Annotated in this window: 103 protein-coding genes and 2 pseudogenes (1 of these 105 running past the window's edge); 41 read left to right on the top strand and 64 right to left on the bottom strand. The window is 41.8% G+C overall.

The features are described 5' to 3' along the window. On the bottom strand, window positions 1–246 hold the 5' end (the start) of the coding sequence (nrfD, locus tag AAEY93_RS04370; protein WP_101034080.1) for an NrfD/PsrC family molybdoenzyme membrane anchor subunit. 651 nt of this gene lie to the left of the window's left edge; 246 of the gene's 897 nt are visible here — the first part of the coding sequence; its start codon is at window positions 244–246; its stop codon lies beyond the left edge, outside the window. A 567-nt stretch (window positions 247–813) separates the two neighbouring features. On the opposite strand from nrfD (AAEY93_RS04370), the gene AAEY93_RS04365 reads away from it, so the two are divergent. Continuing rightward, window positions 814–1,491: a TorF family putative porin gene (locus AAEY93_RS04365; RefSeq protein WP_351075140.1), complete on the top strand. Its 678-nt coding sequence runs from the start codon at window positions 814–816 to the stop codon at window positions 1,489–1,491. A gap of 876 nt (window positions 1,492–2,367) precedes the next feature. Then, window positions 2,368–2,844, top strand: coding sequence for a chemotaxis protein CheX (locus AAEY93_RS04360; protein ID WP_351075138.1), 477 nt, complete (start codon window positions 2,368–2,370; stop codon window positions 2,842–2,844). Between the two features lie 160 nt (window positions 2,845–3,004). Here the strand turns inward: AAEY93_RS04360 and alr are convergent, their stop codons facing one another. Then, a complete protein-coding gene (alr, locus tag AAEY93_RS04355) occupies window positions 3,005–4,096 on the bottom strand; it encodes an alanine racemase (RefSeq protein ID WP_351075136.1) in 1,092 nt (363 codons plus the stop codon). 146 nt (window positions 4,097–4,242) lie between these two features. Continuing rightward, entirely contained in the window at window positions 4,243–5,649 is a 1,407-nt protein-coding gene (gene dnaB, locus AAEY93_RS04350; protein ID WP_101034076.1) for a replicative DNA helicase, read from the bottom strand. Window positions 5,650–5,779: 130 nt separating this feature from the next. On the opposite strand from dnaB, the pseudogene AAEY93_RS04345 reads away from it, so the two are divergent. Then, window positions 5,780–7,969 (top strand): annotated as a pseudogene (locus AAEY93_RS04345) (S46 family peptidase); the annotation flags it as partial. 843 nt (window positions 7,970–8,812) lie between these two features. Here AAEY93_RS04345 and rplI read toward each other — a convergent pair. Genes rplI through rpsF form a run of 4 tightly spaced genes read right to left on the bottom strand, consistent with a single transcriptional unit; the run spans window position 8,813 to window position 10,249 of the window. Next, window positions 8,813–9,265 carry a 50S ribosomal protein L9 gene (gene rplI / locus AAEY93_RS04340; protein ID WP_101034074.1) on the bottom strand — a complete coding sequence of 151 codons (453 nt, stop codon included), beginning with the start codon at window positions 9,263–9,265 and terminating at the stop codon, window positions 8,813–8,815. Window positions 9,266–9,307: 42 nt separating this feature from the next. After that, window positions 9,308–9,535 (bottom strand): 30S ribosomal protein S18, encoded by a 228-nt coding sequence (rpsR, locus tag AAEY93_RS04335; protein WP_101034073.1) that lies wholly within the window; start codon window positions 9,533–9,535, stop codon window positions 9,308–9,310. A gap of 12 nt (window positions 9,536–9,547) precedes the next feature. Beyond that, window positions 9,548–9,850 (bottom strand): primosomal replication protein N, encoded by a 303-nt coding sequence (gene priB / locus AAEY93_RS04330; RefSeq protein ID WP_101034072.1) that lies wholly within the window; start codon window positions 9,848–9,850, stop codon window positions 9,548–9,550. Window positions 9,851–9,856: 6 nt separating this feature from the next. After that, on the bottom strand, window positions 9,857–10,249 hold the full coding sequence (gene rpsF, locus AAEY93_RS04325; RefSeq protein ID WP_101034071.1) for a 30S ribosomal protein S6: 393 nt from the start codon (window positions 10,247–10,249) through the stop codon (window positions 9,857–9,859). 215 nt (window positions 10,250–10,464) lie between these two features. Here rpsF and AAEY93_RS04320 point away from each other — a divergent pair, with 215 nt between their 5' ends. Next, complete coding sequence (locus tag AAEY93_RS04320) at window positions 10,465–11,217, top strand: DUF481 domain-containing protein (RefSeq protein WP_101034070.1); 753 nt, start codon at window positions 10,465–10,467, stop codon at window positions 11,215–11,217. Between the two features lie 111 nt (window positions 11,218–11,328). Next, complete coding sequence (locus AAEY93_RS04315; RefSeq protein ID WP_124012466.1) at window positions 11,329–12,753, top strand: MFS transporter; 1,425 nt, start codon at window positions 11,329–11,331, stop codon at window positions 12,751–12,753. Window positions 12,754–12,862: 109 nt separating this feature from the next. Here the strand turns inward: AAEY93_RS04315 and rlmB are convergent, their stop codons facing one another. The 8 genes from rlmB to zapE all read right to left on the bottom strand — a co-directional run bounded on the left by rlmB (window position 12,863) and on the right by zapE (window position 21,098). Further along, window positions 12,863–13,603: a 23S rRNA (guanosine(2251)-2'-O)-methyltransferase RlmB gene (gene rlmB / locus AAEY93_RS04310; protein WP_351075131.1), complete on the bottom strand. Its 741-nt coding sequence runs from the start codon at window positions 13,601–13,603 to the stop codon at window positions 12,863–12,865. A gap of 7 nt (window positions 13,604–13,610) precedes the next feature. Beyond that, on the bottom strand, window positions 13,611–16,157 hold the full coding sequence (gene rnr, locus AAEY93_RS04305) for a ribonuclease R (RefSeq protein WP_351075129.1): 2,547 nt from the start codon (window positions 16,155–16,157) through the stop codon (window positions 13,611–13,613). A 37-nt stretch (window positions 16,158–16,194) separates the two neighbouring features. Next, window positions 16,195–16,812, bottom strand: a complete 618-nt coding sequence (locus AAEY93_RS04300; protein WP_164839439.1) for a tetratricopeptide repeat protein — start codon at window positions 16,810–16,812, stop codon at window positions 16,195–16,197. 122 nt (window positions 16,813–16,934) lie between these two features. Then, window positions 16,935–18,230, bottom strand: coding sequence for an adenylosuccinate synthase (locus tag AAEY93_RS04295; protein WP_101034065.1), 1,296 nt, complete (start codon window positions 18,228–18,230; stop codon window positions 16,935–16,937). A 69-nt stretch (window positions 18,231–18,299) separates the two neighbouring features. Next, window positions 18,300–18,488: a DUF2065 domain-containing protein gene (locus AAEY93_RS04290; RefSeq protein ID WP_124012469.1), complete on the bottom strand. Its 189-nt coding sequence runs from the start codon at window positions 18,486–18,488 to the stop codon at window positions 18,300–18,302. Between the two features lie 394 nt (window positions 18,489–18,882). After that, window positions 18,883–19,275: a 30S ribosomal protein S9 gene (rpsI, locus tag AAEY93_RS04285; protein WP_101034063.1), complete on the bottom strand. Its 393-nt coding sequence runs from the start codon at window positions 19,273–19,275 to the stop codon at window positions 18,883–18,885. A gap of 17 nt (window positions 19,276–19,292) precedes the next feature. Next, the gene (rplM, locus tag AAEY93_RS04280) at window positions 19,293–19,721 is read right to left on the bottom strand and encodes a 50S ribosomal protein L13 (protein ID WP_101034062.1); all 429 of its coding nucleotides are present in this window, start codon (window positions 19,719–19,721) and stop codon (window positions 19,293–19,295) included. A gap of 264 nt (window positions 19,722–19,985) precedes the next feature. Next, window positions 19,986–21,098, bottom strand: coding sequence for a cell division protein ZapE (zapE, locus tag AAEY93_RS04275; RefSeq protein ID WP_124012470.1), 1,113 nt, complete (start codon window positions 21,096–21,098; stop codon window positions 19,986–19,988). Between the two features lie 320 nt (window positions 21,099–21,418). On the opposite strand from zapE, the gene degQ reads away from it, so the two are divergent. Then, window positions 21,419–22,768, top strand: coding sequence for a Do family serine endopeptidase DegQ (gene degQ, locus AAEY93_RS04270; protein ID WP_335686781.1), 1,350 nt, complete (start codon window positions 21,419–21,421; stop codon window positions 22,766–22,768). A gap of 186 nt (window positions 22,769–22,954) precedes the next feature. Then, the gene (gene degS / locus AAEY93_RS04265) at window positions 22,955–24,034 is read left to right on the top strand and encodes an outer membrane-stress sensor serine endopeptidase DegS (protein ID WP_351075124.1); all 1,080 of its coding nucleotides are present in this window, start codon (window positions 22,955–22,957) and stop codon (window positions 24,032–24,034) included. Between the two features lie 1,182 nt (window positions 24,035–25,216). Here the strand turns inward: degS and AAEY93_RS04260 are convergent. From AAEY93_RS04260 to AAEY93_RS04215, 10 genes are all read right to left on the bottom strand, one after another. Further along, window positions 25,217–26,890: an Ig-like domain-containing protein gene (locus tag AAEY93_RS04260; protein ID WP_124012473.1), complete on the bottom strand. Its 1,674-nt coding sequence runs from the start codon at window positions 26,888–26,890 to the stop codon at window positions 25,217–25,219. A gap of 192 nt (window positions 26,891–27,082) precedes the next feature. Continuing rightward, window positions 27,083–27,718, bottom strand: a complete 636-nt coding sequence (locus AAEY93_RS04255) for a response regulator (protein WP_124012474.1) — start codon at window positions 27,716–27,718, stop codon at window positions 27,083–27,085. Further along, on the bottom strand, window positions 27,703–29,115 hold the full coding sequence (locus AAEY93_RS04250; protein ID WP_124012475.1) for a sensor histidine kinase: 1,413 nt from the start codon (window positions 29,113–29,115) through the stop codon (window positions 27,703–27,705). Before AAEY93_RS04250 ends, AAEY93_RS04255 begins: the two co-directional genes overlap by 16 nt. 155 nt (window positions 29,116–29,270) lie before the next feature. Then, window positions 29,271–30,530: a UDP-N-acetylglucosamine 1-carboxyvinyltransferase gene (gene murA, locus AAEY93_RS04245; RefSeq protein ID WP_124012476.1), complete on the bottom strand. Its 1,260-nt coding sequence runs from the start codon at window positions 30,528–30,530 to the stop codon at window positions 29,271–29,273. A gap of 15 nt (window positions 30,531–30,545) precedes the next feature. After that, a complete protein-coding gene (locus tag AAEY93_RS04240) occupies window positions 30,546–30,797 on the bottom strand; it encodes a BolA family protein (protein ID WP_101034054.1) in 252 nt (83 codons plus the stop codon). A 27-nt stretch (window positions 30,798–30,824) separates the two neighbouring features. Then, window positions 30,825–31,124 carry an STAS domain-containing protein gene (locus tag AAEY93_RS04235; protein ID WP_101034053.1) on the bottom strand — a complete coding sequence of 100 codons (300 nt, stop codon included), beginning with the start codon at window positions 31,122–31,124 and terminating at the stop codon, window positions 30,825–30,827. After that, a complete protein-coding gene (locus AAEY93_RS04230) occupies window positions 31,121–31,720 on the bottom strand; it encodes an MlaC/ttg2D family ABC transporter substrate-binding protein (RefSeq protein WP_372491505.1) in 600 nt (199 codons plus the stop codon). Before AAEY93_RS04230 ends, AAEY93_RS04235 begins: the two co-directional genes overlap by 4 nt. 79 nt (window positions 31,721–31,799) lie before the next feature. Beyond that, window positions 31,800–32,273 (bottom strand): outer membrane lipid asymmetry maintenance protein MlaD, encoded by a 474-nt coding sequence (mlaD, locus tag AAEY93_RS04225; RefSeq protein WP_101034051.1) that lies wholly within the window; start codon window positions 32,271–32,273, stop codon window positions 31,800–31,802. Between the two features lie 41 nt (window positions 32,274–32,314). Next, window positions 32,315–33,100, bottom strand: coding sequence for a lipid asymmetry maintenance ABC transporter permease subunit MlaE (mlaE, locus tag AAEY93_RS04220; protein ID WP_101034050.1), 786 nt, complete (start codon window positions 33,098–33,100; stop codon window positions 32,315–32,317). Next, window positions 33,087–33,911, bottom strand: a complete 825-nt coding sequence (locus tag AAEY93_RS04215; RefSeq protein WP_164839438.1) for an ATP-binding cassette domain-containing protein — start codon at window positions 33,909–33,911, stop codon at window positions 33,087–33,089. The genes mlaE and AAEY93_RS04215 overlap by 14 nt, the downstream gene beginning before the upstream one ends. Window positions 33,912–34,111: 200 nt before the next feature. Between AAEY93_RS04215 and AAEY93_RS04210 the strand changes: the two genes are divergently transcribed. The 16 genes from AAEY93_RS04210 (at window position 34,112) to AAEY93_RS04135 (ending at window position 48,204) form a co-directional block, all read left to right on the top strand. Next, on the top strand, window positions 34,112–35,074 hold the full coding sequence (locus AAEY93_RS04210) for a calcium/sodium antiporter (RefSeq protein ID WP_124012479.1): 963 nt from the start codon (window positions 34,112–34,114) through the stop codon (window positions 35,072–35,074). Between the two features lie 45 nt (window positions 35,075–35,119). Further along, complete coding sequence (locus tag AAEY93_RS04205) at window positions 35,120–36,097, top strand: KpsF/GutQ family sugar-phosphate isomerase (RefSeq protein ID WP_124012480.1); 978 nt, start codon at window positions 35,120–35,122, stop codon at window positions 36,095–36,097. 2 nt (window positions 36,098–36,099) lie between these two features. Then, window positions 36,100–36,666, top strand: coding sequence for a 3-deoxy-manno-octulosonate-8-phosphatase KdsC (kdsC, locus tag AAEY93_RS04200; protein ID WP_101034049.1), 567 nt, complete (start codon window positions 36,100–36,102; stop codon window positions 36,664–36,666). Continuing rightward, on the top strand, window positions 36,663–37,223 hold the full coding sequence (gene lptC / locus AAEY93_RS04195; protein WP_124012481.1) for an LPS export ABC transporter periplasmic protein LptC: 561 nt from the start codon (window positions 36,663–36,665) through the stop codon (window positions 37,221–37,223). Before kdsC ends, lptC begins: the two co-directional genes overlap by 4 nt. Continuing rightward, the gene (gene lptA, locus AAEY93_RS04190; protein WP_124012482.1) at window positions 37,210–37,791 is read left to right on the top strand and encodes a lipopolysaccharide transport periplasmic protein LptA; all 582 of its coding nucleotides are present in this window, start codon (window positions 37,210–37,212) and stop codon (window positions 37,789–37,791) included. The genes lptC and lptA overlap by 14 nt, the downstream gene beginning before the upstream one ends. Beyond that, window positions 37,788–38,519: an LPS export ABC transporter ATP-binding protein gene (gene lptB, locus AAEY93_RS04185; RefSeq protein WP_124012483.1), complete on the top strand. Its 732-nt coding sequence runs from the start codon at window positions 37,788–37,790 to the stop codon at window positions 38,517–38,519. The genes lptA and lptB overlap by 4 nt, the downstream gene beginning before the upstream one ends. A gap of 142 nt (window positions 38,520–38,661) precedes the next feature. Then, the gene (locus AAEY93_RS04180; protein ID WP_124012484.1) at window positions 38,662–40,146 is read left to right on the top strand and encodes an RNA polymerase factor sigma-54; all 1,485 of its coding nucleotides are present in this window, start codon (window positions 38,662–38,664) and stop codon (window positions 40,144–40,146) included. Between the two features lie 25 nt (window positions 40,147–40,171). Next, window positions 40,172–40,459, top strand: coding sequence for a ribosome hibernation promoting factor (gene hpf, locus AAEY93_RS04175; RefSeq protein WP_124012485.1), 288 nt, complete (start codon window positions 40,172–40,174; stop codon window positions 40,457–40,459). A gap of 2 nt (window positions 40,460–40,461) precedes the next feature. Next, window positions 40,462–40,905: a PTS IIA-like nitrogen regulatory protein PtsN gene (ptsN, locus tag AAEY93_RS04170; protein ID WP_101034043.1), complete on the top strand. Its 444-nt coding sequence runs from the start codon at window positions 40,462–40,464 to the stop codon at window positions 40,903–40,905. After that, window positions 40,902–41,768: an RNase adapter RapZ gene (gene rapZ, locus AAEY93_RS04165; protein ID WP_124012486.1), complete on the top strand. Its 867-nt coding sequence runs from the start codon at window positions 40,902–40,904 to the stop codon at window positions 41,766–41,768. The genes ptsN and rapZ overlap by 4 nt, the downstream gene beginning before the upstream one ends. 16 nt (window positions 41,769–41,784) lie before the next feature. After that, window positions 41,785–42,060, top strand: coding sequence for an HPr family phosphocarrier protein (locus tag AAEY93_RS04160; RefSeq protein WP_101034041.1), 276 nt, complete (start codon window positions 41,785–41,787; stop codon window positions 42,058–42,060). A gap of 465 nt (window positions 42,061–42,525) precedes the next feature. Then, window positions 42,526–43,890, top strand: coding sequence for a magnesium transporter (gene mgtE, locus AAEY93_RS04155; protein WP_101034040.1), 1,365 nt, complete (start codon window positions 42,526–42,528; stop codon window positions 43,888–43,890). A gap of 522 nt (window positions 43,891–44,412) precedes the next feature. Continuing rightward, a complete protein-coding gene (locus AAEY93_RS04150; protein ID WP_157822248.1) occupies window positions 44,413–44,565 on the top strand; it encodes a hypothetical protein in 153 nt (50 codons plus the stop codon). Between the two features lie 19 nt (window positions 44,566–44,584). Continuing rightward, window positions 44,585–44,836: a transposase gene (locus AAEY93_RS04145; protein ID WP_124012487.1), complete on the top strand. Its 252-nt coding sequence runs from the start codon at window positions 44,585–44,587 to the stop codon at window positions 44,834–44,836. A 1,040-nt stretch (window positions 44,837–45,876) separates the two neighbouring features. Further along, window positions 45,877–46,872 (top strand): ABC transporter substrate-binding protein, encoded by a 996-nt coding sequence (locus tag AAEY93_RS04140; protein WP_124012488.1) that lies wholly within the window; start codon window positions 45,877–45,879, stop codon window positions 46,870–46,872. Window positions 46,873–46,875: 3 nt separating this feature from the next. Then, window positions 46,876–48,204, top strand: a complete 1,329-nt coding sequence (locus AAEY93_RS04135; protein WP_351075112.1) for a diguanylate cyclase domain-containing protein — start codon at window positions 46,876–46,878, stop codon at window positions 48,202–48,204. On the opposite strand, the gene AAEY93_RS04130 is transcribed toward AAEY93_RS04135, so the two are convergent. Then, window positions 48,174–48,758, bottom strand: coding sequence for a hypothetical protein (locus tag AAEY93_RS04130; protein WP_124012491.1), 585 nt, complete (start codon window positions 48,756–48,758; stop codon window positions 48,174–48,176). The genes AAEY93_RS04135 and AAEY93_RS04130 overlap by 31 nt on opposite strands. A 153-nt stretch (window positions 48,759–48,911) precedes the next feature. On the opposite strand from AAEY93_RS04130, the gene ubiD reads away from it, so the two are divergent. Beyond that, a complete protein-coding gene (gene ubiD / locus AAEY93_RS04125) occupies window positions 48,912–50,393 on the top strand; it encodes a 4-hydroxy-3-polyprenylbenzoate decarboxylase (protein WP_101034036.1) in 1,482 nt (493 codons plus the stop codon). Between the two features lie 79 nt (window positions 50,394–50,472). Continuing rightward, complete coding sequence (fre, locus tag AAEY93_RS04120) at window positions 50,473–51,171, top strand: NAD(P)H-flavin reductase (RefSeq protein ID WP_351075109.1); 699 nt, start codon at window positions 50,473–50,475, stop codon at window positions 51,169–51,171. 206 nt (window positions 51,172–51,377) lie between these two features. Here fre and AAEY93_RS04115 read toward each other — a convergent pair whose 3' ends face one another. From AAEY93_RS04115 to AAEY93_RS04065, 11 genes are all read right to left on the bottom strand, one after another. Then, complete coding sequence (locus AAEY93_RS04115) at window positions 51,378–52,655, bottom strand: winged helix-turn-helix domain-containing protein (RefSeq protein WP_124012493.1); 1,278 nt, start codon at window positions 52,653–52,655, stop codon at window positions 51,378–51,380. Window positions 52,656–52,869: 214 nt separating this feature from the next. Then, window positions 52,870–53,721, bottom strand: a complete 852-nt coding sequence (locus tag AAEY93_RS04110; protein ID WP_351075106.1) for an ABC transporter permease — start codon at window positions 53,719–53,721, stop codon at window positions 52,870–52,872. A 9-nt stretch (window positions 53,722–53,730) separates the two neighbouring features. Next, on the bottom strand, window positions 53,731–54,633 hold the full coding sequence (locus AAEY93_RS04105; protein ID WP_124012495.1) for an ABC transporter ATP-binding protein: 903 nt from the start codon (window positions 54,631–54,633) through the stop codon (window positions 53,731–53,733). A gap of 23 nt (window positions 54,634–54,656) precedes the next feature. Then, window positions 54,657–55,925, bottom strand: a complete 1,269-nt coding sequence (nosD, locus tag AAEY93_RS04100) for a nitrous oxide reductase family maturation protein NosD (protein WP_351075104.1) — start codon at window positions 55,923–55,925, stop codon at window positions 54,657–54,659. Window positions 55,926–56,005: 80 nt separating this feature from the next. Next, the gene (locus AAEY93_RS04095) at window positions 56,006–56,548 is read right to left on the bottom strand and encodes a nitrous oxide reductase accessory protein NosL (RefSeq protein WP_351075102.1); all 543 of its coding nucleotides are present in this window, start codon (window positions 56,546–56,548) and stop codon (window positions 56,006–56,008) included. Window positions 56,549–56,642: 94 nt separating this feature from the next. Beyond that, a complete protein-coding gene (gene nrfD, locus AAEY93_RS04090; RefSeq protein WP_124012497.1) occupies window positions 56,643–57,590 on the bottom strand; it encodes an NrfD/PsrC family molybdoenzyme membrane anchor subunit in 948 nt (315 codons plus the stop codon). A gap of 1 nt (window position 57,591) precedes the next feature. Continuing rightward, complete coding sequence (locus AAEY93_RS04085) at window positions 57,592–58,299, bottom strand: 4Fe-4S dicluster domain-containing protein (RefSeq protein WP_351075100.1); 708 nt, start codon at window positions 58,297–58,299, stop codon at window positions 57,592–57,594. A gap of 69 nt (window positions 58,300–58,368) precedes the next feature. Next, window positions 58,369–59,109 (bottom strand): nitrite reductase, encoded by a 741-nt coding sequence (locus tag AAEY93_RS04080; RefSeq protein ID WP_351075098.1) that lies wholly within the window; start codon window positions 59,107–59,109, stop codon window positions 58,369–58,371. Window positions 59,110–59,153: 44 nt separating this feature from the next. Further along, the gene (locus AAEY93_RS04075) at window positions 59,154–59,939 is read right to left on the bottom strand and encodes an FKBP-type peptidyl-prolyl cis-trans isomerase (protein WP_124012500.1); all 786 of its coding nucleotides are present in this window, start codon (window positions 59,937–59,939) and stop codon (window positions 59,154–59,156) included. Between the two features lie 70 nt (window positions 59,940–60,009). Beyond that, window positions 60,010–60,441 (bottom strand): rhodanese-like domain-containing protein, encoded by a 432-nt coding sequence (locus tag AAEY93_RS04070; RefSeq protein ID WP_124012501.1) that lies wholly within the window; start codon window positions 60,439–60,441, stop codon window positions 60,010–60,012. An 86-nt stretch (window positions 60,442–60,527) separates the two neighbouring features. Next, the gene (locus AAEY93_RS04065; protein WP_124012502.1) at window positions 60,528–62,552 is read right to left on the bottom strand and encodes a multiheme c-type cytochrome; all 2,025 of its coding nucleotides are present in this window, start codon (window positions 62,550–62,552) and stop codon (window positions 60,528–60,530) included. A 465-nt stretch (window positions 62,553–63,017) separates the two neighbouring features. Here AAEY93_RS04065 and AAEY93_RS04060 point away from each other — a divergent pair, with 465 nt between their 5' ends. From AAEY93_RS04060 to AAEY93_RS04045, 4 genes are all read left to right on the top strand, one after another. Further along, window positions 63,018–64,985, top strand: a complete 1,968-nt coding sequence (locus AAEY93_RS04060; RefSeq protein ID WP_233768619.1) for a heme lyase CcmF/NrfE family subunit — start codon at window positions 63,018–63,020, stop codon at window positions 64,983–64,985. After that, on the top strand, window positions 64,982–65,419 hold the full coding sequence (locus tag AAEY93_RS04055; RefSeq protein ID WP_124012504.1) for a cytochrome c-type biogenesis protein: 438 nt from the start codon (window positions 64,982–64,984) through the stop codon (window positions 65,417–65,419). The genes AAEY93_RS04060 and AAEY93_RS04055 overlap by 4 nt, the downstream gene beginning before the upstream one ends. Continuing rightward, window positions 65,412–65,996 (top strand): TlpA family protein disulfide reductase, encoded by a 585-nt coding sequence (locus AAEY93_RS04050; protein ID WP_124012505.1) that lies wholly within the window; start codon window positions 65,412–65,414, stop codon window positions 65,994–65,996. The genes AAEY93_RS04055 and AAEY93_RS04050 overlap by 8 nt, the downstream gene beginning before the upstream one ends. A gap of 165 nt (window positions 65,997–66,161) precedes the next feature. Beyond that, entirely contained in the window at window positions 66,162–66,740 is a 579-nt protein-coding gene (locus tag AAEY93_RS04045; RefSeq protein WP_124012506.1) for a nucleoside triphosphate pyrophosphohydrolase family protein, read from the top strand. Between the two features lie 94 nt (window positions 66,741–66,834). Here the strand turns inward: AAEY93_RS04045 and AAEY93_RS04040 are convergent, their stop codons facing one another. The 4 genes from AAEY93_RS04040 to uvrD form a co-directional block, all read right to left on the bottom strand. Continuing rightward, entirely contained in the window at window positions 66,835–67,851 is a 1,017-nt protein-coding gene (locus AAEY93_RS04040) for a hypothetical protein (protein WP_124012507.1), read from the bottom strand. A gap of 154 nt (window positions 67,852–68,005) precedes the next feature. Beyond that, window positions 68,006–68,926, bottom strand: coding sequence for an alpha/beta hydrolase (locus AAEY93_RS04035; protein ID WP_124012508.1), 921 nt, complete (start codon window positions 68,924–68,926; stop codon window positions 68,006–68,008). A 63-nt stretch (window positions 68,927–68,989) separates the two neighbouring features. Continuing rightward, complete coding sequence (gene ubiA, locus AAEY93_RS04030; RefSeq protein WP_351075176.1) at window positions 68,990–69,862, bottom strand: 4-hydroxybenzoate octaprenyltransferase; 873 nt, start codon at window positions 69,860–69,862, stop codon at window positions 68,990–68,992. Between the two features lie 37 nt (window positions 69,863–69,899). After that, on the bottom strand, window positions 69,900–72,083 hold the full coding sequence (gene uvrD / locus AAEY93_RS04025) for a DNA helicase II (RefSeq protein ID WP_101034028.1): 2,184 nt from the start codon (window positions 72,081–72,083) through the stop codon (window positions 69,900–69,902). 433 nt (window positions 72,084–72,516) lie between these two features. Here uvrD and AAEY93_RS04020 point away from each other — a divergent pair, with 433 nt between their 5' ends. Then, a complete protein-coding gene (locus tag AAEY93_RS04020) occupies window positions 72,517–73,398 on the top strand; it encodes a LysR family transcriptional regulator (protein ID WP_124012510.1) in 882 nt (293 codons plus the stop codon). A 38-nt stretch (window positions 73,399–73,436) separates the two neighbouring features. Here AAEY93_RS04020 and AAEY93_RS04015 read toward each other — a convergent pair whose 3' ends face one another. The 6 genes from AAEY93_RS04015 to AAEY93_RS03990 form a co-directional block, all read right to left on the bottom strand. Then, a complete protein-coding gene (locus AAEY93_RS04015) occupies window positions 73,437–74,021 on the bottom strand; it encodes a hypothetical protein (RefSeq protein WP_233768618.1) in 585 nt (194 codons plus the stop codon). Window positions 74,022–74,092: 71 nt separating this feature from the next. Continuing rightward, window positions 74,093–76,267, bottom strand: coding sequence for an LruC domain-containing protein (locus tag AAEY93_RS04010; RefSeq protein ID WP_351075091.1), 2,175 nt, complete (start codon window positions 76,265–76,267; stop codon window positions 74,093–74,095). A gap of 213 nt (window positions 76,268–76,480) precedes the next feature. After that, window positions 76,481–77,530: a glycosyltransferase family 4 protein gene (locus AAEY93_RS04005; RefSeq protein ID WP_124012511.1), complete on the bottom strand. Its 1,050-nt coding sequence runs from the start codon at window positions 77,528–77,530 to the stop codon at window positions 76,481–76,483. 105 nt (window positions 77,531–77,635) lie between these two features. After that, window positions 77,636–78,574 (bottom strand): SPFH domain-containing protein, encoded by a 939-nt coding sequence (locus AAEY93_RS04000; protein ID WP_124012512.1) that lies wholly within the window; start codon window positions 78,572–78,574, stop codon window positions 77,636–77,638. Next, window positions 78,574–79,503: an SPFH domain-containing protein gene (locus AAEY93_RS03995; RefSeq protein ID WP_124012513.1), complete on the bottom strand. Its 930-nt coding sequence runs from the start codon at window positions 79,501–79,503 to the stop codon at window positions 78,574–78,576. The genes AAEY93_RS04000 and AAEY93_RS03995 overlap by 1 nt, the downstream gene beginning before the upstream one ends. A gap of 102 nt (window positions 79,504–79,605) precedes the next feature. Further along, window positions 79,606–80,067 carry an NfeD family protein gene (locus AAEY93_RS03990; RefSeq protein WP_124012514.1) on the bottom strand — a complete coding sequence of 154 codons (462 nt, stop codon included), beginning with the start codon at window positions 80,065–80,067 and terminating at the stop codon, window positions 79,606–79,608. Window positions 80,068–80,539: 472 nt separating this feature from the next. On the opposite strand from AAEY93_RS03990, the gene AAEY93_RS03985 reads away from it, so the two are divergent. Further along, window positions 80,540–81,292, top strand: a complete 753-nt coding sequence (locus AAEY93_RS03985) for an outer membrane protein OmpK (protein ID WP_101034023.1) — start codon at window positions 80,540–80,542, stop codon at window positions 81,290–81,292. A 126-nt stretch (window positions 81,293–81,418) separates the two neighbouring features. On the opposite strand, the gene udp is transcribed toward AAEY93_RS03985, so the two are convergent. Both udp and AAEY93_RS03975 read right to left on the bottom strand, forming a co-directional pair. Beyond that, on the bottom strand, window positions 81,419–82,177 hold the full coding sequence (gene udp / locus AAEY93_RS03980) for a uridine phosphorylase (RefSeq protein WP_101034022.1): 759 nt from the start codon (window positions 82,175–82,177) through the stop codon (window positions 81,419–81,421). A gap of 744 nt (window positions 82,178–82,921) precedes the next feature. Then, a complete protein-coding gene (locus tag AAEY93_RS03975; protein WP_351075087.1) occupies window positions 82,922–84,097 on the bottom strand; it encodes a type III PLP-dependent enzyme in 1,176 nt (391 codons plus the stop codon). Window positions 84,098–84,455: 358 nt separating this feature from the next. Between AAEY93_RS03975 and AAEY93_RS03970 the strand changes: the two genes are divergently transcribed. After that, entirely contained in the window at window positions 84,456–85,289 is an 834-nt protein-coding gene (locus AAEY93_RS03970; protein ID WP_124012516.1) for a mechanosensitive ion channel family protein, read from the top strand. Window positions 85,290–85,711: 422 nt separating this feature from the next. Here AAEY93_RS03970 and AAEY93_RS03965 read toward each other — a convergent pair whose 3' ends face one another. Continuing rightward, window positions 85,712–86,686: a nucleoside hydrolase gene (locus AAEY93_RS03965; protein ID WP_124012517.1), complete on the bottom strand. Its 975-nt coding sequence runs from the start codon at window positions 86,684–86,686 to the stop codon at window positions 85,712–85,714. Between the two features lie 271 nt (window positions 86,687–86,957). Here AAEY93_RS03965 and AAEY93_RS03960 point away from each other — a divergent pair. Beyond that, window positions 86,958–87,065: pseudogene (locus tag AAEY93_RS03960) on the top strand (helix-turn-helix transcriptional regulator); the annotation flags it as partial. Between the two features lie 82 nt (window positions 87,066–87,147). On the opposite strand, the gene AAEY93_RS03955 reads toward AAEY93_RS03960, so the two are convergent. Next, the gene (locus tag AAEY93_RS03955) at window positions 87,148–88,026 is read right to left on the bottom strand and encodes a radical SAM protein (RefSeq protein WP_351075085.1); all 879 of its coding nucleotides are present in this window, start codon (window positions 88,024–88,026) and stop codon (window positions 87,148–87,150) included. A gap of 156 nt (window positions 88,027–88,182) precedes the next feature. Here AAEY93_RS03955 and AAEY93_RS03950 point away from each other — a divergent pair, with 156 nt between their 5' ends. Continuing rightward, a complete protein-coding gene (locus AAEY93_RS03950) occupies window positions 88,183–88,431 on the top strand; it encodes a hypothetical protein (protein ID WP_101034017.1) in 249 nt (82 codons plus the stop codon). 82 nt (window positions 88,432–88,513) lie between these two features. Here AAEY93_RS03950 and AAEY93_RS03945 read toward each other — a convergent pair whose 3' ends face one another. Together AAEY93_RS03945 and AAEY93_RS03940 are read right to left on the bottom strand one after the other, a co-directional pair. Next, window positions 88,514–89,173, bottom strand: a complete 660-nt coding sequence (locus AAEY93_RS03945) for a thiopurine S-methyltransferase (RefSeq protein ID WP_351075083.1) — start codon at window positions 89,171–89,173, stop codon at window positions 88,514–88,516. Between the two features lie 98 nt (window positions 89,174–89,271). Then, window positions 89,272–89,619, bottom strand: a complete 348-nt coding sequence (locus tag AAEY93_RS03940) for a hypothetical protein (RefSeq protein WP_124012533.1) — start codon at window positions 89,617–89,619, stop codon at window positions 89,272–89,274. Window positions 89,620–89,917: 298 nt separating this feature from the next. Here AAEY93_RS03940 and AAEY93_RS03935 point away from each other — a divergent pair, with 298 nt between their 5' ends. After that, window positions 89,918–91,762: a serine/threonine protein kinase gene (locus tag AAEY93_RS03935; RefSeq protein ID WP_124012534.1), complete on the top strand. Its 1,845-nt coding sequence runs from the start codon at window positions 89,918–89,920 to the stop codon at window positions 91,760–91,762. A gap of 99 nt (window positions 91,763–91,861) precedes the next feature. Here AAEY93_RS03935 and AAEY93_RS03930 read toward each other — a convergent pair whose 3' ends face one another. The 3 genes from AAEY93_RS03930 to AAEY93_RS03920 all read right to left on the bottom strand — a co-directional run bounded on the left by AAEY93_RS03930 (window position 91,862) and on the right by AAEY93_RS03920 (window position 100,039). Then, the gene (locus AAEY93_RS03930; protein ID WP_124012535.1) at window positions 91,862–94,258 is read right to left on the bottom strand and encodes a zinc-dependent metalloprotease; all 2,397 of its coding nucleotides are present in this window, start codon (window positions 94,256–94,258) and stop codon (window positions 91,862–91,864) included. A gap of 41 nt (window positions 94,259–94,299) precedes the next feature. Next, entirely contained in the window at window positions 94,300–98,010 is a 3,711-nt protein-coding gene (locus AAEY93_RS03925; RefSeq protein WP_351075080.1) for a response regulator, read from the bottom strand. A 634-nt stretch (window positions 98,011–98,644) separates the two neighbouring features. Then, entirely contained in the window at window positions 98,645–100,039 is a 1,395-nt protein-coding gene (locus tag AAEY93_RS03920) for a PhoH family protein (RefSeq protein ID WP_124012537.1), read from the bottom strand. 326 nt (window positions 100,040–100,365) lie between these two features. Between AAEY93_RS03920 and rapA the strand changes: the two genes are divergently transcribed. Both rapA and AAEY93_RS03910 read left to right on the top strand, forming a co-directional pair. Beyond that, window positions 100,366–103,272, top strand: coding sequence for an RNA polymerase-associated protein RapA (gene rapA / locus AAEY93_RS03915; RefSeq protein ID WP_124012538.1), 2,907 nt, complete (start codon window positions 100,366–100,368; stop codon window positions 103,270–103,272). A gap of 222 nt (window positions 103,273–103,494) precedes the next feature. Beyond that, window positions 103,495–104,310: a DUF3530 family protein gene (locus AAEY93_RS03910; protein WP_124012539.1), complete on the top strand. Its 816-nt coding sequence runs from the start codon at window positions 103,495–103,497 to the stop codon at window positions 104,308–104,310. Between the two features lie 34 nt (window positions 104,311–104,344). On the opposite strand, the gene AAEY93_RS03905 is transcribed toward AAEY93_RS03910, so the two are convergent. Then, on the bottom strand, window positions 104,345–105,151 hold the full coding sequence (locus AAEY93_RS03905; protein ID WP_124012540.1) for a crotonase/enoyl-CoA hydratase family protein: 807 nt from the start codon (window positions 105,149–105,151) through the stop codon (window positions 104,345–104,347). A 670-nt stretch (window positions 105,152–105,821) separates the two neighbouring features. Here AAEY93_RS03905 and AAEY93_RS03900 point away from each other — a divergent pair. Further along, window positions 105,822–106,817 (top strand): response regulator, encoded by a 996-nt coding sequence (locus AAEY93_RS03900; protein WP_351075077.1) that lies wholly within the window; start codon window positions 105,822–105,824, stop codon window positions 106,815–106,817. Between the two features lie 15 nt (window positions 106,818–106,832). After that, window positions 106,833–107,789, top strand: coding sequence for a GGDEF domain-containing protein (locus AAEY93_RS03895; RefSeq protein WP_124012541.1), 957 nt, complete (start codon window positions 106,833–106,835; stop codon window positions 107,787–107,789). 83 nt (window positions 107,790–107,872) lie between these two features. On the opposite strand, the gene rraB is transcribed toward AAEY93_RS03895, so the two are convergent. From rraB to AAEY93_RS03865, 6 genes are all read right to left on the bottom strand, one after another. Further along, entirely contained in the window at window positions 107,873–108,286 is a 414-nt protein-coding gene (gene rraB / locus AAEY93_RS03890; RefSeq protein WP_124012542.1) for a ribonuclease E inhibitor RraB, read from the bottom strand. Window positions 108,287–108,387: 101 nt separating this feature from the next. Continuing rightward, window positions 108,388–109,122: a 1-acylglycerol-3-phosphate O-acyltransferase gene (locus AAEY93_RS03885; RefSeq protein WP_101034004.1), complete on the bottom strand. Its 735-nt coding sequence runs from the start codon at window positions 109,120–109,122 to the stop codon at window positions 108,388–108,390. Window positions 109,123–109,262: 140 nt separating this feature from the next. Next, window positions 109,263–110,051: a metal ABC transporter permease gene (locus AAEY93_RS03880; RefSeq protein ID WP_124012543.1), complete on the bottom strand. Its 789-nt coding sequence runs from the start codon at window positions 110,049–110,051 to the stop codon at window positions 109,263–109,265. A gap of 4 nt (window positions 110,052–110,055) precedes the next feature. Beyond that, window positions 110,056–110,961, bottom strand: a complete 906-nt coding sequence (locus tag AAEY93_RS03875) for a metal ABC transporter solute-binding protein, Zn/Mn family (RefSeq protein ID WP_164839436.1) — start codon at window positions 110,959–110,961, stop codon at window positions 110,056–110,058. After that, window positions 110,945–112,141, bottom strand: coding sequence for a porin family protein (locus tag AAEY93_RS03870; RefSeq protein WP_124012544.1), 1,197 nt, complete (start codon window positions 112,139–112,141; stop codon window positions 110,945–110,947). The genes AAEY93_RS03875 and AAEY93_RS03870 overlap by 17 nt, the downstream gene beginning before the upstream one ends. 87 nt (window positions 112,142–112,228) lie before the next feature. Beyond that, the gene (locus AAEY93_RS03865) at window positions 112,229–112,519 is read right to left on the bottom strand and encodes an ABC-type zinc uptake system zinc chaperone (protein WP_124012545.1); all 291 of its coding nucleotides are present in this window, start codon (window positions 112,517–112,519) and stop codon (window positions 112,229–112,231) included. Between the two features lie 228 nt (window positions 112,520–112,747). On the opposite strand from AAEY93_RS03865, the gene AAEY93_RS03860 reads away from it, so the two are divergent. After that, on the top strand, window positions 112,748–112,873 hold the full coding sequence (locus tag AAEY93_RS03860) for a hypothetical protein (protein ID WP_267898634.1): 126 nt from the start codon (window positions 112,748–112,750) through the stop codon (window positions 112,871–112,873). A gap of 5 nt (window positions 112,874–112,878) precedes the next feature. Here AAEY93_RS03860 and AAEY93_RS03855 read toward each other — a convergent pair whose 3' ends face one another. Continuing rightward, window positions 112,879–113,208 (bottom strand): hypothetical protein, encoded by a 330-nt coding sequence (locus AAEY93_RS03855; RefSeq protein ID WP_198554782.1) that lies wholly within the window; start codon window positions 113,206–113,208, stop codon window positions 112,879–112,881. Between the two features lie 124 nt (window positions 113,209–113,332). On the opposite strand from AAEY93_RS03855, the gene AAEY93_RS03850 reads away from it, so the two are divergent. After that, the gene (locus tag AAEY93_RS03850; RefSeq protein ID WP_124012546.1) at window positions 113,333–114,973 is read left to right on the top strand and encodes a mechanosensitive ion channel family protein; all 1,641 of its coding nucleotides are present in this window, start codon (window positions 113,333–113,335) and stop codon (window positions 114,971–114,973) included. The last annotated feature ends 370 nt before the right edge of the window (window positions 114,974–115,343 follow it).

Below are 115,343 nucleotides of genomic sequence, written 5' to 3'. Positions count from 1 at the left end.
GAATTTACTCATATCAGCATGAGCAATCCCGTATTGGAATGAGGTGAGATCGAATACGATCATTCCCGTACCAATAATTAATAACAGCGTACCCACAATGGCACTTATTTTTGCCGTATCTAAGTGATGCGGCACTTGAATTTTATTAGATAGCACGAGACAACCACTAATAAAAAGTGCTCCGGCTCCTGCTCCGGCTAAAAATAGATAGGCTGCGACTAACAACCCCCAATGAACTTCGTTCATAAATATCCCTTATTATAATATTTATACCTTTACTGACGATTATTTATTCACACAAAACCGACAACTAAAGGAAAGCATAATTAATCAAGGCCAGTTTAAAACTGTAAAATTAAAAACTAACCGTTGACAAAATAATACCTAATATTAATAAAAACGAAAATAGCACTAAGTCACACAAAGCCGTAAAATATAATTTCAATTTATTTTATTAGACTCTACCCATGTTTAATAAATTTCGAAAAAACCATTTCCCGAAAAACAATAAAACCACACTTAAGATTAAATTAAAAATAATCAATGACTTAAGATAAATAATAAAAAATCATCTTAAAACAAAAAATAACAACTTATATTTAAACCATATCCCACAAAACAAAAAAAGCATTTATTAAAAAGTTAAAATAAAAACCAAAATCACAAACGAATATAAAGTTGCAAGCATTTCGATATTTTTAAAAATCAATTTATTAAATTAAACTAAAAGCTTGTAAAGTGAATAGCGAAATAATTAAACATAATAAATATACTAACTAGCAAATAGAAAACTATTTAATATAAGGGTTAATAATGAAAAAATTAATACTGTCATCGTGCATTATGGCAATGGCTATAAGTGCCAGTCAGACGGTTGCTGCCGAAGAGAGCCAATTTACAACGTCAGGAGTGATGATGGGATTGAGCAATTACCTTTGGCGAGGACAAACCATTAGTGATGATAAGCCATCACTTCAAGCCGACCTTATGGTGGAACATGACAGCGGTTTTTATTTAGGCACCGCATTTGAAACCTATCGCTATGAAGACGCGGATGATGTCATTAAAGATTATGAAATCGACTACTATGCTGGTTATTATCAAATGGTCAATGACGACTTAGGTTTCGGTTTTAATGCCATGAAATACACTTACGCCGCAGGTGGCGATACCATCGAGTACGCATTGTCAGTAGATTACCAAGCAATGAATCTGGCGGTTAATTACGACCAAGATCTAGAAACTTGGTATACCGAAATAAATTACTCATTGTCGCTATTTAACGATAGCAGCCTAGTCGCACATGCAGGCCTCTTTACCGATGCCGAAGCTTATGAGTTTGATGACGATGGAGAAGTGGCTGATAGCGCTTATGATATTGCACTGCGTTATAACTATCCTTTACTGTCACAACTGGATCTGATGCTGGAAGTCAGCTATCACGAATTTAACAATGATCATTATATGATTGGTTTAGCCTACAGCTTTTAACCTTAGTTAGAATAGAACTGTGAAAGTAGGTTCAGAGTACTAAAAGTATTCTAGTGGGGTACACATAACATGTGCTCCACTATAATCCTAATACAAGAAAAAACGTAATAATATCAGCATTAAATTGGCTAAAATAAGGTTAGAAAGAGTAACGCAATAAAACCAATCAACGTCCCTCATTCACCCACGCACGGCAATTAAGTCTGCAATAACCAATTATCAGCATGAGCACTTGTGGGATTAAAATCTTCAATATACTCGTTTTCGGGAAAATATTTTACTTTACCATTAACGCCCCATTTTAATTTAGTCAATATTCGGTAAATTATAGCAAAAACAGACAGATACTCTTTCATCGTTTTAGTTGCCTAACTTACAATTGTGCTGATCCACCCATTTTTATGCGCTCAACATCAACAGCCTATCCATGATCCTGTACTACCCAGTATTAAATAATGTTATTAGTTAATACTGATAGTTAACGTTATTGACTGATACTTATCGTCTATGTTGTTAATTAATACTGATGGTTAATGCTGTTAGTTAATACCGACCGTTAATCTTGATCATTATGTTATCTACCCTAGCCTTTTGTTTAAATATTCAACACCACTTAAGCTTTACCAGGGCAATGGGTTTATGGTGCTAAATAGCTGATTAGATATACAAAAGTAATTTCTGCGGCACATGTCTCTTTCCATTTCATTTTTGTGTTTTAAGCTAGAAGCAGTATTCCACTTTACTGATATAGTCAGTATTTATCATCATCAGCACCTTTGGTGGTTTATGATGATTGGGCCGTGTACCGTGAGCCCTCTTTATTCCCTTAACTATTCCTTATCACCACTCTTTATATGTAGAAGGATCGCTTAGCCTATGAACGTTGAATTCATCAACCCATTTCTTGTGTCTTTAATCAATGTTATCTCTACCATGGCAACAATGGATTTAAAACCTGGTAAACCTCAATTAAAAAACCATGATATTGCTAAAGGTGATGTATCTGGCTTGATTGGTATGGTGGGCCCTAAAACTCGCGGTTCGCTTTCAATTACTTTCGAAAAAACATTAATCCTTGAAATTATGAATAAAATGTTAGCTGAAAATCCTGGGGTTATTAATGATGAAGTGACTGATTTAGTCGGTGAGCTCACTAACATGGTCACCGGTGGCGCTAAAAACTTACTCAGCGAAAAAGGCTATGAGTTTGATATGGCAACACCCGCCGTAGTCTCTGGTAAAAACCATACGATTTCCCACAAAGCACGTGGTAAAAAAATATTAATGCCGTTTACCCACGAATATGGCAGCGCCTTTATTGAAATTTGTTTTGAGGATGTGCAATCGGTGTAATCAATGTCGCAGATAGATTGAAATGACCCGGCCAGATTGCCGACTCTGATACCATCAAGAATACTCTCGAAAATACTCTCAATAATGCTGTCAAACAGCCATAAACTAACATGCCCAAGCCGCGACTGCGTATTGGGCATAACACCAGAGCATGGTATGACTAATCAAGCAGCTCAACCAAGACTCGTGGGGTTAATTTAGTGACCAACTCGTAAGCAATAGTGCCAATATATTCGGCAACCTCTTCTACCGCCAACGCCTTACCCCACAGTTGTACATTATCACCCACGTTATCTTGCGCATCAGCACCTAAATCAACGGTTAACATATCCATCGACACTCGGCCCACTATTGGCACTCGGCGTCCGTTAATCCATACTGGCGTGCCTTCTGGCGCATTGCGTGGATAACCATCACCATAACCTATTGCTACCACACCTAGACGGGTATCTTTTTTTGCTGTCCAAAATGCACCGTAACCGACACTGTCACCCGCTTTGTGCTCGCGCACGGCGATGAGATTAGACACCAGCTCCATGGCAGGCACAAGTTTATGGTTACTCCCTTTATCACCAGCCAGCGGAGATACACCATAAAGCGCAATACCGGGTCTTATCCAATCGGCTTGGCTCGACGGCCAAAACAAAGTACCGGCTGAGTTTGCTAAAGTGCAATCGCCTTCAAGCGACTTTATCTTGCGTTCAAAAGCATCTATTTGCAACTGGGTTAATTGATTATCAGGCTCATCAGCACAAGCAAAATGAGTCATAAAATGAATCGGTTTCGCCACTTGAGGGCACGCTTGTAAACGTTGATAAACATCATCAAACTGCGCCAAGCTAAAGCCAAGACGATGCATACCCGTATCGATTTTTATCCATACAGTAACAGGTTGCTCTAAACTGACAGTTTCCAGCATTTGCAATTGCGATTCATGGTGCACCACAGTGTCGATATTATGAGTCACCAATATTGGTAAGTCTGACTGACGAAAAAAACCTTCTAATAATAGAAGCTTACCTTTTACGCCGCCGTCTCTGAGCTGCAGCGCTTCTTCAAGCCTTGCTAAACCAAACCCATCTGCGCCGCCATTATACTTGCCGACACTTTCAGCCACATTTAATAAGCCATGACCATAGCCATTGGCTTTAACCACAGCCATCACTTTGCTATTTGGCGCAATAAGACGCAGTTGCGCTAGGTTACTTTGTAAAGCACAACGACTAATTTCTGCACGGGGAAAAGGTTTCAATAGATAGCCCTAATTAAACAATAAATAACACGCCACGTTTTACTGCCTGTTAGGTGATTTGATGCATCAAATGCAACCACACTAACAGCGATATGTTGCTATCATAAACAACGGAAAACTATAACTAAATATAACATAATCAATGATTAATCTTGGTCGAACTGTGGACCAGAATAATTATCAAAACGAGAAAAATGACCTTGGAATACTAGACGAATACGCCCAATGGGTCCGTTACGCTGTTTACCAATAATGATCTCAGCAGTGCCTTTATCTTCAGAGTTATCGTTATACACTTCGTCGCGATAAATGAACATAATCAAATCGGCATCCTGCTCAATCGCACCCGATTCACGCAAGTCAGAGTTAATTGGACGTTTGTCAGCACGCTGCTCTAGTGAGCGGTTGAGCTGCGACAACGCGATAACCGGAATTTCCAGTTCCTTAGCTAACGCTTTTAACGAGCGAGAAATTTCCGAAATTTCCAAAGTACGGTTATCTTTTAACGACGGTACCTGCATTAGTTGTAGGTAATCGATCATTATCATAGACAAACCACCATGCTCTCGAGCAATACGCCTGGCACGACTGCGAACATCTGTTGGGGTGAGTCCTGAGCCGTCATCGATAAACATTTTTCCTTGTTCAAGCATAATGCCCATGGTCGATGACACGCGCGCCCAATCTTCATCGTCTAGTTGGCCGGTACGAATTTTGGTTTGATCAACTCGGCCCAGCGACGCCAACATACGCATCATGATCTGCTCAGATGGCATCTCCAGACTGAAAATGAGCACCGGCTTATCTTCATTCATAGCCGCTTGTTCACACAAGTTCATCGCAAAGGTCGTTTTACCCATGGAAGGACGTGCGGCAACAATAATTAAATCGCCAGCCTGAAAACCTGCAGTCATTTTATCTAAATCATTAAAACCGCTTGAAACACCAGTAACACCATTATGAGGATTATTGTAAAGCTGCTCAATCCTGTCGACGGTTTTTTCAAGAATGCTTTTAATGTTTTCTGGGCCTTCATTGGCATTAGTACGCATTTCAGCAATTTTAAACACTTTGCTTTCAGCCAAATCTAATAATGCACTTGAATCACGGCCTTCTGGGTTATAACCCGCATCAGCAATTTCGTGAGCAACAGCGATCATGTCACGAACAACCGCACGTTCACGAACAATATCAGCGTAAGATAAAATGTTACCTGCACTGGGGGTGTTTTTAGCAATTTCACCAAGATAAGCAAAGCCGCCGGCATCGTCTAATTGGTCTTCAATTTCTAACTGCTCAGATACGGTAATCAAATCCAGAGGTTGGCTAGACTCCATTAAACGTTGCATAGCCATGAAAATCATTCGATGAGAACGAGAATAAAAATCTTCGGCCACAACCGCTTCAGAAACACGATCCCACGCTTCAGCGTCTAGCATCAATCCGCCTAAAACGGATTGTTCTGCTTCAATAGAGTGAGGAGGCAATTTTAATGCATTAACTTCTACATCTCTCTGCCTGTTTCTGGCTTTAAAAGCACCTTGCTGTGACATTAACACTCCCAATTTACAACGACTTTACAAAATATGGTATAACACCGTGATCAAGCTTAATTTGCCATCATTACGAATTAAAATAACGGCTCCGTCAAACGGAAATAAAATAATAATTTAAGGAAAATACATGCGTATCGCACTTGTTGCAGCACTTTTGCTGACATCTGGCTTTGCCTGTGCCGACGAAGGCCAATGGCAACCGTATCAAATGCCATCCATAGCCGACAAACTCCAACAACGCGGTATTGCTATTCCCGCATCACAACTGGCCGATTTGGGACAATACCCAATGAATGCTGTCGTCAGTCTGGGGTATTGTACCGCCAGTTTTGTATCCCCCCAAGGCCTAGTTGTCACAAACCATCATTGTGCTTATCGCGGCATACAATATAACAGTAAAAAAGAACATAATTACCTCGAAGATGGCTTTTTAGCAAACACTCAAGCAGAGGAACCTTCAGCAGGGCCAAACGAACGCTTATACATTACCGAGAAAGTCACCAACGTGACCAGCCAAGTGATGGCTAACTTAAGTACTGAACCTTTGGCACGCTTTAAAGGCATTCAAACCAACAGCAAAGCATTAATCAAAAGCTGCGAAGCAGATGACAACTATCGCTGTTCGGTTAACAGTTTTCACCATGGTTTAGAATATTATCTGACTAAACAGTTAATCATTCGTGATGTACGCTTAGTGTATGCCCCCCCTGAAAGTGTTGGCGGATTTGGTGGTGATATTGATAACTACGAATATCCCCGTCATTCAGGTGATTTTACATTTTTACGCGCTTATGTCGGTAAAAACGGTAAACCGGCCTCTTATTCAGAAGATAACATTCCTTATAGCCCTAAAAGCTACCTTAAAATTAATGCTGACGGTGTAAAAGCTGGCGACGGTATCTTTGTTGCCGGTTATCCAGGCGCGACCAGCCGGTACAACTTAACCAGCGAGCTGCAATTTGCCAGTGATTGGATATATCCAACGTATGCAAAACGCTACCAATTACAAATTGACACCATTACTTTAATGGGTGATATCGATAAAGATATTGCGCTTAAATATGCAGGCACTATGGCCTCAATGGCTAATCGAATGAAAAAACTTAATGGCTTGTTAGATGGCTTTAACGCTACCGATATTGTCGGCATTAAGCAGCAACGCGAGAATGACTTTTTAGCTTGGCTTAAAAAAGACCCTAATGCTAACCAAAATCTAATCAGCGATCTTGAAGCGCTACTTGCCGAAAAACATCAGCAAATGCAAACCAATTATTTCTTTAAAAATGCCCAATCAAGCGAAATGCTTCAGGTAGCGAGTAAACTTTACCGTTTGGCTAAAGAAAGAAAGAAACCCAATGACCAACGTGAATCTGGGTTTCAGCTTCGTGATATGAAAATGTTTAAAGCAGCACTCAAACGCATCGATAGCAGCTTTGACCCAGTGGTCGATAAAATTTTATGGCTACAAGACTTACAAGCTTATGTTCGCCAACCGTTAAAAAACCAAGTGTTTGATAATGCCTTAAGCATCTCAGACAGTTTTGAACAGCTAGAAACAAAAGTTGAAAGTTTATACGCACTAACTGAGCTAACTAATCAAACTAAACGCCTTGCATGGATGGCTAAAACGGCTGCAGATTTTGAAATTAGCGCAGACCCGTTTATTCGTTTAGCGGTCGCCATTCATGAAACCAACATGACATTAGAGATAAGTGAAAAGTTGCTTGAAGGTAAGCTGTCGTTCGTTCACCCTGAATATATGAAGGCGATTATTGACTATTACAAATCAAATAACTGGCCAGTATATCCCGATGCTAATCGCACCTTACGCATTACTTATGGCATGGTTGATGGTTACCAATCCAAAGACGCGTTATACAAGCAACCATTTACTCGCTTAGCCGGCATCCTTGCTAAAAACACCGGAGAAGAACCTTACTATGTCCCGGCCAAGCTATTAGCAGCCATTAAAGCTGATGACTTGGGCAAGCATCGCGTCACATCGGTATATCAACAGCAAAGTAGTTGTCAGTTTATGTCTTGTTTAGACAAGCCCGCTGATTTTAACTCAGTACCAGTTAACTTTTTATCAAGCGCTGACACTACAGGCGGTAATTCCGGATCACCGGTATTTAATGGTAAAGGCGAATTAGTCGGTCTCAACTTTGACTCAACTTATGAAGCCATTACTAAAGATTGGTTCTTTAACCCAACGATTACCCGTGCAGTGCATGTCGATATTCGCTACATTTTGTGGATGATGGATAAGGTCGATCACGCTGACAATTTGATAAAAGAGTTAACATTAGTGACCAAGGCTGAAGGAGAAGCAAAGGTAGCAACTGCCATAGCGACAACTGAAATATTGCCAGAAATCACATCTGAAACGCCTACTAAAGCGACGACAGAAACAACAACGGTACTAGCACCCAAAGTGGCAACTGAGGCACAAGCAGATACGGTAATTGAAGTAGCGCCCGATGTTGCAATTGAAGTAGCGACTGAAGTTCCTACCAAAGCGACGGCTGAAGCAGTAACGGTACTAGCACCCAAAGTGGCAACTGAGGCACAAGCAGATACGGTAATTGAAGTAGCGCCTGAAGCCGTACCCGAAGTTACAACGACAGCACCTACCAAAGCAGTGGTTTTAGTAGCGCCTGAAGCAGCGCCCGAAGTTGTAACTAAAGCTGTAACTAAAACACCTGCCAAAGCAGCGGTTGTAGTCGCACCTGAAGCTGTGCCCGAAGTTGTAACGAAAGCACCTGCCAAGGCGGCGGTTGAAGTAGCAACTGAAACTGTGCCCGAAGTTGTAGCTGAAACACTTGCCAAAGCCGTGATTGTAGCAGCGCCCGAAGTTGTAACTAATACACCTGCCAAAGCAGCGCCCGAAGTTGTAACTAAAGCTGTAACTAAAACACTTGCCAAAGCAGCGGTTGTAGTAGCCCCTGAAGCAACAGCTGGAAAAGAACCAAACTAACCCTAGTAAACAATATACCAGTGACCATCAAATAGATGTTCACTGGTATATTATCTGACATTGAACGATCCCAAACAGCTGGCCGTGCGGCCTAAACAGTTATGGTTAGCAAGGCGAGGGATTAAATCGCAGACATAAAAAAACACCGCCCTAGGGCGGTGTTTTTTATGGAGCTAAAGGTAATTAAGCTTCTGCAACTACAGAAATTTTAACTACGGCTTTAACTTCAGCGTGTACTTGAACTTCAATTTCGAAGAAACCAGTAGTGCGTAAAGCACCTAAAGGTAAACGAACTTCAGATTTAGCAAGAATTACGCCAGCTGCAGTAACTGCATCAGCGATATCACGGTTGCCAATTGAGCCGAACAATTTACCTTCATCACCCGCTTTAGAAGTAATAACTACACCTTCTAAAACAGTTAATTTATCAGCACGAGCTGTCGCTGTTGCTAATTCAGTAGCTAATTTAGCTTCTAATTCAGCACGACGAGCTTCAAATACTTCAATGTTTGCTGCATTTGCTACAACTGCTTTACCGTAAGGTAAAAGGTAGTTACGAGCATAACCAGCTTTAACAGAAACTTGGTTGCCTAAGCTACCTAAGTTTGCAACTTTATCTAGCAGAATAACGTTCATTATCAAGTCCTCTATATTCGATTAGGAATTAATACTGCAATATTACTGATGTAAATCAGTATATGGCAGTAGAGAAAGATAACGAGCACGCTTGATAGCGCGAGCTAGTTGACGTTGATATCTAGCACTAGTACCAGTGATACGGCTAGGAACAATCTTACCGCTTTCAGTGATATAGTTCTTTAAAGTAACGATATCTTTGTAATCAATCTGTACAACACCTTCAGCGGTGAAGCGGCAGAACTTGCGACGACGGAAATAACGTGCCATTTTGACAGTCTCCTAAGTTTTCAATTCGACATTTTCAGCATGCAAGACTAAACGGTTTTGGCCATTTCGCCCTTGTTGTAGTGAAAGAAACCCTTCAACATCAACTTGCACACCTGCTTGTAATTTATTTGCAACGCTATTAAAGCGCGGGCCACTTAATACCACTTGGATCAAACAGTAGACGTTTCTCAACATTTCTACTTCTTGTCGCTGTGATTTATGCTCTACCGTTATGACCACATGGGCAATACCGCTAGGGCTATCAAATCGCCTTGAACGAGTTATCGTTCCTGACAACGTTAAGTGGTTATTCACAAAAAATTATTCAGCCTTTTCTTCAGCGCTTTCTTCTACCTTACGGTCATCAGCAGGTGAACGACGTGTTTCACGTTCGTCTTTTGCTTTTGCCATAGGAGAATCTTCAGTAACGGCAACTTTAGTGCGCATTACCATGTTACGCAGAACAGCGTCGTTGAAACGGAAAGCTGTTTCTAGTGCTTCAATAGACTCTGCAGATGCTTCTACGTTCATAAGAACATAGTGAGCTTTATGTAGGTCTTGAATTGGGTAAGCCAATTGACGGCGACCCCAATCTTCTAAACGGTGGACTGTACCATTAGCAGCGGTGATAATACCGGTGCAACGCTCAATCATACCTGGGACTTGTTCACTTTGATCTGGGTGAACCATAAATACGATTTCATAATGACGCATCTATTGCTCCTTACGGTTAGGTAGCCTCGTTTTGGCTCAGTCAGACCAAGTTAGAGGCAAGGAACGAATTAAAGTGACTGATTTGAGCGCGCGATGATACATAAAGTGCGCCGTAAACTCAAGCACTAACTCACTCTTTTCAGCAATCTTGATTACAGGTATGATGTCGACAGTCGAAAATATCGCGTTTACGCCGTTAAGAATAAAACACTCTAATGATGTCTATAAAAAAAATAGTAACCACATGCTGCTTCTTTCTATTGTCTGCACCAGCATGGGCATTGGTTCCACCAGATTACCAAGAGCCACCCAGTAATTTTAATGCTGAGATTGAAGCAGGACTTCAGTTAAATAGTGGCAATAATGAAACTAAAAACTTCAACGGCCGCACTTATTTAACTTATGACTCGCCGAGTACCAAACAGGAAGCGACGATAAAAGCATATTATGCTGCTGATGGAACCGAGTCGACCGCAGAGCGATATCAGCTGTTTTTACAGTCAAACTATAAGTTGGAACGAGGTTATGTGTTTGGTCGTGGTGAATTTACCTGGGACCAATTTGGCTCATACACACAAATTTCAACTATTTCAGCAGGTTATGGCTTTGACTTGATTAAAAACTATAAAACCAAATTAAGCCTTGAAGTCGGTCCGGGTTATCGTTATGACTTAGCCAAAGAAAGTACCTTAGTGCCTGACCCAGAAGCAAACCGCGATATTATTCTGCGTTCTGCGGCTAAGTACACGGTTAAATTACAAGAGTACACAAGCTTTAATGCCGATGTGACCGCTGAAACAGGTCAAGACAACAATACATTAACTCTTGATATGAGTTATAAAAATACTTTTATTCAGGATTGGGCATTTAAAATAGGCATGAACATCAAGTACACCGAGGTGGTTCCTGATGAAAGTAGAAATACCGATACCATTACCACATTCAACTTGTTGTACACGTTTCAATAGTTATTGATCTTCATTGAAGCGAAGCAATACACTCAATAAATAAGGCCTCATGGCCTTTTTGAACCACTAAATAAGGCCATGAAGCCTTTTTGAACCAATAAAGGCCCAGTTATGGACAGCCCGCTTCGCAGTTTTGCATCATTATATAGCACCACCTTTTTAATGGTGCTGGCGGCAGGTTTACTAACCACTTACTTAGGCTTAAGCCTGACTAACATGCAAGTTCCACAGATATGGATTGGTGGCATGATGTCAGCCTACTATATTGGGCTTGTCTGCGGCTCTAAAGTAGGTCATAAACTTATTGCTCAAGTTGGCCATATTCGTGCTTTTGTTGCTTGTGCGGGGATCGTTACCGCCTCTGCACTGGGTCATGCCTTAATAGACAACTTAACTGTCTGGTTAGTGCTACGTTTTGCTGTCGGTATGGGAATGATGTGCCAATACATGGTGTTAGAAAGCTGGTTGAATGAACAAGCTGAAACCAATCAACGCGGCACTGTTTTTGCGAGTTACATGATTGTATCTTACTTAGCATTAATGGCTGGCCAGGGAGCCATTAGCTTATATCCTGATCTAGGGTTAGAACCGCTACTATTAATAGCCATATGCTTCGCATTATGTATTGTGCCAATTTCAATCACCCGCAGAATTCATCCTGAACCGTTAACGCCAGCACCGTTACAAATGGGTCGTTATTGGAAACTCGCTCCTCAAGCCCTAACAACGATAGCATTAGGTAGCATGATAGTGGGGTGTTTTTATGGTTTGGCGCCATCTTACGCCACTGCCAAAGGCATTGATCCTGAACACGTTGCGATCTACATGTCTTGTACCATTTTTGCAGGATTGTTAGCTCAATGGCCCATGGGTAAATTATCCGACAAGATCTCTCGTAGCTTATTAATTCGAATTAACTGCACTTTATTGGGTGTTATCGTATTAATTATTACTGTCGTCCCATTCCACTCAGTATATTCATTAATATTAACCAGCCTATTTGGTATTTTAGCTTTTACCTTGTATCCATTAGCAACCGCATTAGCTAACTCGCGCGTAGAGCAACACGAGCGAGTAGGACTGTCAGCCACAATATTAGTCACGTTCGGTATAGGAGCAAGTATTGGCCCCTTAGTTGCTTCTGGCTTAATGCAAGCGTTAGGCGACCAAATGCTCTATGGATTTATGGCCATCTGTTCGTTTACTTTACTCGTAAGACTACTATGGATTAATGTCCGTCAAAAAGCTGAGCACACGACTACCGAAGATTATATAATGGCAGCGGGTGACATGGTAGGCTCGCCGCTAGCAGCCTCGTTAGATCCACGCGTGGATATTGAAATGGTCAACGAGCAAATGATCAATCCTGCTGAGGGTGCATTTGATATCATGCCAGAATCAACCGATGATGAGTTTGATGATACCGATGAGCCAGCAGAATATAATACCGCTTATGCTAGCATTGTGAGCGCTGATAATTTGATCCCAGAAGAATTGGATGACGAGGATGTCGACAACGAAATCGGTAGACGCTAATTTTCTTTACTTTGATATGTGATGAATAAAGTATTGAACAATAAAAAACGGCGATAAATATCGCCGTTTTTTGATCGCGCTTTATAGCAAACAAGCTACTGGTTGGTCATTAACTTAAACGCTGCCTGACCGCTTCAAATAAACAAACCCCTGAAGCAACAGACACGTTGAGACTCGACACGCTTCCAGCCATCGGAATTGAAACCAATGAATCACAGCCTTCGCGAGATAACCGGCGCAAACCTTTATCTTCAGCACCCATAGCAACCGCTAGCGGCCCTTTAAGGTCAGCTTGATATACATTACTCTCAGCTTCACCTGCCGCGCCGACTATCCAAACACCTTTATCTTGCAAGTGACGCATGGTACGAGCAAGGTTAGTCACTTGAAATAACGGTATGATTTCGGCTGCGCCACAAGCGACTTTGCTTACTGTTGAGGTTAATCCGACTGAATTATCTTTCGGCACGATAACCCCATGCACACCCGCAGCATCTGCATTACGTAGACACGCACCAAGGTTATGCGGATCAGTAACGCCGTCTAAAATTAATAAAAAAGGCACTTCTGTTTTATCAAGCAATGCATCTAAATCACTTTCAGTTAGAGGCTTAAGCGCTTTTACTCGCGCAACAATACCTTGGTGATGTGAACTACCGGCTTTGTCATCTAATACTTTACGTGCAGCACGCTGAAGTGTGGTACCAAACGTGGACGCTATATTAATCAACGGTGTTAAGCGTTCGTCATCACGGCCTTGTAATAGCCAAAGCTCAATGACGCGTTCAGGGCTATTATTTAACAATGCTTCAACGGCATGAATGCCAAAAATGGTATCTTGTTTTTTCATTTAATTACTATCTCTTGCTGCGCTTGGCAGGGTTTTTCTTAACACTAGAATTGGGTTTTGTGGCATCAGCTTTTTGTTCCACAGCGGAAGAGTTGTTAGCAACCGCAGGTTTGGCTGCTGGCGATGAAGCTTTTCCACTTGAACGACGCTTGCTGGGCTTAGGCTTATCCGATTTAGGCTTATCCGACTTAGGTTTATCAGATTTAGGCTTATCCGATTTAGGCTTATCCGATTTAGGCTTATCCGACTTAGGTTTATCAGATTTACCTGTCGATTTACCCCGTGCCGATTTAGCCCCTTCTGCATTCACTCGTTCACGAGCGGTTGAAGGTTTGCTGCCTTTGCGTGCAGGTTTACCCGCGCCTTTACTGTTGTCACCCACCATCAACAAGTCAATTTGACGATCATCAAGATTAACCGCGGCAACTTTAACGGTCACTTCATCACCCACTTGGTATACTTGGCGAGTATTTTCACCAATTAATCGTTGGCGCATAGGATCAAATTTATAGTAGTCACTGGCCAGGCTTGAAATATGCACCAGCCCATCAATAAATAATTCGTTAAGTCTGACAAACAATCCAAAACTAGTGACTGAGGCAATAACTGCATCGAAGGTATCGCCGACATGATCTTGCATATATTCACATTTCAGCCAATCACTGACATCGCGAGTTGCTTCATCAGCGCGACGCTCAGTGGTAGAGCATTCTTCACCTAATAAATCTAATTCTTCAAGTTGGTAGAGATAACCCCCATCCCGCGTCCACTTATCGTTAACATCGCCCTGCTCTTTTGCGAGCAAATATTTGATCACTCGATGCAAAACCAAATCAGGGTAACGGCGAATTGGCGAGGTAAAATGCGAATACGCTTCTAATGCCAAACCAAAGTGACCTTCGTTATCTGGGCTATAGACTGCTTGACGCATAGAGCGCAATAACATCACTTGAATTAGCTCAAAGTCAGGGCGATCGGCTATTTTCAGCATGATATTTTGATAGTCTGTCGGTGTCGGCTCGAGTCCACCATCCATACTTAAGCCGCGTTCAGCAAGAAACTCTTTAAAATTAGCCAGTTTTTGCGCCGATGGAGCTTCATGAACACGGTATAGCACTTCGCCTTTGTGTTTTTTAACAAACTTAGCTGAAGCCACGTTGGCTAAAATCATACATTCTTCGATGATCTTATGCGCTTGGTTACGACCTCTTGGGACGATTTTGTCAATTTTACGCTGCTCATTAAAGATAAACTGCGTTTCTAGGGTTTCAAATGCAATTGCCCCACGCTCTGCACGACGCTTATCTAAGGTGAGATATAATGACTGCAAACACAATAAATGTGGGAATAACGCTTCGTGCTCAGGCGCAATAGCGCCACCTTCAAGCATCGCGGCCACTTGAGTGTAAGTAAAACGAGCATGAGAGTGCATTACTGCAGAATAAAACTTGGTTCCCGATAATTTGCCGGCAGCAGAAATGGTCATCTCGGCCACCATGCACAAACGATCGACCTGGGGCTTTAATGAACACAAGCCGTTAGAGATTTTCTCAGGCAACATTGGAATAACTTGCGACGGAAAATATACTGAGTTACCTCGTGAGTGAGCCTCAGTATCTAATGCAGAATCAGTACGTACATAATGGCTCACATCAGCAATCGCAACCCATAAACGCCAGCCACCACTTGGTTTTGCTTCAGCGTATACCGCATCGTCAAAATCACGGGCATCTTCGCCATCAATGGTGACCAACGGTAAATGACGTAAATCAACGCGACCTAACTTATCGTCTTCGGTGACTTCGTCGGGAATACGTTTAAGTTTTTTCTCAATAATCTCAGACCAAGTATGGGGTAAATCATAATTACGTAACGCAATTTCGATTTCCATACCCGGTGCCATTGTCTTACCCAAGACTTCAGTCACTTTTGCTGCTGCTTTAACAAAACGACCTGGACGACGAGTTAATTCAACAACAACCACATCACCGGCGCGAGCGCCAAACGTATCTTCGCTGGCGATTAATATTTCTTGGGTAATACGTCGGTCATCTGCAATCACAAAGCCCATACCGCTGTCGACGTGATAACGTCCAACTAACGCTGCGGTTCGCTCATGTACTAGTCGGACAATACGTGCTTCACGGCGACCACGACGATCGGTACCCGCTTTTTGAGCGAGCACTTTATCACCATGGAAATACATCAGCATATCGCGATTATTAATAAATAAGTCATCACCGCCTTCATCTGGCTTAAAAAAGCCAAATCCATCGCGATGGCCTAAAACCGTACCAGACAATAAATCCATCCGTTCAGGTAAGCCATAGCTTTGCCCGCGGGTAAAGACTAATTGCCCATCACGTTCCATTGCGCGTAAACGGCGACGAAGCGCTTCTAATGGCACTTCTTCAGTAATGGTTAATGCTTCGGCAATTTTATCGCGGGTAACAGGAGACTTTTGTGCACGCAAGTATTCTAAAATATACTCACGGCTAGGAATAGGATTGTCGTACTTGTCTTGTTCTCTCTCAAAATGAGGATCGTTGATCATTCAATTTCCAAATAATTCGCTCCATATCGTGGAGCCTTTAACGTGTGTACAGCTGTGGCTGCTGTGCTCTGGCCACAATACTGGCAGGCATTTTTGCAGCTAGCATCTGCAATAAGGACGAGGCCTTTTTCTGTTGGGCGTCGTCGTCAAATATACTGTTATATAACCAATGATAGCCTAGTTCATAATCGGCAGGACTTCCGTAGCCTTGTCCAAATAAACGAACCAATATCATTTTTGCGGTTAAATCCCCATTCGCTGCGGCAGGCAACACATATTGCACGGCACGATTAGGATCTTTAACCACTAGTTTACCGCGATAATAATAATCTGCCAATTTTACCATCGCTTCGGGGCTACCTTGCTCTGCAGCGGTTTGCAGTAGTGCCATACCGCGAGAGGGATGTGCCTTTACGCACACACCGTTATTGAGCATTTCACCCCATAAAAACTGGTACATGGGTTGCTGCAACACTTCTGCACGGGCTTCAATGTCTTGCACTAACTGACAGTCGTCAGCTTTTACGCGTTGCAAATATTGATTTGAACGAATGAGCGAAATCAATTGTTGATCGCTATAGATATCGACGGCTTCGGTGACCGCAAAAACATTGATGGACACAACACTCAACAACAATAAAGAGATACGCAACATAAGGATTCTCGATGACACTATCATGACTAACCCATCGGCAGTATAGCGTATTTCTTGAGTAGAAACTGCTACGACAGTTAATCGCACTCATTAAAAAGGCCGCTTATCGCGGCCTTTTTAGTTTACTTGAACGGACTCACCAAAATCATGGTTTCATTTCTATCCGGACCGGTAGAGATAATATCAATGGGCGTTTCTAATAACACTTCGAGACGCTTGATATAATTAATTGCCGCGGCAGGTAATTGCTCGATGGTTGTGGCACCGAAAGTGTTTTCACTCCAACCAGGCATAGTTTCATAAATTGGGGTAACTAGATCATAACCTTCAGCAGCTAAAGGGGTCACCTTTGAAACTGTTCCATCAGCATATTGATAGCCAACACAAATCTTAACTTCTTTTAGACCGTCTAAAACGTCTAATTTAGTTAAGCAAAAACCGCTAAGACTGTTGATTTGAACGGCACGGCGCATGGCCACAGCATCTAACCAACCAGGGCGACGTTTGCGACCCGTTGTAGCACCAAACTCTTGGCCTTTCTCACCAATATAATCACCAATTTCATTGGTTAATTCCGTTGGGAATGGACCCGCACCGACACGCGTCGTGTACGCTTTCATGATGCCTAACACATAGTCTAGATGACGAGGACCAAAACCTGAACCCGTCGCAACACCACCCGCAGTTGTGTTTGATGAGGTCACAAATGGATAAGTACCGTGGTCGATATCCAATAATGTTCCTTGAGCGCCTTCAAATAGAATGGGCTCACCCGCTTTACGGGCAACATCTAACATTTCACTGACATCAGTACACATGCTTTTGAGATAATCAGCAATTGCCAATGCATCATCTAGTGTTTGCTGATAATCAACGGCTTCAACATGGTAGTACTCAGTTAGCATAAAGTTATGGTATTTCATAACTTCTTGTAACTTAGTCGCAAATAGTTCTGCATTAAACAAATCACCAATGCGCAAACCGCGACGAGAGACTTTGTCTTCATATGCAGGACCAATACCCCGTCCAGTGGTGCCGATGGCTTTATTACCGCGCGCTTTCTCACGGGCAACATCTAATGCACAATGGAATGGAAGGATAAGCGGACATGCTTCAGAAATTAATAAACGTTCCTCTACAGGGACACCACGTTTTTTTAACATGTTGATTTCTGTCATCAACGCATCAGGAGAAACGACCACACCATTACCGATAATGCATTTTACGTTATCACGTAAAATACCTGACGGAATAAGATGAAGAACGGTTTTTTCACCATCAATTACCAAAGTATGACCGGCATTATGGCCGCCTTGGTAACGAACTACATATTTTGCCTGTTCTGTTAAAAGGTCGACAATCTTACCTTTACCTTCGTCACCCCATTGAGTGCCGAGCACGACTACATTCTTACCCATGATTAGCTGCAACGTCTTGTGGTATAAAATAGAATTTTAACAGATTTTAGGGGGTTATAGGCAAGTATTTTATTGAAATGTGATCAATAAAATGACGCCTATAGTCACTAAACAGCCACCTAAGCGTCTGAGAACATTTTGCTTTTGTGTTGAAAGCTCTAATAAATATTTTTGCCACTTGTTAGGGAAAAGTAACGGACCAAGCCCTTCAAGAATTAAAACTAAGCCAAATGCGGTTATTAACAGCTGTATATTCATGTTGTAGTCTCTCTTTAACTGACACCAATCGTGTTCAATATTGGGTCATGCAGCGGGAATTTAAGTTGTTTTAATCAAGACCAAGACTTAAAGGCATAGTGTTGTTCGGCAACTGCTCTGGGTTGATCTACCTTTTGTATCTGACCGCCATGGACAATGGAGGAAATGTCTTATCTTGTATGGAACAAAATAGATCATGCCGTCGTACGTTAAAATGCGTCAACACAGAGTAAAGTAATTTGATTGGCATGACATCTTCGGCCGATGTTTTCGAGCTTATCTGCAGCGATTTTATAGAACATCATTAATATGCACACAAAACACATCTTGCGCGCTAAATTTTAGGCAATAAAAAACCCAGCATAAGCTGGGTTTTTTGAATCCAAAAAACGAATTAACGCTTAGAGAACTGTGGCTTACGACGTGCTTTACGTAGACCAACTTTCTTACGCTCAACTTTACGTGCATCACGGGTAACAAAACCAGCGGTACGTAGAGAAGGACGTAATGTTTCATCTAGTTGCAATAGTGCACGGGTAATACCGTGACGAATTGCACCAGCTTGGCCAGTAGTACCACCGCCCTTAACAGTTACATAGATGTCTAATTTATCAGTCATTTCAACTAACTCTAATGGTTGACGAACAACCATACGAGCCGTTTCACGACCAAAATACACATCCAGTGGAAGTTGGTTAACAACGATATTGCCACTACCTGCTTTAGCGAAAACGCGAGCTGTAGATGTTTTGCGACGGCCAGTGCCGTAGTACTGAGTTGCAGCCATTTTATTACTCCTCCCGTTTAGATATCAAGAAATTGTGGTTGTTGTGCAGCATGGTTATGTTCTGTGCCAGCGTAAACTTTAAGCTTACGGAACATAGCACGGCCCAAAGGACCTTTTGGTAACATACCCTTAACTGCTTTCTCGATGATCATTTCAGGCTTATGAGCTTGAAGCTTCTCAAAGCTGATCTGCTTAATGCCACCAATGAAGCCTGAATGAGAGTAGTAAATCTTACCAGCAGCTTTATTACCAGTTACAGTTACCTTTTCAGCATTGATAACGATGATATAATCACCAGTGTCAACGTGCGGTGTGTATTCTGGCTTATGCTTGCCACGTAAGCGAGTTGCGATTTCAGTTGCGATACGACCTAAAGTTTTGCCTTCAGCGTCAACAACAAACCAGTCACGAGTTACAGTTTCTGGTGTAGCAGTAAAAGTCTTCATTATTACAAAAACCCAAAGTTAATTTTCTGTCTTACATGCTGAATGCGGATTGCAATCAACACAAAATTACCGATTCTTGCCCCTTCGAACATGAATATTGGCTTATAACTTCCGCCCAATTGGCGGATTAACGCGGGCAGGTCGCAGATTATACGCAAAGCCACAGCAAAGATCACCTGCTTTTTGATAATATTTTAAATTAACTGTTCTATACACGTTGAACAAAAAGCGTTCGGCTTTTTTTAAAAAAATAGCGCTGGTAAACTAAGGCAAATGTTCCAACGCGAGATACTCTCTCGATTGCATTTCAATCAACCTTGAACGGCAACGCCTGAATTGAAAACTTAACAGGCCATCAGTATAAATGTGCTCCAATTCCACTTGCGCTGAAATAATCAATTTCACATTTCGCTCATAAAATTCATCGACCATAGCTAAGAAACGCCGGGCGATATCATCACCCGTTTGCTGCGCCCCCATTTGCTCAAGCCCACTCAACAGCACAGTATGATAAAAGCAAGCCATTTCCATGTAGTCACGTTGCGAACGAGGCCCATCACACAAATCACGGAAGTCGATTAACAGCACACCTTGCGACTGTTGACGAATACGAATGGCGCGTCCATCGATTTCTATCGGCGTGGTAAATCTATCTGATTCCGGCGCGAGTTGATCAAAATAATGTAATAGATTGATATCAGCTTGTTCATCGAGTGGATAATGATAAATCTCTGCTTGCTCTAAGGTCCGTAGACGGTAATCAATCCCTGAATCAACATTTAAGACTTCACAATGCTGGTTAATCAATGCAATCGCAGGTAAAAAACGCACCCGCTGTAAGCCATTTTTGTATAATTCATCAGGAATGATGTTCGAGGTAGCGACAAGTGCGACCCCTTCTTTAAACAATGCTTGAAATAAGGTGCCCAACAACATGGCATCAGTGATATCAGACACAAAAAACTCATCGAAGCAGATAATTTGATATTGTGACGCCATCTTTTTAGCAATCGTCAGAAGAGGATCTTGTACCCCTTTGAGTTCGCCTAAGTCATGATGAATTTGATGCATAAAACGATGGAAATGAGCACGTAATTTTCTCTCCGTGGGCAAGGCATCAAAAAAGGTATCCATCAGATAGGTTTTACCCCGGCCAACCCCACCCCATAAATACAAGCCTTTTACTGGGGCAGATGCCGATTTTATCCCCACCGCAGCAAACAACTGATTCAAGCCCGAAACGGGTTTAGCGGCGACAATCAACTCGTCATATACGCGTTGCAATGACTTAACCGCTTGTTCTTGTGCGATATCATGTGAAAAGTCGTCTCGGGTAAGGTCTTGCTGATAATGTTGCCAAGGGGTTAACTGCGACACGATTACGACTCTCTTACATCAAATAATTGCTGCGGATAATAACATTAAACAATAAGTACGAGTAATGGCTTCAAAGGATCAAATTAACCTTTGTTAATAAAAAAGGAACTAACATAATAACAGCCACTCTGATTGATTAACGTAAATTTGCTTATTCTTTACCTATAATTGTACTGACTTGCTCGCCATTGTGGAACATCATAAAACGAGCTTTAGGCAACACATCAGCAAAATGATTAACGATATTTAACTTTAACATCATGTCATCAAGCCAGATATTTTTCTCATCAAGCTTGAATGTATACAGGAGCTGTCCCTAGATGAAAACCAAATTAAGCTTACTCTCTGCTGCGTTATTAACGGCATCGTTAGTCATGACACCAACGCTGTCGCTAGCGGCCATTCCACAAGCCGTTGACGGTCAAACCCTGCCTAGCTTAGCGCCAATGTTAGAACGCACAACGCCAGCAGTTGTGTCGGTAGCAGTAACGGGCACCCAAGTGTCAAAGCAACGTGTACCGGATGTGTTTCGCTATTTCTTTGGCCCCAACGCACCACAAGAACAAGTTCAAGAGCGCCCTTTTAGAGGCTTAGGCTCTGGCGTTATTATCGATGCTGATAAAGGCTACATTATTACCAACAATCACGTCATTAACGGTGCAGACGACATTCAAATTGGTTTACATGATGGTCGCGAAGTAACGGCTAAGCTCATTGGTGCAGATAAAGAGTCCGATATTGCTTTACTGCAAATTGAAGCCCAAAACTTAACCGCTATTAAGCAAACTGATTCTGACGAAATCCGCGTTGGTGATTTTGCTGTTGCCATTGGTAACCCATTTGGTCTTGGGCAAACCGTTACATCAGGGATTGTCAGCGCGCTAGGTCGCAGTGGTTTAGGCATAGAAATGCTCGAAAACTTTATCCAAACAGATGCCGCTATAAATAGTGGTAACTCTGGCGGCGCATTGGTTAACTTAAAAGGCGAACTCATCGGGATAAATACCGCAATTGTCGCCCCTAATGGCGGTAACGTCGGTATTGGTTTCGCTATCCCTGCCAATATGGTGAATAACCTTGTTGATCAAATTATTGAACATGGTGAAGTCAGACGTGGGGTATTAGGTGTATCAGGACGCGATCTTGATAGTGAACTCGCCAAAGCTTTTGGTTTAGATACTCTGCATGGCGGTTTTGTTAATGAAGTCATGCCAAAAAGTGCTGCGGATAAAGCAGGGCTAAAAGCGGGAGATATTATAGTCAGCCTCAATGGTCGCAGTATTAAAACCTTCCAAGAATTACGGGCAAAAGTGGCCACTATGGGCGAGGGAGCAGAAGTAGAATTTGGTATTATTCGTGACGGCGATAAAAAAACTATTGAAGCGACATTAGGTAAAGCAGATAAAGTCGAAGCAGAAGCGGGTAATGTGCATCCTATGCTACAAGGTGCCACGTTAGAAGACAGCAAAAAAGGCATCCAGATCACAGAGGTTGCTCAAGGCTCACCGGCGGCAATGAGCGGTTTAGAGAAAGGTGATTTAATTGTGGGGCTAAACCGCAGTAAAGTGACCAGCCTTAAAGCATTAACAGAAATGTTGAAAGATAATCAAAGCTCTGCGGCACTTAAAATATTACGTGACAACCATTTGCTCTACCTTGTTTTACGCTAACATGTATTACGCTAACATGTATTACATTATTATTGCCTATAAACAGAGTCACACAGCAATAACAACCATTACGTTATAGTCTTTGGTGTTAGTTAAAGAATGAAGCATCGCCAAGCCTTTGGTCGGTGCTTATTTCTTTGAGCTATGTTAATATTTCAACTATTATTTTTAACAATTATTCAAGCCATGAATTTAAAAGACACTTGCATTTATATAACTAAAGCTGTGGTATTTGGTCTGATCATGGCAGCTGTTTTTTTAGCCATAACCTCGTTGATGCAAAATTCCTCGTTCAATCATAATTTATCCAATGTCAGCTCCAGTGGCTCAGAATTATCTTTTGCTAAAGCCGTTCGACGAGCCGCACCGGCAGTTGCTAATATTTACAGTCTTAGTATTGATCAAGGTAATCCACTCAATTCAAGTTCGCTTCAAGGCTTAGGCTCTGGGGTAATAATGAGTAACGAAGGTTATGTACTAACCAATTACCATGTGATAAAAAAAGCCGACGAAATTGTTATTGCACTGCAAAATGGGCGAAAATTTACTGCCGAAGTGGTGGGTTCCGATCCCGAAACAGATTTAGCTGTATTAAAAATTGAAGGCGATAATTTACCTATCGTACCGGTTAATCTTGATAAACTAGCCCAAGTCGGCGATGTGGTATTGGCGATTGGTAACCCTTACAACATTGGCCAAACCATTACCCAAGGTATTATTAGTGCAACCGGCCGCAACGGCTTAAGTTCTGGTTACTTAGACTTCTTACAAACAGATGCGGCCATTAATGCCGGTAACTCTGGCGGAGCATTAGTCGATACCGGTGGTGAGCTCATTGGTATCAACACCGCGGCATTCCAAGTGGGTGGCGATAATGGTGGTAACGGCATTAGCTTTGCGATCCCGATAAAGTTAGCCCACAGTATTATGGACAAATTAATTAAGGATGGCCGGGTTATTCGTGGCGCGTTAGGCATTTCGGGAGAACCGCTTAACGCTGTCATGGCACAAATACTTAACCTACCAGATTTGAAAGGCGTGTTGGTGACGGGTATCGATCCTGGCGGACCGGCTGCCCGAGCACGTTTAACCCCTAGGGATGTTATTACTCAGTATAATGACGAAGATGTGCCTGGTGTTGAAATGTTGATGGACCGAATTGCAGAAACCCCACCGGGCACGAAAGTCAACATGACCATTATACGTGAGGGTAAAAAGCAGACGCTGCCAGTCATTATTGCAGAAAAAGTCACTAACCCTGAGTAATACCATTAAAAATATCGACAAAAAAGCCATTCAATTGAATGGCTTTTTTTGTACAACACTAGCGCTAACGATTCCGCATTTTCTTAGATAAATATAAATATATAAGACAATTTATTCTTTAACTGAAATGCTAAGCCATGTGTTGCTGAAATTTTAGCTTTTTGCTAAGTCGATTAACTCAGTCTATTAACTAAGTCGATTAGTGACTCGAATTAAGTAAAACATCTATGGCCTGCCAATGCCTAAAGCAGGCAGGTCTTTTGATGCACTTTTGTCATCCTGATATCATTTTCAGCATAATTGTGGCTAACATATTACTCAATAAGGCAATAACGGATATAGCGATAAGTAAACGCCATAGGCTTTAACGCCTTCACCATGGGCTATTTATCCCTTAGGGGAATTCACCAACAAAACGATTACCTTGTTCGTCGTCAATAATTGAACTTGAAACGCTTTGACTATGCAGTGAATAACGATGCCGACGACATGCCGTTTTTGAAAACCAAACTATTAATAATTCCCTTTGGGAATAATGTCTCGTTCAACAATAATTACCTTTATAGCATCAGTGTATCCGTCTGCATTGATGTTTTACCCACACTACTTTTTACCCACCGATTGTTGATCTAATTTATCTTTAGACTGTTTGTGTTGATTAATATCTTATGAAGGATACGACTATTGTTACTGTTGAGCGCTAATTTATTCCCCTGCATCACCACGACAACCTAAATCAACTCAATCACTATTTTTAGTGCGGGGTAAGTATTTTATCTTCTTGCAGCTGAGCTTTAGTTTGTTCAACAATGTAAGTCATGATTATATTGTGTAAATTCATTCATGTTAGCGCTACTTGGTAATAACACTCGCTTAATACTGGCGGGATGGTTCAATAACGCCAAATGATGGTTTGAAACTATTTTGCCTTGGTGAATAGTGAGCAACATAAGGTCTTTGATCCATAAACCCCGGCAGTTAAACATTAATGAAAAAAGCCATCAATTAATATTGATGGCTTTTTTCATTAAGCGGTTAATTCGTTAACTCATTTAAGTTACTCAAACAGTTTCATCACAACAGTTACATGGATAATCTAAAACCAGATTATTGACGGCTTCATCATTTAACAATAAAAAAAGCCATGCGGAATACCGCATGGCTTTAAGGTAGCGCTAATGTTTACTTATGCATTTTACCATCAGGTAGTGCTGCTGCTTTATCAGCATAATCAGCATGGCACTCACCGCAAGAGTACTGCGCGGTTGCCCAAGGCATTTGGAACTTACCATCTTCAGTGAACTGCTTCGCGGCAGGGTCTAGGTCAAGAGTAAACAGGTGAGATTTGACGTCACCAAAGGCCGTTGTGCCATCTTTTCCGAAATGTTTTACTGCGCTCTTAGCCAATTTTGGCATATGACAGTCGGTACACTCTGCAACAAACTCATGTACTCCAACGGTAAACTCTTTCTTGTATTCACCCATATGGCAAGAAGAACACTCTTTAACTGCACCAGTATGCAAACCATCAGCACTGTCTGCATTTAAGGTAGACTTGTGAGAATCATGACAAGAGGTACACGCCATACCGCTCTTAGGACCAATTTCGTCACCGGCTTTATAAGTGCCATGGTCTTCAGGTACAACGCCTAACATTTCATCGCCAGTCTGGTGATGCTTTGATAATCCACCACTAGAGATGATACGACCACCGACTTTACTTCCATCAGGGAAGGCATCGTTATAATGGCTAATAAATGTTGGGTAATCTTTCTCACCATCACGAGTATGACACTCGGCGCATGTGACCGCTTTACCATAGCCCATATCATCGGCTAAGAAATCTTCGGTTATACGAGCAACGGCAATCTTAACGATATTTTCTGATGATGGTGCTTTGACATGCTCACTACCCGCGCCATGACAAGATTCACACTGAACGCCTTGCTCTGCAAAGGTACCATCCATGCCAGGAAGATCATCTTGACGTAATGGGCTGCGAGTATCGCCACCTGCTACATCAGTCGTACGTTTCCACCCCGTTGTATGACAGTTACCACAGCTATATTTAACATTGAATTGGTCTCCCTTGTAATCGCCCATAACATCCACATCACCTGGATGATTATCAGGAATATTCAATTCACCAGCAGCATTACGAATATTGTATTGCACGTCTTGACCGGTAACGATGTAGCCATCTTTGTCTAACCAGCGCATTTTCCAACCGTAACCACCAACAGTATATGAGACCTCGTCATAACTTGTTGGTGCACCTAAATCATTATTGGCTGTTGAATTGACCAACAAATCGATAGCGCCAATAATGGTTGTAGCAGGAGTATACGGAAATACCGGAGCATCATTGCCCGGGTTTTTCATGATTTTGAAGTTGTGACCAGTTTTTACAAAAGTCTCGTGCGTATCAGCGTGGCAGGCAGCACAAGATGAAGACCCGACATAGCTTAATGCTTCTGGCTCAGGAATAGCCTCTACGGTTACCGTGGCTACAGCTGATGCTTCGTCGGTGCCATCAGTAATGGTGTAATTAAACGTCACTTCACCGGCTTCTGCACCAGCGGTAAAGTCAACCTTGCCATCTTTAATCACTGCGCTACCAGAATCAACAGAAACAATTGCCAAGGTGTCGCCATCGGCATCGGTGTCATTTGCTAGCACATCAATGGTCACAACTTGTGCAGCCAGAACATTGGCAATATCAGCAGTTGCTACTGGGGGGGTATTTTCATCTGCTGGTGGTGGAGTAACGGTATCGTCATTGTCACTACCACAAGCAACAAGCATGGTAATCATACTGGCAAGAAGTAATTTTTTGTATGGAATTATTGTTTTCATCAGTTCATCCTCAAATTGGCTTTCAATCACTGCACAATGTTGTTGGGCGTGATTGATATGTCTCTTTGGACATATGCTCAGTATTTGCGGATTACCTATAAAGAGATAGATAACGATAGTTCACAGTCTCTAACAACTTGTGAACTATTGTTATCACAATAAACTTAACCAACTGATTTAAATGCATTAAAACTATAATGATAAGTTGTGGTTTTGTAATACGAATTGACCGGTACTTGTTAAAATGTAGATCTTGCTCTCATTTTGCATTACCAAACCTGCTTTTTTTAGCTGGCGTAAGTGGAAATTAAATTTGGTATGGTCTGCAACCCCCACTAATCGGCAAAGATCCATAAACTTTAGCTGCTTATGAGTACCTAACTGCTTAAGTGTTTCGCGTCGCAAGGCGTTTGCTAACGCAGAATAGACACAATCTGGATCGATATCATTGGTTGTTTTTAATAATAGTTTTTCTTGAATACTGCGTTTTATAGTGACAATTAACACCGAACTATTAAAAGGCTTAGTGATAACATTATCGGCACCCTTTTTCATCGCATCCACAGCGGTATCAACCGTGGCATAAGCCGTCACAATGACCACCGCCATATAGGGGTTAAGTTGGCGTAAATTGGAAATGGCCTCAACACCTGTCATACCAGACATCACTAAATCTAACAGAGCAATATCATAATTTTGCTGCTCACAAGCAGTTATTGCAGCTTCACCACTGTCAACACCGGTGACTTGATAGCCTTCAAGTTGAAGAATATCGACCATATTTCGCCTAAGTTCATGATCGTCTTCTGCAATTAACACGTTAACCATTCACACTCCCCCCCTGTGGCAAAACGGATAAGTACTCTAGTACCAACGCCTTTGGCACTGATAATGTTCATTTTCCCTTTATGAGCACTGACAATTTGCTTACAAATAGCCAAGCCTAATCCCGTTCCCTTACCTATAGGTTTAGTTGAGTAAAACAATTCTGTGGCTTGTTGCTGCGTTTGCTCATTCATTCCATCGCCATAGTCTCTGACTTCAAATAAAACCTGATGCTCATCTCTAGTGACGCTGATATCGATATGAGAGTTATGACCACTGGCATCCATGGCGTTATTAAGTAAGTTAATTAATAACTCTTCCAACTTCACCTTCTGACCAATGATACTTAAGGATGGATCACAATCAATATTGATAACGTAAGGGACAATTTTATGACTCATTAATTGCTTAGCGCCATAAATGACATCACAAAAATACACCTTTTGAGCGTTACCCAAATCGGTGTGAGCATAGGCCAGTAATTCTTTACTGATAACAGATGCCCTATCAATGCCTAAGCGCGCTCTATTAATATAATCCGTTAACTCATCCAACTTCACTGGAAGTTTTCGTTCGAGTAAATCCAATGCCAAAGTAGAAGAAGCCAAAGGGTTATTAATTTCATGGGCTATTCCCATCGCTAAATGCCCAATGGCTTTATATTTATCCGCTTCAATAGCTCGCTTCAGCTTAGCCTCTGTGGCCATTTCTTTCTCAATATCAAAAATATTGAGTGCCTTGTAGAGCGTGATCAACACAAAAGTGGCCGCTAAGGTTCTATACACTGGAACGGAAGAATGAAGCTCTGTCGGCACTAAACCAGCCAATACACCGTAGATAAATAACCCAACACCAGTGGCAATAAAATACTGCCCATATTCGTGACTATCCTGACGCAATTGATGACCATAAACAGCGATACCCACTCCGGCTAAGGTGGCACTACCAAAGCCGAGTAAAAAACGAGTGTAGCTGGCAGCTTGTGCAAATGTTTCCGCCAGCACTGAACTCCTTTGATATAAGAACAACATCACCAGAATATAAATCACCATAATTGCTGCGGTAATAAACTGGCCTATTCTTGCACACGTTTTAGGGCAAATTCGGAATAAAAGCCAAGCAAAAATCATCAAGCCAGCAAAAGAAAGTGACAGTTTTATCACTCTTAACCATTGCACCACAGAATGATATTTTGGCGAGATATCATCACTGAATAAGATGGCGTATAGCTCAGACCACTCATGAAAAGCATGAAAGAAACCAAAAAGCGCCAGCGCCCATAACGTCTCAGATATAGATAGCTGACTATATTTAAAATTCCGAAACACCACCACGCAACCAATCGCAAAAAACACGAGGCCGTAAAATAAATAAATGTTAAACGTGATGAAAGTCGTCATCACAACACATTAACAGTTTACCATTATGAAGAAGTGATCAGCTTTGCAATTACTTTGCGATGCGGTGAGGTTTATTTAAGAATTTTTGACACATATCAAATAAAAAACCGCACGGTTAAGTGCGGTCTTAGTGAATAAGCAAGTATTATATTAAGTTAGCTAACGCGGATAACTTCGCCGCCTAGCCCTTTGAATTTTGCTTCTATGTGCTCATAACCACGATCTAAATGGTAGATACGAGCCACTGTCGTGGTTCCTTCAGCCATTAAGCCGGCAATCACTAAGCTGGCCGAGGCACGTAAATCGGTCGCCATCACTTGGGCACCATTTAAACGCTCAATACCATGAATAATGCAGGTATTACCTTCCAGCTCTAAATTAGCCCCCATACGGCTTAATTCTGGCACATGCATAAACCGATTTTCAAAAATCGTCTCAGTCACTCTACCCGTCCCGTCTGCCAGCGCATTTAACACACAAAATTGCGCCTGCATGTCGGTCGGAAATCCAGGGTAAGGTGCCGTTTTAATGTTTACGGCTTTTGGACGTTGGCCTTTCATATCAAGCTCAATCCAATCTTCGCCTGTGGTGATCTCGGCACCGGCGTCTTCAAGCTTGGATAATACCGACTCTAATCCAATAGGGTCTGCTGACACACAACGAATTTTGCCACGCGTTACCGCCGCCGCAACCAGGAATGACCCTGTTTCGATACGATCAGGCATCACGCGATATTCACAACCGGATAAACGCTCCACCCCTTCAATCGTTAACGTGGCAGAACCAACACCGGTGATTTTCGCACCCATAGCAATTAAGCAATTTGCTAAATCAGTCACTTCAGGCTCACGAGCAGCATTTTCAATAACCGTTGTGCCATCCGCTAGCGCGGCTGCCATAAGCAAGTTTTCTGTTGCGCCGACACTGACCATATCCATAAAGATATGGGCGCCTTTTAAACGGCCATCAACTCGCGCTTTGATGTAGCCCTCTTTAACTTCAATCTTGGCCCCCATTAACTCCAAGCCGTGCAAATGCAAATTGACCGGACGGGCGCCGATAGCACAACCGCCGGGTAAAGAAACGTCTGCAGTACCATAACGGGCAAGCAGTGGGCCTAAAATAAGAATAGAAGCACGCATTGTTTTGACTAAGTCATAAGGGGCACAATAGTTATTTAAATGCGTGGTTGAAATACGAATGCGGCTATCGCCTAAGTCTTCAACCTCTGCGCCTAAACAACGTAACAGTTCGCAACTGGTGATGACGTCACGAAGTTTAGGTACATTTGAAACAATAAAATCTGTTTCTGCTAGTACGCCAGCCATTAAAATTGGCAATGCTGCGTTTTTTGCACCCGAGATCACGACTTCGCCAGCTAAAGGATTACTGGCTTTAATAGTTAATTTATCCAATGTGAATCTCAGTTGTTACATATTGAAAAGTTTTTCACGCTTCCACTGGGTAGGCGTAAAAGTTTTAATCGTTAATGCGTGCAATTCACCATTGGCAATCTGCTCCGCTAAATGGGTATAAATCGCCTGCTGTTGTTTTACGCGGCTCATGCCGTCAAAACATTCGCCCACAGCGACCACTTTGTAGTGGCTACCATCAGAGGTCACATGCGCTTCTGTTAGCGACAACGCCTCGGTTAAAAGTTGTTCAATATCTTTGCATTCCATGAAATCAATTACCTTTACTATTCAATTCTATACTTGGCTGAAAAAAGCGTCTAAATCATAAAGCTCAATCATTTTCTTGAGCTGAACACTTGGATTAACCAATTGACGTGACACACTTGTTTCCTGACTGCTTGAAACATGCAGTTTGATTAACGCTAATAACAATGCAACACCTGCACTGTCGACGTATTCCACTGCTGATAAGTCTACCACTTGGGTTGATGCAGTAAACAATTCATGGCGTTTAGGCCACAATTGTTTCACCTCATCTTGAGTTAACCGACCGCTAACAATGCAACGGTCGTCTTGTTGATTAAAGGTAATCACGCAGCTGCAGCTTCTTTTGCAGGTTGACGATCAATTCTCTGCTGGGTTTTATCATTCAACATGGTAATAACCGCTTCAATACCTTGCTGACGGATTAAATTCGAAATTTCAGATTGCTTAGAGGCCAATAAGCTCACGCCTTCCGCCACTAAATCAAATGCTTTCCAAGTGTTGTCTTTTAAACGACGCGCTTTAAATTGAATTTTAATCGGTGGACGACCTTGCTCAAGGATCTGGACGTTCACTTCAACTATTTTCTCATCGCTAAAATCTCTCGGCGGATCAAAAGCGACTTTTTGATCAGTATATTCTGTTAATGCTTGCGCATAGGTCGCGACTAGATACCCTTCAAAAGCTTCAACAAAACGATTACGTTGATCTACCGTTGTATCACTTAAATACTGCCCCATCACTTTGTAAGCGGCATATTTATAATCGACATAAGGCATAAGCTCTTCTCGAACAATCACTTTCAAGTGACTTAAATCATTATTAATTAACGTGTTGTCTGATTTAAATCGATCAAAAGTCATATTAGATACTTGTTTGATCATCTCATAAGGGTCATTGGTATTAACCTCATCATTGGCAGCCATAGCACCTTGACTTATCACAACACTGCCCACTAGGCATAAAGCAATAACACGACTAAAAAATATTTTCATAATAGGGATCCTATTTATCTGCAGATGACATACTGTACAAAAGTTGACCAATCAAATCTTCTAAAATCAATGCTCCACGAGTGTCATGTACTTTATCGCCATCGGCAAGCATCGAAATATCATCGTCCATAAACCCAGGCGTTAAGCCAATAAATTGCTCCCCGAGTAACCCTGAAGTCAAAATGGCCAAACTGCTCGTTTCAGGGAATTTATCGAAACGCTTATCCATTGTTAACGTCACAATAGGCACTAATTTATGGCTATCAAGGGCAACATCAGTCACGCGACCAACCACTACGCCACCGACTTTTACAGGCGAACGTACTTTTAGTCCGCCAATATTGTTAAACTCAGCCACTAATGTATAAGTCTGGGCATCGGTTTTTACTTTAACATTAGCAACATTGAATACTAATACACAAAATGCCAATAGACCTGACAATAAAAACACGCCTACTAATAACTCAATTTTCCGTGTCAACATACTATTAAACCACTTAAATTAATCTAAATAATGAAAAAATCTTAATTTCCGAACATGATTGCTGTCAGCAAAAAGTCCAGTGCTAAAACAGCTAAGCTTGCCTGCACAACCGTTGAGGTTGTCGCACGGCTAATGCCTTCTGGATTGGGTTCGACTTCATAACCTCGGTACAAGGCTATCCATGTGACCACCACACCAAAAATAACACTTTTTATCAAGCAATTAACAATATCTTGTCGCCACTCAACCGATGCTTGAAGAATAGACCAAAACGCACCACTATCAATACCTTTCCATTCAACACCGACTAAATGTCCACCAAAAATACCCACCAAACTAAACATTAGTGCGAGTAATGGCATACTGATAACACCTGCCCAAAAGCGCGGCGCAATGATTTGCCTTAAAGGGTCTATCGCCATCATTTCTAAACTTGACAATTGTTCAGTCGATTTCATTAGACCAATTTCGGCGGTTAGCGCCGAGCCCGCTCGTCCGGCAAATAATAACGCGGCAACAACGGGTCCAAGTTCTCGTAATAAGCTTAACGCCACCATTGGGCCTAAACTTTCTTCAGTACCAAACCCAACTAAAATATTATATCCCTGTAGGGCTAATACCATGCCAATAAACAAGCCTGATACTATAATGATAACCATAGAACGGACACCAAGCACATAAATCTGCTTGATAAGTAATGGCGTGCCTTTTTTGATATTCGGAACACGCACGATCGCGCGCCATAACATGATGCCAGCCCGACCGAGGCCCTGCACGAGTTTCAGTGCATATGCGCCAATATCGGCAATATAATCAATTGCGCCCACGAAGTAGCTCCTCTTGATAATCCTCTGCAGGATAATGGAATGGCACAGGGCCATCTGGTGCGCCTTGAATAAATTGGATCAACTGCGGATTGTCAGATTGACGTAATTGCTCTGGGGTACCATGAGCAATGACTTTTTTGTCTGCTATTACATAGACATAATCTGCAATACCTAATACTTCATCCACATCGTGAGAGACCACCACAGAAGTCAGTTTTAATGAATCCGACAACTCACGAATAAGTTTTACCAGCATCCCCATTGAAATTGGATCTTGTCCCGCAAATGGCTCATCGTACATCACCATTTCAGGTTCTAGTGCAATCGCCCTAGCCAATGCTGCTCGACGCTGCATACCACCGGATAATTCGTTAGGCATCATATACGCTGCACCACGAAGACCTACCGCTTGCAGCTTCATCAATACAATGGAGCGGATAATATCTTCTGGTAATCCAGAATGTTCTCTCAATGCAAATGCCACGTTATCGAATACATTAAGGTCGGTAAATAATGCACCGCTTTGAAACAGCATACTCATCCGCTTGCGCAATTCAAAAAGTTCCTTGCGCTTAAGCTTATGTAAATCGTGACCGTCGAACAAGACTTGTCCGGTATTAGGGGTTAACTGTCCCCCAATCAATTTTAACAAGGTGGTTTTACCAATACCACTAGGTCCCATAATTGCCGTTACTTTGCCTTTGGGGATCGATAAAGAAATATCGTTAAAAATCACGCGCGAACCATGGCTAAAGGCCATATGGTTGACTTCGACCAAAGGATTATTATTTGATTTACTCATATCAGACATTGGCGTTGAGGAGATAACTGCCTTCCTTGCATTAAGTTAAGGTGTAAATTGTACTGTAATTGTCGATTAAGCGACAACTATATCCATATCACCACACATCATTTCGAGTACAATTACTGTGCAATGCTTTCAATTTGACTTTCAATTTGATAAAAATCCAGCGAAAATGCTCGTTAATTAATGATCACTATCGGAATCACATGCTAGTTAATATTCTAATGTTAGTTGCTGGCCTTGCTGTTTTAGTTTGGAGTGCGGATAGATTTGTTTACGGAGCGGCGGCATTTGCGCGAAATTTAGGCTTGCCTCCCATGTTAATTGGATTGACCATTGTTGCGATGGGTAGCTCTGCACCTGAAATGTTTGTTGCAGCTACGGCCTCAATGGATGGCATGCGTGATACCGCCGTGGGTAACGTACTGGGCTCAAACATTGCTAACATCACCTTAATATTAGGATTAACCGCCTTACTTGGCGCCATTAGCGTAGCCTCAAAGACCTTAAAACGCGAAATACCTATTATGCTAGCCGCCACGGTATTTGCTGGCTATACCCTGCATGATAATGTGCTAACACGAGCAGAAGGTATCATGCTCATCGTGGTACTTTTCGTGTTAATGGGATATTTCATTTGGCAAGCGACTCATGATAGAACAACCGACAGCTTAGATACTGAACTTGGATCTGATATCCCTAAAAATGTCTCAACCTTTCATGCTATCATTTGGCTAATCGTCGGTATTATATTCCTCCCGCTATCAGCGAGTTGGATGGTAGATGGTGCTGTGGGTATTGCAAAGTTTTATGGCTTGTCAGATCTTGTCATTGGATTAACCATTATTGCAGTGGGAACAAGCCTACCAGAATTAGCAGCCTGTATTGCTGGCGTATTAAAAAAAGAACACGATCTCGCTATTGGTAATATCGTTGGATCGAATTTATTTAACATTCTTGCCGTACTGGCACTACCAGGGTTAATTGCCCCTGGCGAAATAGATGCCTCTGCCAGTGGAAGAGACTTCTATATGGTATTGGGCACCAGTACTGCATTAGCCGTTTTAGTATTATCCAGTGGCACCAAGCAACAACTGACTCGTTGGCATGGCGCACTATTATTAATCACCTTTATTGCGTACCAAATTATTGTATTTCAATCCCATTAGATTGGAGCATTAAAGGTAAAGTCTTAAGCTAAAAGAGAGAGCCGTATGGTAAATCAAACTCAATTTCGTCAATGGGGCCGTAAAGTCATTGATATTGAAAAAGCTGCTTTAGATAATTTATATCAATATGTGGACTCAGTTGAGTTTGGCCAAGCATGTGAACTCATTATGCAGTGCAAAGGCAAAGTGATTGTCATGGGAATGGGCAAATCGGGTCATATCGGTAATAAAATATCCGCGACGTTTGCCAGTACCGGCACGCCGGCATTTTTTGTTCATCCTGGTGAGGCCAGTCATGGTGATTTAGGCGCATTGGCTAAGAACGATATTGTACTGGCGATTTCCAATTCAGGTGAATCGAGCGAAATACTCACGTTAATGCCTGTGATTCAACGTATGGGCGTGCCTGTTATTGCCGTAACAGGTAAACCAGACTCTAACATGGCGCGTTTATCTAAAATTCATTTATGCATTGAAGTACAAGAAGAAGCATGCCCGTTAGGATTAGCGCCGACGTCTAGCACCACTGCTACGCTAGCAATGGGTGATGCATTAGCCATTGCATTGTTGCAAGCAAAAGGGTTTACCCGTGATGACTTTGCCTTATCACATCCTGGTGGCTCATTGGGGCGAAAATTATTACTAAAAGTAGACGATGTCATGCATAAAGGCGATGATTTGCCTATCGTCAGTGATGCTATTTGTATTACTGAAGCGCTTTATGAAATATCTAAAAAAGGCCTTGGCATGACGGCGGTAGTCAACCATGAAGCCAAACTAGTGGGTATTTTTACTGATGGTGATTTACGCCGGGTCATCGATGCCGAAGTGAACCTTCGTACCACTTCGATAGCCCTGGTGATGACCAAAAACTGTGTGACCTGCCCCACGGGTATTTTAGCTGCACAAGCGCTACAAATCATGGATGAAAAAAACATCAACGGACTGGTTGTCGTCAATGAAAAACACCAACCGATCGGGGCATTAAACATGCTCGATATGGTTAAAGCTGGAGTCATTTAATCATGTCAGAATCAACCTCGTGTCACCAAGGATTTTACGGCCCTATCAGTAATGATATTTGGCAGCGAGCTCAGAAAATTAAACTGTTAATCTGTGATGTCGATGGGGTCTTTTCAGATGGACGTATTTATCTCAGTAATGCTGGCGAAGAACTCAAAGCCTTTCATACTCGCGATGGCTACGGTATACGCTCAGTTCTCACTAGCGATATTCATGTTGCCGTCATTACAGGTCGTCAATCAAAAATTGTCGAAACCCGAATGACCGGATTAGGAATCAAACATATTTATCAAGGCATTGATAATAAATTTGAACCTTTTGAGCAACTTATGTCGCTGTATAATGTAAGCGCCGAACAAGTAGCCTACATTGGCGATGACATGGTTGATCTGCCCGTAATGAAAGCCGTAGGTCTCTCCGTGTGTGTCGGCGATGGTCATCCGTTTGTAAAACGACATTGTCACATGACAACGACCTTAAACGGCGGACATGGAGCTTTGCGAGAACTGACTGACTTATTACTCTTAAGCCAAGATAAATTTGCCAGTGCTCATGGAATGAGTATATGAATCGGATCACCCTAAGTATTGTGGCTTTTTTTGGTCTTGCTTTTATGTTGTACTGGCAAGCACAAATAAAACGCAGTGAAATGGACTCGGTGAAAGTACCTGGTATTGAGCGCCCTGACTTTATTGCAGATAACCTACGCACCACGGAATTCAATCAACAAGGTTTTGTCGAAAGTCGAGTCAGCGCCGAGCACATGGAGCATTATGCTTCAAGTGACATCACTCACTTTACCAAACCGATATACCTCATTTACCCTGAAAATGGTAAAGCACAATGGCAATTAAGTGCAGATCGAGGACAATTGAATAAAAACACCAGCAAAGTCATATTAGAAAACAATGTTATTATTGATGCCATTGATATAGAAGAACCCCTGCAGTCATTGAGTACCCAAGCGGTGACGGTAGACTTAACCACTATGATAGGCACCTCACAAGAGATGGTGTATATCAAAGGCAAAGGGTTTATTATTAAAGGCTTAGGCCTACATGCTGACTTGAATTCGCAACAATTATCGCTACTGAGCCAGGTAGAAGGAACATATGAGCCACATTAATCGTCTCCACACTCGCGCCAATGTTATGTTATTGAGCAGCATACTTTGCCTGTTGAGTTTGCCTGCTATGGCGAAACAAGGTGATCTGAAACAAGAATTAAAAATTGTTGCGGTTAGCCAATTTGCTGACATAAAAAATAACCAAATCATTTTTAATGGTCCGGTTAAGATTGTCCAAGGCAGTATTAATATCAATGCTGATGAATTACGGGCGTTTACCCCCGAAAACAGCACCAGTAAGAAACTTATCGCCACTGGCAAACCCGCGACGTTTTCACAAGAATTAGATGACGGTCAAATTGGTACTGCCAGTGCCGACGAAATATCCTATGACCTTGCGACTACCACGCTAACATTGACAGGTAATGCCAAACTTAATCAATCGGGTAGCCAAGTGACCGGTAATCGAATTAAGTACAACATCAATGCGCAAGAGCTTATTGCTGAAAGTTCGGGCACAGGGCAAGATCGGGTTATCACCATTATTCAACCTGAGAATTTCCAAGACGAGTCTGCGCCAAAGCAAAAACTCCCTGAAATCCCAGTTAAAAAGCAGATCAAACCATGACCCAAATAACCTTAACCGCTGAAAATCTGGCTAAAAGCTATAAAGATCGTCAAGTTGTTAAAGATGTCAGTTTAACGGTTAAAACAGGCCAAATTGTTGGGCTTTTAGGCCCCAATGGTGCAGGTAAAACAACCACCTTTTATATGGTTGTCGGCCTAGTGAAAAGTGATAAGGGTCGAATTTTAATTGATGATGACGATCTCACTGACGATCCAATGCATCTGCGAGCTCGCAAAGGCATTGGTTACTTACCACAAGAAGCCAGTATTTTCCGTAAACTCACAGTGTATGACAACATTATGGCCGTGTTGCAAACCCGCAAAGAACTCAGTACAAACCAACGTATTGAACAGCTTGAGCATCTATTAGAAGAGTTCCATATTACCCATATTCGAGACAGCCTAGGCATGTCGTTATCGGGTGGTGAACGTCGTCGTGTTGAAATTGCGCGCGCTTTAGCCGCCAATCCAAAATTTATTCTACTCGATGAGCCCTTTGCTGGTGTTGATCCGATTTCTGTCATCGACATAAAAAAAATCATTCAACAACTTAAAAGCCGAGGTCTAGGAGTATTAATTACCGACCATAACGTACGTGAAACGTTAGATGTCTGTGAGCGAGCTTATATCGTCAGCCAAGGTAATTTAATTGCCGAAGGCACACCTGATGAGGTATTGAGCAATCAACAAGTTCGGGCGGTGTACTTAGGTGAACAATTCAAGCTATAGTTACTTTACGGGCCTTTAGTCTATCTAACTCATTTGATTGAACGATATCTAAACAGCGTTAAACATCATTGATGTACGTGACAATCCATTACAGTTTTATAAATTGTCACTTTTATGGAAATCATCTAGGGATAAGCGGTAAATGAAAGCGTCACTCCAACTTAAAATGGGTCAACACTTAACCATGACCCCACAATTGCAGCAAGCCATTCGCTTACTGCAATTATCGTCATTGGAGCTACAGCAAGAAATCCAACAAGCATTGGATTCAAATCCATTACTTGAAATAGAAGATGAGTTTTCTGAAGCAAAAGACCCCGTAAAAGAAAATCGCGACCAAGCTGATACAGACTTCAGTGACAACAGCATTGTCAATATTGAAAAAGACACCTCAACAGTCGACACAGCAGAATCTATGACCAAAGAAACCATGGATGATTTAGCCATGGATACTACATGGGATGAAGTGTACACCGCCTCGCCGATGTCAGGTTCAGGTAGTGCTAGCATGCGCGATGATGACATGCCGTTTCAAGGTGAAACCACCGAAGGTCTGTATGAACATTTAGAATGGCAGAAAAATCTCACTCCATTTTCAGAGACCGATCTTGCCATTGCCACAGCGATCATCGACGCCGTGGATGAACGCGGTTATTTAACCCAAAGTACCGACGATATTCTCGAAGCCATGGGTGACGAAAATGTTGAGTTAGATGAAGTTGAAGCTGTATTAAAACGAATTCAACACTTTGATCCCGTTGGTGTTGCTGCACGTGATTTAAGTGAATGTTTATTGATCCAATTAGCGCAATTCTCTAACACCACACCCCATATCGATAATGCCCGTTTGCTAATCAAAGACTATTTAACCTTAATTGCTGGGCGTGATTTTAGATTATTGATGCGCAAAACTAAGCTAAAAGAAAATGAGTTACGTGACGCCATCACCCTAATCCAATCACTCAATCCTCGTCCAGGCTTATTGATCACCGCCACCGATGACGAATTCGTTATTCCCGATGTCACGGTACTAAAGAAAAATGGCCGTTGGGTTGTAGAGTTAAACCCAGACAATATGCCCAAAATTGGCGTTAATCAGCAATACGCCGCCATGGCTAGAAGCAGTAAAAATCAGTCTGACAGTCAATTTATTCGAGGCCATTTGCAAGAGGCTAAATGGTTTATTAAAAGTATCGAAAGCCGCAATGATACTCTACTCAAAGTGGCAAATTGCATTGTGCAATTTCAGCAAGGCTTCTTTGAATACGGTGAAGAAGCCATGAAACCTATGGTGCTAAATGATATTGCTGAAGCAGTAGAAATGCATGAATCGACAATTTCACGAGTCACCACACAAAAATATATGCACACCCCACGTGGACTATTTGAACTAAAGTACTTCTTCTCTAGCCATGTCAGCACTGACGATGGCGGGGAATGCTCATCAACAGCAATTCGTGCTTTTATCAAAAAGCTGGTTGCCGCAGAAAACCAGAAAAAACCATTGAGTGACAGTAAAATGGCTCAACTTCTGGCAGAACAAGGCATAAACGTTGCTCGTCGTACGATTGCAAAATACCGAGAAGCAATGCTAATCCCGCCCTCAAACCAACGTAAGAGTTTATAACCTACAAGGTTGTGGAGGATTTTCTATGGATATAAATCTGACTGGACGTCATGTCGAAATAACTGAATCTTTACGTGAGTATGTTAATGGTAAATTTTCAAAGCTTGAACGACACTTCGATCAGATCCATAATGTACACGTTGTACTCCATGTAGACAAATTACAACAAAAAGCAGAAGCCAAAATCCACGTTAATGGCGCAGAGATTTTTGCTATGTCAGAAAATACTGATATGTATGCTGCAATAGACGCCCTGATCGATAAACTCGACCGTCAGGTAATTAAACACAAAGAGAAGTATACAAAACACTAACGATGGAACTTTGTACCATTCTGCAGCCGGAATGCACTACCTGTGCCACACCGGGCAGTAAGAAAAAAGTACTGGAACTCATCAGCAATTTAGTCGCTGCCCAGTATCCAACCCTGTCTTCGCAAGAGGTTTTTGAAAGCCTATTAGCGAGAGAAAAAATGGGTAGCACAGGTATAGGAAATGGCATTGCGATACCTCATGGTCGATTAACGACCATCGATCACCCCATCGCGATATTTGTTAAATGTGAAGAAGCCATTGCCTTTGATGCAATTGATAAGCAGCCCGTGGATATTTTATTTGCTTTGTTAGTACCTGCAGACCAGTGCCAACAACATTTAGGCACGTTATCGAGTATGGCTAAAAAGCTCAGCGATAAGCAAATATTGAAACAGCTTCGCAAAAGCCACAACGCAACAGAACTTTATCGGGTTATAACTGCATGAAACTTGTCATAGTATCGGGACGTTCAGGTTCAGGGAAATCCGTTGCCTTAAGAGTATTAGAAGACCTAGGATATTATTGTGTCGATAATTTGCCTCTACCCCTCATTGGCACATTACTCGCTCAGCTCAAGGGCAGTAATGATTTAGTTGCGATTAGTGTTGATGTCCGCAACATTGCTGAACAAGGCAAAGTGCTTCAAGACCAATTAGCCCTACTTGAACATGACACTGAAATTATCAGCTTCTTTCTAAATTCCAATGATAAAGTGTTACTTAAACGCTACAGCGAAACACGCCGATTGCACCCGTTATCTAAAAATCATATTTCACTGCAAGAAGCGATCAAATTAGAAGGCCGTTTACTTGAGCCTACCGCAAAAATTGTTGACCATTACATTGACACTTCGGCGCTAAATATCTACGAGTTAAGCGACCAAGTTAGGCAAATACTACTAGGCAGTGTCGATAAAGAATTGGTCATTAACTTTGAGTCTTTTGGCTTTAAGCACGGCATGCCGACTGAAGCGGATTTTATGTTTGATGTACGCTTTTTGCCCAATCCACACTGGGAAATAGAATTGCGCCCATTGACAGGATTAGACGAACCCGTACAAGAATTTTTAGGGCGTCAGCCATTGGTCAACAAGTTCATTTGGCAAATTGAAAACCTATTTGAAACCTGGATGCCACACCTAGAACGTAACAATCGCAGTTACCTGACTATCGCGATTGGTTGTACGGGTGGCCAGCATCGTTCGGTATATATTGCAGACCAATTAGCAAAACGATTTAGGCAAGGCAGTAAACACACTGTTAATGCTCGCCACAGAGAATTAAGTATAAGTGAACTCACCGCTAAGTGAGCATAGGATTGCATGAATGATCAAACTTGAACGCCAAGTTACCATTTCCAACAAATTAGGATTACATGCCCGTGCAGCAACAAAACTCGCGGTATTAGCCGCCGATTTTGACGCGAACATCACCTTAACTCAGGGCGAAAAAAACGCCAGTGCCGCAAGTGTGCTTGGGTTGTTAATGCTTGAAAGTGGAATAGGGAAAATGATCACCGTGACCGCAAAGGGTCCAGATGCCGAAGTAGCATTAAATGCAGTGTGTGATCTGATTAATGCTAAATTTGATGAATCTTGCTAAATCAGTGAAGAGTACGATTCGCGAGTCACTCACTTTTTAATCCACTATTATTCTTATTACACGTGGCCTAACCAAACTGTCACGACATTGATGCTCAACGGTAGACATCAGTCCCTCGATAATATTAGCCCTTAGGTTTATCTCACGCAGTTGATACCCATCTGATTAAGTATCAGTTCACTCTGCGGGAGTTTAGCGTTTAACATAATACAGATATCGCCGCTTTCAGCAACGGATCCAGTATGACTCTGCATCCGTGCAGTCGTCCGTCAATATGATGTATAGCAGCGTAGACCATGCATAATTTCGTCCAGAGGAAACGACTCAAGTATCCCATTTCGGCGTTACATTGTCTTACAAGCAGACAACGATTATTGCACCAATACGCCTTAAACAGAAAAACCTGAGCAGCCCAGAATGATTACATACTTTATGATATAAGTATGATGAATAGGAAGTAGATATATGGGTAAAGAGTACCTAGATAATGAGATAACCGAACAACGCCTCAATCAACTCGTTCAAGCGCTAGACAGTGGTTTGTTTGTTCATGCTCGTAACATGTTGCACACCATGTCACCTAACGATGTCGCCCTAATTCTCGAATCATCACCGCCCAAAAATCGACAAGTGTTATGGCAACTCATTGACCAACAATATGCGGGTGAAATTCTTGACGAATTAGGTGAAGAGCTTAAAGATTCACTCATTAGCAGCATGACACCAGAAAAGCTCGCCCAGGCCACAATAGGTATGGACACAGATGATCTCGCCTATATTCTTCGCAGCTTACCCGATGGTGTTTACAAGAAAGTACTTAAGTCAATGCGCAGCCAGGACAGGGATAGAGTAGAACAAGCACTGCGCTATCCTGATGATACGGCAGGCAGTATCATGAACACCGATACCGTCACCTTACGACCCGATGTCAATATCGAAGTGGTATTACGTTATTTACGTCAACGGGGAAACTTACCCGATACTACCGACACCTTATATGTTGTTGACCGTCAAGATCATGTTTTAGGCGGAGTAAGATTAGTCGATTTATTAACCTGCGATCCAAGCGTAACCGTCCGAAGCATTATGGACACAGAGTTAGAAAGTATTCCGGTTGAGATGTCTGATAAAGATGTAGCCCAAAAATTTGAACGACTCGATTGGCTATCCGCCCCAGTCGTCGACAGCCAAGCAAAATTGCTTGGCCGGATCACCATCGATGACATTATCGATGTGATCCGCGAAGATGCCGAGCATTCAATGATGGGGATGGCAGGGATGGATGATGATGAGGATACCTTTGGCCCAGTGCTAAAAAGTACGCTAAGACGCTCCCTGTGGTTAACGATTAACTTATTTGCTGCGTTACTTGCCTCGTCTGTCAGTAACATGTTCGAAGGCACCTTAGAGCAATTTGCCACCATCGCGATTTTAATGACCATAGTTCCGAGTATGGGCGGGGTTGCCGGTAATCAAACCTTAGCACTGGTGATCCGTGGTATTGCACTTGGGCATATTGGCCAAAGTAACTCACGTTGGTTGATTGGTAAAGAACTCAGCATTGGATTATTAAACGGCTTAATGTGGTCTATATTGGTATTTTTTGCAGTATGGCTGTGGAAAGATGACATCGCGTTAGGAGGGTTAATTGGTTGTGCTATGCTGATTAATATGACGGTTGCAGGCTTTGCTGGCGCCACTATTCCAATAATGTTAAAAAAGTTAAATATTGACCCAGCATTAGCCGGTGGCATGGTATTAACCACGGTGACAGATGTGGTTGGCTTATTTGCATTTTTAGGCCTAGCCACATTGTTCTTAATCCACTAGCTCATTCATTTGATTGGTGCACACCATGTCGTCCAGTGAAATTGCAAACTCTAGCGCAATTCCCCGGACGACTTTGCCCCCGCCATACATCGCTAGCCTGTTTAACATGCGTCTTCACGCCCGGATCACTTACCAAGATGACGTCCATTAAAGCCATATCATCAAACCCACTCCTTGTATGATTTTTTAAACCATCCACTCGGAATAACTCATTCGACTATAACGCCTTGCTCATCTTGTCATTAAGATGACCTTTTGCTGCCATATTGGTCATCCATACTGTGCAGCATCGACCACTTCAGCGATAAATAATCGCCATAGCATCTTTCACCAATTTAGTGCAATTGCACCAAACTAACCAATAGGTAAGTAATAACCCATTGACAATAAAATATTAAATACTTGATAAATAACAGATTAAATTTTCCTACAACGTTGGCACAAAGTTTCCATATAACAACTCATACCCACTAAGAGGTAGTTTTATTGTAAAGCATTCCATTGTAGTTGTAGGAGATAGCGATGAAGAAAATTAACTTAAGTCGTCAGATTAAATCGGTCAGTATCATGCTCAATAATATCGTTCAACAATGCCGACAAAATATTTTTTTCTTAGCGCATCTCGGTTGCAGCCAGTGGGATGATGTTGAAACTCGCTCAGGCAAACATAAATAAATCAGCAGGAGGTTATTTGATGAATATGTCAAATACGAGACAGTATCCAGTGGAATTACAAAGACAAGTAATTGATGAAGTCAAAAACCATAACAGATTATTGTCTGATGTAGCAAAGCAATACGGTGTATCAGCTAAAACCGTTTACCAATGGGTAAGAAGTAATGATCTTCGCCAAATGAGAAGCAAAAGCGCTATCGTGTCAGAAATAGCCCATTTACAACAAAAAATCACTCAGCTAAGTCAACAGTTACATACGATGGCAAGCTAAGCATATACGCTTGAGATAGCGTTTAAACTATCTTAAGCCATAATGACTGGAAATTCAGTTAACCGTTTTGGCAAGGATGTTTGATAGTGTTAGCAACTCGTCCCCCAGCAAGTTGAAAACAAAGCAACAAACATTCTAATAATAAGCGCAAAATACTTGCATCCTTGCCGCTTTATTGCTCCACCGTTAGTCGTTAAGGAAGCCGGCTAACATAACAGTTAAGGCGTTATTGGTTCCCCAGATGTAATAGCCAATAACGTCATTTTTATTAAGGTGTTTTAGCTTTAGCCATTGACGGCGCGATTGTCACCATTAACAGAGCTAAATATCAAAACCGTTTTGGCAAGGATGTTTGATAGTGTTAGCAACTCGTCCCCCAGCAAGTTGATAACAGAGCAACAAACATTCTAATAATAAGCGCAAAATACTTGCATCCTTGCCGCTTTATTGACAGTTCAGGCGTTATTGGTTCCCCAGATGTAATAGCCAATAACGTCATTTTTATTTCAGCCTTTGGCTGATAGCTCAAAGCCAAATAATAATAATGAGCTTGAGCAACGCCCTAAAGCTTCAATTGATACTCAATGATTGCGTTAGGGTGGTGATACCACCGCAGCATAAATAATAATATAAATATAAATAAACTATGCAAACAAAAGCCCCAATGCAAAGGATGCATTGGGGCTTTTTCATACTCATAAGTTAACCTTAGTCGGAGTAATACCAATCGAATTCATTCTCTGCTCATGCATAAAACAGCTTAACCGAAATATAGCCGTTATGGCTCGGTGTCCATCAGTGATCGTCTCACTAATTTAACAAATAAGTATCTGAATTAAATGGTAAATAATATTTATTTTCACAATGGCCGCCACTATGAATCACTTTACTTAGTAAATTAATGATTAACAAGAAGCTTAGTATTTCCGTTATTAATTGATAATATTAAAAAAAAACGATTATATTGACCAATATTTCTCACAAAAAATAATACATTAACTACACTTAACATTATTTATCTTTTGACTGAAATCTCACTTATGCACAAAGTGTTAATGATTATTTTTTGGAGCCTAATCGCGATTGGCATTGCGGGTTGTGATCTTAATCAAAACTCATCCATCAAGACCTTAGCCGCAAAGGGTCCGATTAAAATTGCTGTTTCTAATACGCCACTTTCTGCACCCTTTTTTATTGCCGAACAACAAGGTTATTTTAAGCGTAATAATCTTAATATTGAGTTAGTTAGATTAGATGGTGGGGTGAAATGCTTCAATGCGCTGCTCAATAAACAAGTGGATCTCGCCACTGCCTCTGAAACTGTGGTGATGTTTAATAGTTTTAAACAAACAAACTTTTCCGTATTAGCCAGTTTTGTCGAATCAGATAACGATCTCAAATTACTTAGCCTAGTACCGCAAAAATATCATCAGCTGAATAATCTAGCCAACGTCCGCGTAGGGATAGTAAAAAGCAGTGCTAGTGAGTTTTTTTTCGATAGTTTACTGATTATGTATAATAAAACTCAACAGCCTATCGAGCGCATTTATTTACGTGCAGATCAGCTTATTCCAGCATTATTAAATAATGAAGTTGATATTATTTCAGCTTGGGAGCCATTAAGTTATTTGTTAACACAACAAATAACCTCAAATACAAAAGTCATCAATAGCCGCGGTCTATATCACTTATCCTTTAACTTAATCGAGCTTAAACAAACGACGTTATCAGCCTCAGAAAAGTTAGCTCTACTCAAAGCAATTAATGACGCAATAGACTATATTCATACACACTCAGATCTTGCTCAGGTAGACATTAGTCGCATCTTGAATATCGATCCTTCCCAACTGCATTATTCTTGGAATGACTATACTTTTAGATTATCCCTCAGTAATGCACTTTTTTCTAACATTCAAATTCAAAGCCAATGGGCCATCGACAATCAATTAGTTCCGACAGAAAAGAGCGTCGACTTCAGGCAAGTTATCGATCGTCAATTACTTGAAGATTTTATGAATTCAGAGGCTGGATGGTAATTTATGATGTTATCTAAGCGCCTAAAGCTAACCGCAACACTCTGCACACTTCTCACGTTCATTGTTGGTTTATCGCTGATCCAAATTCACAACTATCAGCAGCAAATATATCGCCAACTCAATTACTCAATGAAGTTGCAGATCAACATTGATAGCTTGCGAAGCCAGCTGTGGCTTTACCAAGAATATACCGATGGCCAGGGGCTTTCAGAGCTGAATAAACGCCAAACAGAACTGGCCCAAAATCTCGCAGAAGATATCAACTGGGCGATACAACAAAAACTCATTATCGCAAATCTTAATCAGCTCAATAGCAATATTAGAAAGCTCATCAATACGCAAAATAGCTACCACAGCAAACAAGTCGATGTTTCATCAACACTGATTGCCGAACAATTATTTAAAGCTAAATACAGCATGACCATTGAAGAAATGACCGAAGAAATGTTCCGACTTCATCAATTATCAATTAAACAAGCGAGTCAAACACAGCAAAAATTATTATACCTCGTTGGAGCCGTACTGTTACTACTCGCGATTTTGGTTACGGCATGGTCTTTTATAACGCTGATTCGATTTAAAAAAGGATTGGCTTCACTTAAACAAGGGATGAACGCGCTTGCTGCTGGGGATTTAACCAGCCAGATTAATTTCACTGATACCGATGAGTTATCTGCACTTGCCGATAACTTTAATAAAATGAAACAATCACTCGCCCAAATTACGATCAAAAAAGAAGAGTTAAAACAAGAAGTAGACAGTCAAACCCACAAACTGATCGAACAACAAGACAGGCTCATTTTCCTAGCTGAACATGACGAACTAACAGGGATTTACAATCGTCGTGCGTTTATAAAAAAAATAGATACTGCGATCGCAAGAGATTTACGTGGCGAGGATCAAGCAGCTTTATTGTTTCTTGATTTGAATAAATTTAAAGACATTAACGATTCACTCGGCCACAGTATTGGCGATGACGTTATAATGATCATAGCCTCACGCTTAGTAAACAACTTGCGAGCAACCGATATGGTCGGTCGATTCGGAGGAGATGAATTTATCGTATGGCTCGATATGATCACCGGGCCTATCGATATAGAACATAAAATACACCAGCTATTGGACTGTATTAAGCAACCTATTATCATCGGCCAACATATTTTACACGTGGGGGCGAGTATTGGGATTAGTATACTGCCTAAGCATGGTTTAAATAGTCGGGAGCTAATCAGCGCAGCTGATACTGCAATGTATCAAGCTAAAGCAGACGGTAGCATTGAATTTTGTTTCTATACCAGCAATCATGGTGTCTCTGCTTTAGCAACCTCATAGGTTTGAGTGTTCCAATCAAAATAATATTCAACCCCTTGCCACTCATAGACTGTCCCGTTCGCACGCTGGATCACTTTAGCATTTGCAGGTAGGTGGCTTAAGCCCGAAGCATACTCAATATGGGTCGTAGTCCGCTGTTGAGGCGCAACAATGGTGTCGATAAGCTTAATATTTTGCGGCTGATATCCGCTAGTTAACTGATGTTGATAGGGATAAAAACCGTTGTTATTTCTACGGGAATAACCATTCCCCCAATATGAGCCATATCGCCAGTTGTTGCCATGACTTAAACTAATCCCGATACTTGGGCCCCAATGTCGGTTAACTCCCCAGCCTTGATCCCAACCAAATCCCCAACGCCAAGGATCACGATTTCGGTGATGATTATTGTGTTGGCGATAATGATTATGTTGAGAGCTGACAGAATGCGAAACACGATTAGAATACTCATTCGCTAACGACGGCTGAGCACTGGCTGAACTCGCCATACTGAGTATAACAACACAACCAAGCCCGAATAATGGCATCAAAGTCCACTGCTTATTCGTTCGCATAAGTCACCTCTACCACATTATTGACTATTACCATTTTAGCCTAAGTATAGCTAAAGTCGATATCAGTAATATAGGTCTATCAAATTGGTTAACCCTATATTAGAAAAATGCTATAGTGCGCGCCATATTGGATTTGATTTACAGGCGGTAAACATGAGTTTTAAAGATTTACGCAGCTTCATCGATCATTTGGAAGCAAATGGTGAGTTAAAGCGCATTAGCTATCCTGTTGACCCTCATTTAGAAATGACGGAGATCGCTGATCGTGTTTTACGATCGGGTGGCCCCGCACTGTTATTTGAAAATCCTACCAATCACACCATGCCGGTACTGGTTAACTTATTTGGCACGCCTAAACGTGTTGCTATGGCATTGGGTAAAGACGATCCTTTGGCTTTGCGTGAAGTCGGTGAATTATTAGCATTCTTAAAAGAACCTGAGCCACCGAGTGGCTTTAAAGATGCCATCGCCAAAATACCTATGTATAAGCAGGCACTCAATATGCCGCCTAAAACAGTGCGTAATCCGCCTTGTCAGCAAGTGGTTAAAACCGGTGATGAAGTTGACCTAACCTCGTTGCCAATCCAACATTGCTGGCCTGGAGATGTCGCCCCATTAGTTACTTGGGGACTCACGATCACTAAAGGGCCACGTCAAAAAAGACAAAACCTAGGTATTTACCGTCAACAGTTATTGGGCAAAAATAAGCTGATTATGCGCTGGCTTGATCATCGTGGCGGCGCCTTAGATTTTAAAGACTTTAAACAGCTTCATCCTGGAGAGCGTTATCCTGTCGTAGTGGCATTAGGTAGCGATCCTGTGACCATTTTAGGTGCTGTAACTCCCGTGCCAGATTCCATGAGTGAATATGCCTTTGCAGGTTTACTACGCGGCGAACGTACCGAAGTCTGTAAAGCCATTAGCTGCGATCTTGAAGTACCAGCCACCAGCGAGATTATTCTTGAAGGTTATATTGACCCAGATGAGAAAGCAGTAGAAGGTCCATACGGCGATCACACTGGATATTATAACGAAACCGACTCATTCCCCGTATTTACTGTGACTCATATTACTCACCGTAAAGATGCTATTTATCATAGTACCTATACCGGCCGTCCACCCGATGAACCCGCTATGTTAGGCGTGGCATTAAACGAAGTATTTGTGCCTATTCTTCGTAAGCAGTACCCAGAGATTATTGATTTTTATCTGCCGCCTGAAGGTTGCTCCTACCGTATGGCTGTGATTTCAATCCGTAAACAATATCCGGGTCATGCTAAGCGTGTCATGATGGGGGCATGGTCATTCCTACGCCAATTTATGTACACCAAATTTATTATCGTGGTTGATGAAGATATCAATTGCCGTGATTGGCAAGATGTTATTTGGGCCATTACTACCCGGATGGATCCAACACGCGACACCATGCTGGTAGATAATACCCCTATCGATTATCTGGATTTTGCCTCACCCGTTGCCGGTTTAGGCTCTAAAATGGGTTTAGATGCCACCAACAAGTGGCCAGGCGAAACCACCCGTGAATGGGGCACCCCTATTGTGATGGATCCTAAGGTTAAACAAAAAATTGACCAAATTTGGGATGATCTTGGCATAGAAGATGTACCAACATTGTAACCACAGTGATCTGATTAAGGCGTAGATAGCTATAATTAACTCATTGATAAAAATTATAAAAAGGTTTAAAGGACGTTAGATGAAAACCATTCGTTGTCAGATTGAAAAAGTCACCCCGTTTAATGATGCTGTGTATCAAGTGTTCCTTAAACCCGAAGCCGCCTTTGACTTTAAGGCTGGCCAATACTTATCTGTGATCATGGGTGAAAAAGACAAACGTCCTTTTTCTATCGCTTCGGCGCCTAATGCTGCGTTAATTGAATTGCACATTGGTGCTGCGGTCAGCGAAAGTTATCCCATGCAAGTTGTTGAACGCCTTCAAACTGCGACTCATATTGATATTGAAGCCCCGGCTGGCGACGCATTTTTACGTAGCGATAGCCATAGACCGCGCATTTTAATTGCTGGCGGCACGGGTTTTTCATACATTAAAAGTATCGTTGAAGCGCAGATTGCTAACGGCGAAACGATTCAAACTCAGCTATATTGGGGTTGTCGTAACGAAGATGCTATGTACTATCAAGAGATTGCTCGTCAATGGCATGCAGACCATTCATGGTTAGAGTTTATTCCTGTAGTTGAACTTGCAGGCAGTACTTGGCAAGGCAAAAAAGCAAATTTACTTGAGCAAATAAAGCAGGATTTTGTCAGCTTAAATGGTTATGACATCTACATAGCCGGCCGCTTTGATATAGTCGGGGCTGCACGAGAAGTTTTTCGTGAACTTGGGATTGAAGAAACTCATTTATATGGTGATGCGTTCGCATTTATCAAGTAATAAACAACTGCGCATAGAGTTTACTGGTCAGTTGACTAAGCTGACCAAGATATACATCGGATGATAATGTTTCATCCGATTTTTTATTGTTGTTAATCAACTTTCACAATGAAGACCGAATTAAGATCTGGTGAAAATCCAAATAATATCTCAACGATAGTAGGCTATAAATGTAAGCTTTTATGCCCTCCGGGTAGCTTAACTGATTAAAATTGTACTCTTTCATAACGACTCCAAGCAACTAAGTCGCTCATAAATGGCATTATCCATACGGCTGTATTTTCAGTGGTATGAACCCTAAAAAATACAAGCTCTTCCTCTTGAATATCCATGCGTTTCACTTCACGATAAAAACGCATTGCCGATTCGGTGACGTGCTCGGGCTTAATGAACTCTTTTTGATCTATCTTGGTAAAAAACACATCCACATCAACATCGCCAATTGATTGCTGATATTGATTAAATGTCCCACGGGTTTTTAATTTTATCGGTGTCGTTATACAGTCTTCATCGGTAATGCATGTCGTGGTGTATATCTGGCCAGTATTTTCACCTTGATACACTAATGAAATACTTAAGTCGGCGCGTATGAGCTTTTGTCCAGCTATTGGAAAATATACATCTGCATGGTAATGATGCTCAACAATATCGCCAATATCCCCTTCTGGAATAAGCACTCGATTATAGCGAATTCGAGTCTCCATTTTTTTAGATAATGGGATAAAACTTTCCATGTTAATTCCTGCGGGTTCAGGGGTTAACATAGTGATATTAATAATGCCTTGGCCATCACAATCATTCAAAGTGTATCCTGGACAAGTAGCAAATGAATAAGAACTGCCGTTCGTGAGAGCAAAACCGCTAAACCCCTTTAAACCTTTAAGTTGATTTGTCTTTGGCGCAATGTGCTTCTGCCATTTAGATTCATGCAATTGATCCGTGTCGTTTTTATAGAACACTTTCGCACTTTCACGAATACCACCAATGTTGAGCTCAATGTCTTTATCACTTTTCCATTGCGATGTAATTTTCAGCACTTGGTGATATTCACAGCCATACCAAAAGATAATGAGTATGCCAAACAAAACCAATGCACCAGCAATTTTAACCAATAAGCTCACGTCAAAAAAAGCGGCGCGAATCGTGTCACTGTCACTCAGTGAAACGACTTTAACATGGCTTTGCTCACTTATATGAAGCTGATAACCACGCCTTGCAACCGCTTTTAGTTGGATGTCTTGAAAGGGCTCTAATTTACGTCTCAAGGTACTAATACACTGAGTGAGTGACGTTGGTGCGACGACTCTATCAGGCCAGCCAGCCTCTAATAATTCTTCTTTTGTGTAAATTTTACATTCAAAATCAAGCAGTTTAGTTAGTACGGCATGTTCAGAAAAAGTGAGCGGGATTTTCTCATTGTTTAGATGATTAATCAGTTGCTTAGCTGAAGTATCAAGTGATAAATAATTAGTGATTTTTAACACCGTATGCACCTAGAATAATGATCATAAACCAATTTAATTGTTACAAAATTGTACAGTTAAAAACGGTGCTATAATGTGATAACAAACTCAATCTGATACATTTAAAAACGGTACTACAATGTGATAACAAACTCAATCTGACACATTTAAATTACTTTATTACAATAACTTACCTTTACACTGATTTGATGACACCTTAACAAATGAAATGCTCTTATAAGCGTTTACGACTAAATATTTGCTGCCCCACGATCAGTAAAAACGATACCCATAATAGTAAGCCACTATAAAGCCCAGCGATGGGCATCTGAGCAATACTTAACATGCTATTACTGCCTCGGTGTTGAACCACATCACCTTGAGGTGGTATGTCTGGTAATACGACACCGCTCATAATTGCCCTAAATAAATCGCTAGGATTGAGTAAAATCAATACCTGAAAAATCGCATTTGAAAAGCCCTGTAAATCAGCCACCATGAATGTGAGCAAAACAAGATCGTATACCAGCACAATCATTACCCACAGAAATAACAGCACCGCTATCGCTTTGGCTTTCTCAACCACCAACAAACTCACTATATAACCCAACAACACAAAGCATACCGTTAGCAATATACTGCTCAGTATTAAGTGAATAAAGGCCACTACGACTTCTTGTATCGGGAAGGCAGTCAACGTCCACACTAAAATGGCTGTCAGAAAAAAAGCCAAACCAATCGTACAACTGAACACCCAAAGATGGCCGAGTAACTTACCTAATATGATGTGTAAACGTGTAACCGGATAAGACAATAGTAGCAACAAAGTGCCTGACTCTTCCTCACCAATAAAGCTATCGTAACTCAGTAATATTGCGGTCAATGGTAAAATATACACGCACATTGAACTCAAACTGGTCATGAGTAATGGTAAATCAGCCACAACTAATTCACCTGATACGGCGGAACCCGCAAAAGTGATAAGCAGTGATAAACATGTCAGCATTAAGCCAATAAATAAAAACCATCGATTTCGAAAGTTATCTTTTATTTCTTTTAATGCAATGGCCAAAACCGCTGTAAACATCACAGCCCCTTATGCCGCTTTGTGTTGATGAAGATTCATGAAGTGATGATAAATATCACTTAAATCAGGCTCTTCAATTGAAAAGTTATAGGCCCCACGATGTGAAGTGAGGTACTTAATAATCCTCGGCTTATCAACTTGATGAACCCATAACTGATTATTGGTTGCTAATCTTGATAGAAAATCATCATGGGCAATGGCATCAAGGATATCATCGCCTGTAAAATGCACCTTAAGATCCGCGGCTTGACGTAACTCCTCTAACCGGCCACTTGCTAGCTTTTTACCATTGGCCATAATAAATGCACGATCGATATTACCTTCAACCACTGCGAGCTCATGAGTGCACACAACAATAGCGCAGCCTTGCCGTTTAAGTTCGGCAATTTTTTGATACATAAATAGCGACGCTTGAGGATCAAGCCCGACTGTAGGCTCATCAAGTAGTAAAATATCAGGCTCAGACAAAATGGCCTGTGCAAAGCCTAAGCGTTGCTTCATGCCTTTTGAATAGGTTCTAACAGGCTTATTCTGCACCTGACCCAAACCAAACTCTTCGAGCACCTTAACCACCTGATTTTTAGCAACACCCTTTAATGAAGCAAAATATTCCAGTACTTCTTTTCCGGTTAACTTCTCGTAAAGCGAGATATTTTCAGGTAAATAACCCAAGTTAATTTTCCGGTGTTGCTTTTCATTTTTAAGCACCGTTCCTAACATCGAGATTTCACCCGACGTGGCAGGGACAATACCAAGCAAAATTTTGATTAAACTAGATTTACCTGCACCGTTATGACCGAGTAAAGCCAATGTTTCTCCAGCATTAACAGTGAGACTGATATCATCAACGGCCAAAAAATCGCCGTATTGTTTAACTAAATGAGTGACTAAAATTGCAGTGGTATCTTGCATATAATGATTACCTTTATAATCTATCAACTTGGGGGGGGGCTCATCATAGGAAAACTATCAATTACTCCTGATTCAGGCATAATTTTAAATTGATGTTGCGTCCAGCGAAGTAGTTGCGCGACTGGACTTTTTAATAGAAATTGCGCTTCTGGATAAAGCCAATACAAACGATCTAATTGATCACTTGGCTGATAAGCCTGCTCACTAATACCATTCCCCGTCAGATCCCAACCAATGAAACGACTCCAATAATTCCCCTGACGTTCATAACTCCACTCAACGAGGCTATCACCAACATATTTAACCTGAGCCTGGTTATTAATAAATTGATTACGGTAAATCTTATTGCCTTCACCGCCCATCGCCATATAAATACCTACCTCACTATTGGAAAAATTATTATCAAACACTGCATTATCACGTGCACCGTAAATAAACATCCCACGGCCTTCACTTCCCGCAACTTTCGCATGTGAATTAACAATTTTATTGACCCGGTTTGCAGATACTTCAGAGTGATTAGTCATGTTCAGTAACACACCAAAACGTTGGGCCGATTGAACTCGATTATGATGTAACTTGATTTTCTCAGAACTCATTAATGCAAAACCACCATCAACATCTTCAGCATAATTATTAAATGCTTCATCATGAGCGGTATACATATAGTGCAAGCCATATTGCTGGTTAACAAAGTAATTATCGCTCACCAAACTATACTTACCTGACTCAAGATAAATGCCATCTCTCACATGTTTAATCTCGTTGAATTGAATGACGGCATTATCGACCCGCTTTAAGTAAATACCATCTCCTCTGTCCAAAATATGTCCTTGGCTGCTACCAGTAATCACATTGTTTTTAATCGATAAAAAATCACCATTATCTGCTCGAATACCAAAGCTTGGACCCCATAATTCGTTATTTTCAATTAACACATTATTAATGCCGTCGTTAATTAATATTGCGGCATTTAGCTCATATTGGTCTGCCCCCCAATTGACAATTTTTAACGATCGAAGCTTAACATCTGAGCTTGCTATCGTTATTGCACTGCCATAACCCAACGCGTCTATTTCTGCGCCGGGCTTACCAATAATAATGAGCGGTTTATCTATGATAAATTGCCCCTGAAAAACGGCTGGATGCAAGACTAACGTGTCATAAGAATGTGCTTGCTGAATTTTTAGTTGTAAGCTTAGTGGATCTTTCACCTGTATTTCAGCAGCAGTACTTGGCAGAATGAGTATGCCCATAAAAATAGATAACAAACTAGCAAGTCTCATTGTCATACCACTCTACTCAAACGTAATAGTGCCCAATGAAAGTGACCTTATAAAAAGCCACTTTATTTGAGACTAGCATTAATGACTCATGTTTTTTTGTGTGACATGCCCTTTTTGTGTGACATGCCCTTTTCGTGCGACATTCCTTCACCTAATACTTCGAGTGTGATCTCATCATATGCCAACACTGCACCGCCAAACTCATTAGCGAAATTTTGCGCTGCATCTGCACTACTAAATGAGCCAACGGAAGGCCCCATAACACCTTTACGATTCGAGCCATAAACATACCAAGCCTTTACTCCATCAATAAAGGAATCATCTTTAGGCATTTCCCATGATGTTTTTGCCATATCATGCACATAAACTTGGCTTACTTGCCGTTGATTCTCCGGCTGTAAAATAAAATTGAACATGTCTCTAGTTGAGCAAAACTTGGGGATTACATCACTATTTTTTAACAACACCTCACCTTTAGGTCCTGGGTATTTTGTGATCATCATGCCGCACATATGACAACGGTCATGATCGTGAATAGCCTGAGAGTTGTGCATTGTTAGCCCATCATTTTGAGGGCCGCAAGCAAATAGCATCGGGATAAACAACAGTAAAACATAAATTCTATTCATATAATTCACACTTAACAGTAAACAATCACATTGAAAGAGCTCCCCCTAAAAGCAGCGGGGGAGTCAATTAATAAAGGGCAGCCCTCAAAACTGATTAAATACCGTAAGTTTGCCCCGCATATAAGATGAACAAACGTAGGCACATCATGCCACTAATGACACATACACCTGATAAGTAGAACGCTTTGGCTGAATGGCTAAAGGTTCTACCTGTGGCAAAGTTAAGTAAGATGGGGCCTAAGAAACCAACCCCAACTACCCCAACCCAGAACAAGTTAGCCCATACACCACTAGTAAATGCAGAAAATGCAGATTGCGCACCTTCATTACCCGTAGCAAGTGACATGGCAATCATCACAATAAACAAAATTTCAGTAATCATGATCGGCCATTCTGCACCGTGTAACAGCTTTAACTCACTACTGTGTAAGTCTTCTTTAAACACTAAAACCGACACCATTTTTGATGCTGCTGCACCAGCAGAAATACCAGATGCGATAAATAATGCAGGTAACACTGCAGTATTAATCAGTGGGAAACGAATTAGTGCTGAAATTAAGAAGCCTGTATATGCACAAACCGACATAGCAAGAATCAAAGTTAATAATTCTAATGGACGACGAATTGGCTTCAACATACTAATAAGTGGCAATAGTATGCTTAACCCCTTAATAGCTTTTATGTCATCTTCAAAGGCATAAAGACACAACACCGCTGTTAATGGGATATAAGCACAAAGCGCGATAACCCCAAGTGACATTACTGAAGTTAAATTGTAAAACACCAAAATACGCCAGAAGAACATAGGGTTAGTTAAATCTAACACTAGACATAACATACCTAAACTTATCGTAACGAACGAAATTAACGCGGCAGCTTTATACAAAGGTGTGTTAGCGGTTTGGCATTTAATAAACCGAAGAGCTAACGCAACAACTAAAGCACCACCAGAGATCCCTGCTAAAAACAAGTACACTGCAATAGGCCATGGCCACGCTATCCCTTTGGATAACCCCATGGTGAATTCCATTGAACCGTCCATCTTATACCCCCAATTTAACGACTGGTATGTAACGTAAACTCGGCTCAGTACCAAACTGAGGTTTCATACGAACAGAGTCTTTGACTGCCAATAATTTATTCACATATGAGTTTGGGTCGTTAATATCACCAAAAACCAATGCGTCATATTTACATAGCTGTACACATGCTGGTAACTCGCCTTTTGATAACTTGCTACTTAAACAAAAATCACAGTTATCAGCGACATTGGTATCTTCATTTATGAAACGAGCATTATAAGGACAGGCGCCAATACAATATTTACAACCGGCACACTTACTTTTATCCATGGTCACAATCCCAGTTTTAGGATCTCTATGTGCTGCACCAGTTGGGCATACACTGACACATGGTGCATTTTTACACTGTTGACAAGAAACACGTACAAACTTACGTTCGCAGTTACATTTGTCTTTACCACAGTGTGGGCAAGCTTTACCTTCTACTCCACCCGATTGATGTTCCATCAAACACTTTGACTTCCCCTCAGGTAAGTTGTTTGCTGTATTACAAGCCAGCTTGCACTCTCCACATCCAGTACATTTGTTTTGATCAAACACCATGACATAATGAGGTTTATTCGTATTAGAACTTTCGTCTTCAACTGAGGTACAACCCATCGGTCCCCAAATTAAAGAAGCAGCCCCAACACCTTTTAGAAACCTCCGTCTCTCTATATTCTCACTCACAACACCCTCCCTATATCAGCATTGGCTGACAGGTATTTATTGGTTCGGCTGTAAATTCAAATGACGAAATTATTGATTCACTTCGTCCAATTGAAATTCGGCTTTTATAATTGCATTAGTAATAGATTGTCGATTAAAAGGTTGAGATTGGTTTGTTAGTAAAATCTGCCAATGCTCGATGGCTATTGCATACTCACCATTTAAGTAAGCGTCTGTTGCAAGTAGCATTCGAGTATGAAGCTCGTCACTTTGGATAGACAAAGCGGTATCAATCACTTGCTTTGTTTCAGGCCCGAATGTGCGAGCATCACGGTAATACATTGATGTTGCTTTCATCCCTAAGAGTTCAGCGTCGTTGCCGACCAAAGAAATAAGCTGGGTTAGCGTCCCGACCGAGTCAGCATATAAGCCGCCTTCGGCATAAGACTGCGCTAACGCCATAAGTGCCCTTTCATCTTGTGGTTGTTGCTCAACTTGCATCCGCCCTTTCGTGATGTTAGCAGCGACAAGATAATCCACATTGTCATCAACTCTACCCTGATCCCAACCTTGAAAATGTCCTCCACTGGCATAAATAGATATCGAAAAGATCAACACGATGACTGACATCCCAAAAGGATAATGAGCGGTAGCAAGACCATTGAACTCATTAAGTTCAACGTTTACAGCCTTGCTAACACCTTTAGTCACTCTGCTATTATTTTTCACCACAGTACTGCTCAAATTACGGTTGTATGCACTGTGATGAAGCCAGAAGAGTCCGATAAATATACTCAGACATATTGCAATACCTAAGGCCAGAATATTCATAAGTGTCTCTTCTTTGAATTGAATAAGTTGTTACGTTAACTAGGCTATTTACCCGCTATTGATTGGTTCATCATGCCTTCCATTCCCATACCACTCAGCCCCATTCCTTTGGCTTTTTCACTTGGTTTTTCGGACTTAACTAACTCAACCTCAAACACTAAGGCTGTTTCACCAGGAATATTACCCGCGCCCTCTGCGCCGTAAGCCAACTCAGATGGAATAGTGAATCGAAAAGTTGAACCAACAGGCATTAGACGTAAACCTTCTTCCCAACCGTCAATAGCCGTTAACAATGCAAAACGCACTGGTTCGGTGGTTTCTTCAAAGACAGTGCCATCAATCAATGAACCTTTGTATTTCACTGTCACCACATCTTCAGCCTTAGGTTTAATACCGTCACCAAGGGTTAACACTTCATACTGCAAACCGGTGTCTGTCACTTTTACACCTGATTTATCTTTGTTTTTCGTTAAATAATCTTCGCTAGCTTTACGACTTGCTAACGCCATTTTTTCATCTTTTTGGGTGTTTAATAAATTCAATAATTCACTTCGCTCATTCAAGTAAGTGATGACGTCCTCATCAGTGATTTTTTGCTGATCTTTTAACGCATCAATCACTCCATCAATAACGTCTTGAACGTCGACTTTTGCACCTAGCTCTGTTTGATTAAAAATTTGGTTTGATAAATAATTACCTACCGAAGCGCCTATACTATAAGACTGTTTTTCAACATCACTTGCCAATCCATCACTCGCAACACTGCTGGCTGATAGTACTAACGAAATACACGTCGCAATGGTTAACGCACTTTTGCTAAGATTTTTCATAAAGAATTCTCACATTATTGAGTTTTACCTATCAGTAAATTACCAATAGCTATTAATCTGAAATAAAGGGTTATGGTTTCTCTGTTGGCCTACCTGATAAGCGCCATCCATAAATGCCCTCGCTCATATGCCTAACGCCGGTATAACCGATTTTCACAGTTTCTCTGGCCGCCATTGCGCTGGAAGTGCATAAAGGATTTGCACAGTAGAAAATCATTACGGCATCCTTATTTTTTGGAAGTAGTTTTTTCCAATTTTTAACGTTGAAATAAATAGCACCCGGAATATATCCTTCAGCCCATAACTCCATCGTGTTCACATCAAAAAAATAAACATCCTCTTTGCCTATTAACGTCTCAGCCTCACGCATTGAGATCGGGTTAAGCTGAATGTCATATACTGGAGCAAGAGTCATCTCTCCGCCGCCGCCAGCGAATACTGGAGTGTTAAATACGACTAACAACGACACTGAAATCAAAATGGTGCTAAGTAGTTTTTTCATTACATTCTCTCTACATATCTCGTCATCACAGCGATGTCGGAATATCGGTAAATGGCTTCCCGCTATTGCGGGAAACCATTATTGATTTACATACTATTTTTATTGATAATTGCTTGAGCTTGGGTGACATATGTCATCGCAGCATCGATACGTTTTTGGCTATAACGTGCACCATGCACCCCCCAAGAACCGTCTTTCTTAAGAAGCGTTACAGCATCTTGAGCTTTATCAGTAAGTAAAAGTACTTGTGATTTATCTTCAACGGATAATTTAGTGACTTCTAGCAGTTTATCGATACCATCCAGTGCAACCACAACCTGAGCGTAGGTGTCTTTAATCGGTGTTTGCCACTTCATCACTTCACCATAAATCTCTTGTTGGTCTTCGTAATGTAAGCTTGGATCGAGTTCGGATTGGAACTGACTATGACAACCTTTGCCATTAACAACGTTATCATCAGAGATTGCAGTACGTGCACATGACCACATTAAGTCTAAGTAGTTATTACCGTTTGCATTTTTAGCAACAGTCCAACCTTTAGTACTTGATACACGAGGCTCACCTTCAGGCGGGTTAAGAGTCTTATTAGTTGGATCTATTTCAATCTTCCACATATGCGACTTACGCACCGCGTCGAAGCCTGCTTGGTCAGGGAACTGCATAGCAGTGAAGTTTTCACAACTACCCATGTTCGGCATATGACAACTTGTACAGGTTTGTTCGCTATGAGACTTAGTGTTCTCTACGATTTCAGCTTGTGCAGCATGACAATCAGAGCACTCTTTCTTCATTTTTGGTTTGGTATAACCAGACTTCCAATCGTTGCTTGTTACTTCATGTGGATCATGACAAGTAGAACAACGCATGCCTTTTTCATAATGCATAGAAGCGAACATTTGCGAACCTTCAGTACCACATGATGGACATGCAGACTTCATTTTCACACCAAATGCATACTCTAACTTCTCTTTACCTTTCTCTGTTTTAGCTAAATCAGGTACAAAATTAAAACGTTGATGACAACGCTCACAGTTAGAAGGCATTCCGCCGCCATTCCCACCGTCTAAGTGACCCCCAGCGCCATGACACTCTTCACAGGCAATACCTTTAGAAATAGTATGTTCTTGTAGTTTTTTAGGGTCGCCTAATGCGGCAAAGTATTCATCTTTAGATTGGAAATCAAACTTGAAGCTATGGCACACTTCACAATAAGAACTTGCTGGTTGGAACAGCATTTCTTTTTCGTATTTCGCTCCGTATGAGCTCATGCCGATTTGATGAGAACCACTTGCGCCAAAAGCTTTACCGTCGTTAGTGGCTGGGAACTCAGGGATAACAGCATTGATTTTTGCCGCCATGGCAGGGGTTAACCATTCGGCCCAACCACGTGAGAATTGGTTACCACCAGCGACCATTTTACCGGTGCCTTCAATAAGTAAACCATCACGAATATGGTATGTGCCACGAACAAGGTAACTATCGATGAAACCATATTTAGTACGAGGCGTACCGACAGTTGCATAGATGGCATCAGGCGTAATACCGTCAGCTAAGATAGACGTATCTTTAGTGCCATACATTGGCTTTTTAAGATCGTTATCAACTTCTGGATGGTCGCCAGGGAAACGAATTGTCTTCGCATGACGAGAGCGGCTCCATGCTTCATATTGGACAGCATGACATTCACCACATTTTTCAGGACCAACAAACTTATTTGGATAATCAAGAATTGATTTCGCGCCTAAACGATATTGAACCGCACTTGGGCGACCAACCATTTCACTATATACAGGGCTATTACCAGTATCGAGATATTCTTCACCCCGGTCGCTTACATGATACTCACCAATTAAATTACCTTCTTCATGATATTTAAATAATGGGTGATTTTGAAAAAGAAAATCAAATAATTCTTTTTCCTGAACAATATAATCTTGTAGTGTTTTAACCCCTTTAGTTTTTTCAACACCATTAGAATGTTCAATTACTTCTAATGCGGTATGCCCCATCGACTTTTCACTTGTTGCCTTTCCGCCTGCATTAACAGTACCTACAGCGCCAAGACAAAGCAGCACACTGAGTGCAGCTAGCTTGTATTTACCCTGTTTCATTGTCCCAATCCTCATCATCATTACTCTATTTTTCTCCACCAAACCTGGCAGTTCAGCGAACGATATAATTAATTTGAGCAAGAGGCATTTTAAAGGTAATTACAGGGCTAACCATGCGCAAGATCACATAGAAAAACGACTCAGAAATAACAAAACATAAAACAAAATAAAGTCTTTAATTACAATAACTTGGATTTTATTTTAGATTATTTTTTATATAAAAATACCGATTTTTTAGCTATAAAAAAATCTAAAAATATATTTGTTAATATAAAAAACTCTCATCTTAAAATAATTGAAATACGAATAAGATCAGCCTCACAGAAAATAAACATCAACAAAGATAATGTTTATTTAACTTTATTCATTAAGTTTTTTAATTATCAAATTTCACGACTCAATGAGTAAAAACCAATGAGTAAAAATTAACTACATACATGATTAATATAACTAGGTATATATAAGATGATCCCAGAAATTGGACATTTACTGATAATCATAGCCACAAGCCTTTCATTATTATTGGCCACCATTCCATTATTCGGGTTATATAAAGGCAACCGATATTTAATCAGCTATTACCGTCCATTAAGTAATATGATGTTATTAGCCTTTATGGCTGCAGTTACCTGCCTAACGCTTAGCTTTATCTGTAATGACTTCTCTGTTGCTTATGTGGCGAACCACTCTAATACTCAACTGGCCACCTTCTATAAAATTGCCGCAGTTTGGGGAAGCCATGAAGGTTCAATGCTTTTCTGGGTCAGTGCCATTGCATTTTGGACGGCATTAATCGCCAATAGAAAGACAGAGAATAATGAAGCGTTTTTTGTCCGTACCGTATCGGTATTAGCCTTGGTCATTTTGGGTTTTAGTTTATTTATCATTTTCACATCAAACCCCTTTGTTAGGCTTCTACCGAACTTTCCAATTGAAGGCCGAGACTTAAATCCAATATTACAAAACATCGGTTTAATTATTCACCCACCGCTATTGTTCCTCGGTTATGTCGGCTTAACGGTTTGCTTTGCAAGTTCAGTATCCGCATTGCTCGGAAAACAATTCACCCAACAACAAGCACAATATATGCGCCCTTGGGCTATTATGGCGTGGGTGTTTCTAACCGGTGGCAATGCGTTTGGTTCGTGGTGGGCTTATAACGAACTTGGCTGGGGTGGTTGGTGGTTTTGGGATCCTGTAGAAAATGCCTCGTTTATTCCATGGCTTGTGGCGACAGCTTTAGTGCATTCAGTAACCATGACTCAGCGCTTAGGGCAATGTAAAAAATTCACGCTATTCTTAGCGATATTGGCTTTTTCACTTAGCTTACTTGGCACCTTTATCGTTCGCTCTGGCGTTGTACAATCTGTGCATGCCTTTGCTGCTGATCCCACCCGTGGTATGTCAATTCTCTTTCTGCTTGTGGTGTTATCTGGTGGAGCTTTAGCGTTATTTGCAAGCCGTATTTCTTATATAACTGCAGAAGACAGGTTCAGTCCTTTTTCCAAAAACACACTTATATTGCTTGGTAACCTCTTATTGGTGGTAGCTGGTCTGTCGGTGCTACTAGGCAGCTACTACCCAATTATTTATAACGTCATCACTAACAACACAATCTCAGTCGGCGCACCTTATTTCAACAGTATTTTTGTGCCCATTATTTTCATCCTGAGTTTCCTGATGGGATTAGCACCTTTGATAAGTTGGCAACAAGAAAAATTATCCAGCTTAAAACGCCCACTGCTTTTGCTATTCGTTTGTGTTGCACTAGTGATACTTATCAGTGTCAATACAGAGCGTACTAATGCATGGTTTTTCTTTGGCTTACTGGCCACTATATGGATTATAGCTTGCACTTGCCTCGCGATGTATCAGCTCCTTAAAAGTAAAACAAAAACCACTCAATCATACCGCTTTTTTGGCATGTGCTTAGCGCACTTTGGCATTGCAATAGCAATTCTTGCGGGTACTGTTGTCTCTCATTTTGAACAAGAAGAAGTCCTAAGTATGGGGCCAGGTCAAGGCAGAGAGTTGGCCGGATATATCTTTGTATTTGAGCAAACCCAGCAGATAACGGCAACAAGCTTTGATGCCCTGCAAGCCAATATCCGTATTATGGATTTAGACGAAAAAACCGTGGGTTATGTTTATCCTCAACGTCAAACCTTTAAAACTAATGGCATGCAAACCACTGCCGCTAGTGTTTACTCTACGGCGTTTCAAGATTTATATGTATCAATGGGCACCAAGTTAAATGAGACTGAATACTTAATCCGTATCAGCTATAAACCTATGGTGAGCTGGCTTTGGATTGGCGCGATATTAATGATGTTTGGCGGTTTTTTTATCGTATTAACAAGCCGCTATCACCAACCCACCACACAGTTAAAGACTTTACCATCCACTTACACTTTACAGGAACTCATCTCATGAATTTAAGAGTCATGATGATAACAATATTACTGTGTGTGTTCATTCCGTCAGTACTCGCTGATACCGCAATGTATAGCCCAGAAGAAAAGCGCAAATTGGGTTTTGAGATTGCCCAAGAGCTTCGCTGCCCTTCTTCTGATAATCGCAGTCTTTTTGACTCACAAACACAAATTGCTAATGAGTTGAAAGGCCACATTTTTAAACAATTAGATGAAGGTCAATCTAAACAGCAAATCATTGATTTTATGGTGGCACGCTTTGGTGAAAGGATCCGTTATAACCCAAGCATCAATAGCGGCACATTCGCACTATGGCTCATACCTTTTATGTTGATTATTCTGTCCATTGTCGGCGGTATTAGCTGGGTAATGACACAACACAAACGGCAATCAGCTAACGAAAAATCTGTAATAGACGAGAAAAATTATGAATAAATTGCTTCCTTTAACACTGTTAATCCTTACCGCCAGTATTCATTTAAATGCACCTGCGTCACCTGTGGATGTTAGAGTCTATAAAACCGGCGACCCTATTGAAAAACCTCTGGTAATGTCGCGCTTTGTTGAACTGCATCATGCTAGAAAGATTGCTGATATACACTTTATGGATCAACAGAAAAATAAGGTAGATTTGCAGCAATATCACGGCAAGTTAGTGATGGTAAATTTATGGGCAACATGGTGCGCCCCCTGTGCTAAAGAAATACCGGCTATGCAGGAAATACAGCAACGAAATAAAGACAAAGATTTTGTCCTTTTACCAATATCAATCGATGAAGATACCAATGCAATTGCTCCTTTCTTTAAAGCGCACGGTATTACAGGCTATGAAACATGGCTAGACCCTGAAAAAAACATCGACTACATCATGCCTGCAGATTTAATCCCAGCCAGCTTCATTCTGGATGGAAAAGGCAATCTTGTTGGTTTTGTTCGTGGTTATATTGATTGGACAGACGACGACATACAGCCTTATTTAGATAGACTTATTGCTAAGTACACCAAACTGTAATTTCATAGTTCAAGGTGATTTTCAACTACTGTCCAATCCCGACTTCTCTAGGGCGGTTCTTTTTATCTCAACAACGGCAGACCGAAGGTCGCCGTTTTCCTTGTAGATTCCGCCTTAATTCATTACCATTATCACCATTTTTTCAATTTTTAGGCTTATTTTATAATGAAGTTATCTGTTTTAGACCAATCCATTTTTAACCATTTATATCGCGACATTTTTGAGTTTCGCAGCACTTTTGATTTACCGGTTAATGACAGTGCTAGCCTAGACGACAAAGCAGATACCTTACACACATCATTAATTATTGAAGAAATGACCGAGCTTGCTGAAGCCGACTCTCGCATCGAACAAGCCGATGCGATTGTTGACTCTGTTTATGTGTTAATGGGCCGTTTAGTGCACTTAGGTGCGTCTCAGGTAAGCGATCGCCTTGAGATCAGTTACCTTATCGATTTATTGCTCAACGTCGCTAAAAACCGTCAAATTGATTTTATTCAATGCTGGGATGAAGTGCACTCAAGCAACATGAGTAAAGTATGCCGCAACCACAAAGAACTCGACGAAACCATTGCCCATTACGCTAAACAAGGTGTCGAGATTGTCGGTAGCACTAAAGGTGAGTTTATTATTGCTAAGTGCGCTAAAGACGTCGAAATGGCAGGTAAAGTTGTGCGCCAAGGCAAAGTATTAAAGTCAGTTTATTATCGCCCTGCAGACTTAACCAAACTAGTACGAAACTAATCAACAAATCAACGACTGGGTTTTCACTTGGTAGTACTGATTGACTCATAAAAAATGCGCTTTTATCAGCGCATTTTTTATGAGCTTTTTATGACTACGCGGCCACTGAGACTTTATTATTAAGCGCCTGAATTAGCAGCTGTGGCTCATCCACACTCAAATGTATCGTAATCATGGGTTCGGGTAACTGGCCCATACCACCATGATAAATGACCGGATGGTTTAAGGTAATAGTGACATTACTCTGCCCACGGCCAATAATAATGGTTTCTGGCTCATCTTTATTTAATTCAGTTGATTCTTGAGCAGCGACACTGGCAATATCGGCAATGTTCACCACCATAAATCCCCACAATGAATTATTGATCACTAAGTTATCTCTGATTAAATACAAAGAGTAATAACGCGATAGCCGATGGTTAGCCACGATAGACATCAAGGTATAGGCAATAATGCTCGAGACAATAATCGCCACCCATTCGCTCCATGAAACCAGTAATAAATAACTGCTACAAGATGCGGTAATACAACCAAATAGCATAAGCCACACATGCCAGCGCGTTGCACTGTTGAGGTTAATATTAGCGATGGCCACCGGATGATGACGTGAAAACCAAGGGATTGAATAAAACCAGTTAGTCGCTTCACTGGCCATAATAAGTGCGATAGTTAAGCTTTTTTCATCGCCATCCCGATACGTTTCTACCGCCCCGACTCTAGGATCGCCCTTAAGCTTTCGCACCTTAATCAAGCCACGAACAACACTCACCACCAAGTACAATTCAATGACCAGCAATACCGCAATAATCGGATAACGTAACCATGCAATAAACTCAAAATAGTGCGCGACTTCGGCAGGGAAACTTAACCGAGCAACCAAGCTGCTTAGACTGAAAATGACAATCAGTTTCCACAGTTTCTGAGCACCCATTTTAATAATGCAGTACCAGTAGCTCAAAGGCAGTAATACAAAATACAATGCACAAATAAGGTATAACGACCGCTTGTCAGCTTCACTCGTTAACGACTCTGGCGTCCACTGAACGCCTATTACAAAGCTAAACACCATTAAGGCTAAAAAGACTAACCGATACTTAACCGTGGCTCTCATTAAATACTTATCCCTGTAGATGTTATTAACCCACGCCATATCATTATTCTGAATATAAACGAGATGATACAAGTCGTTAACATATCAGCAAACATTAGTTTCACTGCTATTGATTGGCGTGAAAATTGTTACTAAAAATTGCCGTAAATGGGGATCACGAAAAATTGCGCTTGAACAGCCAAGTTAAACCATGAATCGCGGTAGTAGGAAAAGCCATCGAATGATCGGCCTCGGGGATCACCAATAGTTTCAGTTGTAATGTGCCGGTTTGAGCAGATGGGTGAGATTGGAGTATTTGATAAAAAGCCTCAGCATCTGCAACCATCTGATGACCATCATGGGTATAAGGTGGTTTCTCTAATTCACCAATGCCAATAAACACCTCGGCAGATATTGCTGGTGTTTGACTAAAACGCTGAGCAAACTGCTGCAACAATTGTTTATTGTCGAACCATAGAGATGGGCTACCCAACACGTAATACGCAAATAGCGTTGGCTGTTCTAATAAAATATGTGCGCCGAGTAACCCGCCTAACGAATTACCCACAAAGGTATTTTGTTGTGTGTCGACTCGATAGTTTTTTTCAATAAAGGGCATAACAACCTGGCTGATAAAGGCAACGTGCCGCTTGGCCTCACCAGTGGGTAGTTTCCAACTCGCATCGTGACTTGGGGTATAGTCGCGGATCCTACTCGCCGAACCTTTGCTCGGCCTCTGATAGCCTATGGCGACTAAAATAGCTTGTTGCATCATGTTGCTGTTCATTGGAAATCGCGTCGCACCAGACACCACTTGCAAGCTATACATGGAGTCCGTCATATAGACTACAGGGTAATGATGAGTACGATTGTTGCGGTAATCTTTAGGTAGTTTGATCATCACTTGATAGTGGCGATCGCCATCGTTAAGCACAAATTGGCGGGTACGAGGAATAGTGACTACTGCAGCTGTGGAATGCACATCGACAGCGTTGCTTGGTAAGCCAGCCAGTAAAGCATCATTGTTCGCGGACTCACTGGCTAGGGATAACCAACAACATATTATCGCACCGATTAACCAAGGAGTTGTTTTCATTCATGCATCCCTGCCCTATGGTAATAAACCATTAACTCAATTCCATTTCATGCTTTGTCGTGATTATACCGCTGCAGAAATAACATAGTCAGCACTTAGCGCGATAAACAAAACCATACCTGCCCAGTTGTTGTTTAAAAAAGCCTTAAAACATGGCGCACGTTCATGACCATAAATTAACCCTTGCTGATACACAGCAAACGCAACAAAGCTGATAATGCCCAAGCCATAAATCACTCCACGCTCAGCCATCAATCCCGCCATCACAAAACACCCTAGGGCGGCAAGTTGAAATAAGCCGATAATCTGCCTATCGTAACGGCCAAATAAAATGGCGGTTGATTTAATGCCCACTTTTAAATCATCGTCGCGATCGACGATGGCATACATGGTGTCGTAAGCCACCGTCCAGCACCAATTAGCCATAAATAACCACCAAGCTTCAGCGGGGACTTCGCCGAGTTGAGCGGCATAAGCCATCGGAATAGACCAGCTCCATACAATGCCCAAAAACATTTGCGGCATATTGGTAATCCGTTTCATAAACGGATACATCACAGTTAACGCAATGCCAACGACAGATAGCTGCACTACCAGTGGATTGAGCCATAAGACTAAGCTAAATGCGGCGAGCCCCAACACAACAAACAACCCTAGGGCTTCTTTGGCGCTGACCACACCCGACACCAACGGCCGCATACTGGTACGTTCGACATGGGCATCTAAGTTACGATCGGCAAAGTCATTAATAATGCAACCATTAGCACGCATAATCACCACACCGACAATAAATATCAGCAATACCTTAATGTCTGGCATACCTTGAGCCGCTAACACCAGCGCCATTAAACACGGCCACAGTAGAAGTAAGGTGCCAATGGGTCTATCGATCCGCATTAATCGTGCATATGCATGCAGCTTGTCTTGCAATCGCATTGGTGTCATCTCTCCATGATTTAGCAAACGCAACAGATTAGCAACGCTCTAGTTTTGCTAACGACACCAACAGCCATTTGCTGCCGAAATCGACAAACTCAACCTGAACACGCCCTTTTTCACCTGAGCCTTCAAAGTTAATCACCTTGCCTTCACCAAACTTAAAGTGCTTCACTTTAGAGCCAACTCGATAACCGGTATCATTAAAACCATTCGGTTTAGTGGTAACCGTCGCAGGGCGAGCAGGAAAACGCTTGCTAATCGATGGCTTCACCTGAGCACGGATACGAATTTGTTCAACAAACTTTTCAGGAATTTCGTTAATAAACCGTGATGGGCTAGCATAATCTTCACGGCCATAAATACGACGCGACTCCGCATAACTGATGTACAGTTTTTGCATTGCACGGGTCATACCGACATAACACAAACGGCGCTCTTCATCTAACCGGTCGCCTTCATCCAGAGCCATTTTACTCGGGAATAATCCTTCCTCTACGCCCGCCATAAACACCATTGGGAACTCAAGTCCCTTGGCCGAATGTAAGGTCATCAACTGCACTGCATCGGTAAAGGCATCCGCTTGGCCTTCGCCAGCTTCTAGTGCGGCATGGGATAAAAAGGCATTAAGCTCGCCTATGTCTTCAAGCTCTTCAGGCATTTCAAAACTGCGGGCAGCGGTAACGAGTTCGTTTAAGTTTTCAATTCGCGCTTGGGCTTTCTCGCCTTTTTCAGCCTCGTACATAGTACGCAAGCCTGAACGATCAATCACATTATCAGTCATGGTATACAGCACCATATCTGCAGTATCCGTTCGCATCGAGATGATCAGTTCCATAAAGCCATTTATGGCATTAGCTGCACGCCCAGCGAGTACTTTTTCTTCGACCAAACGCACACAGGCTTGCCAAAGTGTTAGCTCATGCTGTCTTGCGGTTGAGCGTACAATGTCCAACGTTCGATCGCCAATACCACGAGCTGGGGTATTGACCACACGTTCGAATGCGGCATCATCATCTTTGTTATTGATAAGACGCATATAGCCCATCGCATCTTTAATTTCTTGACGCTCGAAGAAGCGCAAGCCACCGTAAATACGATACGCTAACCCTTTATGTAAAAAGGCTTCCTCTAATACTCGCGATTGCGCATTTGAACGATATAGAATGGCGCACTCGCTCAAACTGCCGCCTTTTTCATGCCACTCGCTAATGCGACTGACAATGAACTTGGCTTCGTCCATCTCATTAAAGGCGCAATAGACTGAAATGGGCTCGCCATCTTTATCTTCAGTCCATAACTCTTTGCCTAAACGATCAGGATTATTGGCAATCACAGAGTTAGAAGCGTTCAAAATATTCGCTGTTGAACGGTAATTTTGTTCTAACCGAATCGTTTTAGCCTCAGAAAAGTCTTTTAAGAAACGATGTAAGTTTTCAATTTGCGCGCCACGCCAACCATAAATGGATTGGTCATCATCACCGACAATCATCACATTGGCTGTTTTACCGGCTAACACACGGATCCACGCGTATTGAATCGCGTTGGTATCTTGAAACTCATCAACTAAAATATGACGGAAGCGCTCTTGATAATGGGTCAGTAAATGCGGTTTATTAAGCCATAACTCATGCGCACGTAATAAGATTTCCGCAAAGTCGACCAAACCGGCACGATCGCAAGACTCTTGGTAAATCTTATAAATGTTGAGTAAGTTTTGCTCAATCGGAAAGCTGCCTGCATCAATATGCTTAGGGCGAAGACCTTGATCTTTCTTACCATTAATATAGCCTTGGGCCTGACGAGGAGGATACTGCTTCTCGTCTAAATTAAGGCTTTTAAGAATGCGTTTGAGTAAACGCAACTGGTCGTCTGAATCAATAATCTGGAAGCTTTGTGGTAAATTGGCATCTTGATAATGAGTGCGCAATAACCGGTGAGCTAAACCATGGAAGGTGCCTATCCACATCCGCCCCATGTTAGTGCCCACGACCTTCTCCACCCGTTCACGCATTTCTGCTGCGGCTTTATTGGTGAAGGTGACTGCCAAAATAGAATATGGACTTTGTTGTTCAACTTGCATTAACCACGCAATACGATGGGTTAATACACGGGTTTTACCACTGCCGGCACCCGCTAACACCAACATATTTGAAAGTGGTGCGCCGACTGCCTCACGCTGCTTATCGTTTAGGCCGTCTAATAATGATGATACGTCCATTTTTCCTCCCAGAAATCTGCGAGGCATTATATCTTAAATAGCGAGATAATGGCGTGCAATACTTCACCTATTTTATATCAACAATTCCCCTAACAAGAGAGATAACCTACTCACTAAGGTAATATCAAAGTCACTAAAATCACTTACTTGTGATGATCTAACTGCTTTAATGAGAGCCTAAATTGACAAAAGAGCAAGCAAAAATTATTATACAAAATAAAGTAATTAATTAATTTTAGCCTTGAGTAAGGGACCTAATAGTTGATTAATCATTAAATTCATCGCTAAACAAACTGAATTAAGTTTGTTATTTGTGGCGAATAAGGCTCGCGAGCATGCCTGCTTATTATCAATATATTCAATGTCATTAATACTCAAAATTCCATTTGAAAAGCATTTATTACCCACAGTTTAAGCTGTATAGGTTGCCATATTGAATATAAAAGATTTAGAACTATTCATTGCTGTAGCAAAGTTAGGCAGTTTTTCTAAAGCTGCAAAATCTTTAGATACTCGCAGAGCATTAGTCAGTCGTCGTATTGGTGATATGGAAAAACAGCTTGGTGCGCCGCTATTTACCCGCACGACAAGAGTCATGACATTAACCTCAGCGGGTCGACAGTATCTTGTTCAAATCGAACCTTTAGTTAATCAATTCAATCATGCTAGTGATGTGTTCAAACATCGCCATGATGAAGTTCAAGGCAAATTACGCATTGGTTTACTGCCTTTTGTTGACAAGCTTATGGATAAATATATTGCTAATTTTATTCATGATTATCCACAAGTACAGTTAGAAGTGTTTGTTGTGCAGGGGCAAATCCAAGACCTAAAGCGCTTAGATCTAGATTGCATGCTCAATGTCAGTGATGACAGCAAAGGCAATCTTTGCGCAAAAAAACTGATGACCTTTGAACGAAAAATGTATGCCAGCAACCTTTATCTTGAACAATCATCGGTAATTGAGACCATTGATGATTTACATTACCACTCATTATTGGGGTATCGCTCTGCAGAGGGGGTATTAGAAGATAAATGGATATTTCCACATGCAGAGATTAGCAGCAACCATAAAATTATTTGCAGTGATTACAACTCCTTGTATCATTTTTGTTTAGGTGGTGCAGGCATTAGCTTATTGCCTCAGATCATTGCGGCCGAGGCCGTTGAAAGTCAGCAATTAATTAATGTATTACCTGAACTCAGTGCCGGATTCAAAGACATTAATATCATTTACCCGACAGATAGTTGTTTATCCGCTGTTGCCAAAGTCTTTGTTGAATATATGATTAATGCTGTCGCATTGGCTGAATAATCATGACTTGGCTTAATCCTAAGCAACAAGTCAAGATACTAGTTTATGGCTAACTGCTGCCCTGCACTGTCTGACGAATATTGCCATTGTTGGTATTGCGGTGCGCTGCCATCATAAAACCACACCACCGCCATTAGATTCCGTTGATGATTTGCTACAAGTAATTGTTCATTCAATTGGCCATTATTAAGCGCCCCACGTAACAAACACGACTCATAATTAACCGTAATTATCTGATTTTGTTGTTGATAATCATCACATAATGAAAAATATCCTCGCTGACTTGTAGCAAGATCCACCTGCACTAAAAGAGTAAAAGCCGCTTGTAAATCATAATCAGGATCAACGACTAAGTCATCGAGTGAAGTAGGATCCACAACAGGAATAACTATCGGCGTGGTTGGTATCGTAGTTGCTGGTGGTGTGGTGATCGGTGTAGTGATTGTCGTTGGCGGCGTGACTGACGCTTTAGAAGAGTCATCATCTCCACCACCTCCGCCACAAGCGGTCAGCAGAGCTAAAGTAGATAGACTCGCACCAGTGACAATTAACCCGCGACTTTGTTGCAGGGCCATCTTGATCTGTTGCTTAATATGCAGGGTAACAGTTGAAGTAAATCTCATATTAGTTCGCCTTCTATTTATTAGTATCATTGTTCAGTATTTTATTTTTACGTTGCATTACAGCGTCACAACTAGTCTTTAAAAATTAACTCGCTATCTGCATTGATATACCAATAAGGGTTACTATTACCGCTAGCATCGGCAGCAAAATCAACAAACTCCACATAGGTATGATCAAGTCGTTGTAGTTCAATGGGGTGTTTCCATGTGTCAGGTACTTCAATTGCCCAACTCATTCCATTTTGATCTTGAAAGTATTGTCCTAGTGCAACATTAGACGCATCGTCACGTTGACCTAAAAAGGCTGGATTAAATAAATCGGTGGGGAGTTTATTTTTTAAATGAACTTCAAGAGATCGGCCGGGATTTTTGCCGCCATTAATATTTTTAGCAGCTAAACCATGGTCAGTATTGGGTGTCGCAAAAATAAACGGATCATAAGGAAAATCAGGCATTAAGGCTTCATCAACCGCATTCACAAAGGGCACCGTCATTTGCCAGTTGGCACGATAACTGGTACCGCAACCAAGTTCAGTACGGAAATATTCACAACCATTGCCTTTAGTTGCATGTTTCCATAAATCGTCACTCAGCACCATAACTGCATTAGTTTGCCCCGCTTCTAAAGGCGAGTGAGTTTGTTTCTGTCCTTGTACCGTCCACTCAATAGCTGACTCTTGTACATTATTTCGTGCTATACCGGGTAATTGAATAGCAAAACCATTGTGGTACCAAGCTCCCATAGCAACAAGTTGTGCGTTAAAGCCAACACGCCGCACTTGGTTATCTTTAACAAATTGGGTGATCCTGAGCTGCATAACGACATCGTTCATATCAAAGTCGCCTTGGTCGGGATACAAATCTTCATAAGCTAACGTCGTAAAACCTGAAGATGATGGGTAGTAAGTCATGGTGATACCCGTTTCGGTAACGGTAATAGGATAATCTTCAACTTCGCCGTCACTGACACCACCTGTAGGTAAAATATCAGCGACTGAACTTAATCGAAAACGTGACCAAGTTGGACCCGCTTTAGCCCAATTAGGCACTGATATTAGCAATGTATGGGAACCTGCACTTACAGATTGACCTGAGACGATGCGATCTTCTTCATCAAACTGGCCATCTTGTGCCCAATCAATCCAAGCATTTAAAAAACCTGCTTTTCCTTGTGTAGTCACCAGCAAAATGGCATCTTCACCAATTTCAAATCCAGTTGGCATACTGATGCCATCTTCATCATCAATACCATCACTCACATCGTCTGAAAGCGGATCTGGATAACCGTCTGATTCACTATCATTGAGTAACCCTAAAGCCATTGATCCATCAATGCCATGGCGCGCACCATTATCAGTCATAAGAGTGCCATAACTCACTGGTGCATCACCAAAATCTACCGCATCCCCAACAGGAACCTCTGCTAATGCACATCGCGCACCGTCATTGGATGTTGAAGATGGGCCATATGAAAATAGTTCTGCACTGGGTTGCGGCTGTTCAACATTGACCTTATAAACATTTCCGTTGCCATTATTACTGATATACAAATTACCTTGTGGATCAAAAAACTGGGCGCCAAAGGTAAAGTTACTATCTGAAGTAATCACTATGCCTAAGCTTTCATGCCCTCCTGTTGAAGGATCTATTGAAATTAATTCACCTGATTTGCCATTAGTCACGGCATATAAAAAGCCATTGTTTGGGTGAAATGCAAAATCGGTAATATTGTAATTGGCCATTGATTGACTGCCAGCCACCAAATCCATGGTTAATGGGACAACATTTAAATCTACCCGAAATAAACCGACTTTTTTCCTATATCCGTACCAGACGTTTTCAGTTAACGCGACATCGCCAACATAAAAATTGCCTGCAGCAGTTGCGGCAGAATCTTTAATTAATGTCAAAGGTTGAGCCTGATAGTCAGCACCTATCCGGGCCAACGTTTGATGTTGATAATCCCAGCCATAAAGGTAATTGTCGTTATAACTAAAACCCGTACCATTTAAGGCGGCATCAATGCCCATATTGCTGGATAAGGTAAGGTAGCTACCGGTTCCGAGATCGACACCATATACAATAGGCTTAGATGCTGGCGTTTGGATAATAAACGCTTCGTTTGGGCAGGCTTCAAAAGGTTCACTTGCTTGTGCAGCACTCGACATAGCTAATGTCAAAGCACCTAACGTAAAGCCTCTATAAAGGGGATAACGAGATAACATGTTAGAAAAAAGTAAATTCATATTGGTGTTCCCATCTTTCACTTATCGTAATTAATAGTAAGCAAATAACAAGCCAACATTTTAGCTGTTATATTTCAAAAACTTACATTAAATCTCGAATTGCAAATTGCAAAATAAATGCAAATTGAAAATGATTAACACATGCGAGAGGCCAAACTGAACTTATTCGGTAATATTTTAGATTTATGCTGGGAGGCGATTAAAAACATCAGATTACATCAATGCATTAATCATATTAAGCCATTGATGTTGTAATTGCTGCCATTGGGTATGACGCCATAATGCTAACGTTTCAGAGTCAGTCAGGGGGGCTGGATCGGTTTGCCACTGTTGTAAAAACCTATGAATAGCTTGTTGAATGGCTTCAGCATTAGCGTGTTCAATCGTTATGCAAGCTGGACCGAGATCTCGCTGAAAATGAGAGACTAATTGATCTCCTAAACCATCTACAGAAGTCGATATTATCCATTTAGCCATGGAACTGGCTTCAATAAACACCAATCCAAAGGGTTCCCATCGTGATGGGATAATTACCGCATCACATTGGCTTAAAAAAGCAGGAACGTCATTAATGCATCCAACAATACTAACGTGAGGTAAATGCGATGCTAGCGCCTCTAGTTGTGCTAATTGAGGTCCTTCACCGCCGAGTATTAATTGACAACTGTGGACTGGAATATTCGCCATAGCTTGCAGTAACACATCAAAACCTTTCTGATGATGAAACCGGCCATATGCGGCGATAATAGGTATTCTTGGCGCAGTAATATTGTCGGGCGTTGAAAGATTATTTGAAACCATGGGAACAAATGCACTCAAGTCACGACCCTGTCCTAGCAATGCTATCGACTCCGGCTTGATTAAATGATGAGTGAGCATCCATTGTTGTTGCGAGGTTGAAATGGCAATAACAGTATCCATTAAGGCATAAGTCCATTTCAGCATACGATAAAAACGTTTCGTAGAAACAATTTGCTCATTAACAAAATGTTGGCTGTAATGATGCTCTTGAAGTAAAAAAGGCGTGCGAGGATATTGTAACTTTAAACAAATTAAGCCAATGAGTTTGCGCCAATTTGATGCCCCATGAAAACAAATAATATCAGCGTCTGTGCGAACTCGAGTCGGAACAGTTAAATCAAGATATCGCACCTCAAAATCACATTGTTTTGCTAATAATGGAGAATGGCATAACGCCTGTAACGCAAAATTAACGCCACCCATTTCAGCATCATCGACACAATGTAAAATTTTTAGTCGCATCCAAACCCTTTTGGTTAATTTAGTTCAACCCTGAGTTAAACCCTTTTATGATAAATGCTAAGTGGATCGAAATAATCATCGATCCACTTTGACGATATATCAATATTAAGGTTTATCTTCTTTTAAACCAATACTTTCCATCCAGTACTCAAAATTTACTAAATTACCAGGTAACACAACACGGCTATCAGGTTTACTTAAGCCATCAAGTTGTTTCATATATTGCTCACCGAGTTGCATACGCAATGCACTTTGACCACCTTCAGATGAAATAACCACCGCTAATCGTTCTATTGACTCGGATGTTGCTTTGGCTAAGGTCAGAATTTCTTGAGCTTTACCTTCTGCCTCATTAATGCGCCGCTGCATTTCACCTTCTGAGCGGTTAATGGTTTCCGCCATAACACCTTCTGAGCGATTAATTTTGCTCTGCTTATCACCTTCACTTTTGGCTAATAATGCCCGGCGTTCACGCTCGGCATTCACCTGCATTTCCATGGCATTTTTAACCGTTTCAGGTGGGGTAATATTTTTAATCTCATAGCGGTGCACTCGAATGCCCCACATAGAGCCTGCTTCATCGAGTACTTCAACCACTTTGGCAGAAATCACATCACGCTCTTCAAAAGTGCGATCTAAATCTAAGGTACCAATCACAGAACGTGTGGTGGTTTGAGCTAGCTGAATGGCAGCATAACGGTAATCGGTAATCCCATAACTGGCTTTAACGGGATCGATAACCGAAATATAGATGACCCCGTCCACTTCCACATTCACTTCATCACTGGAGAAACATTCTTGCGGCGGTACATCAATGGTCTCTTCCTTTAAATCGTGGATGTAAGCCACTTTATCAAAGAAGGGGATCAGTGCATGAAAGCCTGCATCTAAAGTACTGTGATATTTCCCTAGACGTTCAACAATATAAGCCGATTTTGTCGGTACAAGACAGATAGACTTAAATAATTTCAGCACAAAAATAGCAAAAATAACACCCCAAATTGCCATTACAATAAGATCAGTATCAATTCCGTTAATCGACATTAGCGCGCTCCTTTGGCTGATGAATTTGATACCGCATGAGTCACTTGCTCCATACCTTCAAAAAAGCCTTCTAACTTGGCCATTTCTGCAGGAACAACCGACACTTGAGCCTCAGAGAGGATCTTACCGACTTGGCCAATAAACTGCTCTTTAAGCAACATATTCATCGCATCATTACCGCCATTCACCGTTAAGGCTTTACAGATCATTTCCATGGCTTCAGCCTTAGCGGTAGCAATAATCGAGATTTCTTGACCTGTACCTAAAGCTTCATTAATGCGCTTCTGTTTTTGGCCTTCCGATAAATTAATCGCTTCTTGACGTTCGCCTTGCGACATATTGATCATTGCCGCTTTTTCAGCATTGGCTAAGGTGATCTCTGCACGCTTTCGACGCTCTGCTTCCATTTGTTTTTCAAGGGTGTGAATAACCTTCTGCGAAGGTGAGATATTTTTAATCTCATAGCGTAATACTTTGATCCCCCAAGGATCAGAGGCTTTATCAATCTCACGCACAATTGATTCGTTTAAACTGTCACGTTCTGAAAACGTTTGTGACAAGGTCAGCTTACCAATTTCTGAACGCATGGTTGTTTGCGCTAAGTTAACCGCCGCGCGGCGATAGTTTTCAATACCATAGCTAGCCAGCTTCCCGTCCATCACTTTAAGATAGACTAAACCGTCGACTTCCAATTGGGTATTATCTTTTGAAATACAACTTTGGGGTGGAACATCAAGCACTTCTTCACGTGTGTCGTGTCGATAAGCGACGCGATCGACAAAAGGAATAAGAAAATGAAACCCCGGGTTGAGCACGCTACGAAACTTACCTAAACGCTCAATCACATGAACTTCACGCATTGGTACAATTAACATGAGTTTGAACAAAATAAACATTACGAATAAAAAAACGATTGTTAACACAAACATATCTACTTCCTTTTAATCTGACTTTCCTAGATAACGCTTAACAGTCATCACGACACAATAATCTAAATTTATAACATTAACATTTTAGATAACAATAAATAGCTATACCGGATCAATGATAGGTTCAACAACAAACGCAATATTTTCCCGACAAATGATCCTTACTTGGGTACCCTCTTTTATCACAGTACCATCTCCTAAAGCCGTCCACTCAGAACCCAAGCAGCTAATTCGACCTGTCTGTTGGCCTGGGCCAATGTCTTGCTTCACGATAGCGACTTGATTGTAGAGATCCACTTCTTCATCGGTATTATCCACATGAGAATCTCCCCCCACCAAACGTTGAGTCACATGACGAAAACTCAGCAACAGCACCATCGAGGCCATAAACCATAGTGTCATGCTTTGCACCAAGCCATCGATAATACCAACAGCCAGTGCTGATGCGACGATAACGCATGCCGCACCTAATAAGATAACAATGCCACCCGGAATAATGATTTCTGATAGCATCAATAACAGTCCAAGTACTAGCCAGACTGCGATTGGATTGGCAATCTCCATATTCTCCCCCATAAAATGACAATGTCTGTAGATTGACTATAACAGCTTTATTTATTAATGCGACATATTATGTCAAACAAGTCAGCTAATATAAACGTGATAAACGATTCATCAATTTACCTTTTCCTCGAAAATGAGCTGCCGCTAACAAGGTCAGTATTTCTGCTGAGTCACACCTTATTTATAACGACTATACGATTGATATAACATAACAGCACAAACTAATAGTCATTATGTGTAACATCAAATTAACAGTATGAATACCTGTCACATGATTATATCGATGATGAAAACAATGAAATCGTCACATTCTTGCCAGTTTTAATTGTGCTTTATCAAAATATTGAATATATTGCGCCCCATTGTGCACGATCGGGAATAATAGATCATAAAATTACCCTCGGTCGATCTAAAACTTACTCTTAAACTGTCAAAACTGGTGTATCTGGCCAGCTAACTAACCGGAAGAAAAATGAAAAAACTCTGCCTTTTAGCCACACTCGTACTCTCACAAAATGTTTTTGCTGACGATTTAGTCCAATGGTGGGATGCTAGCGCTACTGTCCTGCATGGCGAAAACTATGACTTAGCCCCATCAGAAAGACAAACAACCATTACCCTAGAGACTGCCGGTGGCTGGAAGTATGGTGATTGGTTTATGTTTCAAGATTTTATTAACTTTAACGGTAATAATAACGGGGTTGATAGCACGACTTATGGCGAAATTTCACCTCGTTTTAGTGCTAGCAAAATATTGGGTCAGCCCGTTAGCTTTGGTGCGATAAAAGATGTCTCTTTAGCATTAACTTACGAAGAAGGTGAAGGCCCAGTTAACAGCATGCTTTATGGTATCGGTTTAGACTTTGACGTGCCATTTTTTAGCTACTTACAATTGAACACTTACCGTCGAGATGCAATAAGCAGTGGTAACATCAGTGATGGCTGGCAGTTCACTCCGGTATTTAGAATAGACATGCCTATTGGTAATGCTAATATTATCTTTGATGGCTTTATTGATTGGGTATTTTCTGCCGATAACAACGGCTACGACGAAAACCTGCACATCAACCCGCAAATAAAATATGACTTAGGCAAAACGCTGTTTGGTGATCACAAACAAAACAAGCTATTAGTGGGTTTTGAATATGATTACTGGCAGAGTAAATATGGCGTTGCGGGTATCGACCAAAATACCTACTCAATCATTGCGCAGTATCATTTCTAATCAGCGCGACAATTGATAAAAATAAGCTAACAAAAAAGGTGCCTAGGCACCTTTTTTAATGGTTATTTTTTAACACTAACAGTTTTAACACATCGCTTGTTATAACGCGTGGTTAAAAGCGTTAACTTAAGCTAGCAATTTTTTCGCTGCTGCTACAACAATAGACACTGCACTAACTTCGGTCTTCTTCATTGTCGCTTCATCAGGAATTTCTTGCTCTGTGCGGTTTACGATAACACCCGCAACACAGGCTGCACGCCAACCTTGAGTCGCACACATGGTAAATAGTGTGGCTGATTCCATTTCATAGTTCAGCACACCCATTGATTGCCATTCTTTCATTGAACCAACAAAACGCTGAGTAATACGACCAGACACAGTATCGTAACGCTCTTGGCCAGGATAGAAGGTGTCAGAAGATGCAGTAATACCTACGTGTGGCTCCACGCCAGCATCACGACATGCTGCAACCATTGCAGTAGTACAATCAAAGTTAGCTGCTGCAGGGAATTCTAGCGGTGCAAAATGCAGACTAGCACCATCTAAACGCACTGATGCTTGAGTCACAATCACATCACCCACATGCACATTTGGTTGAATAGAACCCGTGGTACCGACGCGCAAGAAAGTTGTCACACCCAATTGAGCCAATTCTTCAACCGCAATAGACGTTGATGGTCCGCCTATACCTGTTGAACAAACAACCACAGCTTTGCCATCAATATAAGCTAAATAGCTGGTATATTCACGATGACTTGCTAAGAACGTTGCGTTGTCCATTAATTCGGCAATACGCTTAACACGTTCTGGATCACCAGGAACGATTGCTAAGGTAGCACCATCTAACATTTTTTTAGTTAATCCTAAATGAAATACATCGGACATTGTGAAAACCCCTTTCAGTTTTGAATATTAAATTCTTATAACCCAGACTGTAACCTAGTATTTAGGGGGATAAGGTTAACTTGATCACATATATATTCATAATAGTTAATATTCTTTCGTTAAATTATTACTAATATATGTCCAAATCCCGCCAAATTCATAAATAACACATTGGTTTCATCATAGTTGAAGGCCGACAAAAACAACAAATTATTTATCTAATACGAAAACCATTAACGTGATTTACATCAAGTTAACCTCACAAAAATGGTTTCAGGCTGAAGGTAAGCATAATCACTGAGCATAAAGTTAATCAGTATTCGATTCAACAAACAGGTCTCATTTTTTAAAATGTATTGATTCACAACTAGAACTCATTTCTACTGAAATAGCATGGCGTAAATGCAGATTGAAATGATGCTATTGATCGGTTCAATATGAGGTCGCAATCCTCTAACTAACGTTAAGAAGTCACTTATGTTTGCAAAGTTGCGAGATTTGATGAGCAAGTTACTGAACGAGAGACACACAGTAGCAGTGATACAGAAACCGAGTTAAAACTAAGAAAATTGATGGCAACTGATGGAAATTGAAGCAAACTGACAGATTCCATCTTAAATAACAGATAGTTGAGATTTAAAGCACCATCAACAACAAAGCTAAATTTAGCCACAAATAGAAATAAAGGACGCTAGCGCGTCCTTTGAGCCTGTCAATAATGTTGTCGTCAAACTAATCCATTAGTTAAAGGTAATAGTCTTTGAGTGGTGGAAAACCATTAAAACATACTGCTGAATATGTTGTAGTGTAAGCACCCGCAGTTAACCAATACATGCGATCACCAATAGCAAGATCAACGGGTAAGCCGTAACTGTACTGCTCATACATAATATCGGCGCTGTCACAAGTTGGCCCTGCAATCACACACTTATCTAACTCACCTTTACGATCAGTATAAATTGGAAACTTAATCGCTTCATCCATGGTTTCAATTAAACCAGAGAACTTACCCACATCAGTAAATACCCAGCGCTCTAATGCCGTGTGCGACTTACGTGAAATCAACACCACTTCTGATATGAGTACACCGGCATTTGAAATCAATGAACGACCAGGTTCTAGAATAATTTCGGGTAATTCATCACCAAAATCTTCTTCTAAAAAATGCTTAATCTGCTGTGCATAAACACCTAACTCATTGGTTTTATCAATATAGTTTGCAGGAAAACCACCGCCTAAATTGATCATCTTTAGCACGATACCGTGTTCTTCTTTTAAACGGTCGTAAATGCTTTTCACTTTGCCGATGGCTGAGTCCCACGCACCGATATCACGTTGTTGCGAACCTACATGGAAAGAAATGCCATGGGGTTGTAAGCCTAACTCTTTTGCCAATACCAATAAGTCGTAAGCCATTTCATTCTGGCAACCAAACTTACGTGACAAAGGCCAATCTGCCGTGTGTGTGCCTTCGGTTAAAATACGCAAGTACACTTTTGAACCTGGAGCTTCTTCTGCAATCATGCGTAAATCGGCTTCAGAATCTGAAGCAAACATGCGCACGCCTTGCTGATAGAAAGATCGCACATCGACACGTTTTTTAATGGTGTTGCCGTAGCTAACACGATCAGTCGAAACGCCAATCGAGGTCACCATTTCAAGCTCGTAAATGGATGCGATATCAAAATTTGCGCCTTTATCGCGCAACAAGGTTAAAATCTCTTTGGCCGGATTTGCCTTAACCGCATAATAAATAGTGGCGAAAGGAAAATTGTTAACCATATCATCGTATTGTTTCGCAACGATTTGGGTGTCAATAACTACAAATGGCGTTGGCTTATCTTTGGCAAATGCCTCAATGCGGTCAAACGTGTCCTTGTCATAATAATCTGCAACATCAATCGATCGAAATTGGCTCATTAGGCCGGTGCCTCCTGTTAGTTGGGCGGTAAAAGTGTCATTAAGCGTCGGTGTAAACATGCGCAGTAAACGATATTTTCAACTAATACGCAACGAATTTTTATGCAAAAAGTGTACTTTTTTATTCTTGAAGGAATATCAATAACATTCAACACATCACCCGCTTAATGACCCAGGTTATTGAGTTGTTTCTCCGCTTGAAAAGTATAGACATTACCGAAAAAAATGCGCGATAAATGACAGAAAATACTTTCACTTTAACGACACTTAACTGTAGGCTAAGATTTAGCCCTAAGTGTGAAAAGTGGTTGTCATCCAAGTTGATAACGACTCAATACGTTTCAATAAGGAACATAGAATGAACGAACCCAGTTTAGATCAAGAGCTCCAACAACTTCAAAATGTTTATAGTGTCATCACTGAGTTTGTTATTGAATACAGCTTTCAAATCGCTGGGGCGATTATCATTTTCTTATTGGGACTTTGGGTTGCAAACAAAGCTGCCAATATTGTCGCCGCGCAACTGAAAAAACATCATATTGATATCACCCTAAGTAACTTTGCCTCCAACTTGGTCAAAATCATTATTATTGTGATGGTCGCCGTGATCTGTTTGGGTAAACTGGGGATTAGCGTAACACCAATGGTGGCTGCGATAGGTGCTGCTTCACTGGGTGCGGGCTTGGCATTGCAAGGTATGCTTTCTAATTATGCCGCCGGCATTACCATTATTGTCACCCGCCCTTTTGTGGTAGGAAATACGATTGAAATTAAAGATGTCAGCGGCGTAGTAGAAATCATTAAATTGGGCCAAACCATTTTAAGCAATGAAGAAGGTGAGCAGATCAGCATCCCGAACAAACATATTGTCGGGGAGATTTTACATAATTCATTCGCTTACAAACTGGTTGAAAACAAGTTTAATATTGATTACCAAGCTGATGCCGATCATGTGATCCAATTAATTAACCATGTACTTGCCACTGCTCCTGCTATTTATAAAGACAAAAAACCGTTGGTCGGTATCAATGGGTTTAATCCTATTGGCATGGAGGTTGGCGTGCGTTATTGGGTGCCAACAAAAAGCTACTATGAACAAAAGTACCAAACTAATTTAGCCATCATTAAAGCGTTAACAGCAGCCAATATCACTATCCCTTGCCCAGTAAAGGAAATTCATTTACAGCACTAGTATTTACCGCACTAGGATTTATAGCACTAGGATTTATAGCACTAACAGTGAAGGCCACTATAGCGGCCTTCACTGGTGGCCAGCACAAATAACAAAGCCACTTCAACATGCTCGTTTCAGAGCTCCCATAGGATAATGGAACAAGGCAGTGATTGAAGATAAGAGAGCGTCGCTTCGCGACTGATAGGTTCTAGGAACTCGCAAGCTCGCCAGAGGGCGGTGCTTCGCCCCTTCTAGGTGCTAGGTTTTAGGCACCTAGGATCTAGAAGCGTAGCGTCCTCGAAGACCGCAGGTCGTCCTAGCAGCCGCAGGCGCTCTATTCCTAAAATCTAGCATACCTAAGGTCGCTCTAGCAGCTGTAGGCAGCCTCGTTATTATCTGAATTCGGGTTACGATTCATATAGGTTAATCAGCCAGATGGATTATTTCAAACTTGTTGCATAATCGATAATACTGCGACGGTATAATTCCAATAATGCGATATTGTTGACCGCGACACCGACCTTTTGTGGTGCCTTATCCATCCATTCATCGTGTGGATAAACACGGCTATCCAACTTCTGAATGGTCATCCCTTCGGCAACACCATCGGTAACGACCCGTATTGGTCCTTCTCTTAGGGTGAACAGCTCGGGATTGATCACATAGGCAATAGCCGATGGATCATGCACATGGCAAGCCTCTAGACCCACTTTTTCACTATAAAACCTCAAGTAGAACCGGCTAATGTCCCAGATAAACTGCCCTACTTCACCAGCATCATCGCGCAATTGATCAAGATACTCACGGGTGAAGAAGCTTTGCTCGGTCACATCTAAACCAATCACTACCACAGGCCAAGAGGCAGTGATCACGATATCCGCAGCATGGGGATCATCATGAATATTTGCTTCGGCAAACGGAGTCACATTACCGTGGTGATTATTCTCACCAAAGGCGCCGCCCATAATAACGACCTCTTTAACTAAATCAACAATGCTGGGATCGGCTTGAAGTGCTAGTGCAAGGTTAGTTAACGGACCGATGGCCACCAAGGTAATTTCTCCTGGTTCTGCCTTAATGGTATCGATAATGTATTGATAGGCAGGACGAGGGTCTGCTTGGCCCTCAATATTTTCAGGTACTTTTACATCTCCCAAACCACCTTCACCATGAACCACCACAGTTGGACCTACCGGAGGTCGAATAATGGGCTGACTCGCACCAGTAACGACATCGGCTTGTAATTGATATTTCTGCTTAATATATAGCGCGTTACGGGTCGCGTTTTCGATGGTTGCATTACCATAAACCGTGGTGATGGCCTTAAGTTCAATATCTGGATGTGCTTGGGCAAACAAAATAGCAAATACATCATCAATACCGGGATCTGTGTCTAATATAATTTTAGTTTTCATGGGGAGCACTGTCCTGCTTTATTTAGTGAATCGATACACTATAAGGTGTTACTGAATATCCTGCGATGATACTCACAGGCCCTTCAATGCATATCAACAAGATATTCGAAGATGATTAGCGACTGCAACAAACAAACTGTTACAGGGTCCTGAGACTCATTAAAGCCCTTGGCACTATACAAAAATAGTGCCGTAAGAAGTGTGATTGCTCGTCAAACTTTTACCTGTAAGTGAACTTAATGGTTCACTTACAGGTGTGCAACCGGCTATGACAAATGCAATCGAAACAGGTAAGTTTGCTCCTAGTTTGCCATTAGCCTTTAAAGCAGCGCGATTGTTTAAGTTACCCATTGAAAATATTTTTGAAGACGAGCAATAGCCAAGGCTGTCACTAAGCGGAAAAACACTGGCCAGTTAATTCACCTATTCGATTAAACTGGCTAATATTATTGTAAACGCCGCTACAAGCCCCGTTGCCATTCTTGTCGCAACGGGATAATTCCGTGTAATGCCTGCTCGATTTGGGCGACTAATGCAGACTTATCTTTACCTAAAATACCTTTAAGCACTAGGTAGTTCGAGGCGTGATCAGAACGAAAAATCGTTTTATCCAGCTTAAGGTGACTTAATAAGGTGTGCATCTCTAACAGTAAACCGCTTTGATCTGGCAATACAAACTGACCATCAAATACCTCATCCATTCGCTCTGTTCCCAGCGGTAATGTCACCACCAGTGTCGATAAATAGTCGGGTTGAGCAGCATTCATTAATTCAGCCGATGCAATCGCGTGTTGACGAGATAATTGCACCCCACCTAAGCCCATTAAAATCATTACTGATGATTTGATGCCTGCTTGGTTAATTTTCTGCAGCGCAGCTATGGATGAGGCAAACGTTTCGCCTTTATTAATTCGTTTTAGCACTTCGTCATCACCACTTTCACAGCCAATATACAAAATGGATAAGCCCATTTCCCGTAATTCGGATAATTGCTCGACCGTTTTATTATTAAGGTTTCGCGGTAAACAATAGCTGCTAATCCGGGTCACTCGAGGTAGATGAGTATTAATGAGTTCGCAAATGGCTTTTAAACGATTAAACGGTAACGTCATCGCATCACCGTCAGCAAAAAAGACCCGACTAAATGGATAACCAGATGCGGCTGCCGTAAGTATATCCAGTTCAATTCTATCGAGCTTTTGTGCTCGAAACTGTTTTTGAGGTTGGGTATACATGTCGCAAAAACTACACTGATTCCAGCTGCAACCATTGGTGACCTGTAAAATTAATGACTTCCCCTCTGAAGGTGGGCGAAATACTGGTTCAATGTAATTAAGCATCTGAATATCCATATTGATGTGAATGTGAGCTCGCCTTAACATAACTCGGAGTTTTTATACTAAAACTGTTCAAAAAACTATCATTCAAAAGTTTTATCGTTATAGTAATACAGTCAACAATTAATAAACAATTTAAAAGACTTAGGTGAAAGGATTATGACTCAAGTTGCATATCAAATAAATGATCGACGTAACAAGGATGTACTGAATCACGACGAGCATTGGGATTTAACCACCGCGGATCAAAAACTCGCACTTTACGACTTACATCGCTATGGCTACCGATTATTATTTGTGCGTCATATGCCCAGAGGACCTGTGGCTGTCATTTGCCAGCAAGATGATATTGCTGCTATTTATGCTGACGGTGAAGTCGATTTACGGCCCCAAATAATCCTTAGATAATCTCACTAGACGCTGCTTAAAACGCTCATCAGCGTTATATTAAAACCTACAGAGCTTATCGGTAGGTTTTTTTAGGTCGATGTTATGGCTTTCGAGTCAATTTATACACAGCTTCATTAAGCCAAGGAACCTGTTTATTAACAAACCTCGGATTATCGGCCAACACGTCCACGCACTCCAGTAATTCAATATTGAAATAAGGCCTTAAATAGGTTTCAACCCAACTTGGACTGACTGCAAATGGTGGCCCTTTTAGGCTCTCTTGTGGGTAATCAAGGGTAATGAGTAATCCACTGACATTGGCAGGAATAAGCGCAGCGAGTGCTTTAACATACTGTTGACGCATTGCTTCTGGCCACGCAATCAGCGCAGCGCGATCGTAAAAACCACCAATAGATGTTGTTACACTTGTGGGCAACGTAAAAATATCACCTTGATATAAGGTCACTTGATCTGTGGAGAATACCGCGTGATCATCGGTATGGGTAACTTGATAAGCAAGATCATTATCTGTAAAAAATTGTTCAACGGCTAAGGTATTTAATTCACACCCCAGCACCGTATGACGTTTCTCGGCCAAATAAAACATATCCAACGATTTGCCACATAAAGGAACAAATACCTTACTATTTTCAGCCAAGCCTATACGCGGCCAATATTTTACTAAAAAAGGGTTCACTTGGTATTGATGAAAACCGATTTGTTGTAATTGCCATTTTTCATGCCAAAAGCTGGGTTCCATGATGCTATTCTTCAGTCAAGTTGCTAATGAGATACTGGCTACTTTAAAGACTAAAAAAACCGGATGCAACCTCCAGTGATGATTTGGCATTCCGCTGACTAGGCTTTACCGCCTAGGGTCATTTGCACTTGTTTTAACCAACGACAGTTTTCACATTGACACTTTCGGCGCGACATATGATGTGGACTTAAATTAGAGTCAATATAATCAACCGCTATTAATAATTGCTGCGTTAATTGCTCAATCGACTTCAACTCAAGTGCGACCATTTCATCATTATGATTAATCCACAAACACTCTTCACCCTGATGACAGGTAATGCATTGCTCATCACTATCATTAAAAAACACCGCATGGGGGCAGTGGGTCACTTCCATTGATTGTAAAATTCGCTGCCGTGGGAACTTAAATAGCTGAATAAGCTCAGCTTTATTGATATTATTCATAATAACCTCTCGCCATAAGCGTTAATTAACTCTTGCTGTAATAGTACCGAGTGTAGATCCATTTTGATTTGATATAGGTCAAGGTTTACTTATCGGTTTTTTTTAGCTAGGAAGCTGCCATTTATAAATAAAAAGCGCTGATTGGTGAAAATACTGTGGTGGTTTTTAGATAAACAGGTGGCTTTATTTAAATAGACCGCGCTGGTGTTTGAATAAAATGGCTTGTTTTAAATAAGAAGCACTTGCCGCAGTAAGGCTAATCAAGGTTTAATAAACTAACCGTCAACGGAGGTTTACTTTGCAAACACCGCAACTCCAACATTTTTATATCAATGAAGAACAGTCTATCTACCTGCTAAGCGCCAATGACGCTCGCAAGCATAAGGCTTGGATCCGCCTGTGTAAGCAACAGTTGAGTAAGCTGGGATACCAGCACATTGAATTTATTGGTAAGGGAGCCTATGGTTTTGTTTTTGCGGGGATCAATGAGTTTGGCCAGTCACACGTGTTTAAATTCTCAAGGGTAAATTTACCTCAAAGTGTCCAAGATAGGCTAGAAGAAGAAGCCTATATGCTTAGCCAAGTAAAACATCCCAACGTACCCGAAGCGATTAAATTTGAACGCGTCGGTAAGCAAGGTATTTTAGTGATGGAGCGGGCTAAAGGCGAAGACCTCGACAAAATTTGCCAGCGATTAGGGGCTTTGCCACCGATAATGATCGTCAGTATTGCAAGGCAATTGGCGAATATTTTATATTATCTGCGTAAGGGTAAACCGTTAGTTCATGGCGATATTAAGCCGTCTAACCTAGTTTATGACATTGAAACCGACAAATTATCATTAATCGATTGGGGCTCTGCGGTCTTTGCTCAGCGAGATGAACACAACCGCGCGGTTGATGACAATGTCATGTCATTACTATCAAGCGATCAACAGCATACTAATGCGCGCATGGGGGATGTGTATTTTATTGGTGACGAACAACTTAGTGGCGCGTTATCAACCCCACGATTTGACGAGCAAGGCGCTGCAGCAACCTTGTATGCACTCGCATCAGGACAAATTAGTCGTTTCGGCAAAAAAGTCATTCCCGCCACCAGCATCGGACTGCCCATCGAGCTGGCAAAAACACTTGATGCAATGCTCAGTGATGATGTTGAACGCCGTAATCTGGCGGGTGATTATTTTCTCAAAAGTCTGCGCCACAGCCATAGAATGCATTTACCGATATTATCAACCCCTCCGTTAACACCAGATATTCCGGTGTGGGCTCAACCGCGATCAAAAACAGTTGAAACAGTGAGTTACAGTTCGCGGAAATCGTTTTTAAAAGAGCACAATACCCAAGATCCTATTGCCAAAATGGATGATGTGCAATTAGATAAATATTATCGTAATTTTATGGCGGGCATGGCTGATACCGAAAAAGGCTTTATTGCCGCAGTGGGTCGTCTGGCACAATATCCTATTGTCGGTGGACTGGTGATACATTGGCAAAAATCTGGCGTGTATATCGACTCAAATTTAGCGATCTACGATCCCGATACGAAAGCGCCGTTAATATTGGCGGTTAATAATATGGTGACGATGGCGCGGGGAATTAAACGAATTGGGGTGTTTAAAGCTTGCTTCTTTAATGCCAAAGACACCTTACACCTTGAGCGAAAAAGTACTGAGCATCAATATAAAATAACCGGTGAACTGCAAATGCCTTTTGAAGTCGGCGATGTGCCCACCTTAGAAGACAAATCTCGCCTTCACTCGTACTTTGAAGACGGTAAAGATCCGGAAGAAAACTTGGAACTACCAGCAGAAATTATGACCGAGCTAGGGTGGTTAAATCAAATCCATCACACCGGTTGTATTATTTTTGAAGCGTTACCTAATCACTTAAAAATTCACAGTTATTTACGATTATTAAATCCACGTAAACAAGCTTCATTCCGAGCTAGTTTAGATCGCATTATTGCTCAGGCGAATAAAATTCAAGGTCATGGCATTTCGGGGTTTATGAAACTGCCCTACAAAAATACCCGTCAATTTAGCCATATCGAGCGTAAAGCAGATGATTTCTATCCTAAAAATCCTAAAGTCATCACTCACAAACCTATTTTGCTCAATACAAAAGTGTCACACACTTAAAACACAAACTAGGTTATTGCTGTGATACACACAAATACGCGAGCTCTATAGGTCGCGTATTATCAACATTTAAATCAACAGCACTTAAATTAGTAGTGCTTAAATTGGCGAACCTGGTGGCATGTCCACAGGCTTGGCAATTAATCGGTAGGTCGAATCCGTCATTCCTTTGGTAATACCTTGGAACAGCCAATCATAATGCGCCGATTGATAATCACTACCACGATTACTGCGCCGTTTAAGCTGCTTGACAATATAGTCGACTCTGGCGGCTAACTGCGCTTTTACTTCCGGGGCGGTTTTAGGATTGTGGTAAGCCGCTAATAGACTGTCAATAACCACCGCATTCACCCGCATTTGTATTGCTAAGCCTTGGCCACTCGGTAAATCTTGGTATAAACTCATGCCAACAAGCTTATCGATTAATTGAACCACCGACAGCTGCTGACTATCGCCCATATAGGCCTGACTGACTCGATTTAAACGCTCAGGCGTTAATAGTTGCGACACAATATGGCGACTCATCACTTCTGCCATGGCCACCGGATCGGTGATAACACCTAAGTTTGATCCAAAACTTTCGCGTGTTTTTTGATAATTACCCGCTTTAGGCACCAATGCTTGTAACACATTATTGGGTACCAATAAGCTTGAGTTTTGTAAACTCGCCAGTAATGAATCGAGTGCAGCAAGTTGCATTTTGGGGCGAATATAATTCCAACGAACACCAGCACCGACCTGTTGATAGCTGTAATCAGCACCGCCAATCCACTTTGCGGCGGCTTCTATTTGGTAACGAGTGAGCAAGTAAAGAGGCACAAATACATCCGCTAATTCGCCATGAGGCTCACCCGCTAATAAAGCATCTGAATTAAAATCGTCAATGACTTTACGGCGCACCGCCTCTAACCGCAGTAGCTCCGCGACAGCATCGTTACCACGATCCCATAAGCTGGCATATGCATTGCTGGCGTTTGCGCTGCGGGAATCTGCTTCGCCAATATACCGAAAACCTTTACTCAAGGTCGAGGTTAACAACGCATCAGCCTGTGAAGGGTCACCATAACCATAGGCTATGGTGTATTTGTCCCACTCGCCAATCCCTTCCCTGTATGGCGCTGAGATATCTATTTTATCGCCTTGAATACTCACATAGGGGTGCGGATAATCCATCACAGAGGCATTATCGTTTGTTGATGCGGCAAAATTATGATCAAGGCCTAATGTATGGCCAACTTCATGGGCAGCTAGCTGACGAATACGCGCAAGTGATAATGCCATTGCCGCATTATCCGCGGCGTGTCGATCTGGCCAGCCTGCGGTAAGCCCGCGCGCAATGAGATGGTCTTGACGAACTCTTAAGCTGCCGAGCGTGACATTACCTTTAATGATCTCACCGGTACGAGGATCGGTAACAACGGCGCCATATGACCAGCCTCTCGTGGCACGGTGCACCCATTGGATCATGTTATAGCGCATATCTTGAGGGTCTGCGCCTTCGGGGAGTAATTCAACCTTGAAGCCATCAATAAAACCGGCATTTGTAAAGGCCGTTTCCCACCAGCGGGCACCCTCGAGTAATGCACTTCGAATAGGCTCTGGAACACCTGGGTCGAGGTAATACACAATAGGGGTCACCACCTTACTGGGCGCGTCTCCTGGGGTCACTTTTTCTAATCTGTGACGCAGCAAATAACGTTGCGTCAGCGGTTGATCGATGGCGGTTGAATAGTCAAGATATTGATCGGACCAATAACCGCTCATGGGATGATAACGGCGGGGCTGGTAGCCAACATCAGGGAGTTGCACAAATGAATAACGCACCCGCACCGATAACAATTTACCGTCTGGAGTAACTTGCGCCACTTGTTTGCCCGCTTTGTTGGCCTTAAAGGTTAAATTAACATCAATATCGGCATTACGTTCAAACGACTTAATCCCTTGGGGTAAAATCACTGAGCGGCTGCTGTCTAAGCTGTACTCACCTTGTTTGGTTGCCGCTAATACATCAGACACCCCATGTAAATCATCGATCACTAAGTCATTAATTGCGACTATCGCCGTTTTACCTTGCACTAATTTACCCCGCCATAAAATCGACTCGGCAAAAGCTTGTGTTACGGCTTGACGTTCGGCAACGTTATCACTGGAGGCGCGAAAATGGGTATTAAGCTGCTTTAACACGACATAGGGGCCATGTTGCTCAAACTGTACCATCCGAGTTTGGCCTAGCTGGCCACGGTCTAAGCCAATATCGTTTGAACCGACGCCATGGGGTAAGCTTGTGATCAATAGAAAGGGTTGATTAAGCTTATCCGCTTGCAGGTACAACTCTGCAGATTTGGCGTCATAAAACAGATTAATAAAGCCTTTTGCCGCTTCAGCACTCTTAATGATTTTTCGAGCGGCATCGCTGGCCGCTATCGCACTGTGAGAAAGTAACGTTACTGGTGTAATAGCCAGCAACAATGCCAATGAAATACTGCGGCGGATCATAATTAATTTCCCTGTCGTTAATACCCTATCGTCGAAAAATACTAATCGTCTTTATGATTATTTTTATAATTAATCCAATGAGATAAAGTTTCAAATAATTCGCTAAGCACTATCGGCTTAGTAATGTGTGCATTCATACCTGCGGCTAAACTTTTTTCTTTATCACCCGACATGGCATGTGCTGTCATGGCGATGATGGGCATCTGTTCTTTGTTGTAACGTTTGCGTAATTCAGCAGTAGCGGTTAATCCATCCATGATCGGCATTTTAATATCCATTAACACCGCATCAAACGGCTGAGAGTCAATCATATCTAATGCGACTTGACCATTATCAGCAATCACCACTTCATACCCGGCACTTTTGAGTAATTCAGATGCCACTTGTTGGTTGATCACGTTATCTTCGACCAACAAGATCAAACCCGATGCCTTAGTAGGTTCAGCTTCAATAATCACCGGCATGGAATTAAGCTTAGGCTCTTTGGCAAAGGCGTTAATAATCTCATCAAATAATGCCGACGCTTTAAACGGCTTTTGTAACACCGCATAAACCGACTTTGTTTGCAGCTCATGGTCTAATGGCTCTGCGGCATAAGCGGTCATTAACATAATGATCGGCCGTTTTGCTAAGCTACCATCTTCGACCATTTTATCAATCGCCGTGATAACCTCGCTGCCGTTCATTTCTGGCATCATCCAGTCTAACAACAATAAATCGACCGGTTTTTTACGCAACATATCCAGTGCTTTTGGGCCACTGTTAGCTGAGTTCACCCCAAAACTAAAATCTTTCATCAATGCTGAATATATTTGTAATGCGCTTGGGTTATCGTCAACCACCAGTGTAGTGAGATTATTTAATTGTTCTGGAACCACAAGTGGTTCGACGACTTGTTCCTCGGCAATTTCAAAACTAATCGTAAAACTGAACTTACTGCCCGTGCCCATTTCAGACTCAACTTGCATAGTGCCGCCCATCATGGACACCAAATGTTTACTAATCGACAAACCTAAGCCTGTACCGCCGTATTTACGCGTGGTTGAGCCATCGGCTTGCGAAAAGGCATCAAACAGCATTGCTTGATGATCTTTATTAATACCAATACCGGTATCACGCACCCAGAACTTCAGCGTAATACGGTCGTCACGCTCACCCACGTCTTCACAACCCAGCTCAACCTCACCCGTTTGGGTAAATTTAACCGCATTGGACAATAAATTGACTAAAACTTGGCCTAAACGCAGCGGATCACCGTTTAAAATTAATCCCGCCGTTACCGGTGCATATAGCAAGAGTTCAACGCCTTTTTCTTGGGCTTTAATGGCATTAATATCAATCACATGATCAAGCACTTTATCCAGTGGAAAAGCGACTCTTTCTAGCTCTAATTTGCCAGCCTCGATTTTCGAAAAATCTAAAATATCATTAATAATTCGCAGTAACGATTGGGCCGAAAACCCTGCTTTATTAAGATAATCTTGCTGCTGCACGGTTAAACTTGTGCGCTGCGCCAACTGCAACATCCCAATGATGGCATTCATTGGAGTACGAATTTCATGACTCATATTGGCCAAAAACTCACTCTTATACATGTTGGCTAATTCGGCTTCTTGTTTTGCTTCAAGTAAGGCAACTTCATTACTCTTCTGGCGAGTAATATCTTTATGAGTACCTAGCATGCGCTTGCTGCAACCGTCCTCAGAGAACTCAACTGCACGACCACGGGATAACACCCAGTAATACAGATCATTTTTACCGCGCATTCTAAATTCAATTTCATAAGTGCCAACCGGATCGCGGACATACTGAGCGCGGTATTCTTGCACTCGATCACGATCATCTGGGTGATACAACTCATCAATGGATGCCAGTAATGGTGGAAATTCGTTGGCTTGATAACCCAACATCGAATAAAAGGCTGGATTACAAATGATTTGTTCGGAATCAATATACCAATCCCACAAACCATCTTCTACCGCATCCATGGCAAGATGATAACGCTGCTCAGACAAACGCAATTGCTCAGCAGCATCGTATTCACGAGTAATATCGCGCCAAACTGAAATCAAGCCTAATAGTTCGCCACGGCGATTATAAAACGGCAGTTTAAAGGTATCGAGTAATACCGGTTTGCCTTCAATATTGACCCGTTCTTGGTAACGTAATGAATGTTGCTGACTCAGTACTTTCTTGTCTTCTTCACCAATGCGCAAGCCTTTCTCTGGGCTCACCACTTCTGATGACGTTAAGCCAATAATCTCATTTTCGCTGTAGCCCAGCATTCGTTCAGCTGACTTATTACAGCCTAAATATTTGCCTTCTTTGTCTTTAAACACAATCGCTTCAGGGATCGAATCAATGAGTGATCGCAATAACGCAAATTCACGTTCGCGTCGTTCGGTGGTTTCGCGTAAACGCTGAGTTCGCCGCGCCACTAAGTTGTCCAGACGTTTATTTTGTTCAGCTAAGTGGAGAGTATACTGGCGGTTCTCTTCAAAAATACGGCTCACTAATGCAAACCACGGTTCCCAACCACGGGTTATTTTTTCAGGCGGTCTAATCGGTGTTTGTGAGCATGCTTCTAAGTGTGTTAACAACCGAGAAGCAGGGCTGACGAATGCACGGCGAGTCTGCCAATGCACTATGGTCACTAACAGAGACAAGGCCAGCACCACGAACAGAAAACTCAGTTGCAGTTTGTCCCACGAGTCTTTAAATAAATCATCTTCATCTTGTAAATACAGTAATCGCCAAGGCGCGTTATGCAGTGCCACACTATGAATGTAATAACCGTTTCGCAAAATGCCTTCGTGGGCATCAAATAGCTCAGATTCAGATAATGAATGTAACTCAGCCGGAATACGCTGACTAATGTGGTAAACCTTATTCATTTCACTGGAGTCGAAATCACTGTGAGATAAAATATTATTTTGCTGGTCAAGCAAAATAACTGTGCCAGGCATTTTAAAATAGGTGCGAATTTGCTTATCTAGCGACGATAAGGTCATGTCGAGGTTAATTGAACCGATAAACTCATCAGCTAGATACACTGGCAACCCAAGCGTAGTAATTAAACCTTGATGAGCCGAATCAATATATGCCTCGCTCCAAAAGACACTCCGTTGTGGGTTCATTGAAGGCGTTGATAGTTGAAATTGTTTCTTATTGAGCAGTTCGTCTCTAAAGCGTAAGTCATTACTTTCCCATGGATAAAATGACATCATTCGACGCTTAGAAATATAATAAATCGATGAGGCTTTAGGGGCGGCTTCTTTGGCGACAGGGAAGGATAATGATAGCTCAAATAGCATTTCAAGCTCTTGATAAAAGCTCTCACTGCGATTATCTAACGATCCAGCGCCAGTAATACGCCCCATATTAGTAAACGGCACGCCGCTGTTGGCATAATTGGGTTCTAAGGTAAAATACTGACCATCTTCGTTAAATTTTTCATATTGAGGTAATCGCTCTTTACGCACAAATTCACCCAAGCGTAAATGATCCACCGCCACATCACGCAAACTTTTCACCGCGCGAATACTCGACTCAAGCAATAAATCGATTTGCATAACATGACGAGCAACTTGTTCTTCTCTTTGTTGAATTTGCTGCTCTTTTTGACGTTCAAACATAATGCCTGCCGTCAATAAGGCCATCACAATCACGCCGATATAGGTGTAAAACACCGCTCGGTTATAATTACGTTGAATAGGAGATTTTAATTGTAAGTCTGGCTCAGTCGGTTTCATTAACCACCCTTGATACAGCGTAAAGGAAGACTCGCTGTCGAACGAATAACACCAAATAATCGGCAATAAAAAACGAATGATTATGATATCAGGAAGATAAGCTCAAGCACATGTATTAATGGCTCCTTAGGCACTTGTCCAACCTGCAAGTGATACCAATCACATTAATTATCTGAACAATTCAGAGCCACTCAAGCTTTCAGTTTAAGGTGAATTAATCCTAGAGTGGCGATTGCCATTTACGTTAATCCAGCGCAGAAGTGGAACGCTTGAGCCGCTCAATGGCCAAGTTTCAAATCACTTGACTCTGCGTTGACGTTTTTAAACGTACGATTGCATGGTCTATTTTGTGCCATAAAAAATAACCTTCCAGGGAGGTCTGACGCAGGAGGTAGAACAACGCAGCAGTGGTTGCTGAACAACACTATGCCTTCAAGGCTTCGCCTTGATTCGCGCAATGTGAATCGCCGCGATAAGCGGCGATAATGAATACGATGGCTATAATACAGACAACAAATATTAAGACTGATTTTAAACCATTGATAAGAAAGTTAATAAGGTTACACAATGTAACCTTATTATATGGCGGGATATAGAACCCTCTTTGTGGCCACTATCTCAATCGGTTAAACGGTTACAAATGTTCCTCAGCAAACTCGGCTAAACGCGACCGTACCACGCCATCGAGGTAAATATTGGCACTGCCTTCAAAGTCTTTAAAACGTTCAACCATGTAGGTTAATCCCGATGTAACCGCGGTTAAGTAAGTCGAATCGATTTGGGCTAAATTACCACTGCAAATCAATTTAGTCCCTTCGCCCATCCGCGTGATCATGGTTTTAATTTGTGATGCGGTTAAGTTTTGGCATTCATCCAATATGACCACCGAGTTTTGAATAGAGCGGCCACGCATAAAGTTAATCGACTTAAACTGAATGTTAGCCTTCTCCATAATGTAATTAACACTGCCACTGGGATTAACATCATTTTTATGCAGCACTTCAAGTGTATCGGTAATAGCGGCTAACCAAGGGGTCATTTTCTCTTCTTCGGTGCCCGGTAAAAAACCTATCGATTCAGCAATTTCGGGAGTGTTACGGGTGACAATAATTTTGTCATACCGCTTGCGTTCAACCACCAGTTCTAATGCCGCCGCCATGGCTAATAGCGTCTTACCGCACCCCGCGGGGCCAGTCAAAATAATCAATTCAATGTCAGGGTCCAGCAAAGCATCCAACGCCATGCCTTGATAAATATTCTTCGGCTTCACCCCCCACGCTTGATGATGTAATAAGCGATCACGGCCGCGATCAATTATCTGCAAATGTTGCTCAGTTTTACTGGCAACACGGCCACAAAAATCAGAACTGTCGTCAATTAAATACTGATTAAGGTAAAAGTTTTCATTACCAAGATGCTCCAATGGCACTTGATGAACCGTATGACGATCTTTACGATCCGTCGACACTTTATCGACATTTTGCCAAAAATCTCCGGAGAATTGATAAAAGCCTTTGGCGAGAAATCGCACATCATCAATCAACTGATCGCTGCGGTAATCTTCTACTCGCTCAATACCCGCGCCTTTGGCTTTTAAGCGCATGTTAATGTCTTTGGTAACTAACACCACGGTGCGGGGAGAATGGATTTTTTGTAAATGCAGCGCGGTGTTGATAATGCGGTTATCGTTATTATCACCGGGTAGTGAGCCGATAATAAACTCTATTTGGTGATCTGGGAAAATCGACAAATGACCAGAAACGTCTGAATGTTCTTCACGAGTGGGCAACGCAACGCCTTTTAAAATTTGCTCCGGAGTCGTGGGACCACCCAAAATATCTTCTAATGCACGTATGGCAACCCGTGCATCACGACTGACATCTCGCTTCCTATCCTTGATGCTATCGAGTTCTTCTAACACAGTCATGGGAATAATTACGTCATGTTCTTTAAACGAATATATCGCTAAAGGTTCATGCAGTAACACGTTGGTATCCAGTACAAACAACTTTCTGTCGTTTTGTTCCATGGTGCCTCCAGAGTGCTCTCAATGAAAAGTTATCAATATCACTTAGCTAAACGTATAACATTAAAGGAATAATTAAAGCCTCTTTGAAAACAGGCCATTGCCATGCGCAATGCTTGCCTCAATAAAATATGCCACTTGTCGAGTAAGAACTCAATATCATCACTATCGCCTTTGTTTCACACTATGACGTCAATATGACGCTAACATGTCAATATGATGTAAAAATGAATATCTGAACGATAAATCAATGCTAGAATTTCAATCTGGATGGGTTTGGTTTAACATACGCCCCCTTTTTTGTTTCACGCAATAAATGAGAGTAATAGATGTCGTTTGCCTTAGGTCAACGCTGGATAAGTGATACCGAGTCAGAACTCGGATTAGGGACAGTCGTTCAAGTTGAAGGCCGCATGATTACGCTGCTATTCCCTGCCACTGGAGAAAACCGGATGTTTTCCCGCAGTGAAGCTCCCTTAACCCGGGTTATTTTTAACCCAGGTGACACTGTTGAAAGCGGTGATGGTTGGAGTATCACCATTGAAGAGCTTGAAGAAAAAAATCAATTGGTGATTTACCATGGTATTCATAGCGAAACTCAAGAAAAAGTCAGTCTTCGTGAGACAATGCTGAATCACAACATTCGCTTTAATAAACCCCAAGACCGTTTGTTCGCTGGGCAAATTGATCGCTTAGAACGCTTTGGTGTGCGTTACCAATGTCAGTTATTACGCCACAAATTAGCCACCTCAGACTTACTCGGCCAGCAAGGCCCACGAGTAGGCTTAATTGCGCATCAACAGTGGATCGCTCATGAAGTCGGTAGCCGTTACGCCCCGCGCGTACTACTGGCCGATGAAGTCGGTTTAGGTAAAACCATTGAGGCTGGCTTAATTATTCATCAGCAATTACTCACTGGCCGTGCTGAACGCATTTTGGTGATAGTGCCAGACACACTCCGCCATCAATGGTTAGTTGAAATGCTGCGCCGCTTTAACCTGCGTTTTTCAGTATTTGATGAAGATCGTTGCGTTGAAGCTTATGCCGACAATGACAATCCTTTTTACACCGAACAGTTGATCATTTGCTCACTTGATTTACTGCGTAAGAAAAAGCGTCTTGAACAAGCCTTAGATGCCGATTGGGACTTAATGGTTGTCGATGAAGCTCACCATTTAGAGTGGTCAGAAGAGGCACCTAGTCGCGCCTATAAAACCGTCGAAGCCTTAAGTGAAGTGGTCCCTGGCGTATTGCTACTAACCGCAACACCAGACCAACTGGGTCATCAAAGTCACTTTGCTCGTTTACGCCTGCTCGATCCCGATCGTTTTTACGATTACGACGCTTTCTTAACTGAAGAATCAGGCTATAAAGATGTAGCAGAAGCGGCTGAAGCATTAACTAAAGACACTAAATTACCCGACAGTGCCATTAATAGTTTAACCGAATTGCTTAGCGAAAAAGACATACAGCCAAGCATTCGCTTAATCCAGTCAACAGAGGTTGACGTTGAAGCACAACAAGCAGCACGACAGGAATTACTCCAAGAATTACTCGACCGTCATGGTACAGGCCGTGTTCTTTATCGAAATAGCCGCGCATCAGTGAAAGGCTTTCCGAAACGTTTATTTAATGCTTACCCTCATGAGATGCCTCCACAATACGTTACTGCTGAACGCGTTAACGCCATGATGGGCAGCGCCAAACAACCAAAAGAAAAAGCCGCCCAGGCATTAAGCCCTGAAAAACTGTATCAAGCCTTTGAAAGCGACAGCGCCAGTTGGTGGAAGTTTGATCCACGGGTAGACTGGTTAATTGAGTTTCTAAAATCGCATCGCAGTAAAAAAGTACTGATTATTGCTAGCCAAGCAGAAACCGCATTAAGCCTTGAAGAAGCGCTGCGCACCCGCGAAGGTATTCAAGCTACGGTATTCCATGAAGATATGTCGATTATCGAACGCGATAAAGCCGGCGCTTACTTTGCTCAAGAAGACGGCGGCGCCCAAGCATTAATTTGTTCTGAAATTGGATCTGAAGGACGTAACTTCCAGTTTGCTAGCCATTTAATTCTGTTTGATTTACCGCTAAATCCTGACTTATTAGAGCAGCGTATTGGCCGTTTAGATCGTATTGGCCAACAAAATGACATCCAAATTCATTTACCTTACCTGCGCGGTACTGCGCAAGAAAGATTGATGCGATGGTATCACCAAGGATTGAACGCATTTGAACTGACCTGCCCTAGCGGTCATGTGTTGTTCAATGAATTTGCCGACGAGCTGATCAATGTGCTTTGCGACGCTGATGAAGAGGTAATGATCCAATTACTCAACCATACTCAACATCGTTACAAAGAGCTTAAACAGGCAATGGAACAAGGCCGAGATAAACTGCTAGAGATAAACTCCCATGGCGGCGAGCGTGCCAATGCGTTAATCAAGCGGTTAGCAGACAGCGATAATGATACTCATCTAATCGGGTCGGTGATCCGCTTATGGGACATTATTGGTGTTGATCAAGAAGATCGCGGTGAAAACTCAATCATCTTACGCCCTAGTGAACACATGATGTTCCCTACTTATCCTGGATTAAATGAAGACGGTATTACGGTGACGTTTGATCGTGAAACGGCTTTGGCACGTGACGACATTGCGTTTATCTCCCAAGAGCATCCTTTAGTACAAACGGGCTTAGATTTAATTACCGGTTCAGAAACCGGCACCACCAGTGTCGCGGTTCTAAAAAATAAGGCATTACCTGCTGGTACGCTGTTTTTAGAATTGATTTACATGGCCGATGCCTCTGCACCTAAAGCCACTCAGCTATACCGTTATTTACCACCAACACCCATCCGAGTATTGCTGGATAAAAATGGCTTAAATATGGCCGATAAAGTTGATTACGCCAGTTTTGACAAGCAGCTAAGTGCCATTAACCGTCATATTGCCAGCAAGCTGGTGAATGCCTCTCAGCCTATTTTGCACCCGTTACTCGCCAAAGGTGAAGAATATGCAAAACAAGCGCTAACGCAACTGGTGATCGATGCTCGCAGCAAAATGACACTGCAATTAACGGGTGAATTAGCAAGACTTGAAGCCCTAAAAGCCGTAAACCCGAACATTCGCGAAGACGAGTTAGAACATATTCGCAACCAAATGGTCGAGTTAACGGGCTACATGGACAACAGTCAATTACAACTTGATGCAATACGCATGGTGCTTGTCAGCCACGTATAACAACTCGCTCACCGCCACTCGGATTAACCGTGGGGGTGAGTTAGCATTACACAATTTTGTAGCAACAATCTTGTATCAACAATGCCCTGTTTATCAGGGCATTGTTTTTTGCCACCAAAATACATTAAGCTAATCATATTATGATGTTATTCGCTCGAGGTTATCGTGCAACTAGGTCGACTTAGTCAGTTATTAATCGTATCGATAAGCATATTGGCGACGATGCCCTTCACACAGGCGCAGCAACAATATGCTCACCTGTCTGCTGATGAAATTAAATTTGTCACTATCGACGGCAAGCAAAGTAAAGTTCTCGTTAGGTCTTGGCAGAGCAAAAAACACTTCGGTTCAGTAACCATTATTGCCGCATCCGACACCGATGCTGATGCCGCAGGTTTAGCCAGCTACCTAAGAACAACAATTAATAGCCGTGGCTGGGCAAGTATTAGCTTAACACCGGCAAAAGGGCTATACCGGCCCAACTATGCCACAAAACCTGAAGATATCACCAAGGCAGGTACCCAACAGTTACAACTTAGTAGCAATAAAAGCACACCAAAATATGATTCATCTCAGTTACTTGAACTACGAAATTTTCAACAAGCTAGTCTAAATGAAGCCCTTAATCAGTTAAGCTCCACCACAGGTTTATTTCCAGGAGCCCAAATTCTGATCGTGATTGATGACAGTGCAGGCATGATCACCAATTTACTTTATGATAAAAAAATTCCCACGCCTGATATGTTGGTGTTGATCAACCCTTATCGTGAATATGAATATTTAATTGATCCGCAAAGTCAGCGTAAATCGATTGCAGAACAATTAGTCGCCATGTCTATTCCAATCCTCGATATTCAGTCATCGGATGCGCATCCTAATTCAATGGAACAAGCACCGACTCGGCTTCACTTGAACCAAGTTAAATCGGCTCGATATTATCGCCAATATCAGATGAGTTTAGATTTAAGCAACCCCAGTGGCTGGGAAGAAGCCCTCGATCAAATCGAAGGCTTCGCCAGAACCATTATCGGTAGATAATATTTGCGAATATAAGATCTCGGTCAACACTCTGCTACCACCAAGATTGGCGGGCGCGATAGGCTTTGTCAGGATTTTTGGTTTGTCTTATCGCTGCTATCACTCGATTTTTATCCAATAATAACCGAATTTGACTCAGCGACTCTCGCGCTAATAAACTGCGCACAGAAGCCGTCCAACTTTGATTAATACTGCGTTTGATCGCAGCGTTCGCATCGGGTGAAGTAAGCATGATTTTTTGCGCTAACAAGGTCGCACACTCATAAGCGTTGTCACTTATTTGAGTCACCAAGCCTAGATCGAGTGCTTGCTCAGCCGTTAAAATATCCGCGGTATAGGTCAACATTAATGCTTTATCTTTCGGCATTATTTGTCTTAACGCCACCAGACCTGCCATATCTGGCACCAGTCCCCACTTTGCTTCCATTATCGACAACTGACAGTTTGGCGTCGCAATACGGATATCGGCGCCCAAGGCAATTTGAGTTCCGCCGCCATAACAACAACCCTCTAATACCGCGATAACCGGAATAGGTAAACGTTGCCAGCCCAAAGACACGCGCTGTGCTAAGTTTGCATTACCAGGCAACCACTTGAATAATAGTTTCAGTACATTAGTGGGGGAATTAGCCACACTTTTCACATCAAGACCAGAGCAAAAGTTCCCATCGGCGCCGGATAAAATCACCGCATTAATCTGCTTGTTAGCACGGATCTGTTTAATGACCTTATCAATCGCGGTAAACATCTCAACATTGAGCGCGTTAATCTTAGTGGGTCGATTCAAGCAAACATGTGCAATACCATTATCTACCGTGAATTTAATTAACTCTCGTTCCATGAAACATCCTTTTACTGGTCAGTCCAGTTTTTAGACTAACATATCTGTACTCTCTGTCGAATAGTAATAACATGACCAATAATCGATGCAGGTCAAAATATTACCAGGTTTTTTTGAGTAAAATGTTATCCAGTGACCGAGTTCAAGGGTCTAGGAATAGGGCGCCTACGGCTGCTAGGACGACCTGCGGTCTTCGAGGACGCTACGCTTCTAGATCCTAGGACCTAAAACCTAGCACCTAGAAGGAGCGAAGCACCGCCCTCTGGCGAGCTTGCGAGTTCCTAGTAGCGTAGCGACCTAGAACCTAGGAATAGTGATATTAAAAAGGCAGTAACCATTCTCTTCAATCACTGCCTGATTCAGTTATCCTACGGGAGCACTGAAACGCGCATGTTGGAGTGGCTTGGGTATATAAAGCCTTGTATGCTCATGTACCGACGATAAAATCAGTCCAACCTAGTTGCAGTTAGGCGCTGAAATACAGCATTTAACATGATACCCAATCGAGCAAATGTTAAAACTAAGTTACCAATATTATTAGCAAATACGTATAATGCGCCAATAGATTAAAATCGCTGTATTAAATTCTTATAATAATCTGCCCGCCTGTACACTCGTGGGTCATTCATGAGTTTCTTTTATTAAGGCGAAAGAAGGAAAACCAGCAACAATGACCATCCCAATATTAATATGCGACGATTCAGCACTCGCTAGAAAACAAATGGCAAGAACACTCCCCAAAGATTGGGATGTCGAGATCAGCTACGCTACCAATGGCGCAGAAGGCCTTGATGTTATTCGCGCAGGTAAAGGTGAGATTGTCTTTCTTGACCTCAATATGCCGGTTATGGATGGCTACGAAGTTCTGCAAGCGGTACAACAACAAGATTTACCTGCATTAATTATTGTGGTCTCAGGTGATATTCAAATTAAGGCTCACGAACGGGTCAAAGCCTTAGGTGCTCTGGACTTCATTCAAAAACCCGTGAGTGCAGAGGCTATCAGTCATATTCTTCAAGAGTACGGTATTTTAACCCTTACCCAGGGCAATAAAGCTAACGACACTCCAATGATGAAAGTGGATATGCGTGATGCATGCCAAGAAATAGCCAACGTCGCGATGGGCAGAGCAGCAGACTTACTCGCTAAGCTTCTTGATGTATTTGTTGTATTACCTATCCCTAACGTTAATGTGCTTGAAGTCAGTGAATTGACCATGGCCTTAAAAGCCACAGAACGAAATTCAACCGTCTCAGGCCTATGCCAAGGCTTTATTGGCGCAGGAATTGCGGGCGAAGCACTGCTACTGTTCCATGACTCAAGCTTTGAAGATATGGCCAAGCTAATGGGATTAGAGAATCCAGAAGACATTAATACTGAAATTGAAGTGATGATGGACACCGGCAATGTGCTCATTGGGGCCTTTTTAAATGGCATTTCTGAACAACTCGATATGAAATTCAGTCAGTCACATCCGGTCGTACTTGGCCGACACTGTAGTGTCAATGAGCTCATTCACGACAACTCAGACAAATGGCAACGAACACTGGCGATGGAAATCAAATATCGGATAGAAGATTACAATATTGAATGTGATCTTCTGCTGCTGTTTACTGAGGATTCAATTCCAACGCTAAACTGCAAGCTTGGCTATTTACTCGATTAACCTTGGATACTTTTTATGTCAAATGACCAAAGTGCGATGAACGAACTCCACTGGCTAATCGATATGGTACAAACCATCGAGGTGGGTTTAGTGGTGCTCGATCGCGACTATAACATCCAACTTTGGAACGGTTTTATGGAAAACCACAGTGGCGTGTCACCCAATTCGATTAAAGGTGATAATCTCTTTGAAAAGTTTCCAGGTTTACCGGCCAGTTGGTTAAAACAAAAAATGGAATCGGTTTTTTTACTTAAAAATCGTACGTTTATTAGTTGGGAACAACGTCCCTATGTATTCCAATTTAAAAACTATCGTCCAGTAACGGGTCGAGCCGATTTTATGTTTCAAAACATTACCTTATTACCATTAGCGTCATTAACCGGCCAAATCACTCATATCAGCATTATTGTCTATGATGTAACAGACATTGCGGTCAACAAACTGCAACTAAAATCAGCCAACGAGCAACTTGAACAACTCAGCCAAATCGACGGGTTAACCCAATTGTATAATCGTCGCCATTGGCAAAGCTGCATGGAAAAAGAATTCGATCGTTATTCACGCTACGGTGATGCGGCGTCATTGGTGATGATTGATATCGATAATTTTAAGCGTATTAACGATGAATATGGTCACCCTGCCGGTGACAAAGTGATCCAACATATTGCCTATTTGTTAACGCAAGCGTTACGTGAAACAGACTGTGCTGGCCGTTATGGCGGTGAAGAATTTGGGGTGGTGTTATCTAAAACGACAGCAGAAGATGCCCTGAACTTTACCGAACGTTTACGAAAACGCATTGAAGCGTCTGAAGTGACATTCGAAAATCGGCTTATAAAAGTGACGGTAAGTTTAGGGATTAACGATTTAGACTCAGCAATAGACAGTAGCTCAAACTGGTTATCTGGTGCTGATAAAGCCCTATATGTCGCTAAGCAACAAGGCCGTAATAAAAGTATTATCTATAAATAATCGCCTATCAACGATAGCCTATAACCAAAAAAAAACGCTCATCATTGATGGGCGTTTTTTTATCTTATTAAATAATCGATTTGTTAATGAAATTTATCATCTACTTCATCGTCATCGTCTTCATCGTCGTCTTCATCTTCATCATCACCGACAAAGAAAGTGCCCCAACCGTCATAATCCACTTTTTGCTTGGCCGCTAATAGAATCAACTGTTCACAGGCTTTATCCAGTAATGGAACCTCTAACTTATGCTTGGCAATGGCGTCAAAACAGAAAATAACTGAGCCATCGTCAAGTTCCATTTCTTCTGCATCGTTCACTTCAAAACCAAGCTTAAAGGCATCAACAGCGGCTTTTTCTAGGCGATCAAAATTAGTCGCCGAAAAATGATGCTCAATAGTATATTCCGCATCAGGCTCTGAACCATCAGCAAGTAAGGCATCAACAATTTCGAGATTTTCAGCAAATTGTTCTTTTAACTGACGCTCAACAGACATGGATTACTCCGTAAATAAGACTGGTAAAAAATTTAGTCAATTATACCCAAACTGACACAAGTTGCGAGCTTATGGCCGATCTTTGGCGACCGATAACCGTGTTATGCTCTCGCTTGCAGCGTTAATGCTTTGGCTTCTTTGTTTAATTCAACCGAACGCGCTGACATCACTTGATGCACCTTAGCGCTTAACGCTTTCACATCACTCTTGCTTAAGCCTGTCGTTGCAATCGGCTCAAGCATTTCTACAATCACCACGCCGTTGTTCCAACGATTAAGCTTAATGTGGTTCTGACAAGAAGCCAATACTGGCACTATCGTCGCCTGAGCCGCAACAGCAGTATAGAATGCGCCGACTTTAAATGGTAATAATCCACGACCACGTGAACGAGTCCCTTCAGGAAATATCCACACTGACAGGAGTTTATTCTTCATTTTATCAACGGTTTTAGCCATAGTATCAAATGCACTATGACGATTGTTACGATCGATAAGGATATTGCCTGATAGCCAATAAATTTGCCCGAATAAGGGTACCCACACCAAGCTCTTTTTACCTAAGCTGACAGTCCCTTTAGGCACAACTGACGTATGAGTAAATAAATCAAAATTATTTTGATGATTGGCTAAATAAATACACGGTTGCGATGTTGCACTGACTGGATGAGCACGTCTAATGACCTTAATACCTAATACCGGTGCAACCGAACCAAAAAAACGGGCAACCAGATGTACATTGTCGCGATGCATTGGCCGAAAAAGGCAAATAACAATTGCAAATACAAAGGCTAAAAATAACAGCACGGCGAGAATAATTAAACGAGCGATAAGCAGCACAACATACTCCTGCAATAAAATTGGCGACAGTATAACGACGCCAGTCTAGGGACTCAACGTTTTGTTTACATATGTAAGCTGAAATACTCTGCCCCTGTGATGTGGGGCAGAATAACCTCGTTTATATGACAGGTTAGCTATTAGCTATTAGCAGGTTGACCAACCGCTGTCGATGAGCGCAATTTCAGAAAGGTTCTAAACAACAATGCGCTTAACGCTAATGTCGCAACAATGGCTGCACCACTGGGTAAATCATAACTAGCAGACAATACAAGCCCAGCAATATACCCAACAACTCCGACCCCATAAGCCCAAGCAAGCTTGGTTTTACCTTGATATTTGTTTAATGCCAACGCGGGTAAAATTAACGTGCTAAACACTAAATACACGCCGACTAACTCTACCGACAAGGTAATCACTAATGCAAATAAAAAGTAAAAACCGCCGCCATCTAACACCCGTGGTTTAACGATAATAATCCCAATTATAGCCGCTGAAACCATGGCTGGTAACACTAACTGAGACCAACTGACCCACAAGATTTGACCAGACATTAACTGCTTGAGTAACTCAGCACCATGAGGATCATTGGCGAGTAGCAACATTGCCGCCACTGCGCTCAGTACATAAAAGCAACCAATAAAGGCTTCAAGCTCACCAACTAAATGCTTTGCCATCCAAGCGATAACGCCTGCACCGGCTAATGCAAACAAGGCTGGCATCCACACATGAGCAAACGGTAACGCTTCTACTCTATGATCCATGTGCGATACGATTGCGCCCAACGCAGCAACTTGAGCGATAGCCAAATCGATGAAGATAATGCCACGCTTGAGCACTTGCTGACCTAACAACACATGGGTTGATAACACTAATAGTCCTGCCACTAACGCAGGCAATAGAATAGACAGTAACTCAACATCAAACATAGTGTTATTTCACTCCATTCAATAATGTAAGCAAGCTGTCATAGAGGCTAATTAAGTCGGTACTTTGATCGTTGCCCCCCACAGAAATAGGCAACACCAAGACCGGCAGATTGGCACGTTCACCTAACCATTTAGCCCCCCGCTCATCTTGGTATGACGCCACGATCACTGCCATCACATCACCTTTTTCAGCGCGGGTGAGTAATTTAGCTAAATGACTGCTGGTCGGCGCTAAACCGGGTTTAGGTTCAAGGTCGGCCACTTGTTCAATGCCGATCCAATTAAATAGATAACGAAAGCTAGAATGGTACGCAATGACCTTTTTACCGGCTAAGTTTTTAGCTTGCTGTTGCCATTGGGGTATTTTAGCTTGCCAACGTTGACTAAAGTCGCTCAATGACTGGGTATAACGACTGGCATTATCAGGATCGACTTCAGCGAGCTTAGCACTCAGCGCTTGTGCAACCGTCAACATCCGCTCGGGATCTAAATGCAAATGGGGATTGCCCTTTGCATGCACATCGCCCATTGAACGATCAACGCTGGCTAACTTATCAAGGGTATCAATTTGGTCGGCCGCAAAAAACAGTCCTTTATCCGTTGAGTTAACCTTCGGATTAGCAGACTTCATTTGTAGCATAGGCAACCAACCGATTTCTAAATCAGCCCCAGCACAGACGACCAAATCAGCTTGGCGCATTTTGGCAATCAAGCTAGGTCGTGCTTGCACTTGATGTGGGTCTTGCATCGCTGTGGTCGCCGAATAGACTCTCGCATCAGGTGCTAAGGTTTGCGCTAATGCTGCATATTCAGGTTCACAAGCAAACACGTTAAGTTCCGCTTTGGCTGTCGCGGTAAACAGCAACGACATTGAAGTCACTGCTAAAAGCAATTTAGAATTGATGCGCACCGTGAGCTCCTAATGACATAACATATTGTAGAGTAAGGATATTATCATCTTCAAACCCATCGAAATTGGTCCCAGTCTGATGAGTGTATTGCAAGCGCACGGTAGAAAAATGACTACTATGCCAAGCAAGGCTCACTTCAGACTCTTTTAATTTCTGTGGTTCTAGGTGATCTTCGTGATTCTCATAAGTATCAATTTGGCCATAACGAACACCAGCAGACCAACTTGGCGAGAATTGATACACACTGCTTACATACCAACCTTGATGGTAATCATCAGAATTTATCTCCTCATCATCAGCATCAAGGATATGCCCTGGCTCTGCAGCAAAAATATCAGTCACTCTAAAATATTCACCACTCAAGGTTAAATTTTGGTACTTGTAATTGCCATTGGGTGCCCACTTATAGACAAAGTCTGCAATATAGGTGTTTTCACCTGTATATGACGCACTATGGCTATGTTCAGTGTGTCCTTCTTCATCAACCACGGCATCTTCATGCTCATCCTCTGCATAAGCTTGACCATTTTGATTGCGAAGGTAACTCAAGCCTAGCAGCCAAGAACTTTCAATGCCGATATCGCCACCGATCTTGGTTAAGGCGGTATAAACGCCAACATCATCAAAATCACGCTCACCGTGTTCATCTGTAGCGCGTAGGCTTTCACCTTTAAATGCTTCAACACCCATGGTCCAGTAAAGATCCGTTGGGGCAACATAGTTTAAACGAATACCATCATCAAAATAATGACCACCTAAAAATGCACGATATGCGGCAGGACGTTCCGAAAATGCATCTGTATGTAAATGTTGGTTATTTAAGTAACCAATATCCGATAAGAAACGACCCGCACGAACCGATAAACCGTATGGCATAGCTAACGTTTGGATAAAGGCTTCTTCTAAATTGAGCTCTGTTTCGCCATCATGAGACTCAACCACTGCAGTTACTTTACCGTAAAACATCTCATCAATATTGGCGCTTAAGGCCAATTCAGTTTCGCCTAAACCAAAACCTTCGGCACGTTCAGCCAATGGTCGATCGCCGGTTTGATAATAACCATCGAGTACCGCACTAATACTAGGATTAGTTAGACTAGAATTTTCTGCCATTGCAGAATAAGAACTCACAGCACAAGCCAGTGCCAGTAACGAAACACGTGTGTTTAACGCAGACATAATATCTCCAAAATACAACAAGTAGCCGCCTACCTGGGTTTAAAATAAACCAGCAGATAACGGAAATTAATTAATTACAATGTTGGACTAACGAGATGCGGGAGGGGCACGGCTGTGGTAGTAAGATTGGAATACACTGAATAAAAAAGGCAGCGTATATTGCTGACGCTCGAACGTTTGCTTAATAATGGCAAACACAAAAGGAGAAGAGTGAAGCGTTTTATTAAGCTGATGCTGATGAAAACACAAAGTACAATGATTTTGTACGCCGTCATCGAGATGTTTTACTGAGTGCGCAGACGCCGCAATAGACAACACAATCAAGATGGCACTAAGCCAGATTGCGATAGTTCGTCTTATTTTGATGCGGGAACTCACCAGCACAACTCCATCAGGTTAATAAAAGTGAGCCCAAGTGTAAAAGACCGTCGCCGAAAAGCAACCTTTAGATTGTGACAATTCATGTGACATATTCACTATGGTCATAATTAACATATAACATTAACGACTATAATGAGTAACTAAAGCGTTATTTTTAAGATATGCTTAAGCTATTACTCATACCATAAAGCATGTGTAAAACATCACCATTACAGGACAAACACCATGCCACAATTTATTCGTCAAAACATCGGGGTTATTTTAGTGATGCTTATTGTTGCAACGGTCGTGCTAGGCGGGATTTACTACGTTGAAGCATCACTCGAAAGCCAAGTTATTGAGGTTAAATAACGCTTTTATTTAACAGTAGGCGCTAGATTTGGATCATTTTCAGGGGCTTCAATCAGCAGTAAATGGTCCATAACGTGCGAGATACCAACCATGATAACGGCCAAAATAATCAATGGCGTGGTGATAAATCCAACACCCTCAACAAAATAACCTACTGCGGCTGAGATTACGCCACCATAAAACCCCACTATTTTGGCAATTGCCAGTAATTTATTATGCCCAAGCCAAGCCAAACAGTGCGGACATTGCACTTCTACCGACAAACCTTTGCCGCGACTGCCAGTCACTTTCGCAATTGAAAAAGATTTATAGCAATGAGCACATTGCAGCGACATGAGAATTCCCTCGGTTCAATAATGGCGGCAAGTATAACAAATTAACCGACCCATTACTGTACTTGGCTCCAACAGGAATTTTCGACTATTATATGCAAAACTCAGCGTCAAAGGACGACCTTATATGCTACGGATTTTACTTTCGTTATTATTCACCTTGGCAATGTTTACGTCGCCATCTCTTCGTGCTGAACAAGACGTCGTGGTTCCAATTGTCGCCGTGAGTCAGCTAACCAATACTCAAGATAAAATAAGCCGCTTACAACAAACTATCGAGCAAGAAAGCCTATTATTGCTGCAGACAAAAGGTGAACAGCGTGCATTTACTGAGTATCGTATTAACGATAAATCATCTGAATTACACGACAAAATTGGTCAGTTAATTGCTGCACCAGACGCAGACCAACAATACCTAGTAGCCTTAGTGCAAAGCCAAATGGCCTTTTTAGAGAAAGTCGAGACTTACTTAGACGACCAAATTATGGCTATGCGTCTTGGCGTGAGCCAAGAAGATGACAGTAAAATTATCTTAGCTATTTCACAACGTGAATTTGAACGCGACCATTACCTTAAGGCGCAACTAACCACACTGCAATGGGCAGAAACGCTGGATATGGATGTCAGTATTCAACTGCAGAAATTGACTGAATTTATGCTCGAACGGGCCGACCAATTCGACAGTTTGGTGCATTACACTCAACATAAATTACAAAAATCCGTTGCCGAAGCATCAAGTGCTGGAGTCGACATTACGCCCGAACAAAAGGCCAATGTGATGGCGTTAAAAGAGCGCTTGGAGCACAGCAGCTCTACCTTAGCGGTTTCAGCGGCAATACTGGAAACATTAGGCCAAGATGTGGCGCAATTTAAACAAACATTGTTTAGCGTGTCAGGTGATATTACCCAGGATGTATTGAATTTTAGCGTCGCATCTAACTTGCTACAAGGTTGGGCTAAAGTGATAAAAGATCAAACGATTAATAATGGCCCCAGTTTAACGTTTAAAATTGTAGTTTTTCTATTCATTCTATTTGTGGCCAGTCTAGTGGCCAAAATTGTCACCAAAATTATCGCTAAAACGGTGCGAGCATCTAAATTACAGTTTAGTCAATTGCTGCAAGAGTTCTTTATCTCGCTGTCCAGTAAAGTGGTGTTTGCTGTAGGGTTGTTAATTGCCTTATCACAGCTTGGGTTTGAGCTTGGGCCCTTGCTCGCTGGTTTTGGTATTGCGGGGGTGATTATCGGGTTTGCACTGCAAGACACATTGTCAAACTTCGCCTCTGGCATGATGATCTTAATTTATCGCCCATTTGATGTTGGTGACTTAATCAATGCCGCTAATGTCACAGGTCGCGTCAGCCACATGAGCTTAGTATCAACCACAATTAAAACATTAGATAATCAACGGCTTATTGTGCCTAATAATAAAATCTGGGGCGACACCATCAATAATATTACCGCCGAGCATCAACGCAGGGTCGACATGACTTTTGGCATTAGTTACAGCGACAATGTTGAGCATGCTGAAACCATTTTAAAAAGTATTGTCGAGCAACATCCAAAAGTACAAGCGCATCCAGAACCGATGGTTAAACTACACACATTGGGCGAATCGTCAGTCGACTTTATTGTAAGGCCTTGGGTTACCCCCGATGATTACTGGGAAGTTTACTGGGACATCACTCGCGAAGTAAAAATACGCTTTGATGCCGAAGGTATTAGCATTCCCTTCCCACAACGCGATGTGCATATTTATCAAAAGTAACTCGCTGCCAAGTTAATTATGGCTAAATCAGCAAGATCCATATGCAGTCTGATTTAGTCATACATTTTGTTATAGTGCGATTCAACAATGATTAAATAGCCTCAACTCAGGTTAAGAGATGAGGTAAATAGTTAGAAATCAGCGTAGTTCATCCATTTCACATCAAACTTGCCATTTGTTTTGCTAACAAGGCGCCCACACGTATTAGTCACTGCGCCAATAGCGGACTATTGCAAGTCAATGCAACGCAGATAGCAGGGCAAAGAACGGTTTGATAAGCGTTTATTATCCCGAGCTGATGTGATGGTCTCCTCCCAATACGGCATCGATGTGCCATGATTGAAGTTGTTACACACAATCAAAATGGGAG

Source organism: Shewanella sp. CAL98-MNA-CIBAN-0140, assembly GCF_040309905.1.
GTDB classification, from domain to species: Bacteria; Pseudomonadota; Gammaproteobacteria; order Enterobacterales; family Shewanellaceae; genus Shewanella; species Shewanella psychromarinicola.
This window is presented reverse-complemented; position numbering and strand designations above follow the sequence as displayed.

Coding starts and splice junctions, on each gene's coding strand:
- AAEY93_RS04365 (WP_351075140.1), top strand. CDS start 814: ATGAAAAAATTAATACTGTCATCGTGCATTATGGCAATGGCTATAAGT.
- AAEY93_RS04360 (WP_351075138.1), top strand. CDS start 2,368: ATGAACGTTGAATTCATCAACCCATTTCTTGTGTCTTTAATCAATGTT.
- dnaB (WP_101034076.1), bottom strand. CDS start 5,649: ATGTCACAGCAAGGTGCTTTTAAAGCCAGAAACAGGCAGAGAGATGTA.
- rplI (WP_101034074.1), bottom strand. CDS start 9,265: ATGAACGTTATTCTGCTAGATAAAGTTGCAAACTTAGGTAGCTTAGGC.
- rpsR (WP_101034073.1), bottom strand. CDS start 9,535: ATGGCACGTTATTTCCGTCGTCGCAAGTTCTGCCGCTTCACCGCTGAA.
- rpsF (WP_101034071.1), bottom strand. CDS start 10,249: ATGCGTCATTATGAAATCGTATTTATGGTTCACCCAGATCAAAGTGAA.
- AAEY93_RS04320 (WP_101034070.1), top strand. CDS start 10,465: ATGATGTCTATAAAAAAAATAGTAACCACATGCTGCTTCTTTCTATTG.
- AAEY93_RS04315 (WP_124012466.1), top strand. CDS start 11,329: ATGGACAGCCCGCTTCGCAGTTTTGCATCATTATATAGCACCACCTTT.
- rlmB (WP_351075131.1), bottom strand. CDS start 13,603: ATGAAAAAACAAGATACCATTTTTGGCATTCATGCCGTTGAAGCATTG.
- rnr (WP_351075129.1), bottom strand. CDS start 16,157: ATGATCAACGATCCTCATTTTGAGAGAGAACAAGACAAGTACGACAAT.
- AAEY93_RS04300 (WP_164839439.1), bottom strand. CDS start 16,812: ATGTTGCGTATCTCTTTATTGTTGTTGAGTGTTGTGTCCATCAATGTT.
- AAEY93_RS04295 (WP_101034065.1), bottom strand. CDS start 18,230: ATGGGTAAGAATGTAGTCGTGCTCGGCACTCAATGGGGTGACGAAGGT.
- AAEY93_RS04290 (WP_124012469.1), bottom strand. CDS start 18,488: ATGAATATACAGCTGTTAATAACCGCATTTGGCTTAGTTTTAATTCTT.
- rpsI (WP_101034063.1), bottom strand. CDS start 19,275: ATGGCTGCAACTCAGTACTACGGCACTGGCCGTCGCAAAACATCTACA.
- rplM (WP_101034062.1), bottom strand. CDS start 19,721: ATGAAGACTTTTACTGCTACACCAGAAACTGTAACTCGTGACTGGTTT.
- degQ (WP_335686781.1), top strand. CDS start 21,419: ATGAAAACCAAATTAAGCTTACTCTCTGCTGCGTTATTAACGGCATCG.
- degS (WP_351075124.1), top strand. CDS start 22,955: ATGAATTTAAAAGACACTTGCATTTATATAACTAAAGCTGTGGTATTT.
- AAEY93_RS04260 (WP_124012473.1), bottom strand. CDS start 26,890: ATGAAAACAATAATTCCATACAAAAAATTACTTCTTGCCAGTATGATT.
- AAEY93_RS04255 (WP_124012474.1), bottom strand. CDS start 27,718: ATGGTTAACGTGTTAATTGCAGAAGACGATCATGAACTTAGGCGAAAT.
- AAEY93_RS04250 (WP_124012475.1), bottom strand. CDS start 29,115: ATGACGACTTTCATCACGTTTAACATTTATTTATTTTACGGCCTCGTG.
- AAEY93_RS04240 (WP_101034054.1), bottom strand. CDS start 30,797: ATGGAATGCAAAGATATTGAACAACTTTTAACCGAGGCGTTGTCGCTA.
- AAEY93_RS04230 (WP_372491505.1), bottom strand. CDS start 31,720: ATGGCTGCCAATGATGAGGTTAATACCAATGACCCTTATGAGATGATC.
- mlaD (WP_101034051.1), bottom strand. CDS start 32,273: ATGTTGACACGGAAAATTGAGTTATTAGTAGGCGTGTTTTTATTGTCA.
- AAEY93_RS04215 (WP_164839438.1), bottom strand. CDS start 33,911: ATGTCTGATATGAGTAAATCAAATAATAATCCTTTGGTCGAAGTCAAC.
- AAEY93_RS04210 (WP_124012479.1), top strand. CDS start 34,112: ATGCTAGTTAATATTCTAATGTTAGTTGCTGGCCTTGCTGTTTTAGTT.
- AAEY93_RS04205 (WP_124012480.1), top strand. CDS start 35,120: ATGGTAAATCAAACTCAATTTCGTCAATGGGGCCGTAAAGTCATTGAT.
- kdsC (WP_101034049.1), top strand. CDS start 36,100: ATGTCAGAATCAACCTCGTGTCACCAAGGATTTTACGGCCCTATCAGT.
- lptC (WP_124012481.1), top strand. CDS start 36,663: ATGAATCGGATCACCCTAAGTATTGTGGCTTTTTTTGGTCTTGCTTTT.
- lptA (WP_124012482.1), top strand. CDS start 37,210: ATGAGCCACATTAATCGTCTCCACACTCGCGCCAATGTTATGTTATTG.
- lptB (WP_124012483.1), top strand. CDS start 37,788: ATGACCCAAATAACCTTAACCGCTGAAAATCTGGCTAAAAGCTATAAA.
- AAEY93_RS04180 (WP_124012484.1), top strand. CDS start 38,662: ATGAAAGCGTCACTCCAACTTAAAATGGGTCAACACTTAACCATGACC.
- hpf (WP_124012485.1), top strand. CDS start 40,172: ATGGATATAAATCTGACTGGACGTCATGTCGAAATAACTGAATCTTTA.
- ptsN (WP_101034043.1), top strand. CDS start 40,462: ATGGAACTTTGTACCATTCTGCAGCCGGAATGCACTACCTGTGCCACA.
- rapZ (WP_124012486.1), top strand. CDS start 40,902: ATGAAACTTGTCATAGTATCGGGACGTTCAGGTTCAGGGAAATCCGTT.
- AAEY93_RS04160 (WP_101034041.1), top strand. CDS start 41,785: ATGATCAAACTTGAACGCCAAGTTACCATTTCCAACAAATTAGGATTA.
- mgtE (WP_101034040.1), top strand. CDS start 42,526: ATGGGTAAAGAGTACCTAGATAATGAGATAACCGAACAACGCCTCAAT.
- AAEY93_RS04150 (WP_157822248.1), top strand. CDS start 44,413: ATGAAGAAAATTAACTTAAGTCGTCAGATTAAATCGGTCAGTATCATG.
- AAEY93_RS04145 (WP_124012487.1), top strand. CDS start 44,585: ATGAATATGTCAAATACGAGACAGTATCCAGTGGAATTACAAAGACAA.
- AAEY93_RS04140 (WP_124012488.1), top strand. CDS start 45,877: ATGCACAAAGTGTTAATGATTATTTTTTGGAGCCTAATCGCGATTGGC.
- AAEY93_RS04135 (WP_351075112.1), top strand. CDS start 46,876: ATGATGTTATCTAAGCGCCTAAAGCTAACCGCAACACTCTGCACACTT.
- AAEY93_RS04130 (WP_124012491.1), bottom strand. CDS start 48,758: ATGCGAACGAATAAGCAGTGGACTTTGATGCCATTATTCGGGCTTGGT.
- ubiD (WP_101034036.1), top strand. CDS start 48,912: ATGAGTTTTAAAGATTTACGCAGCTTCATCGATCATTTGGAAGCAAAT.
- fre (WP_351075109.1), top strand. CDS start 50,473: ATGAAAACCATTCGTTGTCAGATTGAAAAAGTCACCCCGTTTAATGAT.
- AAEY93_RS04110 (WP_351075106.1), bottom strand. CDS start 53,721: ATGTTTACAGCGGTTTTGGCCATTGCATTAAAAGAAATAAAAGATAAC.
- AAEY93_RS04105 (WP_124012495.1), bottom strand. CDS start 54,633: ATGCAAGATACCACTGCAATTTTAGTCACTCATTTAGTTAAACAATAC.
- nosD (WP_351075104.1), bottom strand. CDS start 55,925: ATGACAATGAGACTTGCTAGTTTGTTATCTATTTTTATGGGCATACTC.
- AAEY93_RS04095 (WP_351075102.1), bottom strand. CDS start 56,548: ATGAATAGAATTTATGTTTTACTGTTGTTTATCCCGATGCTATTTGCT.
- nrfD (WP_124012497.1), bottom strand. CDS start 57,590: ATGGACGGTTCAATGGAATTCACCATGGGGTTATCCAAAGGGATAGCG.
- AAEY93_RS04080 (WP_351075098.1), bottom strand. CDS start 59,109: ATGAATATTCTGGCCTTAGGTATTGCAATATGTCTGAGTATATTTATC.
- AAEY93_RS04075 (WP_124012500.1), bottom strand. CDS start 59,939: ATGAAAAATCTTAGCAAAAGTGCGTTAACCATTGCGACGTGTATTTCG.
- AAEY93_RS04070 (WP_124012501.1), bottom strand. CDS start 60,441: ATGAAAAAACTACTTAGCACCATTTTGATTTCAGTGTCGTTGTTAGTC.
- AAEY93_RS04065 (WP_124012502.1), bottom strand. CDS start 62,552: ATGAAACAGGGTAAATACAAGCTAGCTGCACTCAGTGTGCTGCTTTGT.
- AAEY93_RS04060 (WP_233768619.1), top strand. CDS start 63,018: ATGATCCCAGAAATTGGACATTTACTGATAATCATAGCCACAAGCCTT.
- AAEY93_RS04055 (WP_124012504.1), top strand. CDS start 64,982: ATGAATTTAAGAGTCATGATGATAACAATATTACTGTGTGTGTTCATT.
- AAEY93_RS04050 (WP_124012505.1), top strand. CDS start 65,412: ATGAATAAATTGCTTCCTTTAACACTGTTAATCCTTACCGCCAGTATT.
- AAEY93_RS04045 (WP_124012506.1), top strand. CDS start 66,162: ATGAAGTTATCTGTTTTAGACCAATCCATTTTTAACCATTTATATCGC.
- AAEY93_RS04040 (WP_124012507.1), bottom strand. CDS start 67,851: ATGAGAGCCACGGTTAAGTATCGGTTAGTCTTTTTAGCCTTAATGGTG.
- AAEY93_RS04035 (WP_124012508.1), bottom strand. CDS start 68,926: ATGAAAACAACTCCTTGGTTAATCGGTGCGATAATATGTTGTTGGTTA.
- ubiA (WP_351075176.1), bottom strand. CDS start 69,862: ATGCGATTGCAAGACAAGCTGCATGCATATGCACGATTAATGCGGATC.
- uvrD (WP_101034028.1), bottom strand. CDS start 72,083: ATGGACGTATCATCATTATTAGACGGCCTAAACGATAAGCAGCGTGAG.
- AAEY93_RS04015 (WP_233768618.1), bottom strand. CDS start 74,021: ATGAGATTTACTTCAACTGTTACCCTGCATATTAAGCAACAGATCAAG.
- AAEY93_RS04010 (WP_351075091.1), bottom strand. CDS start 76,267: ATGAATTTACTTTTTTCTAACATGTTATCTCGTTATCCCCTTTATAGA.
- AAEY93_RS04005 (WP_124012511.1), bottom strand. CDS start 77,530: ATGCGACTAAAAATTTTACATTGTGTCGATGATGCTGAAATGGGTGGC.
- AAEY93_RS04000 (WP_124012512.1), bottom strand. CDS start 78,574: ATGTCGATTAACGGAATTGATACTGATCTTATTGTAATGGCAATTTGG.
- AAEY93_RS03995 (WP_124012513.1), bottom strand. CDS start 79,503: ATGTTTGTGTTAACAATCGTTTTTTTATTCGTAATGTTTATTTTGTTC.
- AAEY93_RS03990 (WP_124012514.1), bottom strand. CDS start 80,067: ATGGAGATTGCCAATCCAATCGCAGTCTGGCTAGTACTTGGACTGTTA.
- AAEY93_RS03985 (WP_101034023.1), top strand. CDS start 80,540: ATGAAAAAACTCTGCCTTTTAGCCACACTCGTACTCTCACAAAATGTT.
- udp (WP_101034022.1), bottom strand. CDS start 82,177: ATGTCCGATGTATTTCATTTAGGATTAACTAAAAAAATGTTAGATGGT.
- AAEY93_RS03975 (WP_351075087.1), bottom strand. CDS start 84,097: ATGAGCCAATTTCGATCGATTGATGTTGCAGATTATTATGACAAGGAC.
- AAEY93_RS03970 (WP_124012516.1), top strand. CDS start 84,456: ATGAACGAACCCAGTTTAGATCAAGAGCTCCAACAACTTCAAAATGTT.
- AAEY93_RS03965 (WP_124012517.1), bottom strand. CDS start 86,686: ATGAAAACTAAAATTATATTAGACACAGATCCCGGTATTGATGATGTA.
- AAEY93_RS03955 (WP_351075085.1), bottom strand. CDS start 88,026: ATGCTTAATTACATTGAACCAGTATTTCGCCCACCTTCAGAGGGGAAG.
- AAEY93_RS03950 (WP_101034017.1), top strand. CDS start 88,183: ATGACTCAAGTTGCATATCAAATAAATGATCGACGTAACAAGGATGTA.
- AAEY93_RS03945 (WP_351075083.1), bottom strand. CDS start 89,173: ATGGAACCCAGCTTTTGGCATGAAAAATGGCAATTACAACAAATCGGT.
- AAEY93_RS03940 (WP_124012533.1), bottom strand. CDS start 89,619: ATGAATAATATCAATAAAGCTGAGCTTATTCAGCTATTTAAGTTCCCA.
- AAEY93_RS03930 (WP_124012535.1), bottom strand. CDS start 94,258: ATGATCCGCCGCAGTATTTCATTGGCATTGTTGCTGGCTATTACACCA.
- AAEY93_RS03925 (WP_351075080.1), bottom strand. CDS start 98,010: ATGAAACCGACTGAGCCAGACTTACAATTAAAATCTCCTATTCAACGT.
- AAEY93_RS03920 (WP_124012537.1), bottom strand. CDS start 100,039: ATGGAACAAAACGACAGAAAGTTGTTTGTACTGGATACCAACGTGTTA.
- rapA (WP_124012538.1), top strand. CDS start 100,366: ATGTCGTTTGCCTTAGGTCAACGCTGGATAAGTGATACCGAGTCAGAA.
- AAEY93_RS03910 (WP_124012539.1), top strand. CDS start 103,495: ATGCCCTTCACACAGGCGCAGCAACAATATGCTCACCTGTCTGCTGAT.
- AAEY93_RS03905 (WP_124012540.1), bottom strand. CDS start 105,151: ATGGAACGAGAGTTAATTAAATTCACGGTAGATAATGGTATTGCACAT.
- AAEY93_RS03900 (WP_351075077.1), top strand. CDS start 105,822: ATGACCATCCCAATATTAATATGCGACGATTCAGCACTCGCTAGAAAA.
- AAEY93_RS03895 (WP_124012541.1), top strand. CDS start 106,833: ATGTCAAATGACCAAAGTGCGATGAACGAACTCCACTGGCTAATCGAT.
- rraB (WP_124012542.1), bottom strand. CDS start 108,286: ATGTCTGTTGAGCGTCAGTTAAAAGAACAATTTGCTGAAAATCTCGAA.
- AAEY93_RS03880 (WP_124012543.1), bottom strand. CDS start 110,051: ATGTTTGATGTTGAGTTACTGTCTATTCTATTGCCTGCGTTAGTGGCA.
- AAEY93_RS03870 (WP_124012544.1), bottom strand. CDS start 112,141: ATGTCTGCGTTAAACACACGTGTTTCGTTACTGGCACTGGCTTGTGCT.
- AAEY93_RS03860 (WP_267898634.1), top strand. CDS start 112,748: ATGCCACAATTTATTCGTCAAAACATCGGGGTTATTTTAGTGATGCTT.
- AAEY93_RS03855 (WP_198554782.1), bottom strand. CDS start 113,208: ATGTCGCTGCAATGTGCTCATTGCTATAAATCTTTTTCAATTGCGAAA.
- AAEY93_RS03850 (WP_124012546.1), top strand. CDS start 113,333: ATGCTACGGATTTTACTTTCGTTATTATTCACCTTGGCAATGTTTACG.